This window comes from Bifidobacterium erythrocebi, from assembly GCF_012932675.1.
Lineage (GTDB): Bacteria > Actinomycetota > Actinomycetes > Actinomycetales > Bifidobacteriaceae > Bifidobacterium > Bifidobacterium erythrocebi.
Genome location: NZ_JAAIIF010000006.1, coordinates 230687 through 346029 on the forward strand (window position 1 = coordinate 230687; position 115343 = coordinate 346029).

The 115343-nt window shown below is 62.2% G+C and carries 93 protein-coding genes, 1 other RNA gene, 3 pseudogenes and 1 riboswitch (2 of these 98 running past the window's edge); of the genes and pseudogenes, 69 read left to right on the forward strand and 28 right to left on the reverse strand.

Translation table 11 applies throughout. The features are described from left to right. Together ssrA and G1C98_RS02770 are read left to right on the forward strand one after the other, a co-directional pair. Positions 1-48: a transfer-messenger RNA gene (ssrA, locus tag G1C98_RS02765) on the forward strand (it extends 349 nt beyond the left edge of the window). A gap of 281 nt (positions 49-329) precedes the next feature. Beyond that, positions 330-1472: a DUF4352 domain-containing protein gene (locus G1C98_RS02770; protein WP_169078983.1), complete on the forward strand. Its 1143-nt coding sequence runs from the start codon at positions 330-332 to the stop codon at positions 1470-1472. 306 nt (positions 1473-1778) lie between these two features. Here the strand turns inward: G1C98_RS02770 and G1C98_RS02775 are convergent, their stop codons facing one another. Next, on the reverse strand, positions 1779-3374 hold the full coding sequence (locus G1C98_RS02775) for an aryl-sulfate sulfotransferase (RefSeq protein WP_169079200.1): 1596 nt from the start codon (positions 3372-3374) through the stop codon (positions 1779-1781). Positions 3375-4008: 634 nt separating this feature from the next. On the opposite strand from G1C98_RS02775, the gene efp reads away from it, so the two are divergent. The 6 genes from efp (at position 4009) to gmk (ending at position 11329) form a co-directional block, all read left to right on the forward strand. Continuing rightward, the gene (efp, locus tag G1C98_RS02780) at positions 4009-4566 is read left to right on the forward strand and encodes an elongation factor P (protein ID WP_169078985.1); all 558 of its coding nucleotides are present in this window, start codon (positions 4009-4011) and stop codon (positions 4564-4566) included. Between the two features lie 31 nt (positions 4567-4597). After that, positions 4598-5011, forward strand: coding sequence for a transcription antitermination factor NusB (nusB, locus tag G1C98_RS02785; RefSeq protein ID WP_169078987.1), 414 nt, complete (start codon positions 4598-4600; stop codon positions 5009-5011). Positions 5012-5226: 215 nt separating this feature from the next. Then, positions 5227-6423: a glutamine-hydrolyzing carbamoyl-phosphate synthase small subunit gene (gene carA / locus G1C98_RS02790; protein ID WP_417852289.1), complete on the forward strand. Its 1197-nt coding sequence runs from the start codon at positions 5227-5229 to the stop codon at positions 6421-6423. Between the two features lies 1 nt (position 6424). Next, a complete protein-coding gene (carB, locus tag G1C98_RS02795) occupies positions 6425-9808 on the forward strand; it encodes a carbamoyl-phosphate synthase large subunit (RefSeq protein ID WP_169078989.1) in 3384 nt (1127 codons plus the stop codon). Position 9809: 1 nt separating this feature from the next. Next, positions 9810-10739, forward strand: coding sequence for an orotidine-5'-phosphate decarboxylase (gene pyrF / locus G1C98_RS02800; RefSeq protein WP_169078991.1), 930 nt, complete (start codon positions 9810-9812; stop codon positions 10737-10739). After that, positions 10736-11329 carry a guanylate kinase gene (gene gmk, locus G1C98_RS02805; RefSeq protein WP_169078993.1) on the forward strand — a complete coding sequence of 198 codons (594 nt, stop codon included), beginning with the start codon at positions 10736-10738 and terminating at the stop codon, positions 11327-11329. The genes pyrF and gmk overlap by 4 nt, the downstream gene beginning before the upstream one ends. Before the next feature lie 669 nt (positions 11330-11998). Here gmk and G1C98_RS02810 read toward each other — a convergent pair. The 6 genes and pseudogenes from G1C98_RS02810 to G1C98_RS02835 form a co-directional block, all read right to left on the reverse strand. Beyond that, positions 11999-12385: a thiamine-binding protein gene (locus G1C98_RS02810; RefSeq protein ID WP_169078995.1), complete on the reverse strand. Its 387-nt coding sequence runs from the start codon at positions 12383-12385 to the stop codon at positions 11999-12001. Between the two features lie 162 nt (positions 12386-12547). Continuing rightward, on the reverse strand, positions 12548-13348 hold the full coding sequence (thiD, locus tag G1C98_RS02815; RefSeq protein WP_169078996.1) for a bifunctional hydroxymethylpyrimidine kinase/phosphomethylpyrimidine kinase: 801 nt from the start codon (positions 13346-13348) through the stop codon (positions 12548-12550). Positions 13349-13410: 62 nt separating this feature from the next. Next, positions 13411-15969, reverse strand: a pseudogene (gene thiC / locus G1C98_RS02820) (phosphomethylpyrimidine synthase ThiC); the annotation flags it as partial. A 205-nt stretch (positions 15970-16174) separates the two neighbouring features. Continuing rightward, positions 16175-17074, reverse strand: a complete 900-nt coding sequence (gene thiM / locus G1C98_RS02825) for a hydroxyethylthiazole kinase (RefSeq protein ID WP_169079000.1) — start codon at positions 17072-17074, stop codon at positions 16175-16177. Next, positions 17066-17175: riboswitch (TPP riboswitch) on the reverse strand. It overlaps the preceding gene by 9 nt. Before the next feature lie 38 nt (positions 17176-17213). After that, a complete protein-coding gene (locus G1C98_RS02830) occupies positions 17214-17696 on the reverse strand; it encodes a DUF805 domain-containing protein (RefSeq protein ID WP_169079002.1) in 483 nt (160 codons plus the stop codon). 333 nt (positions 17697-18029) lie between these two features. Continuing rightward, positions 18030-18473, reverse strand: coding sequence for a MerR family transcriptional regulator (locus tag G1C98_RS02835; RefSeq protein WP_169079004.1), 444 nt, complete (start codon positions 18471-18473; stop codon positions 18030-18032). Between the two features lie 245 nt (positions 18474-18718). Here G1C98_RS02835 and G1C98_RS02840 point away from each other — a divergent pair, with 245 nt between their 5' ends. Further along, positions 18719-19579 (forward strand): aldo/keto reductase, encoded by an 861-nt coding sequence (locus G1C98_RS02840; protein WP_205831847.1) that lies wholly within the window; start codon positions 18719-18721, stop codon positions 19577-19579. 57 nt (positions 19580-19636) lie between these two features. Here G1C98_RS02840 and G1C98_RS02845 read toward each other — a convergent pair whose 3' ends face one another. The 3 genes from G1C98_RS02845 to G1C98_RS02855 form a co-directional block, all read right to left on the reverse strand. Then, positions 19637-20785 (reverse strand): hypothetical protein, encoded by a 1149-nt coding sequence (locus G1C98_RS02845; protein ID WP_169079008.1) that lies wholly within the window; start codon positions 20783-20785, stop codon positions 19637-19639. Positions 20786-21091: 306 nt separating this feature from the next. Beyond that, on the reverse strand, positions 21092-22948 hold the full coding sequence (locus tag G1C98_RS09310) for a type IV pilus twitching motility protein PilT (RefSeq protein WP_169079010.1): 1857 nt from the start codon (positions 22946-22948) through the stop codon (positions 21092-21094). 294 nt (positions 22949-23242) lie between these two features. Then, on the reverse strand, positions 23243-24982 hold the full coding sequence (locus G1C98_RS02855; protein ID WP_240944887.1) for a GspE/PulE family protein: 1740 nt from the start codon (positions 24980-24982) through the stop codon (positions 23243-23245). A gap of 307 nt (positions 24983-25289) precedes the next feature. Here G1C98_RS02855 and G1C98_RS02860 point away from each other — a divergent pair, with 307 nt between their 5' ends. The 21 genes from G1C98_RS02860 to G1C98_RS02960 all read left to right on the forward strand — a co-directional run bounded on the left by G1C98_RS02860 (position 25290) and on the right by G1C98_RS02960 (position 51087). Then, a complete protein-coding gene (locus tag G1C98_RS02860) occupies positions 25290-26084 on the forward strand; it encodes a type IV pilus modification PilV family protein (RefSeq protein ID WP_169079014.1) in 795 nt (264 codons plus the stop codon). A gap of 124 nt (positions 26085-26208) precedes the next feature. Further along, on the forward strand, positions 26209-26910 hold the full coding sequence (locus tag G1C98_RS02865) for a PilW family protein (protein ID WP_240944888.1): 702 nt from the start codon (positions 26209-26211) through the stop codon (positions 26908-26910). Between the two features lie 37 nt (positions 26911-26947). Continuing rightward, positions 26948-27406, forward strand: a complete 459-nt coding sequence (locus G1C98_RS02870; RefSeq protein WP_240944889.1) for a prepilin-type N-terminal cleavage/methylation domain-containing protein — start codon at positions 26948-26950, stop codon at positions 27404-27406. A 637-nt stretch (positions 27407-28043) separates the two neighbouring features. After that, positions 28044-28484 (forward strand): type IV pilin protein, encoded by a 441-nt coding sequence (locus tag G1C98_RS09440; RefSeq protein WP_169079016.1) that lies wholly within the window; start codon positions 28044-28046, stop codon positions 28482-28484. 113 nt (positions 28485-28597) lie between these two features. Further along, entirely contained in the window at positions 28598-29878 is a 1281-nt protein-coding gene (locus G1C98_RS02880) for a type II secretion system F family protein (protein WP_169079018.1), read from the forward strand. A gap of 18 nt (positions 29879-29896) precedes the next feature. After that, positions 29897-32344, forward strand: a complete 2448-nt coding sequence (locus G1C98_RS02885) for a hypothetical protein (RefSeq protein WP_169079020.1) — start codon at positions 29897-29899, stop codon at positions 32342-32344. A 4-nt stretch (positions 32345-32348) separates the two neighbouring features. Beyond that, on the forward strand, positions 32349-33185 hold the full coding sequence (locus G1C98_RS02890) for a prepilin peptidase (protein WP_169079022.1): 837 nt from the start codon (positions 32349-32351) through the stop codon (positions 33183-33185). A 23-nt stretch (positions 33186-33208) separates the two neighbouring features. Further along, complete coding sequence (gene pilM / locus G1C98_RS02895; protein WP_169079024.1) at positions 33209-34255, forward strand: type IV pilus assembly protein PilM; 1047 nt, start codon at positions 33209-33211, stop codon at positions 34253-34255. Further along, positions 34252-35265: a hypothetical protein gene (locus tag G1C98_RS02900; RefSeq protein ID WP_169079026.1), complete on the forward strand. Its 1014-nt coding sequence runs from the start codon at positions 34252-34254 to the stop codon at positions 35263-35265. Before pilM ends, G1C98_RS02900 begins: the two co-directional genes overlap by 4 nt. Before the next feature lie 37 nt (positions 35266-35302). Further along, on the forward strand, positions 35303-35914 hold the full coding sequence (gene pilO / locus G1C98_RS02905; protein ID WP_169079028.1) for a type 4a pilus biogenesis protein PilO: 612 nt from the start codon (positions 35303-35305) through the stop codon (positions 35912-35914). A gap of 319 nt (positions 35915-36233) precedes the next feature. Then, positions 36234-37709, forward strand: coding sequence for a glycine--tRNA ligase (locus tag G1C98_RS02910; RefSeq protein WP_169079030.1), 1476 nt, complete (start codon positions 36234-36236; stop codon positions 37707-37709). Between the two features lie 117 nt (positions 37710-37826). Next, complete coding sequence (dusB, locus tag G1C98_RS02915) at positions 37827-39068, forward strand: tRNA dihydrouridine synthase DusB (RefSeq protein ID WP_335341276.1); 1242 nt, start codon at positions 37827-37829, stop codon at positions 39066-39068. A 165-nt stretch (positions 39069-39233) separates the two neighbouring features. After that, the gene (gene ftsZ, locus G1C98_RS02920) at positions 39234-40466 is read left to right on the forward strand and encodes a cell division protein FtsZ (protein WP_169079032.1); all 1233 of its coding nucleotides are present in this window, start codon (positions 39234-39236) and stop codon (positions 40464-40466) included. 36 nt (positions 40467-40502) lie between these two features. Continuing rightward, entirely contained in the window at positions 40503-40982 is a 480-nt protein-coding gene (locus tag G1C98_RS02925; protein ID WP_169079034.1) for a cell division protein SepF, read from the forward strand. Between the two features lie 210 nt (positions 40983-41192). Continuing rightward, on the forward strand, positions 41193-41474 hold the full coding sequence (locus G1C98_RS02930) for a YggT family protein (protein ID WP_169079036.1): 282 nt from the start codon (positions 41193-41195) through the stop codon (positions 41472-41474). 121 nt (positions 41475-41595) lie between these two features. Next, positions 41596-42921, forward strand: coding sequence for a DivIVA domain-containing protein (locus G1C98_RS02935; RefSeq protein ID WP_169079038.1), 1326 nt, complete (start codon positions 41596-41598; stop codon positions 42919-42921). Then, positions 42918-43547: a signal peptidase II gene (locus tag G1C98_RS02940; protein WP_169079040.1), complete on the forward strand. Its 630-nt coding sequence runs from the start codon at positions 42918-42920 to the stop codon at positions 43545-43547. Before G1C98_RS02935 ends, G1C98_RS02940 begins: the two co-directional genes overlap by 4 nt. Further along, positions 43544-44476, forward strand: coding sequence for an RluA family pseudouridine synthase (locus G1C98_RS02945; protein WP_169079042.1), 933 nt, complete (start codon positions 43544-43546; stop codon positions 44474-44476). Before G1C98_RS02940 ends, G1C98_RS02945 begins: the two co-directional genes overlap by 4 nt. 62 nt (positions 44477-44538) lie before the next feature. After that, entirely contained in the window at positions 44539-48093 is a 3555-nt protein-coding gene (gene dnaE / locus G1C98_RS02950; protein WP_169079044.1) for a DNA polymerase III subunit alpha, read from the forward strand. Between the two features lie 519 nt (positions 48094-48612). Next, positions 48613-50364, forward strand: a complete 1752-nt coding sequence (locus G1C98_RS02955) for an ABC transporter permease (RefSeq protein WP_169079046.1) — start codon at positions 48613-48615, stop codon at positions 50362-50364. A gap of 33 nt (positions 50365-50397) precedes the next feature. Then, positions 50398-51087 (forward strand): ABC transporter ATP-binding protein, encoded by a 690-nt coding sequence (locus tag G1C98_RS02960; protein WP_169079048.1) that lies wholly within the window; start codon positions 50398-50400, stop codon positions 51085-51087. Between the two features lie 418 nt (positions 51088-51505). Here G1C98_RS02960 and G1C98_RS02965 read toward each other — a convergent pair whose 3' ends face one another. Both G1C98_RS02965 and G1C98_RS02970 read right to left on the reverse strand, forming a co-directional pair. Beyond that, positions 51506-52402: a carbohydrate kinase family protein gene (locus G1C98_RS02965; RefSeq protein WP_169079050.1), complete on the reverse strand. Its 897-nt coding sequence runs from the start codon at positions 52400-52402 to the stop codon at positions 51506-51508. Between the two features lie 40 nt (positions 52403-52442). Next, complete coding sequence (locus G1C98_RS02970; RefSeq protein WP_169079052.1) at positions 52443-53654, reverse strand: ROK family transcriptional regulator; 1212 nt, start codon at positions 53652-53654, stop codon at positions 52443-52445. Positions 53655-53981: 327 nt separating this feature from the next. Between G1C98_RS02970 and G1C98_RS02975 the strand changes: the two genes are divergently transcribed. The 4 genes from G1C98_RS02975 (at position 53982) to G1C98_RS02990 (ending at position 59827) form a co-directional block, all read left to right on the forward strand. Further along, positions 53982-55601, forward strand: coding sequence for an ABC transporter substrate-binding protein (locus G1C98_RS02975; protein ID WP_169079054.1), 1620 nt, complete (start codon positions 53982-53984; stop codon positions 55599-55601). A 203-nt stretch (positions 55602-55804) separates the two neighbouring features. Beyond that, the gene (locus G1C98_RS02980) at positions 55805-56899 is read left to right on the forward strand and encodes an ABC transporter permease (RefSeq protein ID WP_169079056.1); all 1095 of its coding nucleotides are present in this window, start codon (positions 55805-55807) and stop codon (positions 56897-56899) included. A gap of 1 nt (position 56900) precedes the next feature. After that, positions 56901-58085 (forward strand): ABC transporter permease, encoded by a 1185-nt coding sequence (locus tag G1C98_RS02985; RefSeq protein WP_169079058.1) that lies wholly within the window; start codon positions 56901-56903, stop codon positions 58083-58085. Between the two features lie 5 nt (positions 58086-58090). Then, complete coding sequence (locus tag G1C98_RS02990; RefSeq protein ID WP_169079060.1) at positions 58091-59827, forward strand: dipeptide ABC transporter ATP-binding protein; 1737 nt, start codon at positions 58091-58093, stop codon at positions 59825-59827. A 115-nt stretch (positions 59828-59942) separates the two neighbouring features. Here G1C98_RS02990 and G1C98_RS02995 read toward each other — a convergent pair whose 3' ends face one another. The 3 genes from G1C98_RS02995 to G1C98_RS03005 are packed head-to-tail and all read right to left on the reverse strand — an operon-like array spanning position 59943 to position 62207. Beyond that, positions 59943-60464, reverse strand: a complete 522-nt coding sequence (locus tag G1C98_RS02995) for an NUDIX hydrolase (protein ID WP_169079062.1) — start codon at positions 60462-60464, stop codon at positions 59943-59945. Continuing rightward, on the reverse strand, positions 60461-60604 hold the full coding sequence (locus tag G1C98_RS03000) for a hypothetical protein (protein ID WP_169079064.1): 144 nt from the start codon (positions 60602-60604) through the stop codon (positions 60461-60463). Before G1C98_RS03000 ends, G1C98_RS02995 begins: the two co-directional genes overlap by 4 nt. A 1-nt stretch (position 60605) precedes the next feature. Continuing rightward, positions 60606-62207 carry an aminopeptidase P family protein gene (locus tag G1C98_RS03005; protein ID WP_169079066.1) on the reverse strand — a complete coding sequence of 534 codons (1602 nt, stop codon included), beginning with the start codon at positions 62205-62207 and terminating at the stop codon, positions 60606-60608. Positions 62208-62451: 244 nt separating this feature from the next. Between G1C98_RS03005 and G1C98_RS03010 the strand changes: the two genes are divergently transcribed. Next, complete coding sequence (locus G1C98_RS03010) at positions 62452-63960, forward strand: bifunctional folylpolyglutamate synthase/dihydrofolate synthase (protein WP_169079068.1); 1509 nt, start codon at positions 62452-62454, stop codon at positions 63958-63960. Positions 63961-64098: 138 nt separating this feature from the next. On the opposite strand, the gene G1C98_RS03015 is transcribed toward G1C98_RS03010, so the two are convergent. Genes G1C98_RS03015 through G1C98_RS03030 form a run of 4 tightly spaced genes read right to left on the reverse strand, consistent with a single transcriptional unit; the run spans position 64099 to position 69293 of the window. Then, positions 64099-64824: an aspartate/glutamate racemase family protein gene (locus G1C98_RS03015; protein WP_169079070.1), complete on the reverse strand. Its 726-nt coding sequence runs from the start codon at positions 64822-64824 to the stop codon at positions 64099-64101. Further along, positions 64821-66065 (reverse strand): carboxylate--amine ligase, encoded by a 1245-nt coding sequence (locus tag G1C98_RS03020; RefSeq protein ID WP_169079072.1) that lies wholly within the window; start codon positions 66063-66065, stop codon positions 64821-64823. Before G1C98_RS03020 ends, G1C98_RS03015 begins: the two co-directional genes overlap by 4 nt. A gap of 44 nt (positions 66066-66109) precedes the next feature. Continuing rightward, positions 66110-67687, reverse strand: coding sequence for a UDP-N-acetylmuramoyl-L-alanyl-D-glutamate--2,6-diaminopimelate ligase (locus tag G1C98_RS03025; protein WP_169079074.1), 1578 nt, complete (start codon positions 67685-67687; stop codon positions 66110-66112). Positions 67688-67745: 58 nt separating this feature from the next. After that, positions 67746-69293, reverse strand: a complete 1548-nt coding sequence (locus G1C98_RS03030) for a UDP-N-acetylmuramoyl-L-alanyl-D-glutamate--2,6-diaminopimelate ligase (protein WP_169079076.1) — start codon at positions 69291-69293, stop codon at positions 67746-67748. 73 nt (positions 69294-69366) lie between these two features. Here G1C98_RS03030 and G1C98_RS03035 point away from each other — a divergent pair, with 73 nt between their 5' ends. Next, positions 69367-70044, forward strand: coding sequence for a sigma-70 family RNA polymerase sigma factor (locus G1C98_RS03035; protein WP_169079078.1), 678 nt, complete (start codon positions 69367-69369; stop codon positions 70042-70044). Positions 70045-70058: 14 nt separating this feature from the next. Beyond that, a complete protein-coding gene (locus tag G1C98_RS03040) occupies positions 70059-70367 on the forward strand; it encodes a hypothetical protein (RefSeq protein ID WP_205831868.1) in 309 nt (102 codons plus the stop codon). A 121-nt stretch (positions 70368-70488) separates the two neighbouring features. Here G1C98_RS03040 and G1C98_RS09495 read toward each other — a convergent pair whose 3' ends face one another. Both G1C98_RS09495 and G1C98_RS03045 read right to left on the reverse strand, forming a co-directional pair. Continuing rightward, positions 70489-70563 carry a 50S ribosomal protein bL37 gene (locus tag G1C98_RS09495; protein ID WP_003817083.1) on the reverse strand — a complete coding sequence of 25 codons (75 nt, stop codon included), beginning with the start codon at positions 70561-70563 and terminating at the stop codon, positions 70489-70491. Positions 70564-70710: 147 nt separating this feature from the next. After that, complete coding sequence (locus G1C98_RS03045) at positions 70711-71661, reverse strand: aldose 1-epimerase family protein (protein WP_205831849.1); 951 nt, start codon at positions 71659-71661, stop codon at positions 70711-70713. A 172-nt stretch (positions 71662-71833) separates the two neighbouring features. On the opposite strand from G1C98_RS03045, the gene G1C98_RS03050 reads away from it, so the two are divergent. Beyond that, positions 71834-72892, forward strand: a complete 1059-nt coding sequence (locus G1C98_RS03050; protein ID WP_277347559.1) for a 4-hydroxy-3-methylbut-2-enyl diphosphate reductase — start codon at positions 71834-71836, stop codon at positions 72890-72892. Positions 72893-73285: 393 nt separating this feature from the next. On the opposite strand, the gene ybaK is transcribed toward G1C98_RS03050, so the two are convergent. From ybaK to G1C98_RS03065, 3 genes are all read right to left on the reverse strand, one after another. After that, positions 73286-73792: a Cys-tRNA(Pro) deacylase gene (ybaK, locus tag G1C98_RS03055; protein WP_169079082.1), complete on the reverse strand. Its 507-nt coding sequence runs from the start codon at positions 73790-73792 to the stop codon at positions 73286-73288. Between the two features lie 283 nt (positions 73793-74075). Further along, complete coding sequence (gene gap / locus G1C98_RS03060) at positions 74076-75134, reverse strand: type I glyceraldehyde-3-phosphate dehydrogenase (RefSeq protein ID WP_169079084.1); 1059 nt, start codon at positions 75132-75134, stop codon at positions 74076-74078. A gap of 180 nt (positions 75135-75314) precedes the next feature. Beyond that, the gene (locus G1C98_RS03065) at positions 75315-76070 is read right to left on the reverse strand and encodes a thiamine diphosphokinase (RefSeq protein WP_169079086.1); all 756 of its coding nucleotides are present in this window, start codon (positions 76068-76070) and stop codon (positions 75315-75317) included. Positions 76071-76227: 157 nt separating this feature from the next. Here G1C98_RS03065 and asnB point away from each other — a divergent pair, with 157 nt between their 5' ends. The 8 genes from asnB (at position 76228) to G1C98_RS03105 (ending at position 83583) form a co-directional block, all read left to right on the forward strand. Continuing rightward, on the forward strand, positions 76228-78114 hold the full coding sequence (gene asnB, locus G1C98_RS03070) for an asparagine synthase (glutamine-hydrolyzing) (RefSeq protein ID WP_169079088.1): 1887 nt from the start codon (positions 76228-76230) through the stop codon (positions 78112-78114). After that, the gene (locus tag G1C98_RS03075; RefSeq protein WP_169079090.1) at positions 78111-78437 is read left to right on the forward strand and encodes a hypothetical protein; all 327 of its coding nucleotides are present in this window, start codon (positions 78111-78113) and stop codon (positions 78435-78437) included. The genes asnB and G1C98_RS03075 overlap by 4 nt, the downstream gene beginning before the upstream one ends. A gap of 227 nt (positions 78438-78664) precedes the next feature. Then, positions 78665-79447: a translation initiation factor IF-3 gene (infC, locus tag G1C98_RS03080; RefSeq protein WP_169079092.1), complete on the forward strand. Its 783-nt coding sequence runs from the start codon at positions 78665-78667 to the stop codon at positions 79445-79447. Beyond that, positions 79428-79622, forward strand: coding sequence for a 50S ribosomal protein L35 (rpmI, locus tag G1C98_RS03085; RefSeq protein WP_033523642.1), 195 nt, complete (start codon positions 79428-79430; stop codon positions 79620-79622). The genes infC and rpmI overlap by 20 nt, the downstream gene beginning before the upstream one ends. Before the next feature lie 41 nt (positions 79623-79663). Continuing rightward, positions 79664-80047, forward strand: coding sequence for a 50S ribosomal protein L20 (gene rplT, locus G1C98_RS03090; RefSeq protein WP_169079094.1), 384 nt, complete (start codon positions 79664-79666; stop codon positions 80045-80047). A 157-nt stretch (positions 80048-80204) separates the two neighbouring features. Beyond that, the gene (xerD, locus tag G1C98_RS03095; protein WP_417852290.1) at positions 80205-81155 is read left to right on the forward strand and encodes a site-specific tyrosine recombinase XerD; all 951 of its coding nucleotides are present in this window, start codon (positions 80205-80207) and stop codon (positions 81153-81155) included. A 168-nt stretch (positions 81156-81323) separates the two neighbouring features. Then, positions 81324-82163, forward strand: a complete 840-nt coding sequence (locus G1C98_RS03100; RefSeq protein WP_169079098.1) for a ParA family protein — start codon at positions 81324-81326, stop codon at positions 82161-82163. 178 nt (positions 82164-82341) lie between these two features. After that, positions 82342-83583 (forward strand): MFS transporter, encoded by a 1242-nt coding sequence (locus G1C98_RS03105; RefSeq protein WP_169079100.1) that lies wholly within the window; start codon positions 82342-82344, stop codon positions 83581-83583. 20 nt (positions 83584-83603) lie between these two features. Here G1C98_RS03105 and G1C98_RS03110 read toward each other — a convergent pair whose 3' ends face one another. After that, complete coding sequence (locus G1C98_RS03110) at positions 83604-84116, reverse strand: hypothetical protein (RefSeq protein ID WP_169079102.1); 513 nt, start codon at positions 84114-84116, stop codon at positions 83604-83606. 454 nt (positions 84117-84570) lie between these two features. Between G1C98_RS03110 and G1C98_RS03115 the strand changes: the two genes are divergently transcribed. From G1C98_RS03115 to G1C98_RS03180, 14 genes and pseudogenes are all read left to right on the forward strand, one after another. Continuing rightward, positions 84571-85233 (forward strand): response regulator transcription factor, encoded by a 663-nt coding sequence (locus tag G1C98_RS03115; protein ID WP_169079104.1) that lies wholly within the window; start codon positions 84571-84573, stop codon positions 85231-85233. A gap of 11 nt (positions 85234-85244) precedes the next feature. Beyond that, positions 85245-86387 carry a sensor histidine kinase gene (locus G1C98_RS03120; RefSeq protein ID WP_169079106.1) on the forward strand — a complete coding sequence of 381 codons (1143 nt, stop codon included), beginning with the start codon at positions 85245-85247 and terminating at the stop codon, positions 86385-86387. A gap of 206 nt (positions 86388-86593) precedes the next feature. Continuing rightward, positions 86594-87676: a peptidoglycan-binding domain-containing protein gene (locus G1C98_RS03125; RefSeq protein ID WP_169079108.1), complete on the forward strand. Its 1083-nt coding sequence runs from the start codon at positions 86594-86596 to the stop codon at positions 87674-87676. A gap of 13 nt (positions 87677-87689) precedes the next feature. Next, positions 87690-88336, forward strand: a pseudogene (locus G1C98_RS03130) (ABC transporter ATP-binding protein). After that, positions 88333-89412 carry a hypothetical protein gene (locus G1C98_RS03135; RefSeq protein ID WP_169079110.1) on the forward strand — a complete coding sequence of 360 codons (1080 nt, stop codon included), beginning with the start codon at positions 88333-88335 and terminating at the stop codon, positions 89410-89412. Before G1C98_RS03130 ends, G1C98_RS03135 begins: the two are co-directional and overlap by 4 nt. 117 nt (positions 89413-89529) lie before the next feature. Further along, positions 89530-90309, forward strand: coding sequence for an NUDIX hydrolase (locus G1C98_RS03140; protein WP_169079112.1), 780 nt, complete (start codon positions 89530-89532; stop codon positions 90307-90309). 127 nt (positions 90310-90436) lie between these two features. After that, on the forward strand, positions 90437-91717 hold the full coding sequence (nadA, locus tag G1C98_RS03145; RefSeq protein ID WP_169079114.1) for a quinolinate synthase NadA: 1281 nt from the start codon (positions 90437-90439) through the stop codon (positions 91715-91717). Next, positions 91714-93441, forward strand: a complete 1728-nt coding sequence (nadB, locus tag G1C98_RS03150) for an L-aspartate oxidase (protein ID WP_169079116.1) — start codon at positions 91714-91716, stop codon at positions 93439-93441. Before nadA ends, nadB begins: the two co-directional genes overlap by 4 nt. After that, a complete protein-coding gene (gene nadC, locus G1C98_RS03155; RefSeq protein ID WP_169079118.1) occupies positions 93435-94322 on the forward strand; it encodes a carboxylating nicotinate-nucleotide diphosphorylase in 888 nt (295 codons plus the stop codon). The genes nadB and nadC overlap by 7 nt, the downstream gene beginning before the upstream one ends. Beyond that, complete coding sequence (locus G1C98_RS03160) at positions 94319-95632, forward strand: cysteine desulfurase family protein (protein ID WP_169079120.1); 1314 nt, start codon at positions 94319-94321, stop codon at positions 95630-95632. Before nadC ends, G1C98_RS03160 begins: the two co-directional genes overlap by 4 nt. Positions 95633-95791: 159 nt before the next feature. Next, complete coding sequence (gene typA / locus G1C98_RS03165; protein ID WP_169079122.1) at positions 95792-97714, forward strand: translational GTPase TypA; 1923 nt, start codon at positions 95792-95794, stop codon at positions 97712-97714. Between the two features lie 300 nt (positions 97715-98014). After that, the gene (locus G1C98_RS03170; RefSeq protein ID WP_169079124.1) at positions 98015-98482 is read left to right on the forward strand and encodes an alcohol dehydrogenase; all 468 of its coding nucleotides are present in this window, start codon (positions 98015-98017) and stop codon (positions 98480-98482) included. 130 nt (positions 98483-98612) lie between these two features. Next, on the forward strand, positions 98613-99590 hold the full coding sequence (locus G1C98_RS03175; RefSeq protein ID WP_169079126.1) for a prephenate dehydratase: 978 nt from the start codon (positions 98613-98615) through the stop codon (positions 99588-99590). After that, positions 99584-100588 (forward strand): prephenate dehydrogenase, encoded by a 1005-nt coding sequence (locus G1C98_RS03180; RefSeq protein WP_335341277.1) that lies wholly within the window; start codon positions 99584-99586, stop codon positions 100586-100588. The genes G1C98_RS03175 and G1C98_RS03180 overlap by 7 nt, the downstream gene beginning before the upstream one ends. A 106-nt stretch (positions 100589-100694) precedes the next feature. Here the strand turns inward: G1C98_RS03180 and G1C98_RS03185 are convergent, their stop codons facing one another. The 3 genes and pseudogenes from G1C98_RS03185 to G1C98_RS03195 all read right to left on the reverse strand — a co-directional run. Further along, positions 100695-100955, reverse strand: a complete 261-nt coding sequence (locus tag G1C98_RS03185; RefSeq protein WP_169079130.1) for a DUF6725 family protein — start codon at positions 100953-100955, stop codon at positions 100695-100697. A gap of 13 nt (positions 100956-100968) precedes the next feature. Then, positions 100969-103833 (reverse strand): ABC transporter permease, encoded by a 2865-nt coding sequence (locus G1C98_RS03190; protein WP_169079132.1) that lies wholly within the window; start codon positions 103831-103833, stop codon positions 100969-100971. 248 nt (positions 103834-104081) lie between these two features. After that, positions 104082-104861: pseudogene (locus G1C98_RS03195) on the reverse strand (ABC transporter ATP-binding protein); the annotation flags it as partial. Positions 104862-105000: 139 nt separating this feature from the next. On the opposite strand from G1C98_RS03195, the gene G1C98_RS03200 reads away from it, so the two are divergent. The 9 genes from G1C98_RS03200 to G1C98_RS03240 form a co-directional block, all read left to right on the forward strand. Beyond that, positions 105001-105936: a tyrosine recombinase XerC gene (locus G1C98_RS03200; protein ID WP_169079136.1), complete on the forward strand. Its 936-nt coding sequence runs from the start codon at positions 105001-105003 to the stop codon at positions 105934-105936. Positions 105937-106168: 232 nt separating this feature from the next. Then, positions 106169-107812 carry a peptide ABC transporter substrate-binding protein gene (locus tag G1C98_RS03205; protein ID WP_169079138.1) on the forward strand — a complete coding sequence of 548 codons (1644 nt, stop codon included), beginning with the start codon at positions 106169-106171 and terminating at the stop codon, positions 107810-107812. Between the two features lie 243 nt (positions 107813-108055). After that, on the forward strand, positions 108056-108982 hold the full coding sequence (locus G1C98_RS03210) for an ABC transporter permease (RefSeq protein ID WP_169079140.1): 927 nt from the start codon (positions 108056-108058) through the stop codon (positions 108980-108982). A gap of 24 nt (positions 108983-109006) precedes the next feature. Then, positions 109007-109957: an ABC transporter permease gene (locus G1C98_RS03215; RefSeq protein WP_169079142.1), complete on the forward strand. Its 951-nt coding sequence runs from the start codon at positions 109007-109009 to the stop codon at positions 109955-109957. 16 nt (positions 109958-109973) lie between these two features. Next, positions 109974-111980: a dipeptide ABC transporter ATP-binding protein gene (locus G1C98_RS03220; protein ID WP_169079144.1), complete on the forward strand. Its 2007-nt coding sequence runs from the start codon at positions 109974-109976 to the stop codon at positions 111978-111980. A gap of 137 nt (positions 111981-112117) precedes the next feature. After that, positions 112118-112978, forward strand: a complete 861-nt coding sequence (locus G1C98_RS03225; protein WP_169079146.1) for an exodeoxyribonuclease III — start codon at positions 112118-112120, stop codon at positions 112976-112978. Positions 112979-113131: 153 nt separating this feature from the next. Further along, positions 113132-114001 carry a DUF3710 domain-containing protein gene (locus G1C98_RS03230; RefSeq protein ID WP_169079148.1) on the forward strand — a complete coding sequence of 290 codons (870 nt, stop codon included), beginning with the start codon at positions 113132-113134 and terminating at the stop codon, positions 113999-114001. Between the two features lie 2 nt (positions 114002-114003). Next, on the forward strand, positions 114004-114765 hold the full coding sequence (locus tag G1C98_RS03235) for a DUF3159 domain-containing protein (protein WP_169079150.1): 762 nt from the start codon (positions 114004-114006) through the stop codon (positions 114763-114765). Further along, positions 114765-115343, forward strand: partial view of a class I SAM-dependent RNA methyltransferase gene (locus G1C98_RS03240; protein WP_169079152.1) — the start only. The gene runs 699 nt beyond the window's last position; the window shows 579 of its 1278 coding nt (coding positions 1-579); its start codon is at positions 114765-114767; its stop codon lies off the right edge, out of view. Before G1C98_RS03235 ends, G1C98_RS03240 begins: the two co-directional genes overlap by 1 nt.

Here is a 115343-nt window from a genome sequence, read left to right on the forward strand (position 1 = left end):
TGAGGGTACGGTCATCGGACCGGGGTTCAATTCCCCGCAGCTCCACAAACAGAAAGCCGCCAGAAATGGCGGCTTTTCTTGTATTTGCAGGTTTGGGGAGTCCAGGTGAACGGCTGTCTCATGCGAATCGTGCGGCATGTCCAGCATCTGGGAATGCAATCGATTGCGAACACCGGATATGGTACCTTCAGCAAGGTGTTTCGTCGTTTTGACGTCTAGGTTCCCGTTTGTGGTTCGGGTTTCCAAGGGGTACGCGCATGACAGCGCATTATCGGTCAGTACGCGAAGCATGCTCACAACGTATCAACGGTCACAACGAGGGAGAAGATATGGCCGAAGACAACGCAAATCCGATGCCGCCGATGGAGAACAATCCCAACGGCAATCAGCCGAACGATTACGGCAATGCCGCTGCCGATGGCGGCACCCAGCCCGGCGGGTACGTTTCCGTGGACGGCAACACCCAGCCTATGGGGTATGCGCCGGTGGAAGGCAACGCCCAATTCAACGGGTATGCGCCGGCGGATGGCACCCAGCCCGGCGGATATGCCCCGATGAACGGCTATGCGACCCAGCTTCCCCATGGCGGCGCTTCGGCAAACGGCGGTTATGCGGGCGGTCAGCCGTACGCGCCTACGCAGCCGATGCAACCCGTGCAACCTGTGCAGTCCTCGCAGAATAGCCCGTTCGCCAATCAGCAGCTTCCCGTGAATGGTAGGCCGCCAAAAGACAAGCCGCAGGCCGATACCTCGAAGATCATGCAGTACGCCACCCTTGCCATCAGCATCGTCGCGCTGATACTGGGCATCGCGGCGAACGTGCATGTTGTCAAGCCATACCGTCTTGCCAGCGTATCCGCTCCCACATCCGTGGGCGATAGCGCGAAGAGCAAGAAGGATTCGGATTCCAAGGCAAAGGATTCCGAAACAAAGGACTCCACAGCAAAGTCCGAATCCGAATCGACCGGCGATGATTCGTCGGCCGGAACCTCCGGTAAGGACCTCTTGGGCAAGTACGCGGGCACCGTCGATGGCAAGAAGATGTACGAGCTCAATCTGCCGGGGGCGAGGGGCGGCAATTCCCAGAGCGGCGATTCGAAAAGCAGCGGTTCGAGAGGCAAGGGCTACACCGTGTCCGCCGATTCCAACCTTGACGGCGACTATGAGCTCGGCGACTACAACCTGCACCTGGAGATAACGAACTTCGAAGCGACCGGCACCTCCGCGACGCTCACCACCGAAGTGACCAACAACGGCACCTCCGGTCAGACCGCGAACTTTGTCGCCACGCTGTCGCAGAACGGCAAGGCGGTTGATCTGGAAGGCATCGATACCGCGGGCAAGACCATCGAACCTGGCCATAAGGCGATCATCACCACGAAGTTCAGGCTTAACGACCCGTCCCAGCCGGTTACCATCGAGATTCCACTGGCCGGCGAGAAGATGCGCATCACCTTCACCCCGCAGTCGTGACGACGGACCGGTCCATAACCTCCATATAGCGTGAAAGCCGCCCCTCAAAGGCGGCTTTCGTGTATTTCCGGCGTACCGTTCCCGGTATTCCGCTATCGCATATGTTCGGTGCCGGGCCGTCGCAATTTGCCGGTGTGCGGCGGGATCTCTACTGCTTTGCGACAAAAGAGCGGCTGCTTTGTCGCGTTTTTCCTGCAAGTGCCGCGGCTCATGTCAGGTCGCGACAAATAGGGCGCTGTTTGTCGCAACATGCAAGCTGGCAACGGGATTCATGCGGTTTTGCGACATATCGGGCTGGCTCGCACGCTATGCGAAGTAGAAGCCCTGGAAGTCGTACAGGTACACGCGGTAGATGTACGAGGTGGCGAGCTTCATCGCATACTGCGCCTGCAGGGTGCCGTCCGAATCATAGACGCCGAACAGGCCCTGCATGCCCGAATCCACCAGGTTCAGCCCATCGTCGATTTCCTGCACGGAACTGACATAGGGGGAGTAGGGCACCTCGAAGGAGTTCACCTCGGTGTAGGTGCCGTCGTGCTCATTCACCAGGTACTTGCGCAGCCGGGATCGCGAGTCCGCATCGGTGGCGCTTTGCGAGGTGCTCAGCCCCTTGATCGCCGTCCAGTCGTAATCCGGGCGCGTCATCGCATACCCGAAGCTGTTGTCGAACAGCGTGAGATAGTAGCTGCCGCTTTCCAGCGAATCATCCGTGCTGTACGTTACGGAATGCTGGCCTCCGGTATCTGCGAAATCGCCGTTCTTGGCAAGGAAGGAGGCCTGGTACTGCGTGCCGTCCCACACGCTCGTCTCGCCGATCATGTATTGCAGCTTCGGCGTGCCTTCGATGTCCGCCACCTTGATGATCGTGGACGTCTCGCGTGCCGAAAGAATCGCCGAACCGTCGTCCAGCAGCTGGATGGTGTTGCAGTGGATCCAATCCCAGCGGTTCTTGGCGCTCATGTCGGATTCGTCGATGCCCGAATGCGTGGTCGAGGACTTGTAGTCGGGGAACATCGTGCCCAAATCGAGCAGCAGCGTGGTTTTGCCGGTGGTGGTGTCGAGCTTGACCACCTGATCCTGCACCGCGTGGTCGGAACGCGTCAGATCGGTGGCGAGCAGTACCAGATTGCCGTCGGAATCGAGCGCGTAATCATGGTGGAGAATGAACTGACTGTCAAGGTCGAGGATCTTCTCCAGCTTGCCGAGCCTGTTCATGCCGACCATGGTGTGCGTGGACGCGGAGAACCACATCAGGCCGTTCCTGTCGAACAGCAGACGGTGCGAACGGTAGTATTTCACCGGGATTTCGCCGCGGATCACGCCGTTGACGTCGTAGTAGTACATGAAGACCTGGTCGTCGGAATCGTTGCCGAGGATCGCGTACAATCCGTTGCCTACGCTTTGCGTTGCCGCCGAGGTTGGCTTTCTTTGCTGTTCGAGCTGCGTCTCCTCGTCGCCGAGGAGCTTCGGGCCTTTGCAGGTGATCTGCTTGGTCGCCACGGTGGTTCCGCTGGCGTTGGCGAGTTTCAGTGTGATGGTGTTGGTCTTCTTCGGAATAAGGCCGAGCACGGTGAATTCGTGGGTGGTGGCGTAATCCTTGCCCTGGTTGGCGGTCGCGGTGAAATCCGGGTAGCCTTCGGCGTGCACGGTGTAGGTGACGTTGGTGGCCTCGCTTGTGGTGAAGTACACGTACATCGATGTGGTGTTGGTGCCGTAGGGGTTGACTGCGGTGAACGGATCGTCCAGTGTGGCGGTGGCCTTGTCTCGGTTCGTGATGAGCGTGGCGTCGGCGTCCTGCTGGTATGCGGTGGTGTAGATGTTGGTGATTGTGGCGTTTAGGCGTTCGATCCGATTGCGTTCGATGGCTTCGCTGATCTTGGCGGTGCCGCCAAGGGGGAACATGGCGATGATGATCGCCACTGCCGTGGCTGCGGCGGCGATGGTGATGATGCGTTTGCGCGTGAATGGGGTGCCTGTTGCATTCGCTGTTGCGTTTGCGCGTGAATGCGGTCGCAGTGGTCTCATAATGGTCGCCTTCGCATTGGTCCAAGTGGTAGCAGGTTCGTCAATGGATTGACGGATTGTTCGCTAATAGCGTCATACATCAGTCCACGGATTGTGTGTGGTCTTGCTGTGCGTGTCGATGGTATGTGCTGATTGTTCTCTGAAAAGGGTGCCGCTTTGCTTCCTGTTCCCATCGGTTCCCAAACTGCCGACGCTGATGGTCCTCTCACCATCGATAGTTTGGGCATTCCTCAAGCTGTTGACGGTGGGAGGGGAGTCACCGTCGACAGTTTGGGAGGATGGTGTCTCTTTCCCAAACTGTTGACGCTGGCGGCTCTCTCACCGTCGGTGGTTTGGACGTTCCTCAGTCTGCCGACGATAGGTGGGGAAGAGGGGGGGTAACACGGCGGGCCGAACGAGGTCGGCGAATCGCATAACGAGGCGTAACAAAGGTGTTCTAGGGGTGGTGGCATAATAGCCAAGGCAATTTTTAGGGTTTGCCCTTGAGGATCAACAGTATAGGTGAGTAAACGTGGCACAGACTACCAATGACATCAAGAACGGTTCCGTTCTGAACCTTGACGGCCAGCTGTGGACCGTCCTGAAGTTCCAGCACGTCAAGCCGGGCAAGGGCCCCGCTTTCGTGCGCACCACCATCAAGAACGTGCTGAGCGGCAAGATCGTCGACAAGACCTTCAACGCCGGCATGAAGATGGAGTTCGAGACCGTGGATAACCGTACGCTCCAGTACTCCTACGAGGACGGCGACAACTACGTGTTCATGGACATGACCACCTACGATCAGATCATGGTCCCGAAGAACCTGGTCGACAGCAAGTTCCTGCTTGAAGGCACCGACTGCATCGTGTCCTTCCACGACGGCACCCCGCTGTCCGTCGAACTGCCGGCTTCCGTCATCCTGACCGTCACCCACACCGAGCCGGGCCTGCAGGGCAACCGCTCCAACGCCGGCACCAAGCCCGCCACCGTCGAGACCGGTGCCGAGATCCAGGTTCCGCTGTTCATCAACGAGGGTGAGCGCGTTAAGGTCAACACCACCGACGGCTCCTACCTCGGACGCGAAAACTGAGTTACGACCAAGGTAAAGGACTGACGGCTGTATGGCACGTTCCACTGCCCGTAAGAGGGCTCTGAATACGTTGTATGAAGCGGATGAGAAGGGGCAGGACATCCTGTCCCTTCTGGAGGAGCGCATTGCGGTTCCCGGCGCACAGACGCCGCTGCCGGAATACGCCATCGAAATCGTCCGTGGCGTCGCCGAGCATCGCCATGATATCGACGCGACGCTTGACGAGCACTCCACTGGTTGGAAGATCAGTCGTATGGGTGTCGTCGATCGCAATATTCTTCGCATCGCCGCATGGGAGATCATGTACAACGATGAGGTACCCGACAAGGTAGCCATCGATGAGGCCCTTGGCCTGGCGAAGTCGCTATGCGATGACGAATCGCCCGCTTTCATTCATGGACTGCTGTCCGCTGTATGCACGGCTCGTGAGAAGCCGTTGGATTGATATTTGTTGAACGCCTCCCGTTATTGCACGGGGGGCGTTCTTTTGAGATGTGACAAATCGTGTATCGGGTTTCGTTCCGTGGGCGCACAGGGCATAGAACGATACAAGCGTGAGAGAATCGAAGTAGTCAGGTAATACGCCCGGTCGGCGTGTGAATTCGTGATGAACGTTACTCTTGGCTTGAATAACCCGAATGAGAATAAGGGGGTTGCGCGGTGAGCGACAAACCAATCTGTGACCAGAATGAGGCCATTCTCGTTCTGGAAGATGGCCAGGTATATGTAGGTGAGCCTTACGGGGCCGAAGGTAGGACGACCGGCGAGATCGTGTTCGCCACTGCCATGACCGGCTATCAGGAGACTCTTACCGATCCGAGCTACGACCGTCAGATTGTGGTGCAGACCTTCCCGCATATCGGCGATACCGGTGTGAACAGCGAGGATCCCGAATCCGCCCGTATCTGGGTCGCCGGCTATGTGGTCCGCGATCCCAGCCCGAACGTGAGCAACTGGCGTGCCGAAGGCAGCCTCGACGATGATCTGACGAAGCAGGGCATCGTGGGCATCAGCGGCATCGACACCCGTAAGCTGGTGCGTCACCTGCGTTCCGCCGGTGTGATGCGCGCCGGTGTGTTCTCCGGTGAGGCGCTGCTGGATGCCAAGGGCAAGGTCAAGGAACTGGACGAGTTTCTGGCGGATGTGAAGGCCACCGCGCAGATGCAGGGGCTGAGCCTGTATGAGGAGGTCAGCACCAAGGAGGCGTACACCATCGAGCCGTGCGACGAATTCGAGGGCAAGGAGCCGCTGTACACCGTGGCCGCCGTCGATCTGGGCATCAAGGCCATGACCCCGCACCGCATGGCCGAGCGTGGCTGCCGCGTGCACGTCGTGCCCTCCAGCATCACGTTCGAACAGCTGCAGGAGCTCAACCCCGACGGCGTGTTCTTCTCCAACGGCCCGGGCGACCCGGAGCAGGCAGGCCCCGAAGTCGAGCTGCTGCGCAAGGTGCTTGACGCCGGCTACCCGTTCTTCGGCATCTGCTTCGGCAACCAGCTGCTGGGCCGTGCACTCGGTTTCGGCACCTACAAGCTGAAGTTCGGCCACCGCGGCATCAACCAGCCGGTGAAGGACATGACCACCGGCAAGATCGAGATCACCGCCCACAACCACGGCTTCGCGGTCGACGCCCCGATCGGCGAGACCGTGGACGCCCCGTTCGAGAACGGCAAGTACGGCAAGGTGTTCGTCTCGCATATCGATCTGAACGACAATGTGGTGGAAGGCCTGCAGTGTGTGGATATCCCCGCGTTCTCCGTGCAGTACCACCCGGAGGCCGCCGCCGGCCCGCACGACGCGGCATACCTGTTTGATCGTTTCGTTGAACTGATGAAGAATTCCAAGGAAGGTAAGTGACATGCCGAAGCGCACCGACATCAAATCCGTGATGGTAATCGGTTCCGGCCCGATCGTGATCGGTCAGGCTGCGGAGTTCGATTATTCAGGTACTCAGGCGTGCCGCGTTCTCCGCGAGGAAGGCATTCGCGTCATCCTGGTCAACTCCAACCCGGCCACCATCATGACCGACCCGGAGATGGCCGACGCCACCTACATCGAGCCGATCGCCACGCCGATCCTTGAGCGCATCATCGCCAAGGAACGCCCCGACGCGCTGCTGCCCACCCTGGGCGGCCAGACCGCACTGAACGCCGCCATGGCACTGGGCGAGGCCGGCATCCTCAAGAAGTACAACGTCGAACTGATCGGCGCCTCCCTCGACGCGATCGACCGTGGCGAGGACCGTGAACTGTTCAAGAAGGTCGTCGAGAAGGCAGGCGCGGAGTCCGCACGCTCGCAGATTGCGCATTCCCTGGCCGAAGTCGACAAGATCGCCGAGGAATTCGGCTACCCGCTGGTCGTTCGCCCGAGCTTCACCATGGGTGGCCTGGGTTCCGGCATCGCGCACGACGAGGAGGAGCTGCACCGCATCGCCGGTGCCGGCATCCACTATTCGCCGACCGACGAGGTGCTGATCGAGGAGGGCATCGAAGGCTGGAAGGAATTCGAGCTTGAGCTCATGCGCGACCGCAACGACAACGTCGTGGTCGTCTGCCCGATCGAGAACGTCGATCCGGTCGGCGTGCACACCGGCGACTCCATCACCGTGGCCCCGTGCTTCACCCTGACCGACCGCGAATACCAGAAGCTGCGTGACATCGGCATCGCCATCATCCGCGGCGTGGGCGTCGATACCGGCGGCTGCAACATCCAGTTCGCCATCCACCCGAAGACCGGCCGTATCATCGTCATCGAGATGAACCCGCGCGTGTCCCGTTCCTCCGCACTGGCGTCCAAGGCCACCGGCTTCCCGATCGCCAAGATCGCCACCAAGCTGGCCCTGGGCTACACGCTGGACGAGATTCAGAACGACATCACCCAGTCCACCCCGGCTTCCTTCGAGCCGACCATCGACTACGTGGTCACCAAGGTGCCGCGCTTCGCCTTCGAGAAGTTCCCGGGTGCCGACCCCACTCTGACCACGTCCATGAAGTCCGTGGGCGAGGCCATGGCTTTGGGCGGCAATTTCCAGGAATCCCTGGGCAAGGCCATGCGCTCCATCGACAAGCGCCACATGGGCTTCAACTGGGACGGCGACGCACCGAGCGCCGACGAGGTGAACGACCTGCTCGACGCCATCAAGGTGCCGACCGAGAACCGTTACCTGCAGCTCATGCGCGCCATCTGGGGCGGCGCCACCATCGAGCAGCTGTACGCCGCCACCAAGATTGACCCGTGGTTCCTCAAGCAGTTCACGCTGATCAACGAGACCGCGCTCACCGTGCGTGACGCCGAGGCGCTGACCCCGAAGCTGCTGAAGAAGGCCAAGCTCGCCGGTCTGTCCGATCTGCAGATTGCGCATCTGCGCCACTTGGGCGACGAAGGCGAGAACACCATCCGCGAACTGCGCTGGACCTACGGCCTGCGCCCGGTCTACAAGACCGTCGACACCTGCGCCGCCGAATTCGACGCCGCCACGCCGTACTACTACTCCTGCTACGCCGACGAAACCGAAGTCAAGCCGCGCGAACGCGAAGCCGTCATCATCCTCGGCTCCGGCCCGAACCGCATCGGCCAGGGCATCGAGTTCGACTACACCTGCGTGCACGCGGTGCAGGAGCTCGGCAAGGACTACGACACGATCATGGTCAACTGCAACCCCGAGACCGTGTCCACCGATTACGACATCTCCGACCGTCTGTACTTCGAGCCGCTCACCTTCGAAGACGTGCTCGAGATCTACGAGGCCGAGAAGAAGATGGGCCCGGTCAAGGGCGTAATCGTGCAGCTCGGCGGTCAGACCCCGCTGTCGCTCGCCGCACGTCTGAAGGCCGCCGGCGTGCCGATTCTGGGCACCACCCCGGAAGCCATCGATCTGGCCGAGAATCGTGAGCTCTTCGGCGAAGTACTCAAGAAGGCCAAGATGAACGCGCCGCGCTACGGCACCGCGCTGAGCCTTGAAGAGGCCCAGGAGGCCGCGCATTCCATCGGTTACCCGGTGCTTGTGCGCCCGAGCTACGTGCTCGGCGGCCGCGGCATGGAGATCGTGTACGACAACGCGCAGCTCGAAAAGTACGTGGACCGCGCGCTCGACGAGGCCAAGGCCGATACCGTGGTCTCCGGCCGTCTGCCCAGCCCGCTGCTGATCGACAAGTTCCTGCAGGACGCCATCGAGATCGACGTCGACGCGCTGTTCGACGGCAAGGAACTGTACATCGGCGGCATCATGGAGCACATCGAGGAGGCCGGCGTGCACTCCGGCGACGCCGCCTGCACCCTGCCCCCGAGCACCCTGTCCGCCGACCAGATCCGCCGTCTGCGCGAAGGCACCTACGCCATCGCCAAGGGCTGCAACGTGCAGGGTCTGATCAACGTGCAGTACGCCTTCATGGCCAACACCCTGTACGTGATCGAGGCCAACCCGCGTGCCTCCCGTACCGTGCCGTTCGCGTCCAAGGCCACTGGCGTGCCGCTGGCCAAGGCCGCCGCGCGCATCATGGCCGGCGAGACCATCCAGCAGCAGCGCGACAACGGCCTGCTGCTGCCGAAGGGCGACGGCGGCGACATCCACCCCGGCCAGCAGATCGCGGTCAAGGAATCCGTGCTGCCGTTCAAGCGCTTCCGTACGCCGCTCGGCAAGACCGTCGACGTGCTGCTCGGCCCCGAAATGCGTTCCACCGGCGAGGTCATGGGCTTTGACCGCGACGTTCCGCACGCTTTCGCCAAGAGCCAGCTCGCCGCCTATGAGGGCGGTCTGCCGACCGAAGGCAACGTGTTCGTCTCCGTGAACGATTCCGACAAGCGCCAGCTGCCGCTGATCGCCGTGCGCCTGGAAGAGCTCGGGTTCAAGATCTGGGCGACCGAGGGCACCGCTTCCGTGCTGCGCCGCTATGGCATCGAATCGAAGATCGTGGATAAGATCTCCGGCCGTGTCGACTCCGCCCCGGACGATCCGGTGGTTATCAAGCATGCCGAAGGCTCCGTGGGCAAGAACGTGGTTCAGCTCATCGAAGAGGGCGAGATCGACATGATTCTCAACACCCCGAACTCGCGCGGATCTCGTGCGGACGGCTATTCGATTCGTGCCGCCGCCATCGCCGCGGATCTGCCGCAGTTCACCACCATCACCGAGTTCAACGCCGTGCTGCTCGCCATCGACGCGGTCAAGCGCAACGATTACCAGGTGATGAGCATTCAGGAACACGCACAGCAGTTGTTCGCCCTGGAAAACGAAGGACACTGAGATGAACGACGTCATTGCCAGCAGCCACGAGGATCAGCTTCGTGCGGAACGCTCCAATTTCGGCCTGCGTCTGCACAACTCCATGAGCAAGTACGGTCCGCTGTGCGTTGGCATTGACCCGCATCGCAGACTCCTGACGGACTGGGGCTACAACGTTGACGCGAACGGCGCGGAGATGTTCTCGATGCGCATGCTGCAGGCCGCGAACGGCCGCGCCGCCGCCGTCAAATTCCAGATGCCCATGTTCGAACGGTACGGTTCCAAAGGCTTTGCCGTATTGGAACGGCTGCTCTACGCGGCGCGGCAGATGGGTGTGATCACCATCGTGGATTGCGTGCATGGAGGTCTTTCCACCACCATCTCCGCCATCGCCGACGCGTATTTCAAGCCTGGTGCGCCGATGAAGGCCGATGCGATCACGCTGCTGCCGTATTACGGTGAGCGTTCGCTACGTGGCCTGATCGACGACGCCCTCGACAACGGCGGCGGTGTGTTCATCGCCTCGCTCACCTCGAACGAGGAAGGGCGCAGCGTGCAGAGCGCCATTCGCCAAAGCGGCTCCTACAAGGGGCAGACCGTGGCCTATGGCATCGCCGCCGCCGCGCAGAAGCACAACGCCGAGCATGAGGGCATGGGCTCTGTCGGCCTGATCGTGGGCGCGACGGTGGGGCAGTGGATCGAACAGACCGGCGTCAATCCAGCGCATTTCACCGGTCCGATTCTTTCCCCGGGCTATGGCTGGCAGGGTGCCGAGGCTGAGGATCTGAAAACCCTGTTCAAGGGCACGCATGGCAACGTACTGGTCACCGTGTCCCGTTCCATCGCCACCAAGGGACCGGCCATCGCCGATCTTGCGGCGGCCACCGAATCCATCGCCCTGGATGTGCGCCAGGCCATGATGGAAGCCGAAGACGAAACCATGGAGGTATGAGCAGAGTGACGAACGGACGTCTTATCGTGCTGAGCGGTCCGACTGCGGTCGGCAAGGGCACGGTGGAGCAGAAGCTGCTTGCCGATCACCCCGAGATCTGGGTGTCGGTATCCGCCACCACCCGCGACCCGCGACCCGGCGAACAGGACGGCGTGAACTACTGGTTCATGACCGAGGACGAGTTCGTGGCGGGGGAGCGCGAAGGCAAGTTCCTGGAGACCGCCGTGGTACACGGCATGGCCCATTACGGCACGCCGTTGGAACCGGTGAAGGAGCATCTGAGCAGGAACGTTCCCACGCTGTTGGAGATCGATCTGCAGGGTGCGCGGCGTGTACGCGAACGTGCCGCCGAGCTCGGGCTTGAGGTGGTGAGCGTGTTCATCGCGCCGCCGTCGTTCGAGGAGCTCAAGCGTAGGCTGGTCGGGCGTGGTACCGAAACCGCCGATCAGCAGGCCAAGCGGTTGGAGACCGCGAAGGTGGAGCTTGCGGCCGAGAACGAGTTCGATGTGGTCATCGTCAACGACACCGTGGATAAGGCCGCGGATGATCTGTGGAAGGTGATCGCCGAGGAGTACGGCCTGCAGAAGTAGCGTGCCGTTTCTGGTTGCGCATTGTTGTTCGTTGCAGCGGGCGGAAGTCGATTATGGCTTCCGCCCGCTTTTCGTTTGGCGGCCTGCGGCATGCGTGGCTGTGTGTGGCTGCATATGCAATATGCGGGGTGCGGGCGTGACGATTGCCGGATGACGGCCGTATGTGGCTGTGCTGGCGATGCTGTGTGTGGCGGTGTGCGTGATGTATCCGCATATAGCCATGCTGGTAGGCATTGTGCGTGGCCAAAACCGGATGAGAGACGCGTCTGGCTGCGCTAGGGGCCAATAGTGGGGCGATAGACGGATGATATCTGCAAGCGGCTACGCTGAAGGATGCCGTGTGTGGTGATTCGTGGATGATACCTGTGTACGGCCACGCTGAGAAGCGATGAGCGTAGCCGTAATCGGATGAGTTGCAGGTTTGGCTGCGCTGAGGGCGAGTATGTGCGGCTGTAGCTGAATGCCATCCGTATCCGGCCACGCTGGCTGGTGGGGGGACTGCGGGTGAGGGATGTCCGAATGTTTACATATGGCAATGCGCCGGCAAAACGGATCGATGGTTCCGCTTTGCCGGCGCATTTGCGTATCAGTGCCGTTATCGGCGCGGGCTGGGAACAGCAACCGTACTACGGCGGTCATTCCCAGCCCACGATACGGGTCGGTAACACGTCAGTCCTGCTTGTCGCCCTGCTGCTCGCCGAGGATCTCGTCCACCAGCTCCTGCTTGGCATGGATCTGGCCTTCGAACCCGGGGCGGATGTCAAGACGGATCACCACATCGGTGCGGTAGCCCTGGCCTGCGAGCTTCATCGTCGCGTCACGGATCACCTTGAGCACATCGTCGATATCGCCTTCGATGTTCGTGAACATGGCGTTCGTCTCGTTCGGCAGACCGGACTGACGGATCACATCCACCGCCTGCGACACGTACGTGGATTTCTCCGGGCTTGCGCCGGCCGGGCTGATGGCCACGGCCGCCAGCGTGTTGATGTACGGTTTGCCGGTCTTCGGATCGATGGGGACTTCCTGCTTTTCGGCATTGCGGTCAAGAGCCATTGCATTCCTCGTTTCTCTTGGTGCTGTATGGGTGTTTCTATGTGATACGCCGCAGCGGCGAAACCGCGCGCCGCGGCATGGGGATGTTGTGCGATGCTGCGTAACGCGAAAACGCCCGTGCATCAAGTGGAACGGATTCCACTGTGATACACGGGCATGGCGTCAGCGCCAGCGCCAGGCGTGATCCATCGGGCCGGAGCCGTGGCCCAGGTCAAGCTGCGCGTTCAACGCGCCGGTCAGGTACGCCTTGGCGCTGCGGATGGCTTCGGGCAGCGTTTCGCCAAGCGCCAGATGCGAGGCGATAGCGGAGCTCAGCGTGCAGCCGGTGCCGTGCGTGTTCGGATTGTCCACGCGCTTGCCTTCGAACCAGGTGATGGTGCCGTCGGTCTGCGCCAGCACGTCGTTCGCGTCGTTCGTGTTGTGCCCGCCTTTGACCAGCGAGGCGCAGCCATACTGCCGGGTGAGTGCCAGCGCGGCACGTTCCATGCCTGCCGCGTCGTCGATATCCAGTCCGGTCAGCGCACAGGTTTCCGGAATGTTCGGCGTGATCACCGTGGCGAGGGGGAACAGGCGGCTTGTGAGCGCGTCGATGGCGTCGTCGCTGATGAGCTTTGCGCCCGAGGTGGCCACCATAACCGGGTCGAGTACCACGTTGGTGGCGTGATGGGCGGTGAGGCGATCGGCGATGGCGTTGATGAGATCCACCGAGGAGACCATGCCGATCTTCACCGCGACCGGTGGAATATCGTCGAATACCGCATCGATCTGATCGGCGAGGATCGACGGTTCGGTGTCTTGAATGGAACGCACGCCGGTGGTGTTCTGCGCGGTGAGCGCGGTGATGGCGCTCATGCCGAATACGCCGTTGGCCAGCATGGTCTTCAGATCGGCCTGAATGCCTGCGCCGCCGGAGGAATCCGATCCGGCGATGGCGAGTACCGGTTGCAATGTCGTGTGTTCCATTCATGTCTCCTTGGTGTGTGGTTCTCCGCTTTCAGCCTACTCGCAGTCGCTCAGTCCTGCTGGGCTTCGGCCACGAGCCTTTCCTGCGCGGCCGCGTCGCCGAACTTCTTGCGAATGTTCTGCGAGATGGCCATGGAGCAGAACTTCGGGCCGCACATGGAGCAGAAATGCGCCATCTTCGCGGGCTCAGCGGGCAGCGTCTCGTCATGGTAGGCGATGGCGGTGTCCGGGTCGTAGCTCAGGTTGAACTGGTCGAGCCAGCGGAATTCGAAGCGTGCCTTGCTCATCGCGTTGTCGCGGTCCATGGCGTGCGGGTGGTGCTTGGCGATGTCGGCCGCATGGCAGGCGATCTTGTAGGCGATCACGCCCTGCTTGACGTCGTCCTTGTTCGGCAGACCGAGGTGTTCCTTCGGTGTGACGTAGCACAGCATGGCGGTGCCGTAGCGTGCGATCTCCACGCCGCCGATGGCGGAGGTGATGTGGTCGTAGCCGGGGGCGGTATCGGTGGTGAGCGGGCCGAGCGTGTAGAACGGCGCATCGTTGCAGATAGCCTTTTCCATCTCGATGTTCATGCGCACGGTGTCGAACGGAATATGGCCCGGTCCTTCGATCATGACCTGCACGTCCTTGGCCCAGGCGCGCTTGGTCAGTTCGCCCAAGGTCATGAGTTCGGCCAGCTGCGCCTGGTCGTTCGCGTCCGCGAGCGAACCGGGGCGCAGGCCGTCGCCCAGTGAGAACGCCACATCGTATTTGGCGAAGATGTCGCACAGTTCGTCGAAGTGCGTGTACAGGAAGCTTTCCTGATGATGCTGCAGGCACCATTCGGCCATGATCGAGCCGCCGCGCGAGACGATGCCGGTCATGCGGTTGGCGGTCAGCGGCACGTAACGCATCAGCACGCCGGCATGGATCGTCATGTAGTCCACGCCCTGCTCGCACTGTTCGATCACGGTGTCGCGGAACAGCTCCCAGCTCAGCTTGGACGCGTCGTCCTCGACCTTCTCCAGCGCCTGGTACATCGGCACGGTGCCGATCGGGACGGGGGAGTTGCGCAGGATCCACTCGCGCGTGGTGTGGATGTCGTTGCCGGTGGACAGATCCATCACGGTGTCGGCGCCCCATTTGGTCGCCCACGTCAGCTTCTCCACCTCTTCGTCGATGGACGAGGTGACGGCGGAATTGCCCATGTTCGCGTTGAGCTTGGTGAGGAACTTCGAACCGATGATCATCGGCTCGGCCTCGGGGTGGTTGATGTTGCACGGCATCACCGCGCGACCGGCGGCCAGTTCGGAACGCACGAGCTCCACGCTGCAATGCTCGCGTTCGGCCACGTAGCGCATTTCCGGGGTGATGATGTTGTGGCGCGCATACCACATCTGCGTCACCGGGTGGTCCTTGGCGCGCATCGGCTTGTGCTGGCGTCCGCGCCATTCCTTGGAGGCCTTGCCGCGCTTGATGGCGCGCTTGCCGTCGTCCTCAAGGTTGCGGCGGCGTCCCTCGTATTCCTCCACGTCGCCGCGGTCGCGGATCCAGTCGAGGCGAAGCGGTGCCAGGCCTTCCTTCGGATCGCACTTGGGGCCTTCCGTGTTGTAGTCCTTGAACGGCGGGTTCGGTCCGACGCCGGGGGTGTCGGACAGCTTGATCTCGGTGTACGGCACTTCCAGATCGTAGGTGCCGAACTGGTTCTCGAAATGGACGGGCGTGGTCTTGCGAATATGCGCCTTGTCGCGCTGCTTGGAGCCACGGGCGGCGATGTCCACGCGCTGCTGCTTGGCCAGCTTGGAGGCGGCCTTGGCTTCCTTGGCGTTGGTGAACTTCTTCTCGGCGGGCTGTTCCGGCTGCTTGCTCGTGTCGCTCGGTGCTGCAGCCGGGCGCGGTGCGTAGCCGTGCTTCTTGTCGCCGCGCACGGCCTTCCAACGCGTCACCATCTCGCGGGTGGCGGCCTCCGGATCGTCGGCACCGGCGATGGCGGACACCACGAACCAGCCGGCGGCGTCCGTGGAGGCCAGCATTTCCATATCGTCGGCATGCACGCCGCCGCCGACCACGACCGGGAAGTCGCTCGCCGCGCAGATGGTGTTGATCTGCTCCTCGTCGAGCGTGCGACCGGAGCCGTCATTGCCGCCCACGGAAGCCTCGGGCTTGGTGGTGGAGACGTGCAGCGGGCCGGCACCGATGTAGTCGATGCAGCCTGCGGGCAGTTCGTTGATGAGCTTGACCAGGCTTTCCGTCTCGGCGGACAGGCCCACGATGGCGTCCTCGCCAAGCAGCTCACGGGCCTCGCGCGGTTCCATATCGGTCTGGCCGATATGCACGCCGTCCACCTTGATGCCCTTGTTGCGGGCCTGCCACACCACGTCCACACGGTCGTCGATCACGAACGGCACGGTGTCGGACTTGCCGTTGTCCTCGATGATCTGCGCGATGTCGCGTGCGGTCTCGGTGAGTTCCTTGGCATCCATCTTCTTGGCACGCAGCTGGATGAAGGTCGCGCCGCCGCGCAGCGCGTCGTCCACCACGTCGGTGATCGGGCGGCCCTTGCAATCCTCGGGGCCTACCACGAAGTAGGCGCTCAGGTCGAAACAGTCGCGCATGGATGCGTATGGGTAATTGTTGGTCATTATTGTCCCCTTTGTCGGTATGGGAAAGGTAATACGGCCGTGATGCAAGGACCCGAGGGCGCGGACGAACCGGTGTTCGGGCATGCGTTGGGCTGGCATACACGGCGCAATGGCATGGATGGATGAATGAGATGAACGAACGGTATGCGTGAAGCCGGCGCGTACGGTCATGAAAGCGGAGAACCGCCGCGCGCGCCGAAGGCAATCAGCCGATGAGGATGCGCGATTCCGCGACCTGATCGGCGGTGATGTTCCACAACGCGTCGAGGAACGCGACCTGGAAGGATCCGGGGCCGTTGGATTCGCGTTCGGCGATCTCGCTGGCGCGATTGTACAGCAGCGACGCCGCCAGGGAGGCGGTCAGCGGTTCCGCCACGGCAAGGTAGGTGGCGGTCACGCCGCCGAGCGAGCAGCCGGCGCCGGTGATCTTCGTCATCATCGCGCTGCCTCCGGGCAGGCGGTACACGGTCTCGCCATCGGTCACCAGATCGGCTTCGCCGGACACGGCGACCGCGCCCTTGCCGTTCGGCGCATGCTGCGCAAGATACCGGGCCAGACGCTTGGCGGCCTGCACGGAGGACTCCACCTCGTCCACGGCCTCCACGCCGGCGGGACGGGTGGTTTCGGCATCGGCTCTCGCCGGTGCGCCGAGCTCCCACATGGCGTCCAGTGCGATGATCTCGCTGGCGTTGCCGCGAATCACCGTCGGGGGAGCGGCCTTGAAGGACTGCAGAATGGCGGTACGGGTCTTGCCGATGCCGGCGGCCACCGGGTCAAGCACCCACGGCTTGCCCAGGTACTGCAGTTTCCGGGCGATGTCCGCCAACGCGTCCTTGTAGAACGGCAGCAGCGTGCCCACGTTGATGTATGTCGAACCGGCGATCTTCGCGGTGTCCACGATATCGTCCGGCAGAAAGCTCATGGCTGCGGTGCCGCCTGCGGCAAGCTGTGCGTTCGCCACTAGATTGATGGTGACGAAATTCGTGAACGACTGCGCCAGCGGAGTGGTTTCGCGCACGCTGTTTACGGCCTGCGCGATGCGTTCACGGATCGAATCGGTTGCGGAAACGGCTGCTGTGCCGCCAGTGTATGAGCTGCCACTCATTGCGCTGCTCCCTACGTTGGTCCTAACCAACAGGTTCAAAGGGTCAGGCGTTCGCCTATCTCAGCTTTCCGCGTGTGCGGGAAGCCCCCCTGCATGTACAAGATACGGTTTTCAACGTATACAAGGGTGTTGACACAGGCTAGTGGCGTGTGGCTGGGCTCTTGCTCGGCAATGCCATGAACACGATGTAGGCGATTTTGGAGCCGGATGTCAGCAACAGTGCGATGGCGGCCATGCCAAGGCTGGCGCTCGTGTCGTCAATCGTATGTATTGCGCCATGGCTGATTGTCAATCCCACGGAATCTCCCAAAAGCGTGCCAGCGAACGACATGATCAGCAACACGGCAAACGTCTTGCCGCCGTGACCGGAATCATGCAATCGGCGAATGGAAAGCGCGATGAATGGAATAATCGTCGCCATCTTCCACATGAGCGGGAATTTGCCGAAAATCGCACTGGGGAAGCCGCTTCCGCCGATGCTCCTGTACAGCGCTGCGATGGCGAAGCTCGCCGCGATTATGATGAGAAGATCGCACAGCATCCACCACCAGAATTCACTGCGTGATGCGCGTCCTCTGAAATCAAGAGCCTTCTTCCAGAATCTCAGGAACGCTTCACGCATACTGCAACCGTATGCAGGCTGATTGATGGACGGGACGAAGTGGGGGCGACTATGCCCACCGTCCGTCTGCCATGCGTACGTGGATGAGTCGCTTTCCGACGTGTGGTGTACGCCGAATTGCGGCCGTGCGTGTTGTACGCTGCTCGAATCATTGAAGTCATAATGGTCCTGAGGAGTGTATTGGTAATCGCTCTGATCGGAAGATCGGTATTGGTTCGGGGTCGACATGGCATGCCTTTCGATTTCCGGGGCTTCGACTCTGAATATATGAAAACGTTAGCAGGACATAATGCGGCCCCAGTGGAGTAATCCCACAGGTTGGGATATCCTGCTTCAGACCTCCTGCGTCGTGTTGATGACGTTGCTGCAGTATGCCGTCCTGCCGGCGGTCACATCTTCATAGAAGCGCTGCTTTTCGTCGATGTAGGCGATGGCTTTACGCAGTTCCTCCAGTTGCGTTTCGAGGTGCTCGCGTTTTTCGGCGAGGATTTCCTGTCGTTCCGGTATCGATGACTCACCTTCGAGACAGAGCTGCGTGTAATGTTGCATTTCTTTGATTCCGAGACCGCATCGCTTGAGACATGTCAGACCGTTGATCCAAGCGATGCATCGCTCATCGAAGACGCGTCGGTTGTTCTGATCCCGTTTGAGTCCCGGCACAAGCCCGGAATTGCAATAGAACTTCAATGCTTCGTAGTTCATGCCGGTCAGCTCGCAGGCCTGTTTCATCGTATAGGTTTTCATGTTCGCGCGGGGTGGTATTGCCGTGATTGCCATATAGAGTCTCCTTGCGGATATTGTGCGGTAGAGCGTTCGTCGGGTGTTGTCGGGATGAGGCCGGGTTGTGCCCGCACATTGTTCTTTTTCTGATCCCCATCATGCCACGCTTCCGGTTGTACTTACCGGTAGATAGTACCGGCGTGTTGCGGTTTGACCGGTAGCAGCTACCGGATTTTATCGTTAAGGCCATGAACGGCATACATGCCGGCATACGAAATCAACGAATCCACGGAAGGAAAACAATGGAGTATGTGAAGCTTGCCAATGGCGTCGAAATCCCGAAGATCGGTTATGGCGTCTTCCAGATCAGCAAGGACGACGCACCACGTTGCGTGTGCGAGGCCATTGAGACCGGGTACCGTCATATCGACACCGCGCAGTCGTACTTCAACGAGGCCGAAGTCGGCCAGGGCATCAAGGATTCCAGCATCGACCGCAAGGAGCTGTTCCTCACTACCAAGATCTGGATCAGCAACTACGGCTATGAGAACACGCTGAAGTCCGTCGATGTGTCCTTGAAGAAGCTCGGCACCGACTATCTCGACCTGGTACTGCTGCATCAGCCGTTCTCCGATACCTACGGCGCATGGCACGCGCTTGAAAAGCTCTACAAGGACGGCGTGATCCGTGCCATCGGTGTAAGCAACTTCTACCCGGATCGTCTGGCCGACATGGTCGCCTTCAACGAGATCGCCCCCATGGTCAACCAGGTCGAGACCAATCCGTTCAACCAGCAGATCGAAGCTCGCAAAAACATGATCAGGCGTGGCGTGGCGCAGGAAGCATGGGCGCCGTTCGGGGAAGGCATGCAGAACATGTTCTCCAACCCCACCCTGGCCAAGATCGGCGAGACGCATGGCAAGTCCGTCGCGCAGGTGATCCTGCGCTGGCTCACCCAGCGCGACATCATCGCCCTTCCCAAGTCCACGCACAAGGAACGCATGGAGGAAAATCTGAACATCTTCGATTTCCGGCTTTCCGATGACGAGATGGCAACCATCGCGGGACTCGACACCAGGACCAGCATGTTCTTCCGCCACGACACCCCCGAAGCGGTCGACCGCTTCGTAGGCTATGTCAAGGATCGCGCCGGCCGCGAGTGACCCGTATCGGTCGGTGGCATCACCGCCGGCGAGGCGATGGCGCGGCAGATGCCGATCTCACGCGCAGGTGCCGCTGTGAATGGCCTGCGCGATCCGGTCGCTCTGCGCATCCATCGCATACGCCGCCAAACCCTGCTGGCTGTCCGCGATGCGCTCGCGGCTGGCACCATAGAACAGCACGGCATACGAATTGGTCACGGCTTCCGTCCGGTTCGCGGCGTTCGCCGGCTCGGTGGTACCACATACGATCATGATCGAACGATGCGCCAGCTCATGCTTCGTATAGTCGACAAGCAGCGGGCTGCTCTCCACCGCCGGCCATTGCGGATGCGTGACCAGCATATTCACCTCGTTGCGGCTGGACCGCTCGCCGCCGCAGAAAAACCCGATCACCAGATCGCTGCCACTGCCGCCGTCATTGTCGACGCCGGGGCACCCGTACACGTCGGTCTGCTTCACCTGCACACCCAACGTGGACGCCACCGATTGCGCCATGCCCATCCATCCTGCGGTGTCCAATGCGGCAGCGTCCGCGGGCACGGCGATCTGCGCCGCATTCGCCTCGGCCGTATGCAATCCGGCAATGGAATCCGTTACCTGCTGGCGCACCTGCTGCTCCAGGGCATAGAGGTTTTTCAGGTCATCCAGATGCTCGCTCAGCGTCTGGTACGAGCGTTGCCTGCCATAGCGGTCGACGAGATCGTTGATATTGGCCGGGTCATCGACCTGCACCAGCCAATGCCCACCGTCCGTACGGAAATCATTGGCGAACGTGGTCTCCATGCTGTTGACGAGCGTGGCGGTCTGCGTCTGTACGGCGCTCGCGGCGTTTTCCAGTCGATCGACGGTATCGGTCAGGGTGCTTCGCGGCGTGAGACTGAACCGGGCTAACGGCGAATCCGAGGCGAGTCGTGTGACGTTCGGATCCTTGGCCACTGCGTCATACGCGTCGATGGCCTTGCGTGTGGCGGCGATATCGTTGCGGAAATCATTGGCGTGCACGGTGCCTTGCGCGAAATCCGCGCTCGCCTTGGCCGTGGTGCGTGTCGACTGCGTGGCTTCGACCACGGTGCGGATGGATTCGAGTTCGCTGCCGGAGATCTGCCGATTCCCGGCGATGCCGAACCCGCCGCCGACGATGAGCAGCACGACCAGTATGCGTGCCGCGATGCGTGAACTGCGCCGGTTGGCATCGTAGAACATCATCGTGTGCCGTCCCTCTTTCCATGCCTGCTTGAAGCCGCTCTTCCCTCACTACGGCCGCGCTTGCCCAGTCTATCCCAAGCCGTTCTTTGCAGCTGTTGTAGTGATTTTCCCGCCAGTCATGCGAATCCATGCCGTTTCGCGACATAACGATCATTCTTTTGTCGCGTTTTTCCGGCGGGCGGTCCGGCCTCCGGATGCTTTTCAAAAAACATGGGCAAAAACATGGGCGGTGCGGAACGGCCAAACCATTCCGCACCGCCCATGCCACGCCCAAAAGGGGGAGGCGCATCCGAATCGGCGCAACTTTTAGAACACGGAGCGTGCGCCGGCCATCTTCTCGAATTCGTCAAGCACCTGCACCTTGGCGAGGGCGTCCTCGTACTTCACGGTGCCCTTGTTCACCAGGCGTGCCAAATCCTGGTCGAGTGTGTGCATGCCTTCCTTCTCGCCGGATTGCAGCACCGTGCGAATCTGGTGGGCCTTGCCGCCGCGGATCAGCGCCGCCACGGCCGGGGTGTTGAGCATCACTTCGGTGGCCGGCACTCGGCCATGCCCGCTGGCGCGTGGGAGCAGTGTCTGCACCACCACGGCGCGCAGCGTGGACGCCACCTGCACGCGGATCTGCTGCTGCTGGTTCTCCGGGTACACGTCGATCAGTCGGTCCACGGTGGAGCCTGCGTCCTGCGTATGCAGGGTGGCGAACACCAGGTGGCCGGTCTCCACGGCGGTCAGTGCGGTGGAGATGGTTTCCAGGTCTCGAAGCTCGCCCACCTCGATGATGTCCGGGTCCTCGCGCAGCGCACGTTTCAGCGCCTCGGCGAAGCTCTTCGTGTCGGTGCCCACCTCGCGCTGGCTCATCACGCAGCGCTTGTGCTTGTGCACGAACTCGATAGGATCCTCGATGGTGATGATGTGATCCGCGCGTTCCGCGTTCGCCTTATCGACGATGGCGGCCAGCGTGGTCGACTTGCCGGAGCCGGTCGGGCCGCATACGAGCACCAGACCTCGCGGCAGCATGGCCAGATCGGCGATGCGCGGGTCGAGATCGAGCTGCTGGGCGGTTTTGATTTCGGTCGGGATGGTTCGCAGAGCGGCGCAGATGCCGAGCCGGTCGCGGTACACGTTCACGCGGAATCGCAGCAGGTCGCCGATGGAGAATGAGATGTCGAGTTCCAGGTCGTCTTTGAAGCGTTCGAGTTCCAGATCGTTGGTCATGGTCTGCACCGCCGCGAAGGTGTGGTCCTTGTCCCACACGCTCAGCCCCTTGGCAGGTTGCAGCTTGCCGTCCACGCGCAGCATCGGCGGGTCGTTGACCACCAGGTGCAGATCGGAGGCGTTCAGTTCGACGAGCTGGCGGATGGCGGCCACGAATTCGTCGTCCGCGTCAGGATGCTCGGCGCGGAGCGTCTCTTCCACGAGCTTCGCTTTTTCCAAGCGCTGCGGGGGAATGGCGTCCTTGTCGGTGCCGGTGGTTTCCGGCACCACGAAGTCGGTGACTGGCAGCGGCGAGGGGATGCTGCTCAACGGGATCTGCGGCGCGGTTCCGGTGCCGCGCGTGAATTCGGGGTCGAGCTCGGGCATGCGGGTCGTGAGCGGTTCCATGGATTCCGTCTCGCCGCCATGCGTCTCGCCGGGCATGGCGTAGTAGTCGTCGCTGGGCGGCATGGAGGGCTTGTGCGCTGTGGGGAACGGGGCGGGTCGCTGCGCGGGCTTGGTGGATTCGGGCTTGGAGAACCATGACTTGGCTGGTTTGTTGTTATTCTGGCCGGCTGCTGCTTGGCTGGCCTGTTGCGTGGCCGTCGTGTCGGCTGCTTGAGTGGCTGCCTGAGCGGGTGCCTGTACGGCGGGCGTAGGCTGGGGCTGTTCACTGACAGCACCGCCGTCGCCGTTTTCCTCAGCCGCGTCATCGTCTTGCCCGGCAGGCTTTGCCGGAACGATCGATTCGACGGTCATCTGCACGGCCGGCTTGCCGTTCAGCGATTCGAAAATGCCCATCATGTCGGACGAGTCGGCCTGCAGCGCGTCCTCGGAGGAGCCGTGCCGGCCGCGCTTGCGCGTTTCGTTCAGCGAAGGGGCTGTGCTGGGAATGGTCACGCCCTTCAATCCAGCCAGATAAGAGCCGTTGTCCGAATCCCATTCGGCCTGCTCTGCCGCATCAGTCATGTGTTTGTCCTTAGTCTCGATTGCTTTCTTCATTGAAAAACTTGGGGTTTCGATGCCGGTCGATGGTCGCTTATCGGCCGGCATCCGGGGCGTTGCGTGTGTGACTTGGAATGTGCGGGCGGATGTACCGAGCGGTAGGGGAGTGCAGGTATGCGGGTTATGGGCGATGCCATGCCGCCGGTCACAACCACGAAACCGACGGCACGGCCCACGATGCCCTTTGCCCGGGGGTGAACCTCCGCAAGACAAACCTGCCTGCAAACCGCAAAACCGCAACCGCCCAAACGCCAACCGTCAGACGGTGACGCGCAGCACCTCTTCCACGGAGGTGATGCCTTCCAGCACCTTCTGCCAGCCGTCCTCGCGCAGACTCGTCATGCCCGCCGCCTCGGCCGCCGCCTGAATGTCCAGCGACGTGGCCCCCTTGGCGATCATGTCCTCCATCTTGGCGTCCACGCCCATCACCTGCTGGATGGCCACACGCCCACGGTATCCGGTGTTGGAGCATTCGCGGCATCCAACGGGCCGGTACACGGTGGGCAGCGGGTCGCCCGGCTTGTATGGCACGCCCATCATCTTCAGCTCGACCGGCGTGGCCTGATCCGCCTTGCAGCATTTCCTGCACAGGCGTCGGGCCAGTCGTTGCGCCATCACGGCCGCCAACGACGAGCTCACCAGGAACGGCTCCACACCCATTTCCGTCAGACGGGTCACGGCGCTCGGAGCGTCGTTGGTGTGCAGCGTGGACAGCACCAAATGGCCGGTCAGCGAGGCCTCGATGGCGATGTTCGCGGTTTCGGCGTCACGGATCTCGCCGATGAGCACCACATCCGGGTCGGCACGCAGGATGGAGCGCAGCGCGGCAGCGAAGGTCATGCCGGCCTTGTTGTTCACCTGCACCTGGTTGATGCCCTTCATGCGGAATTCCACAGGGTCCTCGACCGTGATGATGTTGATCTCCGGCTTGGCCACGTCGCCCAGGGTGGCGTACAGGGTGGTCGACTTGCCGGAACCGGTCGGGCCGGTGACCAGCACCATGCCGTACGGGCGCGAATACGCCTTGGAGTACACCTCGAAGTTGCGCTTGCTGAAGTTCAGGTCCTCCACCTTCAGATTGCCCGCCGGGGTGCTCAGGATTCGCATGACGATCTTCTCGCCCCATACGGTCGGCAACGCCGCCACACGCAGGTCGATCTTCTCGCCGTTGTGCTTCACGGTGATGCGGCCGTCCTGCGGCTTGCGGCGCTCGCCGATGTCCATGTCGGACATCACCTTGATACGGCTGATCACGCCGGCGGTCATGGCGCGTGGCGCTCGCTGGAACACGTGCAGCACGCCGTCGATGCGGTAGCGGACGAGCAGGCCGTCCTCCTGCGGTTCGATGTGGATATCGGAGCAGTGGTCGTCGATGGCCTGGTTGATGAGCAGGGTGACGAATCGCGCGACGGGGGATGATGCCTCGGCGTCGTCCGCTTCGAGGTCCACTTCCTTCTTGGCGGTGACGGCCACTTCGTGTGAGATCTCGTCGAGCTCGGCGTTGGCGCGCAGGTAGCGGTTGATGGATTCCTGCACCTGGGAGGGCATGGCCACCATGGCGATGACGGGCATGCCGGTGATGGCGGAGATGTCGTCCACGGCGGCGAAGTTCTTCGGGTCGGCCATGGCCACGGTGAGTCGCCCGTTGATGATGGACAGCGGCAGCAGGTTGTTGCGCCGGCACAGTTCGTCGGGGACGAGCTTCATCACGCTCTCGTCGATCTGGTATTCGTTAAGGTCCACGAACGGGAAGCTCAGGCTTTGCGCGAGGGCCAGCGCCTGGGCGCGTTCGGTCTCCTCATCCGTCTCCGTAGCGCCTTCCTCGGGCATGTCCGGCTCGGGCAGCGTCATGTTCTCGGCCGCGTGCCGTGGCGCGGCCCCGCTTGGTGCGGGTGCGAACACCTGCGGGATGTCGCCGGTGTCGATATGCGTCGCGGTCTCGCCGTCGTCCTTGTTCTTCCTTCTGAAATTGAACAGAGCTCCTGCGGCGTCACTCATGCTCATTGGCTCCTCCTCCCCGCCCCGCACGCCACTGTGGGGCTTGTTTGTCTGCGGTTTCGGAGCTTCCGTGCTTGCCGGAACCGCAGACTGTAACGTATGCATAAAATATGCAGACTTTTGTGGCCATTGTATGTGAAGAATCTCGAAAAACCTAATACGGCACGGTTTATGAGACGCCCATTATTGTGAAAACGTTGGCACGATATCGTGGTATAGTCGAGCAAAGATTGATAATGCGTGGTTGTGTTGTCAGGTCTTGATCGCGTGCCCATCGTTGGGTGCGCGTCAGTTTGGAAGGCTGAATATGGGGCTCAGAAGAGGCATCGGCTCCCCACATGAAGGCGGGGCCGAAGGCATGGTGCCGGGTAGGCGTATGCCGAAGCGAGGGGAGCGTGGCTTCACGTTGGTGGAGACCATCGTGGCCGTGATGGTGCTGAGTATGGTCGGTCTGGCCGCGGCGCAGTTCGCGGTGACGGCGATCCGCACCTCGTACGCGCAGCAGATGCGTTCCACGGCGGTTTCGCTCGGTGACGACGGTATGGAACGTGTGCGGGCGCAGATCGCGTCGGTGAGTTCCGATTCCTATTTCGACGAGCTGACCAAGGGCATGGGCGAGTCCGATGTGGACGATGCCTACACGGCGTTGGAGAAGGCCGGGGCGTTCACCGTCAACGGCACCGTCGCCACCCAGACCAAGGATCTGGGCTGGGCGGCCTCGGCCGACGGCTCCGGCAAGTTCATCCACCCGGCGCGCGTGACCACCGGCAAGGATTTCAAGCAGTCCAAGTTCAACGTGTACACGGTGGTGGAGAAGGCATACCGTCTGTCGGGGACCATGCAGGTCAAGACGGCCAGCGAATGGGGTCTTCCCGATCACGGCCTGGATTATGTGAACGGCGGCGACGCGTCGAGCGACGTGTGGACGCCTACCAAGTCGGTCACCAAGGCGTTCAAGTCCGGATCCACCAACACCTACGTTCCGGTGATCCGCGTGATCGTCGGCGTCACGTGGCCGGACAATCAGGCGAAGAGCAAGACCTGCATCTACACCACGTCCACGGTGCTCGATGTGAACACCGATTGGAAGCTCATCGTCTGACGATGGCGCGGAATCGGGCATGCGGTCCTGTGAGCGCAGGCCAGTCGGCAAAGTGGCCGGTCAGGCGATACGTCGAGGCAGAGGCAAGTAGATCAGGCAAGTCGGTAAGGAATCGGGGAAGAACATGAGTGATAAGTCCATGGATGGCGTACGCCGCGTGCTGCGCGGGCTCGGGATTGAGCGAAACGGCGGCAGGCGCGCCCTGTTCGCCGCCGAGCGCGGCCAGCGCGGCGTGAGCATGGTGGAGATGATGGTGGCGATGTTCATCTTCATGGTCGTCTCCGGCATCTTCCTCACGTCCATCATCCAGTTCCTGCACACCACCACCACGGACGCGATCCGCACCAGGTCCGCCTCCGAGATCGCCACGGCCACGCAGCGCATCGACCGGTATGCGCGGTACGCCTCCGCCATGGAGTACGATGATGCGGTGCAGAAGGTCACCATGATCATGCCGGGGGACACCGCCGGCAAGCAGCGGTGCGTGGTGCTGCAATACGACGAGGCCACATGGTCGAACGGTACGGTGAACACGTACGGCAAGCTGGTGCTCAAGACCAAGGATGCCGGCGCGAGCTCGTGGAGTTCGAATGTGGTGCTCGGCTCGATGATGAACCATTCGTCGTCCAGCGGCGTCACTTCGGACGACGCCCTGTTCGGCACGAAGGTGTTCGGACTCGACGGCACGAAGAAGGTGCTCACGTTCTCACCGGTAACGGGTTCGTATTCCGGCGGCAAGGCGATCACCTCGAATGTGTCCACCACGTTCACCGCCCGCAATGTGAAGTCCACCAATCCGACGCCGGACTTCTCCGTGTGCAGGTGACTGATCGATGCCTGCGTTGGCTGAAGGGAGGGAGCCGATGAGTAGCATGCGACCGAGTGGCGTGCGATGGAACGATGCACGGCATGCGCTTCGCCGGCGTGCCGAAGGCGAACGTGGGTTCACCTTGGTGGAGCTGGTGGTCGTGGTGGTGATCATGGCGGTCCTGGCCGCGGTGGCGGTGCCGGTCTATCTGAACCAGCGCCGGGCCGCATGGGATTCGGCCGCGCGCAGCGACGTGCACAACGCCTCCACGGTGCTGGAGGGTGTGATGGCGAATCATGCCGATCCGTTGAGCAGGCTTGCCAACTCATGTGCCGACGTGACCGGTTCGGCGTGCGCTGTCGACGGCGATGCGGTGAATGTGACCGACGGTGTGAATCTGAAGGTGGAGCTGAACGATCGCTCGTACACGATCACCGGCAGGAACACCAGTGATGCGAAGTGCAGGACCTATGTCTACGATTCCGCCACGGGGCGGCTTACGGTGAAACAGTAAGGGCCGCTTGGGTTTTCGGCCCCGTGCCTGCCGCTGGTTGGTGGCGGCACGGGGCCTTTTGTATGTGTGTGGGAGGCAGTGGAGAAGATGCATGACACGCGGGGTTCACGATTTGGACACATTCACTAGGGGAAATTTTCGGGGGCACCTTATGTGGGTATACGGCAGGGGCGTGCGCCAGGGTTTCCGTATTTTCATAAACATAAACACCGTTAATGCTTGATAACGATGTCACGAACCGTGCAATGGCGGGGATTTAGGCAGGGGCTCGACGTGAAGTGCAAACAGGCAATGACCATGATGAATTAGTTGATGAAACCAAGTAAAACCACAGCACTTCCAACGTTTGCATGAATTAACGGAGGAAATCAACAAATATAGTGAAAATATTGCATTTTCCGGTTTGACAACGGTTGCACGACTGCTTACTATAAGAGCCATCAGTTCACAAGACTGAGGCGTTGCCCACAAGGGCAGGGCAAGGTGCTAAGAAGCCCACCGAAGGGCATCTTGGCAAACAGGAGATTGACGCAGATTCCAATAGGGTATTCCGTGGGGGAAGCGCTGGTTGGATATGTCTGTTGTGTGGGACATGAATCTGCATCAGTCTCCGCTGGATTGGAGGGAAGAATCCAATATGAAGAGTGTGCAGAATGCACTGAAGCGTCGCGCCAACGGTGAAAAGGGCTTCACCCTCGTCGAGCTGCTTGTCGTGGTCATCATCATCGGCATCCTTGCCGCCGTGGCCATCCCGATCTACCTGAACCAGCGCAAGGCCGCCTGGAACTCCGCCGCCCAGAGCGACGTGAAGAACGCCAGTGTGGTTATGGAAACCGTCATGACCAACCACAATGGTTCTCTGAATGGTGTTGATATTTCCGACTGCGCTAATGTTACCGGCAATGACTGCACTATCGATGACAATAAGATTTCCGTCAGTGACAAGGTCAATCTGAAGATTGCACAGGATCCTGACAATGCCAATGGCTATGTCATCACTGGCAAGAATACCAGCGATGATAATTGCAAGACGTATGTGTATAAGTCCGCAACCGGCAAGATTGCTGAGCAAGAGTAATCGCGTATCGCTGATTACCAATTAAGTTGAGGTGTCGGAGGCGAGTGATGCCTCCGACACCTTTTCATATTCACAGCATATTTTGTACGCCATTCGGTAACTGAGGGGAATTCATGGCCAAGGCACAGGCGCAGGCGCCAATGCAGCAGAACACCACGCAGAAGTGGAAGTACAAGGGTGTCTCTCCCGACGGCACCAAGCAGATGAAAGGCACCATCGAGGCCAACTCGCGCGATCAGGCCGTGGCGCGCATCACCCAGATGGGTGCCATCCCCACCGAACTGGTGAACCTCTCCGAAGGCACCGGCCTCAACAAGAACATCGAACTCAAGGGCTTCGCCAAACTGCCCTCCAAAAAGGACTTCGCCGTCACTTCGCGCCAGCTCGCCACCATGGTCGCGGCCGGCGTCTCGCTCATCCGCGCGCTGAACATCGTCATCGAGCAGACCCGCAACGAGAAGCTGCGCAACGCGCTGGCGGAATGCGCCGCCAAGATCGAGGCCGGCTCATCCTTCTCCGAGGCCATGGAAGAGAACGAGGACGACATCTTCCCGCCCGTCATGGTGTATATGGTCCGCGCCGGCGAAACCGGCGGCTTCCTCGACAAATCGCTCATCACCGTGGCCGACAGCTTCGAGGCCGACGTGCGCCTGCAAGGCCAGATCAAATCCGCACTGGCCTACCCGGTAGTGGTGCTCTGCATCGCCCTGGCGCTGGTCGCCGTCATGCTGCTCACCATCGTCCCCATGTTCGACAATATGTACAAGTCCATGAACGCCACACTGCCGGTCATCACGCAGATCATGGTGGCCATGGGCAAGGTAGCCCCCGTGGCCATCCCGCTGGTCGTCGTGGGGCTCATCGCGTTCTTCATGTTCTGGCGGCGCAACCGCAACAAGGACTTCATCCGCTCCTGGTGGGAGCCGTTCCTGCTCAAGGCGCCCGTGTTCGGCAAGCTCAACACCAACGTGGCCCTGGCGCGCTTCTGCAACAACTTCTCGTCCATGCTCGCCTCCGGCGTGCCGATCCTCAACGCCCTGGACATCGTGGGCTCCACCTCCGGCAACTACGTGCTCGACACCGCATCCAAGCGCGTCTCCAACCTGGTGGAACGCGGCTATCGCCTTTCCGACAGCATGGCGAGCGAAAGCGTGTTCCCCATGATGCTCACCCAGATGGTCTCCATCGGCGAGGATTCCGGCGCCATCGATCAGATGCTCGCCAGCGCCGGCAAAGCCTACGACGAGGAGGCGCAGTCCATGGCCAAGCAGCTCACCTCGCTGCTCGAACCGCTCATGATCCTGGTGCTCGGCGTGGTGGTCGGCTTTATGGTGCTAGGCCTGTACATGCCGATGTTCTCCATGTTCGACGCCATGAACGCCACCGGCGCCTGACGGCTGAGGGAAGGAACCATGAAGAATTCACAGCTTTGGGCAACACTGAACAAACGCTACCGCGCACGCCTTCGCGCCTGCGTGGGGGAGCAGGGTGCCGCCATGCTTATGGCCATCATGTTCGTGATGGTGGTGCTTGCCACCTCATCGCTGGTGTTAAGCGTGCTGTTCGCGCAGGCCTTGCCTTACAAGAACAACAGGGCCAACGCCCAGGCCGGCTACGCCGCCGAATCCGGGCTCGAAGCCGCATTGAGCTTCCTGCGTGAGGCCGAAGCCGGCGGCAGCGCCTCCGCCCTGCTGCCCACAACCATTGCCGACAAGGGCGCCGCCGCCAAGGACGAGCAGTTCACCAAAACCGCGGGCGGCAGCGTGCTGCTCAACAACGTCGCCGTGAACGCGGGCACCGCCAACGCCAGCTCCATCGCCTACGCGCCGGCGAACATGTCGTACAAGGTGGAGATCGCCTACTTCGACGGCGACCCCGACGCCAGCGGCACCAGCCAGATCACCACCGCCAGCGGGCTGAGCGGCGTGAAATACGCCGTGGCCAAATCCTACGGCTACATCAACCGTTACCCGAACGGCCGCTCCGGCACCGAAGCCAGCCCCATGCGCGTCATGCGAGCCGTCTACAAGTTCGAACAGCAGACCGTCACGCCGCCCACCCCGCCTACGCCGCCCGTTCCGTCCGGCGGTGGCGGCCGCATCGGCATGGGCTTCTACGCGGCGGCCCCGTACAACGGGCGTATGGACAACCAGCCGACATGGAAGAACATCACCAAGCCCGACTTCGACACCGATGACAATCCGACTGGCGAGGTCAAATATGCCAACGGTTCGGGCACCTCGGGCGGCTCCGACGCCATCTCCTCGTCCAGTGTGATGAACCCGGTGAACCAGACCTGCATGCTGGCCACCACCGAGGTGATCACCAAGGCGGAGACGCTCGATAAGATGGTCGACCCCTCCGGCATGCCGCAGGCCGGTTCCATGCTGATCGTCATCCCGCAGGCGCACAAGACCAGCAGCAGCGACAGCACCGTGCGCTATACCGAACAATGCAAGGCCAACGGCAAATACTCCAAGCTCAACACGTGGGTGTACTGGACCGACAACACCATCCGCCCCGCATCCGACATGTCGCTGTGCGTCACCGGTGCCAATACCGACAACGCCAATATCGGCGGCGGCATCGCAGCCCCGGCCACCCTGCAGAAGTGCGGCACATCCTACGGCGTGAACGTCGCCGGTCAGACCGACTACTACACCAACACCGGTGATGACGGGCCGCAGCAGAAGGAGAAGCGCGATCCCAACAGCACGCTTAACCAGTACCAGAAGTGGGCGTTCTACAACGGCTTCATCAATGCCGGGTACTTCAACGAGCTGTCCTCGGTGCAAAGCGAGGCCGCGAAATACGATAAGGAGCTGCCCGAATCGAAGGGCTTCTCCGTAGGCGGTGTGCAGAAACAGAAGAAGACCCGCTTCCAGGTACTGGAGGTGTCGACCAGCGTGAATCCCGGTCAGGATCTGAGATACCTGAGCGGCGGTCACTGGGCGTCCAACATCGACGACTTCGCCAACCTGCAGGTGCGTTTCCTCGGCGCTTCGAAGTGGAACCAAGCCGCCGACGTGACCGCATGGTTCGACGTGGCCGGCGATATGGAGAACGCCACCGCATCCTTCGGCCAGGCCGGCGAGGCCGGTGCCGCCACCCAGCAGATGGTGAACGAGACCTCCGGATTCTGCCTGTCCACCTCCGCCGACGGCAACGACACCTACACCGACACCTGCCATGTGAAGTCCGGCGACTTCAACCCGTACTGCTACAAGAAGACGCTGACCGGCAACCCCGCGAACCAGGATTCCGACCTGTTCGCCACGGACTACTGCACCGTCACCGACCATAACGAGGCCGCGCCGGACGATCACGCCGAATACGAGGAGGACACCTCCGCCACCGGCTCCGGCCACCCGACCAAGATCTGGAAGAGCGTGAACGGTGCGAAGAAGTACTTCGCACTCGACGGCGACAAGCTCAGACTCGTCGACAGCGAGGGTGCCGGAACGACCTTCACCCGGTACAACAGCAAGGCCGCCAACAAGAACGACCAGGGCACCTTCCAAGCCGAGGTCACTAGCTCCGACGGCAGCAAGTCGATAATGTGCCTCACCGAGATCTACCCCGGCGACAAGATCGGCGGCACGCCGGCATACGCACGCACCGACGGCAAGCCGGACATCAGAATGGCCGCCTGCGGATCGTCCACCGATTACCTGGACCGTTCCATCAAATCGCAGGTGTGGAACGCATCCGTGCAATGGGACGGCGGCGGCTCGGGCGGCGGTGCCAGCACCGGCGGCTCGTCCGGCAGCAGCGGTTCCGGCAGCACCACGCACGAAGTCTCCCAGTACAAGGGCTACGTGACCTCCAAGGAGGTCGGCACCTCCTACACGGGCTGGTGATCGCATGAACACGCAACCGCATCTACTGCTCGACACGACCACCGCCGTGGTGGTGCTGGTCGCCGCGCTGGTGATCGGCGCCATCATCGGATCCTTCCTCAACGTGGTGATCTGGCGCGTGCCGAACCACATCAGCATCGTGAACCCGAAGCGTAGTTTCTGCCCCAACTGCAAGGCGCAGATCGCGTGGTACGACAACATCCCCGTCATCTCCTGGCTGGTGCTCGGCGCGAAATGCCGCCACTGCAAGGAGCCCATCGCCGTGCGCTACCCGCTGGTCGAAAGCCTGACCGGCGTGGCCTTCGTGGCGGTGATGGCAGGGGGAGTGTTCGGCCTGTACGAGCCGTGGGCGCTGCCGGCGCTGTTCTTCTTCGCCGCGGTCTCGATCGTGGTGGCGTTCATCGACCTTGACCATCACCTCATCCTGAACGTCATCATCTACCCGAGTCTGGGCATCGGTGCCGTGCTGCTGGCATTGGCCTCGCTGCTCACCGGGGACTGGATGCGCATGGTGCATGCGGTCATCGGCGCGGTGGTGCTTGGTGCGTTCTACCTGCTGCTCGCCCTCGTGTGGGCCGGCGGCATGGGCGGCGGTGACATCAAACTCGCCGTGCTCATCGGCCTTATGCTCGGTTGGCTCGGCTGGCCGCAGCTCATCGTCGGCGCTTTCGCCGCGTTCTTCGTCGGCGGCATCGTCAGCATCGTGCTGCTCGCCCTGCACAAGGTCAAGCTGCGCGGCGGCATCCCGTTCGGCCCGTCCATGGTGGTCGGTGCCTGGATCGGCGTCTTCGCCGGAGCGCTTATCGCCAACTGGTATCTGCAGATTTCGGGCCTCGCCTAGAGCCCACAACAAGAGGAGAGTCCATGAGAGCTATCTCAATCCTGGCGTTGTCCAACGACGCCATACGCGCGGCGGTCATTGCCGACCCCTACTCGGCGCACCCCACCATCAAGCACTTCCAGGTGTTCGCCCTGCCCAACGGCACGGTGGTGGACGGCGAAGTCGTCGACGAAACCGCCGTCAAGGGCCTGCTGGAAACGCTCGTCAAGCGCTTCAAGTACCCGCGCGAAGACACCGCGCTGCTGTATTCCAGCCGTCGCATGGTCTTCCGTGAGGCCGACTTCCCATACATGGCGCTTGACGACCTGCGCGCCACCCTGCCGTTCCAGGCGAAAAGCCTGATTCCGCTGCCGGTGGACGAATCCGTGCTGGACTTCGTGCCGCTGTCGTTGGAGGAAGGCGACCAGGGGCAGATGCTTCACGGTCTGATCGTCGCCACGCTGCGCGCCGGCCTGGAGAAGACCGCCCGCATCATCGAGGACTCGGGATTCGTCGTCACCTCCATCGACGCGGCGCCGTTCGCGCTGTCCCGCCTGTTCGGAGACCCGAACCAGGAGAAGATCGAAGCCGTGGTGAACGTGGGCAGCAACAGCACCGACGTGATCGTGCTCGACCACGGCAAGCCCGCATACCTGCGCGTCGTGCCCTCCGGCACCGACGATCTGACCGACGCCGTGGCCAACGCGCTCAACATCTCCTTCGAGGACGCCGAGCAGATCAAGCAGCGCATCGGCCTGCAGAACGTGGTCGGCGACGAACGCCTCGAAAAGGCCGAAGAGGTCATTCGAGAGACAGCCGCCCAGCTGATCGTCGGCATCCGCAACACCCTGAACTACTACACCAGCGACCATGACGGCTCCAATATCGAAGGCATCATCCTCACCGGCATCGGATCGCAGCTCGAAGGCTTCCCGTCCGTGCTCGCCAGCTCCACCGGCAAGGTGGTGCGCATCGGCGACCCGTTCGAGAAATTCAAGCTGACCAAGGAAGTCAGGAAGCAAGACATCATGATGCACGCGACCGACGTGGCCGCGATGCTCGGACTCGTAATCGGAAAGAGGGCACGATGAGCAGGGACAGGGGAGAGAAAACCCGGCGCACCAGCAGTTCCAAGAACAAGACGAAGGCGCAGAAGCCGGCCAAGAACCAGCGCGGCAAGCGCGGGGGCGAGGAAGGCAAGGAGGAGAAGACCTCGATTCTGTCAATGGACTTCTCCGACATCGGCCAGGCGCTGAAGCGCGGCAGCGGCAAGCGCAGCGGCAAGGCGGAGACCCCGGACCAATGGGTCATGCGCGCCAACCTGATGCCGAAGTCGATCATCGCGCTGAACCGTGATCGAGCCATCAAATACCTGCTCGCCTACGTGCTGGGCGCCGTGCTGATCGCCGCGATCGTTGTCACCGGCGTGATGATGGCGCAGGTCGGCCTTGCCAACCACCGTACCGACAAGGCGCAGGAGCATTCCATCGCATTGCAGAAGGAACGCGCCAAGTACAAGGACGTGGAGGACACGCTGAACCTGCTGTCCGACGGCCAGGTGGCGCGAGTCTCCATGCTGTACGACGAAGTCGACTGGTACAAGGTGGCGGACGGGCTCAACGGCGCGCTGCCGGCAAACGGCAAATACACCAACCTCAAGCTCAGCGAATACCAGTTGGGCGGCGACAACAGCAACCAGAGCTCCTCGTCCAGCAGCGACAACGCCTCCTCCGTGTGGGCGTCCAAGGGCGTGATTTCCGTCGACTTCACCGTGCAGTCGCCCGACTTCGTATCCGCCGAGGCGTTCATCTCGAACTTCTCGCACATCAACGGCTACATGACCGGCGACGTGAGCTCCATCACCAACGGGTCCGACAGCAACCAGGGCTACACCTACACCGGCACCGTGTCCATCGATCTGACGGACAACACCACCTCGCGAAGCGACAACTCCGCAGGCGCCGACGACTCCCACCGCGCACTGCTCAAGAAGCTGCGCGAAAACCTCACCCAGACCGCAAGCGGCGCCGCAACCGGCAACGCGAGCGCGTCGAGCGGCACCTCGTCCAATTCGTCCAGTTCATCGGGTTCGTCCAACTGACGCCGGCCCAATCGATTCAACGGAAGCGTGAACAACCATGAATCTCAACAAGCATAGAATCGCATGGATCGGCCTTGCCGTCGGCATTGTGCTGGTCATACTCATCACCTGGATGGCCGGCGTCTCGCCCTGTCTCGACAAGATCCACAGCGCGGACGAGCAGACCGCGCAGATCGAGGCGCAGAACGAGAAGACGCAGAAGAAGATAGACCAGCTCATGATCGCCAGCGAGACCATGACCATCCAGCGCGCCCGCTTGAAGCAGCTACAAAGCCAGCTGCCGGCGAACTTCGACCAGTCGGCGTTCATCACCGCGCTCGACCGTTCGGCCGCCGGTACCGGCGTGAGCATCAAGTCCGTCACCTTCGACGACGCCGTCGAGGCCACGCTGCCGGCGCAGGCGCAGAAGGGCATCGTGGCCGGCCATCTGGTCGAGGTCCCGCTGACCATCACCGCATCCGGCAGCTACGACGCCATGCGCGCGTTCGTCGACTCCGTGCAGAAGATCGAGCGTATCTCCGTGCCGAACACTGTGACCTACAGCATCGACAAGGACGGCGACGATACCAAGAACAGCGTCGTGCTCGAATGCAACATCTGGTCGATGATGCTCGGCGGATCCTCGGAGGAGAACAAGGCGAACGGCTGATCCGCTCCGTGCGGTGATGCCGATTCACCGATCCAATCCAATCATTCATTCCATTCACCTGTGTATCCCAAGCACCCGGGCCGTCGATGCCGAGTCTCTTTCGGCTTGGCGGCTCGGGTGCTTTCATGCGGCCTGGCATCGATCGCCGGGCCGTGAAACGCGGCATGGTCACTTCCTCATGCGGGCAGGACGCATGGCGATTCCATGATGACCACACGGCCTTGTGCATTCGTTGTCACCCGGCCGTGCGGAAGTCAGCGCATAACGGTAGGCTTGCCGCTTGTAAAGACCCCAAACCGTTCAAACCAGAAGGTGCATTGTGGCTCAGTCCAAACTCGATGAAGTAGTATCCCTTGCCAAGCGTCGCGGTTTCGTGTTCCCTGCCGGCGAAATTTACGGCGGAACCCGCTCCGCATGGGATTATGGCCCTCTCGGCGTCGCGCTGAAGGACAATATCAAGCGCGAATGGTGGCGCTCCATGGTCGTCACCCGCGGCGACGTGGTGGGCGTGGACACCTCCATCATCCTGCCGACCCCCGTGTGGGTCGCATCCGGCCACGTGGCCGTCTTCAACGATCCGCTGGTGGAATGCCTCAACTGCCACAAGCGTCAGCGTTCCGACAAGCTTGAGGAATCCTACGCCGAGAAGCACGGCGACAAGCTGCCGGAGAACGGCATGGCCGACATCGCCTGCCCCGACTGCGGTACCCGCGGCAAGTGGACCGAACCGCGCGACTTCAACATGATGCTGCGCACCCACCTCGGCCCGGTCGAGGATGAGAACTCCCTGCACTACCTGCGCCCCGAAACCGCGCAGGGCATCTTCGTGGACTTCAAGAACGTCATGACCTCGTCCCGCAAGAAGCCTCCGTTCGGCATCGCCAACATGGGCAAGTCCTTCCGTAACGAGATCACCCCGGGCAACTTCATTTTCCGTACCCGCGAGTTCGAGCAGATGGAGATGGAGTTCTTCGTCAAGCCGGGCGAGGACGAGGCCTGGCACCAGTACTGGATCGACGCCCGTACCCAGTGGTACCTCGACCTGGGCGTCAAGCCGGAGAACCTGCGCCACTACGAGCACCCGAAGGAGAAGCTGGCCCACTATTCGAAGCGCACCGTCGACATCGAATACAAGTTCGGCTTCCAGGGCTCCGACTGGGGCGAGCTCGAAGGCGTGGCCAACCGCACCGACTTCGACCTGTCCGCCCACGCCAAGCACTCCGGCGAGGATCTGAGCTACTTCAACCAGGCCACCGGCGAGAAGTACGTGCCGTACGTCATCGAGCCGGCCGCCGGCCTGACCCGCTCCCTCATGTGCTTCCTGGTCGATGCCTACGACGTCGACGAGGCCCCGAACACCAAGGGCGGCGTCGACAAGCGCACCGTGCTGCACCTCGACCCGCGCCTGGCTCCGGTCAAGGCCGCCGTGCTGCCGCTGAGCAAGAAGCCCGATCTGCAGAACGTGGCGCAGAAGCTCGCCGCCGACCTGCGTCAGAACGAGTGGATGATCGACTACGACGAGGCCGGCGCCATCGGCCGCCGCTACCGTCGTGAGGACGAGATCGGCACCCCGCTGTGCGTCACCGTCGACTTCGACACCCTGGACGATCAGGCCGTCACCATCCGCGAACGCGACACCATGAAGCAGGAGCGTGTCAGCCTGGACAAGGTGGCCGACTACATCGCCGAGCGTATCGGCGAGAAGCGCGTCAGCGTGCCGCAGATGCCGGTCGAGATGGGCGGCGAGGCATGGCCGGATTCCGTCCACATCGCCGAAGCAGGTGGCCTGTACTGATCCTGCCGGGTCCGCTCCGGCGGGCCCGTTCCGGGCATACCGAACCAAATCCAACCGAACCGGGGCCTTATCGGGACCATATGGAACCGATAGGGCCCTATTGGAGTTGTAACGAACGTGGCATCCAACGAGGAAACTTTCGACGTGCATGAGGGCTGCACGGTAGGGGAGAACCCCTGCTCGCCGCAGCATACGGAACATGCCGCTTCACACCCGATCGCGCCGGTGAAGCTCGGCGACATCGACGTGCCGACGCCCGTGGTGCTCTCGCCCATGGCGGGAGTGACGAACTGGCCGTTCCGCGTCCTGTGCGAGCAGTACGGGCCGAGCGGCCTGTACGTGGCGGAGATGATCACCGCCCGCGCCCTGGTCGCGCGCAACCCCAAGGCGCTGCGCCTGTGCCGCTTCGATCCGAGCGAACGGGTGCGTTCGCTGCAGCTGTACGGCGTGAACCCGGCCATCGTGGAGCAGGCGGCGAAGATCGTGGTCGATGAGAACATGGCCGATCATGTCGATCTGAACTTCGGATGCCCGGTGCCCAAGGTCACCCGTCGTGGCGGCGGGTCCGCGCTGCCGTGGAAGACCGATCTGCTGCAGGAGATCATCAGCCGTGTGGTGAAGGTATGCTCTGCGGCGAATATTCCCGTAACGGCGAAATTCCGCGTCGGCATCGACCATGAGCATGAGACGTTCCTTCAGGCCGGGCATATCGCCCAGGAGGAGGGGTGCGCCGCCGTGACGCTGCACGCCCGCACCACCGCCGAATACTATGGCGGGCATTCCGACTGGACCCGCATCGCCGAATTGAAGCAGGAGCTTGACATCCCCGTGTTCGGCAACGGCGATATCTGGGGTGCGGACGATGCCTTGGCCATGATCGAGCAGACCGGTTGCGACGGTGTGGCCATCGGCCGTGGATGCCAGGGGCGTCCGTGGCTGTTCGCCGACATCAAGAACGCGTTCGCCGGCTCCACGCAGCGGATCAACCCCACGCTGGGCGAGGTGTGCACCGTGATCGAGCGCCATGCCGAACTGCTGACGTGCTTCTACGACGGCGACGAGCGTATGGCCGTGCACGACCTGCGCAAGCACGTCGCCTGGTACCTGAAGGGCTTCCCGGTGGGCGGCTCCACGCGCAAGGCGTTCATGGAATGCGAATCGCTGGATGACGTGCGCCGCGAAATCGGCGAGCTCGACCCGGATATGACGTTTCCGCAGCGTGTGGTCGACAAGCCCCGAGGCCGTGTTCGCTTCGCCAAGAAAGTGCATCTGCCGTACGGGTGGCTGGAGTCGAGAACCACCACGCATGAGGAGCGCGAGGCGCTGTTCGGCGACGACCCGATGGATGCCAGCTACTAGGCCCGTTTGCCGGGGAATGAGGCGGGAGTCACGCGGTTCAGGCGACGCGGAGACCATAAACCTGAAAATCACCTGATAATGTATGCATACACTTGAAAAAAACGCCCGAAACGGGTGTGCCCTGCGCTAGAGTTATGCGTAAACGTGTAAGGACAGGAGCCAAACGTGAGCGAGAACGCCCAGACTGAATTGAACGACAAGACCAACATCAAGGTTGTCGGTGTCGGTGGTGCAGGTGGCAACGCCGTGAACCGCATGATCGCGGAAGGTCTGCAAAACGTTGAATTTGTGGCTATCAACACCGATGCCAAGGATCTGCTTCGCTCGGACGCCGACGTCAAGATCTCCCTGTCCGACCAGACCAGCCGTGGCCTGGGCGCAGGCGCCGACCCTGAGAAGGGCGCCAAGGCCGCTCAGGACCACCAGTCCGATATCGAAGAGGCGCTGAAGGGCGCCGATATGGTGTTCGTCACCTGCGGCGAGGGCGGTGGCACCGGCACCGGCGCCAGCCCGATCGTCGCCCGTGCGGCCCACCAGCAGGGTGCCCTCACCATCGCCGTGGTCACCCGCCCGTTCTCCTTCGAAGGCCCGCAGCGTGCGGCCTCCGCCAAGTTCGGCATCGAGAACCTGCGCCAGGAAGTCGACGCGCTCATCGTCATTCCTAATGACCGTCTGCTTGAGCTTTCCGACCGCTCCATCACCATCATGGACGCGTTCAAGACCGCCGACGGCGCTCTGCTGTCCGGCGTGCAGGGCATCACCGACCTCATCACGTCCAACTCCTACATCCACGTCGATTTCTCCGATGTCACCGCCATTCTGCGTGGTGCCGGCACCGCACTGTTCGGCATCGGCTCCGCACGGGGCGAGGATCGCGCCACCCAGGCCGCCGAGCTGGCCATCAGCTCGCCGCTGCTGGAGGAGAGCATCGAAGGCGCCCACGGTGCGCTGATCAACGTGGCCGGCCCGACCGACATCGGCCTGCAGGAAGCGTCTGCGGCCGTGGAACTGGTGCGCAAGGCCATCCACCCCGAAGCGCAGATCATCTGGGGTCTTGCCCTCGACGACGCCTACGGCGACGAGGTGCGCATCACCGTCATCGCGGCCGGCTTCGACTCCAACAAGCCCACCGCCGAGGAACGTGCGGCCCAGGCCGCAGCAGCTCCGGCCACCCCCGAGCCCAAGGCCGAACCCGTCCAGGCTGCCCAGCCGGCTCAGGCCACGCCCGCCGCACCCGCCACGGAACCCGCCCAAGCTGCCCCGCAGCAGGCGGCGCCTCAGCAGCAGTCCCCGTTCACGTTCGCCCCGGCTCCGGGCGAAGCCACGCAGCAGCCGCAGAATCCTTCGTATTCCGCCGACCTGGGCGACGATTTGGATATTCCGGATTTCCTTCGCTGACGAAGGCCTGAACATTTATAAGGAAAGGAACCTTGTATGGCAGGGTTTATGAAGAACGCGATGTCCTACCTCGGCATGTCCGATGTGGCGGACGATGACGATTTCGCAGTGGACGAGGAACCCGCCCCCGCATCCGAGGGAACGTTCGATTCCGATCATTCCGTCACCCCGATGCCCGCAGCGGCACCGGCGAACCAGCAGACCACCTCGTCCCGTACCACTCCTTTCCCGGGCAAGATGAGCCGCATCACCACCATCCATCCGAAGACCTATGAGGATGCGCAGATGGTGGGGCGTGCCATTCGCGACGGCATCCCCGTGGTGCTCAACCTGACCGGTGTGGCCGAGCCCATCGCATACCGCATCGTCGACTTCTCCGCCGGCGTGGTGTTCGGCGTGCACGGTTCCATGGAGCGTGTGACCCCGCGTGTGTTCCTGCTGAGCCCGGCTCAGGTGAACATCAAGGTGGAGGAGGCCGATTCCGCGGACTCCGCACGCAGCCTGTTCGCCAGCTGAACCGGTTTCGATCGATGCGATCGCGCGTGATTGGGCTTGATTGGATTCGATCGAACATCAACTGCTGACTTCGCCGGCATGGGCCGGCATCAATCGGGCACCCGGAACCATTGGTTGTTCCGGGTGCCCGAATCATATATGTGGGCGGTCGTGCTTGCGGCCGTAATACGTTCCGGGCGTAATGCCCCCATTCCTTGGTACGGTGTGTGTATGCTGATTTATCTTTTGGTGCGCCTGTTCAACTTCGCGATCGACGCATATCTTGCGGTGCTGTTCATCCGCATGCTGCTGGACTGGGCGTCGATCCTGTTCCCGCGCTGGTACCCTCGCGGATTCATCGCCGACCTGGTCAATGCCGTGTATACGGCGACCGAACCGCCGCTGAGATGGTTGAGGCGCTATATTCCGCCGATTCGCATGGGAGCCATCGGTTTGGACGTGAGCTTCATGGTGCTGTATTTCCTGCTCGTCGTATTGCGGGTGCTGATCTAGCAAGCCTCGGATGGCTTGAATAATCGCCGTTTTGCCCACACGAGACCGTGTTACGTGGTAAGGTCGAGAATGTTATCAACGTAACCGAGGCATACACGGCCTTGAATCGAGGTGTAATTTTATGGTTCTGTTGACGCCGAAGGACATCAGGGAACATCGTTTCCAGCTCGTGCGCTTCAAGGAAGGGTATAACGCTGACGAGGTCGACGAGTTCCTTGATCAGGTCACTGAGACCATTGAGGCTCTTGGCAAGCAGGCTGCCGCCGGCGGTCAGTCCACCCAGGCTCTCGGCCCGGAAGTCTCGTCGCTGAATACCAAGATCTCCGATCTTACTGCACAGGTGCAGCAGCTGCAGAACGAGAATACCGAACTGAAGAACGCCGCCATCGCAGCGTCTTCCAACAACGAGAACGACGTTCTGACCTCCAAGCTGAACGAGGCCTCCGCCAAGCTCACCGAAACCGAGGAAGCGAACCGTACGCTCGCCTCCAGCAACGAGCAGCTCAAGGGTCAGGTCGATCAGCTCAACGCGCAGATCGACCAGCTCACTGCCCAGGCGGCGCAGGCTTCCGGCAATCAGGACGCCGTGGCTCAGCAGATCGCCGCCGTCCAGCAGGAACGCGATCAGTTCCGTGCCCAGGGCGAGCAGCTGCGCAGCCAGCTTGAGCAGTTCCAGGCCAACAACCAGCAGCTTCAGGCACAGGGCCAGCAGCTCCAGGCCCAGGCCGAAGACCTCGCCAAGAAGCTTCAGGAATCCCAGAAGCGCGAGGAGCAGCTGCGCGAACAGCTCTCCAAGGTCGAGCCGAGCACCGAGACCGGCTCCCTGCAGAAGATCGCAGGCGCTGCCGCAAGTGGCAACAACGAGGCCGAGCGCGCCACCGCGATGCTGTCCCTGGCCATGCAGCTGCACGATCAGTACGTGGACAAGGGCAAGGCCAAGGCCCAGGAGATGGCTGAGGAAAGCCAGCGCGAATACGATGCGTTGATCGCCAAGGCCAACGAGTACTCCAACCATTCGCACGGCGAGGCCGACGAATACAGCAAGCGCACCCATGCCGAGGCCGACGCCTACAATGCGAAGACCCGCAACGATGCCGACGCTTACTCGCAGACCACCCGCGCCGAGGCCGATGCCTACTCCGAGAAGACCCGTCAGGATGCCGACACCTATCTGAGCGGCAAGCACAACGAGGCCGACGAGTACGAGGCCGAAGTCCAGAAGCGCGCTTCCGAGTACGATCAGCAGACCCGTACCGCCGCCGATGAATACGCCCAGCAGGTGCGTGACAACCTCACCCACCAGTCCAAGGTCATCGAAGGCAACATTCAGGGCCTCAAGCAGTTCGAGACCGAGTATCGTGCTCGCCTGACCGACTTCCTGAACAACCTGCAGCAGCAGGTGTCCGACAGCAACAACTACGACCAGATTGAGCAGCCTGGCCAGTGAGTGGCAAGACTCCGACGAGACGGCCGCGCGTGTGTGCGGCCGTCTTTGTGTGCGTGGCGGCGGTAGCGCTTCTGCTTGACCAGATCACCAAGCTGTGGGCGTTGTCCGCATTGTCCGGCGGCCGTTCGATGCAGGTCATCGACGGCCTGCTGTCGTTTACCTTGGTGCGCAATCCGGGCGCGTCCCTCGGGCTGGGATCGAATTTCACATGGGTGATCTCGCTGCTGGCCATGGTGGCCTGCGTGGTCATAGTGGTGCTTGGCCTGCGTACCACATCCAAGGCGTGGGCGACTGCGCTCGGCTGTGCCTTTGCGGGTGCCCTGGGCAATCTTGTTGACCGTGTGAGCTACGCGGACGGGTTCCTGAACGGCAAGGTCGTGGATTTCATCGATTATGGATGGTCTGTCGGCAATGTGGCCGACGTTTTCCTCACCGTTGCCGGTGTGGCCATCGTGGTGATGATTCTGCTGAACGTGCCGTTCGCAGGGCAGGCCCAGGCGGGCACGGCCGACGAATCGGTTGTTGCCGCTTCGTCGACTGCAACCGCGGCGACTGAATCGTCCGGGATCGAATCGCCCGAATCGTCCGAAACCGAATCATCCGAACAAGAAGGCAATGCTCAATGAGTCGTGTGGTTCCAGCTCCTGATGCCCTCGTCGGCGCTCGTTTCGACGTGGCTGTCTCCAAGATGCTTGGCGTTTCTCGTTCCAAGGCGGCAACGCTGATCGACACCGGTCAGGTGCGTGTGCTGGATCGTGAGATCACCAAGTCCACAACGCTTCAGGCGGGAGAGACCGTGGAGATCGATCTTGCCGAGGAACGCAAGGAGCCGGAACCCATTGCCAACGATATGGCCATCGCGTACGAGGACGATGACGTGGTCGTGGTCGACAAGCCCGTCGGTGTGGCCGCGCATGCGTCCGTAGGGTGGACGGGGCCGACCGTGCTCGGCAGTCTGCTCGACCGCGGCGTGCATATCACCTCCTATGGCGCCGCCGGCAGGCAGGGCATCGTGTCCCGGCTTGATGTGGGTACGTCCGGGCTCATGCTGGTATGCAAGTCCGATCTTGCCTATGTGGAGATGCGTCGGCAGTTCGCCGAGCATGAGGTGGTCAAGACCTATCATGCGCTCGTGCAGGGCAATCTTAAGGAAGACAAGGCGACCATCGAAGCACCGATCGGGCGTGCGAAGGTCTCCGATTTCCGGTTTTGCGTGACGCCGGCCGGCAAGCCTGCGGTCACGCATTGGGATGTGATGGAGCGTTTCGGCAGCGAAGCCACCTTGGTCAAGGTGAACCTGGAGACGGGGCGCACGCATCAGATCCGCGTGCATTTCTCCTCCATCGGGCATCCGCTGGTGGGCGACCACATGTATGGCGCGAATCCGGTGCTCGCCGAGGAACTGCATATCGAACGCCAATGGCTGCACGCCATGCAGCTTGAATTCCGCCACCCGCGCACGCATGTGTGGACCACAGTGACCAGCACGTATCCGGCCGATCTTGAGCATGCGCTGGAAGCCATGCGGGCCCGCCACGCCGATACCGCCGATTGACGATCCGGCCCGCCGGCTGGGTGCCCGTGTCGGAAATCCGCGTGTGAGGTACATTAGAGGGTATGTCTGATTCGGGAAACTTCGTACATCTGCACAATCACACGCATTATTCGCTCCTGGACGGTGCGTCGAAAATCCCCGAACTGGCGAAATACGCGGCCGAACTCGGCATGCCGGCCGTGGGCATCACCGATCACGGCAACATGCACGGCGCGTACGAGATGTACACCAACTGCGTCAAGGTCGGCGTCAAGCCGATCATCGGCATCGAGGCGTATGTGACGCCGGAGACCGCGCGTCAGGACAAGAGCCGCGTGCATTGGGGCACGGAGGCACAGCGCCGCGATGACGTCTCGGGCGGCGGTCTGATCACGCATCTTACGTTGTGGGCGGAGAACGACGAGGGGCTGGTGAACCTCATCAAGGCCAGTTCGGTGGCCAACCTTGAAGGCCGTGTGCAGCGCTACCCGCGTATGGATAAGGAAGTGCTCTCCACCTATTCCAAGGGCGTGATCTGCGGTTCCGGCTGCCCGTCCGGCATCATCCAGACCAGGCTTGCGCTGGGGCAGTTCGACGAGGCGTTGCGTGCGGCCGGCGAGATGCAGGACATCTTCGGCAAGGACAATTTCTTCATCGAGATCATGGATCACGGGCTGAACATCGAGAACCGCAATATTCCCGGTCTGCTTGAGATCGCCAAGAAGCTCAATGCGCCGCTGCTGGCCACGAACGATTCCCACTACGTGCACGCCGAGGACGCCGAGGCACAGGATGCCATGCTGTGCATCAATTCCGGCAGCCACCTGGACGATCCGAACCGTTTCAAATTCGACGGTACGGGCTATTACCTGAAGCCCGCCGAGGAGATGCGCGAGATCTTCAAGGACTTCCCGGGTGCCTGCGACAACACGCTTGAGATCGCCGAACGATGCAACGTGATGTTCGACGACCACGAGGACGGCGCGTTCATGCCGCAGTTCGACTGCCCCGAAGGCTGGGACGAGGCGTCGCTCTTCCTGAAGAAGGTCGAGGAGGGATTGGAGCGCCGGTACGACAACAATGTGCCGGAGGAGGTCTCCAAGCAGGCCGACTACGAATGCGGTGTGATCTGCCAGATGCAGTTCTGCGGCTACTTCCTGGTGGTGGCCGACTACATCCAGTGGGCGAAGGACCACGGCATCATGGTGGGGCCGGGTCGTGGTTCCGCGGCAGGTTCGATGGTGGCATACGCCATGGGCATCACCGAGCTCGACCCGTTGAAGCATGGCCTGATCTTCGAACGATTCCTGAACCCGGAGCGTGTGTCGCTGCCTGATATCGATGTGGATTTCGACCCCGAGGGTCGTTTGCGAGTCATCGACTACTGCGGCGAGAAGTACGGCCGCGACAAGGTGGCGCAGTGCGTGATCTACGGTGTGATCAAGACCAAGCAGGCGCTGAAGGATTCCGCCCGCATCATGGGCTATGACTTCGCCATGGGCGACAAGGTCACCAAGGCGCTGCCGCCAAGCAAGAACGGCAAGGACGCGAGCCTGAAGGAGATCTTCGACCCCACGTCGAAGCATTATGCCGAGGCGCGCGAGTTCCGCGAGCTGTACGAGTCCGACCCGGACGCGCACAAGATCATCGACAAGGCGAAGACCATCGAGGGCTTGATCCGTCAGACCGGTGTGCACGCCTGCGCGACCATCATGGGTAGTGAGCCAATCACCGACACCTCGCCGCTGCTGCAGCGCGTGGATAACACCGTCACGACCACGTTCGAATACCATACGTGCGAAACGCTGGGCCTGGTCAAGATGGATTTCCTTGGGCTTTCCAACTTGACGGTCATCCAGGACACGCTGAAGAACATCGTGGCCAACGGCAAGGATCCGGTGGATTACACCAAGATTCCGTTGGACGACAAGGAAACCTACCAGCTGCTTGCGCGTGGTGACACCTTGGGCGTGTTCCAGCTCGATTCCGACGGCATGCGTGCGCTGCTCAAGTCGCTGAAGCCCGATAACTTCAACGATATCTCCGCACTGATCGCGCTGTACCGACCGGGCCCGATGGATATGGATTCGCATAACAACTATGCGAAGCGTAAGAACGGCTTGCAGAAGATCGAGCCGATTCACCCGGAGCTTGAGGAGCCGCTCAAGCAGGTGCTCGACGAAACGTACGGCCTGATCGTGTACCAGGAGCAGGTGCAGTCCGCGGCGCGTATTCTCGCAGGGTATTCGCTGGGCAAGGCAGATGTGCTGCGTCGAGCCATGGGTAAGAAGAAGCCCGAGGTGCTGGCCAAGGAGAAGATCCCGTTCTTCCAGGGCATGAAGGAGCACGGGTATTCCGAGGAGGCCGCGCAGGCCGTGTGGGACGTGCTGGTGCCGTTCTCCGGCTACGCGTTCAACAAGGCGCATTCCGCCGCGTATGGATTGATCTCGTATTGGACCGCGTATCTGAAGACGCATTACCCGGTCGAGTTCATGGCCGCGTTGCTGCAGGGCACGAAGGACAACAAGGACAAGACCGCGCTATATCTGGGCGAGGCGAGGCGCATGGGCATCCAGGTGCTGTCGCCAGATGTGAACGAATCCGTGTACGCCTACTCCGCTGTGGGTGACGTGGTGCGTTTCGGCCTTGGCGCGATCCGTAATGTGGGCGATAAGGCCGTGGCCGATATCATCGCCGAGCGTGAGAGCAAGCGCGGCAAGTTCGTGAACTTCATGGATTTCGTGCGCCGAGTGCCGCTGAGCGCATTGAACAAGCGTTTGGTGGAGTCACTGATCAAGGCCGGTGCGTTCGATTCCATCGACCCGAATCGTCGCGCGCTGTATCAGATCCACGAAACCGCCATCGAATCCGTGGTGGGCCTGAAGCGCAAGGAGGCCGAAGGCCAGTTCGATCTGTTCAGCGACATGGACGATGCCGAGGAGCAGGATGTGATGGGCGATGCCTCGGTCACGGTGCCCGATGTGGAGGAGTGGGACAAGAAGACCAAGCTGAACTTCGAACGCGAGATGCTGGGCCTGTACGTGTCCGACCATCCGCTGTCCGGCATGACGGCCGTGCTTGCTGGGTTGCGTGAGATGTCGATCGCGCATCTGATCGATCGTGCCAAGACCATGGGGGAGGGGCAGCAGGTGACCATTGCCGGCCTGGTCACCAATGTGGACCGCCGTGTGTCCAAGCGCGGCAACGCGTGGGCGATCGTGACGGTGGAGGATCTGGAAAGCTCGATCCAGTGCATGTTCTTCGGCAAGGTGTACGAGGCCGCAGCCGCCGATCTTACCGTCGACCAGGTGGTGCAGATCCGTGGCATGGTGGAGTTGAGGGACGAGACGGTGAGTCTGCGTGCCACAGAGATGCAGGTGCCCACGCTGGAGGCCGCGGACGAACGCCCGGTGATCATCACGCTGCCGCAGGCCGCACTGGATAGGCGGCACATGATGCAGTTGGGGCATGTGCTGACCAACCATCCGGGGTATTGCGAGGTGAAACTCGCCGTCATTGATGCCAAGGGCAATGCCGAGGTGATGACGTTCGGCGACCGGTTCCGCGTGAAGCGCGATACGAGCCTGTTCGCTGAGATCAAGATCCTATTCGGCCCCAGCTGCCTCCCCGCCGCCTAACAGTCGAAGCGGAAAGCATAGGAGCAGGGGCTTCCGCATGATGTGTGAGACCGTAAGCTTGGCCGAACGGCCTTGAGTGTGTCGAACACGTCATGCGGAAGTCCCGTCATACCGTCTGTGCCGCGAAGACCGCGCAGCGGTGCCTTGAGTGTGTCGAACACGTCGCGGAAAAGGGTTCCCGATTATCTGCCAGTGGCTAGGGGAGTAGGGATGTCCGTATGACATGTGAGACCGTAGGCTTGGCTGCTGAACCGTAAAACGAAAAATCAGCCTTCCATGGAGCAATAAGGGCTTCCGCATGATGTGTGAGACCGTAAGCTTGGCCGAACGGCCTTGAGTGTGTCGAACACATCATGTGGAAGCCCTGTCATACTGCTTGTTTCCGCTCCCAGCGAACATTCACGAAGCTCGGAGGGGAAGGCCAGTGTGTTGCTAGGCAACGGCAATTCCGCGGGAGCATGCTGGGCATGACGCGGCGGACATGGGGTCTGCCGCATGACCATGCCAGGGGAAACCAGTATGTTCGTGTTGAAGAATGCCTGGAGATCGGTTGTACGCAATGCCGGGCGCAACATACTTATCGTCGTCATCGTCGCGGTGATCGCGGCCGCGGCCACTGTGGGGCTCGCCATCCGTAATGCGGCGCAGACCGCACGTGAGACGGGGTTGAGTTCGACCACCGTCACTGCGACCATCGATATGGACCGCGACAAGATGATGAGCGCGGCCCAGTCGTCGCAGTCCTCGTCGAGCGACGGCAAACCGGACAAGGACGCCATGCGCAAGGCGCTCGACCAAGGGTCGCTGACGCTTGCCGATTACAAGAAGTATGCCAAGGCCTCCAGCGTTCCGGTGACGACGTATTACACGGAAACCACGTCGGTGAACGGTACCGATAGTTTCCAGCCGGTGGAGACGTCCACCTCCAATAGCGAGAAGAACTCATCCTCGTCGAGCTCGTCGTCGAGTTCGACATCGGATTCCGGTTCCTCCGAGTCGCGCGGTGGCGAGGGCGGCCCGGATGGTCAGTCCGGGCAGAATGCCCAGGGCGGCCCTGGTGGCATGACTTCCGGTGATTTTTCGTTGATCGGCTTTTCTTCGGATGCCGCGGTATCCAATGCGGCCAATGGCAGCTTTACCATGGCCAGCGGCAAGGTGTTCGGCTATGGGGCCGATTCCGATGGCCAGGTCATTATTCCGCAGGCGCTCGCCAAGTTCAATGGGTTGAAGGTCGGTAGCACCATTACCGTCGAGGATCTGAGCGGCAGCGATACCACGTACAAGCTCACGGTTGTCGGCATCTATAAGAACAGCACCTCTACGGATACGGGGTCGCATGGTCCGATGGGCGGTACGTCTTCCGATCCCGACAATGCCATCTACACGTCCGTGAGCACGTTGAAGAAGCTCGGATTGTCCACGGAATCGTCGGCCGGGTCCGAGTCGTCGGATTCCAGCACGCAGACATCTGCTTCGCGCACGCAGCTGAGTTTCACCTATGTGCTGGGCAGCAAGAGCGATTATGAGACGTTTGCCGCTGATGTGAAGAAGGCGGGGCTTGATACGAATCATAAGGTTTCGTCCGCCGACGTGGAGAATTATGAGTCCAGTCTTGTGCCGCTTGATAATCTCGCCAAGTTCGCGCTGACGCTGTTGGTTATCGTGCTTGCGGTCGGGGCTGTGGTGCTTATTGTGATCAATCTGTTCAATATTCGTGAGCGCAAGTATGAGATCGGTGTGCTTACGGCGATCGGTATCACCAAGGTGAAGGTGGTGGCGCAGTTCGTGGTCGAGCTGCTGATCGTGACGATGGCGGGCATTGCGATTGGTGTGGCTGGTGGTGCGGCGGCGTCGGTGCCGGTGTCGAATCAGTTGTTGGCGCAGCAGGTGTCGAGTCAGGAGGCGCAGGCTTCCAGCCAGCAGGCGCAGTTCGGGCGTAGTGCTGATATGCCGGGGGTTCCGGGCCAGGGTGGTGATTCGGCCGGTGCGTCTGGTTCCGCGAATGATGCGGATCAGAACAGCCAGTCCGATAGCCAGTCGGGCAAGTCCGCTCAGGCTGATCAGAAGAATTCCGGCCAGTCCTCTCAGCGTGGCCCGCGCGGCTTTGGCAAGGCCGTCGACTATGTGAGCACGATCAATGCCACGGTCAATTTCAGGATCGTGGGCGAACTGGTGCTGATTGGCATCGCGTTGACGTTGGTTTCCGCATTGGCCGGTGTGGTGGCGATTGTCCGCTATGAGCCGTTGCAGATTCTTGCGGACCGTTCCTGAACGGGTTTTCCGAATAGATTGAAAGGACTTGATATGACCAGTGACCATGTTTCCGATGCGATTCTCGCGCTTGACCATGTCACCTATGCGTATACGAAGGGCGGCAAGAAGGTGGTCGATGGCTTGAGCCATGAGTTCCATGCGGGTAGTCTGACTGCGATCACGGGGCCGTCCGGTGCGGGCAAGACCACGGTGCTTTCGCTGCTGTCCGGCCTGACGCTGCCGACGGAGGGGCACGTGGTCTACGATGGCAGGGATTTGGCAACGCTGAACCGTTACCATTTCCGCAGCCATGATATCGGTGTGATTTTCCAGAGCTTCAATCTGCTGCCGGCGCTTACGGTGGAGGAGAACATCGTGCTGTCCATGGAGGCGTCCGGTATGCGGTTCGACCGCCCGAAGCATGAGATCGTGCTTGAGCTGCTTCACAAGGTGAGGCTGCCTGAGGAGTACGCCAAGGAACGTATTCTGCACTTGTCGGGTGGCGAGCAGCAGCGCGTCGCCATTGCGAGGGCGTTGAGCTATGAACCGAGGATCGTGCTGGCCGATGAGCCGACCGGCAATCTCGACATGGCCACGCAGGACGACATCATGGCGATTTTCCGGGTCCTCGCCCACGATGAGGGCAAGTGCGTGATCATTGTGACGCACAGCCCTGCCGTGGCGGAGCAGTCCGATGAGGTGTTCCAGCTAAAGCCGCTGCGCAGGCACGCCCGCAAGTAGCTTGCAGGCAGCTCAACGAATGGGGAAGCAGAGATGCCCATGTGATATGTGAGACCGTAGGCCTGGCTACTGAGCCGTGAAGCGGAGACAGTCTCTATAGAGCAATAGGGGGCTTGCATGATATGTGAGACCGTAGGCTTGGCCGAACGGCCTTGAGTGTGTCGAACATATCATGCAAGCCCCCGTCATATCGTCTGTGCCGCGAAGGCCGCGCAGCGGTGCCTTGAGTGTGTCGAACACGTCATGCGGAAGCCCCGTCATACCGGATATGTCTTGAGTGTGTCGAACCTGTCATGCAAGCCCCCGTCATGCCGCCTGTGCCATGCCAAGCCCAAGATATACGGAAACGCCCGCTGCAAGCATGCAACGGGCGTTTCCGCGGAAGATGATGATGAAAAAGAAAGGAGGGGGGAAGGGATCACTTGCCGGCGGCGGCGAGGTAATCCGGAATCTGCTCCGGGTACTCCGGCCATGCGCCGTTCTGGGTGCACACGAAGGCGGAGGTGTTCACGGCCTTGCGGTGTGCCTCGACCAGGGAGTCGCCCTGCAGGATGCGGGCCGCGAAGGTGCCGGAGAAGGAATCGCCTGCACCGACGGTATCGACCACTTCCACGCGGGCGGTGTCGACGGTGGAGGTTTCGCCCTTCTTGGAGATGATGGTGGAGTAGGCGGCGCCGGCGGTCAGGATCACGTAGTCGAGGTCGTACTTCTCCATGAACCAGTGGCATGCGTCTTCGCCGGAGGTGCCGCGGATGTCGAACATGTCGCGCAGGAGGAGCAGTTCTTCGTCGTTGATCTTGAACACGGTGGCGTAGCCGAGCAGTTCCTCGATGAGTTCCTTGGAGTAGTGGTCGCCACGCAGGTTGATGTCGAAGAACTTCATGGCACCCGGCTTGGTGTGCTTGAGCAGTTCGGTGATGGTGGCGTGGGATTCGGGGGAGCGCAGGGCCAGGGTGCCGTAGCAGACGGCGTCGGCCTGCTGCACGATGTCGATGAGCTGACGGGTGTAGAGGATGTGGTCCCAGGCGACGCCCTTGACGATGGTGTACTCCGGGATGCCGTTGCGCAGTTCGACTTCGACGGTGGAGGTGGGCCATGCGTTGCGCTGGATGACGGCATGGATGCCTGCCTTGGCGGTTTCGGCCAGCAGTTCGTCGCCGAGTTCGTCTTCGCCGACGGCGCTGATGGAGTAGCCTTCGGCGCCGTTCTTCATGGCGTGGTAGGCGAAGTTGACGGGTGCGCCGCCTGCGCGCTTGCCGGTGGGGAGCATGTCCCAGAGCAGTTCGCCGAGGGAGAGCACGATTGGCTTGGTCATGATGGGGTTCCTTTCGGTTGTGGGGTTTGGTTGCGTGTTGTTATTTCAGGTTGAAGAATTCTGAGGGGTGGTCGAGGAAGTAGCTGATGGCTACTGCCGCGGCTCCGAGCACTGCGGCGTCCGTCGGCATGGATGTGAGACGTATGGTGGTGGACTCGTAGATCTCGGGTATGGCTCGTTGCTTGACGGTTGTTTTGATTTGGTCGAGCAGTGGTTGGCCGGCTTCGGAGACGATGTCTCCGATGACGATGGTCTGCGGGTTGAAGGCGTTGAAGATGATGAGGCATCCGTAGCCGACGTAGGTGCCGATGGTGCGGATCATGGCGAGGGCGGCTTTGTTGCCGTTGCGGGCGAGGGCGAAGAGTGCTCTGCATGCTTCGGTGTGGCTCATGGAGGCGGCGTCTTTGACGATGGTGCCGTCGTCGATGAGCATTTGGTGGATGGCCGGGGTGGAGCAGTAGCGTTCGAGACAGCCGATGTTGCCGCAGTCGCAGGGTTTGCCGTTGACGTCGATGGAGACGTGGCCGATTTCGGTGGCGGTGCCGAGGGCGCCGTTGATGATGCGGCCGTCTTCGATGACACCCAGGCCTACGCCTTCGCCGACGAGGTAGTAGGCGAGGCTGGTGTTGCTGGTTTTGCTGTCTTGGTCGAAGAGGGAGTTGGCGAGTACGCCGGCGCGGGCGTCTTGTTCGATGAATACGGGGACGGTGAAGCTGTCGGCGAATTCGTCGATGAAGTTGATGTTGCGCCAGCCTTGCATGGAGGATACGACGGCGGTGTGGCCGTTTTTGCGCAGGTAGGGGCCGGGGACGGCCATGCCGATGGCTTTGATGGTGGGGTCTTCGTGCAGGAGCTGTTCGATGGTGTCGTGCACGGTGGCGATGGTTGTGCCGATGGTGTTGTTGGAGACGTAGGGGAGTGTGGTGAGGCTGGACTGGTTGCCGGCGAGGTCGAAGACGCCGATTTGGACCAGCGAGCGTGCGAATTTGACTCCGATGACGTGGAAACGTGTGGTGTCGAGTGTCAGGCCGATGGAGCGTCGGTTTTTGGCGCCGCCGAAGTCGCCGGTTTCTTCGATGATGTGCGCTTCGATGAGCTGTGCGGTGATTTTGGTGATGGCTGCGGGGGTGAGTCCGAGTGCTTTGGCGATTTGGGCGCGTGAGCTGATGCCGTTGTGGTAGAGGTGCTGCATGATGCGTGACCGGTTGGTTTCGGCGACTCCCGCCTGTGTGGTGGTGATGGCGTTGTTCATGTGACACCTCCTTGCGTCGTGTTGTGGCTCATCGTTGAATCTGAACGTGATTAAGATATTAACGCAGTTAATACAAAAGGGCAAAACGACATCCGCATGGCGTGTCGCAAGTGGTCGGGAAGGGCGGCGGGCCCCTGTTCGTTTCATTATGCGGACAGATGGTTCGAGCGGTGCAGATGCGTCAAACCGTTGCGGTGGTGGGGATTAGGTGCTCCATACCATCGTGGTGTTTCCCGGAAGTGAAATGGAGGGGAAACATAACGTCACTACGTTGACCAACATCTCATGCCATAACGAGGCGTGAGGAGATAGAGAGAGGTATTCCTCATGAATGCTAAGAAGATTATGGCTGCCGCCGTATCCGTGGCCGCCATCGCATCGCTTGCCGCATGCGGCGGTGTAAAGGACGATGCCACGGCAGGCAATGCCATCACCATCGGCACCACCGACAAGATCACCAGCCTTGATCCGGCAGGCTCCTACGACAACGGCTCCTACGCCGCGCAGATTCAGGTATTCCCGTTCCTGTACGCACAGGACTACAACACTTCCGAGCTGAGCGCCGATATCGCTGCCGACGACGGCACCTGGAACTCCGACGGCACCCAGTTCACCGTCAAGCTGAAGTCCGGCCTGAAATTCGCCAACGGCCACGACCTGACCTCCTCCGATGTGAAGTTCTCCTTCGACCGCGTCAAGAAGATCAACGACGAGAACGGTCCGTCATCGCTGCTCGCCAACATCACCGACGTCAAGGCCAAGGACGACACCACCGTGGTGTTCACCGATTCCGTGCCGTACGACGTCACCCTCAAGCAGGTGCTGTCCTCCCCGGCCGGCCCGATCGTCGATGAGGAGTCCTTCTCCGACAGCAAGCTGACCGACGCCGACACCATCGTCAAGGACAACGCCTTCGCCGGTCCGTACAAGCTGACCTCCTTCAAGCTCAACGAGGCCCTGGCCTATGCCAAGAACGACTTCTACAAGGGTCTGACCCCGGCCAAGAACGATGCCGTGCAGGTCAAGTACTATGCCGACGCGTCCAACCTGAAGATGGCCGTGCAGCAGGGGCAGATCGACGTGGCCTACCGCTCCCTGACCCCGACCGACATCTCCGACCTGTCCAAGGATAAGAAGGTCAAGGTCGTCACCGGCCCGGGCGGCGAAGAGCGCTTCCTCACCTTCAACTTCAGGATCCAGCCCTACGGCGAGAAGACCAGCGAGCCGAACGCAGCCAAGGCCAAGGCCGTGCGCCAGGCCGTCGCCAACCTCATCGACCGCGACGAGCTGGCCTCCAAGGTCTACAAGAACACCTACACCCCGATGTACTCCTTCATCCCGGACGGCCTGACCTCCCACTCCGACACCCTGAAGAGCGCCTATGGCGACGGCAACGGCAAGCCCAGCACCGACAAGGCCAAGAAGGTGCTCTCCGACGCCGGCGTGAAGACCCCGGTCGACCTCAAGCTGCAGTACAACCCGGATCACTACGGCTCCAGCTCCGCCGACGAGTACGCCGCCATCAAGTCCCAGCTGGAATCCAGCGGCCTGTTCAAGGTCGATCTGCAGTCCACCGAATGGACCCAGTTCAACAAGGACCGTGTGGTCACCGAGGATTCCGACGGCTCCTACCCGGTCTACCAGCTCGGCTGGTTCCCGGACTACTCCGACCCGGACAACTATCTGTCCCCGTTCTTCCGTGACGGCAACTTCGTCAACAACGGCTACTCCAACAAGGAGATCAACGATCTGATCGTCAAGCAGGCCGGCGAGAAGGACGAGTCCGTCCGCGAGAACCTCCTGAAGGAGATTCAGGAGAAGGAAACCGACGACCTGTCCACCATCCCGCTGCTGCAGGGTGCGCAGACCGCCGTGACCGGCACCAGCGTGAAGGGCGTTGTGCTCGACGCATCCTTCCGCTTCCGCTACGCCTCCATCACCAAGTGATCGAACGGCTTCGCCCGGCCAAGCCGGGCGAAGCCATATTCCAAGCGGATGCCGTGGCGTCCCCGCAGGGTTCTGCGCCACAGCCCGCTGCCAGCGAAGCGAATGCTGGGAGACGAACAGCCTCTGCCCGTCTCCCAGCATTGTCGTAATCGCATCAACACATCGCACAATCCAATATTGGCCCTACATAAAGGAGCTTGAGCGTGTCAGCTACAGCAGCTCCGGCAACCGCCGACCAGGCAGGCAAGCCGAAAGAAGCCAAAAAGAACCGATTGTCAGGCGGATTCTTCCGTTTCGTCCTGACCAGGTTCCTGCTTATCATCCCAACCGTTTTCATTCTCGTCACCGTGGTGTTCTTCGTGATGCGCGCCACCGGCGACCCCATCTCCGCCGCGCTCGGCGGCCGACTCACCCCGCAGGAGCTGCAGGCGCGCATTCACGCGGCCGGCTACGACAAGCCGCTTATCGTGCAATACTTCGAGTATCTGGGCAATCTGCTGCACGGCGATCTCGGCACCACCATGACCGACAACCAGCCGGTCGTCTCCATTCTGGCGCGCTATGGCTCCGCCACCTTCGAACTGGCGTTCCTGGCGCTTATCGTGGCGCTTGTCGTCGGCATCGGGCTGGGTCGAGTCGCCGCCCGCAGGCGCGACCATGCCGCCGACGCCGGCATCCGTACCTTCGCCATCCTGTGCTACGCCACCCCGGTGTTCTTCCTTGGCCTGATCTTGAAGCTCATCTTCGCCATCTGGCTTAATGTGCTGCCCGCCTCCGGTCGTTCCTCGCTGGCCACCGAGATGCAGTTCTCCCGACTGGTTTCTCCCACGGGCTTCTACATCATCGATGCGCTGCAGCTCGGCGACATGAACGTGCTCGCCGACGTGCTGCGCCACGCGGTACTGCCGGCCCTGGCCCTGGGCCTGCTGACCGCAGGCGTGTTCATCCGCTTGGTACGCACCAACGTGATTTCCACCTTCAACTCCGGGTATGTGGAGGCCGCGCGTTCCCGCGGCGTGTCCGAACGCCGTCTGCTCGGCAAGCACGCATGGCGTCCGGCGCTCATCCCGATCATCACCGTGATGGGCATGCAGATCGCCATGATGCTCGCGGGCGCGGTGCTCACGGAGACCACCTTCGAATGGAAGGGTCTGGGCTTCATGCTGTCCCAGTACCTGAAGGCGCGTGACTTCGTGGCCGTGCAGGGCATCGTGATCCTCATTGCCATCATCGTGGCCGTCGTCAACTTCATCGTCGACGTGATCGCCGCGCTTATCGACCCGAGAGTGAGGTACTGACATGGCCAAGGCAAACGCTTCCAGAACCGCCATTTCCAATGACGAACGTCTCGGGAATCTCCGGCTGCGCAGAAAGTCGGCCTGGGCGAAGCTGCCGATCGTCAAGCAGCTGCGTGTCGCGGTCGGCTGGCAGAAGGGCATGCTCGTCACCGGTCTGGTGCTGTGCGCGTTCTTCCTGATCGTCGCGCTGTTCGCGCCGGCCATCGCGCCGTACGGCCATGCGCAGATCAAGGACGCCAGCGGCTCGTTCCCCGCGCAGGCGGCACCTTCCGCCAAGCACATCTGGGGCACCACGGCAGGCGGCTTCGACGTGTTCAGCCGCGTGGTGTGGGGCACCCGTACGGCCATCATCGCCATCATCGTGGCGGTGCTGCTGTCCATCTTCGCCGGCGTGCTGCTCGGCCTGGTGTCCGGCTATTTCGGTGGTTGGGTGGATCGCGTGCTGGTGATGATCGCCGACGCCATCTACTCCTTCCCGTCGCTGTTGCTCGCCATCCTCATGGCCATCATGATCTCCCACGGCCAGTCCGGCCTGTGGAGCGGCATCCTCGCCTCGGGCATCTCCATCACCGTGGTCTACATCCCGCAGTACTTCCGTACGATCCGCGCCGAAGTGATCCGCATCAAGGAATCCGCATACATCGAATCCGCCCGCGTGGTTGGTGCCTCCACCTGGCGCATCATGACCAAGCACCTGTTCAAGAACTCCACGCGAACACTGCCGGTCATCCTGACGCTGAACTCCTCCGAGGCCATCCTGACCCTTGCAGGCCTGGGTTTCCTGGGATTCGGCATCGAGCCGACCGCGGCCGCCGAATGGGGCTATGACCTCAACCGTTCCGTGTCCGACGTGACCGCCGGCATCTGGTGGACCGCCGTGTTCCCCGGCCTGGCCATCGTGCTCGTCGTGCTCGGCATCACGCTGGTCGGCGAATCGCTCAACGATCTTGCCGATCCGCGTCTGCGCGCACGCAAGTCCGCGGGCGAGGTCGTCGGTTCGATCGAAGACACGTCCGTCGACGAGAAGGAAGGCACCTCCGCACGCAACGAGGTCATCGCCGAACTGGACGCGGCCGGCAACCCGATCGCGGCAAAGCCGGTGGCGACCGTCACCGACTATGACGAGGCGTTCCGTGCTTCGGAATGGACCGGCGAAGGCGATACCGGCAACAGGGGAGAGGAGTGAACGCCATGACACAACAGGCGCAACACACGCAGCACAATGCCCAGCAGGGCGATCTCGCCAATATCAAGGACCTGTCGGTCTCCTTCATGACGGATGCCGGCTCGATCAAGGCAGTCGAGGATGTGAACTTCACCATTCCGCGCAAGACCGTGGTCGGCGTGGTCGGCGAATCCGGTTCCGGCAAATCCGTGACCGCGCGTTCCATCATCAAGCTGCTGCCCGAAACCGCCACCACCTCCGGCGCGATATACCTGTCGAACCGTGAGGATACCGGCACGCTCGACGTGCTGTCGCTGTCCGGAGAGCAGCTGCGCACGATGCGCGGTAGCCAGGCGGCCATGGTATTCCAGGAGCCGAACTCGGTGCTCAATCCGGTGTATACCATCGGCTGGCAGATCGAGGAAGGCCTGCGCGCCCACGGTATGAAGGACAAGAAGGAGCTTCGCGCTAAGGCCATCGACATTCTGAAGAAGGTCGGCATCCCGGATGCCGAAACCCGTGTGGACTATTATCCGCATCAGTTCTCCGGCGGTCAGAAGCAGCGCATCGTCATCGCCATGGCGCTGGTGCTGAACCCCGGTCTGATCCTGGCCGATGAGCCGACCACCGCGCTGGACGTGACGGTCCAGGCCGAAATCCTCGACCTGCTGCGTCTGGCACGCGACGAATTCGGCGCATCGGTGCTCATCATCACCCACAACATGGGCGTGGTCGCCGACATCGCCGACGAGGTCGTGGTGATGTACCGCGGCCACGTGGTCGAGCAAGGGCCCGTGGAACAGATCTTCTACAAGCCGCAGCACGAGTACACGCAGCGTCTGTTGGCCGCCGTGCCGCGCATCGGGCAGCATCTCGTGGTGCGGGACCGCAAAGGCGATCCGATCGAACGCAAAACCGACTGGCATGACGAACCGCTCGCCGTCAAGGCGCGGAATCTGAGCATCACCTACCCCGGCCACCTTATGCAGCCCGACTTCAAGGCTGTGGACGGCATCGACTTCGAGATCCACCGTTCCGAAGTGCTCGGCCTGGTGGGCGAATCCGGTTCCGGCAAGTCGACCACGGGCCGTGCCATCGCCGGCCTGCAGAAGGTCACCGGCGGTTCGCTCAACGTGCTCGGCGTGGAGATGAACGGCGTGAAGGAGCGCGATTTCAAGGCCAAACGCGCCGACATCGGATTCGTGTTCCAGGACCCGGGATCCTCGTTCGACCCGCTGATGACCATCGCCGAGAACGTGGCGGAACCTCTGCTGGTGCACCACAAGTTCGGTTCCGTGGCCGAGGCGAAGAACTATGTGGGCGATCTGCTGGAAATGGTGCAGCTGCCGCGCGTGTACATGGATCGTTACCCGCACGAGCTGTCCGGCGGTCAGCGTCAGCGCGCCTCCCTGGCGCGTGGATTGGCGTTGAAGCCGAGCCTGCTCATCGCCGACGAGCCGACATCCGCATTGGACGTGTCCGTGCAGGCCAAGGTGCTTGAGCTGTTCAAGAAGCTGCAGGCCGAGATCGGTTTCGCGTGTCTGTTCATTACGCATGATCTGGCCGTGGTGGATATGCTTGCCGATCGCATCATGGTGATGCACAAGGGCAAGATCGTGGAGCATGACGATGCGGACGACATCATCGAACGCCCGCAGAACCCCTACACGCAGAAGCTCCTGGCGTCGCTGCCGCTGCCCGATCCGGTCAAGCAGCGTGAGCATCGCGCCCGTCTGCGCGAACTGCTCGCAGCCCAGCAGTGAGTGGGAAGCCTTCCTAAACAAGCAAAAACGCGTGGTACGCAGGAATCAATCCTGCGTACCACGCGTTTTTTCGTGCGTGCCTCGCACCGTCGAGGGGTGCACTACATGGCGGAATCTAACGGATCGTTCCGCGGAAGGCGAACTGTGCGTGCGCGTCTCCTGCGGCCTTATGCGCAAGGTATTCGCGCACGTAGCCCATGCGTTCCACCGTGCTGGCGGCCAGGGGATCGGGCAGCGCGTCGGGGGAGAACCAGCCCACGCTCAGGCTTTCGTCATCGCCCACGAACGGTTCCGTGTTGCCATTCGGGTCTGGGCGGCAGACGAACAGGTGATCCATGTACATGGTGTTGTCGCCGTTCGCATAGGTGGTGATCTTGCGCGACGACTTAACCGACACCAGATCGGTGACGATCACGTCGACGCCGGTCTCCTCCTTGACCTCACGGGCCACGGTGTCCGCCGGCTCCTCGCCGGGCTCGTTGATGCCGTACACCATGGCCCATTCGCCGGTATCGGAGCGGCGTCCCAGCAGCACGCGGCCCTGGTCGTCCTCCACATAGCCGGAAACGCCCATGAGCCACAGGAGATCGTGGTCGATCTTCTTACGTAAATCAAGGATGAACTGCGGCGTGGTCATGATGCGATCCTCTCCAGTCCACGATCCTTCGCAGCGAAGCTGCTCACTTCGCCTACGTACAGCCCACAAGGCTGTACGCGTGACGGCTCAGCGTGGTCGATCTTCTTACGTAGGTCGAGGATGAACTGCGGCGTGGTCATGTCAGGCCTTGCGTCCCTTGGCGGCCATATCGGCCATCCATTCCTCCACATCGTCGATCTGCTTCGGAATGCCGGCGGACAGCCATTCCGGACCATTCTCGGTCATGAGCACGTCGTCCTCGATGCGGATGCCGATGCCACGGTACTCCGGCGGGATGAGCAGATCGTCCGCACGGAAGTACAGGCCGGGCTCGATGGTGAAGATCATGCCCGGACGGATCTCGGCACCCTGATACGACTCGAAACGAGCCTGCGCGCAATCATGCACGTCCAGACCCAGATGATGGGCCACGCCGCAGGCGAGCCAACGACGATGCTGCTGGCCTTCGGGGGAGAGGGACTCCTCCACGCTCACCGGCAGCAGACCCCACTCGTGCAGACGCTCGGCGATCACGCGCATGCAGGCGTGATGGATGTCGCTGTACGTGGCACCCACCTTCGCCGCCTCGAAACCGGCCTGTTGCGAATCGAGCACGGCCTGGTACAGACGCTTCTGCAGGTCGGTGAACTTGCCGTTCGTCGGGAACGTACGGGTGATGTCGGCGGTGTACAGGGAATCGACCTCGACGCCGGCATCCACCAGCAGCAGGTCGCCGTTCCGCACCACGCCGGTATTGCGCATCCAATGCAGGATCGGGGCGTGCGGGCCGGAGGCGACGATCGAATCGTATCCGACCGTATTGCCCAGCTCGCGGGACACGGAATTGAACGCGCCCTCCAGAATGCGTTCGCTGCGTGGCTTGTCAAGCGCCTGGGGCAGCGTGGACAGCAGGCGGTCGAAGCCGGCCTTGGTGGCGCTGATGGTCTTGCGCATCTCGCCCACCTCATAGGAGTCCTTGCACATGCGTGCCTCGGAAGTGAACTCGCGCAGCTTGTCGTCGTCGGCGGCATTGCGGTCGGGATCGGCGAAACCGTTGGCCTTGCGCACCTCGTTCACCAGCTCGGTGATCTGCGGATCGGTCTCGCTCACGACGCGCACGCGCACGGCGCCCGCCTCCGTGCCGACATCCTTGCTCAGCGCATCGGCCAGCTGCGCGATATCGTGCGTCTCGATGCCGGTCATCGCCTGCATCTCGACCAGGCCGGCACGCGGGCCCACCCAGTATTCGCCGTAATGCGCGTTCATGAAGAAGTCGGCGGTGGAATTGTCGGCACGCGGAGCCACGAACAGTTCCGGCACATGCGTCTGGCCGGCCTTCGCCTCGGGCGAATCCGGGTCGACGGGATTGAGCACCAGCACGGCGCCCGCCTCATAGTCGGTTCCCAGACCCGTGTAATACGCGAACGTGCTGTCCGGGCGGAACATGTAATCGCAGTCGTTGTTGCGCACCTTCGGCTGGCCGGCCGGAATCACCAGACGCTCGCCGGCGAAGGCCTTGCCGAGCGTCGCGCGGCGGGCCGGGGTGAACTTGGAGGATTCCAGCGGCTCGATATCCGGGTTCTCATCGGCCCAGCCGGACTTCATGAACTCGCGGAACGCGTCGGAATTCGGGCGCAGCGAACGGTTGTTCACACGATCGCTCATGGCCTGATCGTCGCCCGGCGCGGCGGCACGCTCCTGCGCCTCGTATTCCTTGTCCTTCTCGGTGATCACTTCACCCATACTCGCTCCTTGGTCATCCTTGGAATTGTGATGTTGTGTGGTTGCACCACGCGGTTTGGTATCCAACGGCCCGCGCGGCACGCTACCGTCCCATCGTAGTCCACCGGCCGCGGGCATACGCGGTGTTTTTCGGGCGAGCCGGACGAGCCGCGGGCACCGGTCTGCGTTCGGCCCGGAACGAAACGACCACCGCCTCGTGAAGTGCAATAGAATATGAGAGGTTTGTACGTATTGAGAGGAAGTTATGTCTTTCGAGCATCCGAACAGAAACAGCGAATCCATCCACGACGTGGAACGCGAGATCATGAGCCGCCCGCCGGAGCACAACACCACCAACCTCGACCTTGACCGCATGAATCTCATGCTCGACGTGCTGGGTCACCCGGAGCAGTCCTTCCGTGTGATTCACGTCACCGGCACCAACGGCAAGGGTTCCACGGCCCGCATGGCCGAGGCCATCTGCCGCGCATACGGCCTGCGCACCGGCCTGTACACGTCGCCGCACCTGGAGAAGGTGAACGAGCGCATCGCCATCGACGGCCAGGAACTGAGCGATGACGACTTCATCGACGCATGGGACCAGATCAAGGACTATGTGGCGCTGGTGGACGCCAAGATGGAGGAGCAGGGCAAGCCGCGCATGAGCTTCTTCGAAGTGCTCACCGCCATGGCGATCTGGAAGTTCGCGGACGCCCCGGTCGATGTCGCGGTGGTGGAGGTCGGCATGGGCGGCGCATGGGACGCCACGAACGTGCTGGACGCCGACGCGGCGATCATCGGACCGATTGACATGGATCATATGAAGTGGCTGGGAGACACTGTCGAGCAGATCGCCGAGGAGAAGGTCGGCATCATCAAGCCCGGTTGCACCGCGGTGATCGGACGGCAGCCGCATGAGGACGATGTCATGCCGATCATTGAGGAGGCCGCGGAACGCAACCACGCCACGTTGGTGCGCGACGGCTACGAGATGGAGGTCACCGAACGCGTGCCCGCCGTCGGCGGTCAGGTCGCCACGCTGAGTACGCCGCTGGGCACCTACACCGAAGTGCCCATCGCCAAATTCGGCGAGCATCAGGCGCATAACGCGCTCGCCGCGCTCGCCGCCTGTGAGGCGGTGATTCCCACGTCCGGCGCGCTGGACGGCGACCTGGTGGCCGAGGCGCTGAGCGGCGTGAAGATTCCGGGGCGCATCGAGCAGATCCGCACCTCGCCGACCATCATCCTCGATGGCGGGCATAACATCAATGCCGCGGAATCCCTGCGCGCGGCCCTTGAGGAGAACTACAACTTCGAGCAGCTGGTCGGCGTGGTGGCCATGATGGCCGACAAGCAGGTCGAACAGTATCTCGGCATCCTCGAACCGGTGCTCAGCCAGATCGTGGTGACCGAGAACTCGTGGCGCGATCGCGTGATGCCGGCCGACGAGCTGGAGAAGATCGCCATCGACGTGTTCGGTGCCGACCGCGTGATCAAGGAGCCGAACCTGCCGGACGCCATCCAGACCGCCGTCAACCTGGTGGACGCCGACGACGAGCTGGGCGTGGGCTACGGCCATGGCGTGCTCATCTGCGGCAGCTTCGTCACCGCCGGCGACGCGCGCGCCATGCTGAAGGAACATGCAAGCCCCGTCATGAAGAAGGCCATGAGCATCCATCAGGCCACAGTGGAGCCGGACGATCGTGCCGATACTGACGCTGATGCCGATGCCGCTGATGAGGGCGTGGGATCCGAGGAGACCGCCGAAGAGTGATAGACAATAGCGACAGACAGTAGGCAGTCGGTCCATAGATGTGAATAAACGAGGGCCGGGTGTGAACAGTGGTATTTCACCGTTCACACCCGGCCCTCGTTCCATGCGGAGTAGTCGCAGCGCATGCGATTCAGACGATCAGCCGCGCAGCGCCTTGGCCCGTTCCACGGTCACGTCCACCAGCACGGCCTGCGCGTCGATGACAGGCAGCTGGGGGAGCGGGAACGCCTCGTTGAGCACGCTGAGCTCGGTGCATCCGAGGATCAGCGCGTCGCAGGCGCACGGTCCGGCCGGATCGAGCATGTCACGCAGCACAGATTCGTACCGGTTGAGATTCAGCTCGCCGGTGCCCTTCACATCGTCATAGATCAGCGAGGTGATGCGATCCTGCAGGGCGTCGTCCGGTTCCACGAACGTGTATCCCGCCTCCTCCACGGCACGCTTGTACACGCCGGAGGCACGCGAACCCACCGTGCCCAGGAAACCGACGCGTGTGGCGCGCCCGGCCGGGTACAGCTGCTCAAGACGCTTGACGGCCTCGCGCGGCATATGCAGGATCGGCACATCGGTGAGCGCCTGGAAACGGTCATAGAAATAATGCGCGGTGTTGCAGGTCAGCACGATGAAGCTCGCGCCCATCGCGGTGGCCTTCTCGATGTCGTCCGCGATCACGGGGAACGGGTCGTCCTCCGATTCGCCGACGATGAACGCGGTGCGGTCGGGAACGGACGCGTCGTTGAACACCACGTAATCCAGGTATTCCTGGTCGTTGTGCGCGTGCGTGGCGGCGTTGACCAGACGGATATAGCTTTCCGTGGCCAGCGAGCCCATGCCGCCGAGAACGGCGAAGAACGGTCGTTTCACTTCAGTTCGCCCTTCTTGGTGAAATACTTGGCGTAGCTCTTCTTGTAGATGGAGAACATGTGTCGGATCATGGCCCAACGCAGCGGGTTCATGTCCTTGGAATACTCGAGCGTGGTGCCCCAGTCGCCGGAGGCGAGCATCCTGCGGCCGGCCTCCTTGTCCGGGCCCTCGGCCACGTAATCCAGGAAGATAGACTTCGGGATCTCCAGCCACAGCTTGGAACCGCGGCCGAACAGCGTGTTCCCGTCGAACGGGGTGTCCTCGACCAGATCGTCGACGAAGTACTTGGCCAGATTGAACCCGTTCAACGTCACGAAGTAGCTGGAACGGCCCTGGCGCAGATTGATCTCGAACAGCTTGTACTCGCCGTCGCGCTCATCGTACTTCATGTCGAAGTTCGCGACGCCCTCGTAGCCGATGTCCTCAAGGAACGCCTTGATACGGCGGAACACGTCCTCGTTGTAGTCGGGCAGGATGGCCGCGTAATTGCCGGCGGCCACGGGGGAGGGGTCCTCAAGCAGCGGGTGGCCGAGGAACATCATGCGCACGCGGTGATGCTGGTCCACATACGCATTGAGCACGCGCATACGCGAATCGTCGCCGGGGATGAAGTCCTGGATCACCATCTCCGAGGTGTAGCCGGCCGCATAGGCGCGCTTGATGATCGTCTCCAGCTGCGCGGGATCGTCGAAGATATAGGCCTTGCGGCGGCCTTCGAAGTCGATGTTCAGCCATTCCACGGAGTTGGCGGGCTTCATGGCCACCGGGTAGCTGAACGGCAGATTGCGGTATTCGCCGGCCTTGACCTCATCGGCGGTGACGGTCTTCGTCTTCGGATGCGGCAGGTCGTACTGTTCGCAGATCTGGTAGAACGTGGACTTGTACGCCAAGCGGCGCGACAGGTTGATATCCAGCGTGTTGTAGACGAAGTACTTGCGCAGATCGTCGCCGCACTGGCTGAGCAGGTTCGCGTACACGTCGCCGCAGGGGATGAGCAGCAGCACACGGTCGGGATCCTCGGCCTTCATACGCTTGCCCAGATCGAGCATGAAATCGCGGAAGGTCACGAAATTGTTGAAATCGTCGACGATATGCACGTTGACGATCTTGCTGAACTTCGTCGGGCTCAGCTGGAAATACGCGTAGGCGTCGGAGACGATGCCGTACTCCTCGTGGAACGCCCTGGCCATGCCGTAGACGTTGATGTCGCTGCCAAGCAGAATCGGTTGGAATCTTGTCATGAATGTCACCTTACCCATGTTCGTGCCCATGTTCTTCGCTGTGCTCATGCCGTGCGGCCGGCCGGATCGATGCCCAGCACCCGGCGCACCACGGCACCGTCGCCCTCATACGGCACGGGCTTGCCGTTGATGATGTTACGCGTCTCATCGCCCTTGCCGATGACCAACACGATATTGAGACGATCATCATGCTCGCGGGCGTCGGCGATGGCCTTGGCGATGGCGTCCTCGCGCGGGATGACGATCTGCGTGCTCGCCTTGGGATCGGTCACATACGACTGCATCTGCCGCGCGATATCGGCCGGATCCTCGAAATTGGGGTCGTCGAGCGTGAAGACGAACGATTCCACGCGCCCCAGCGCGCCCTTGACAATACCTTCGCGCCGGTCGATCGCCTTGCCGCCCGTCGTGCCGGACACCAGCGTGATGCGCGGGTCGCGCTCGCCGTAGACGCGTTCGACCTCATCGACCAGCGATTTGACGGAAATGTAGTTGTGCGCGAAATCGACGTAGACCAGCAGATCGTCCCCGCCCCTGAACCGTTCCATACGGCCGGGCACCTGCACGCGCAGCATGGCGCGCATGGCCGGGCTGCCTGCCGGAACGCCGGCCCTGCATGCGATGGCGATGGCGGCGGCCGCGTTGACGATATTGAACTCGCCGGTCATTTCCAGCGCCATGGGCTCCAGCGTGACGCTGCGCTCGCCGTCGGCGATGGTGGCGATGAACCCTTCCTTGTTGTTCGGGTCGAGGCGCGTGACGACCTGTGCCTCGCCGTCCATGCCGAATTCGGTGACCTCGACGCCGGCTGCCGCGGCATCCTCGATCAGCAGGTCATGATGGTCGCACGCGGCACCGAGCACGAGCGTGCGGCAGTTGGCGATGATCTGGCGCTTGCAGTGGAAGTAGTCCTCGAACGTGGGGTGCTCGATGGGGCTGATGTGATCGGGGGAGATGTTGAGGAATGCTGCCACGTCGAAGGTGAGGCCGTACACGCGGCTGACCTTGTAGGCCTGGGAGCTGACCTCCATGACCAGGTGGGTCATGCCGTTATCCACGGCCTGGCGCATCATGCGGAACGCGTCGAGCGATTCGGGGGTGGTGAGCTTGGACGGCAGCATGGTGTGCCCGTCGAGGCACAGGCTGACCGAGGAGAACAGCGCACACTTGCCATGCGAATACTCGTTGAGAATGGCGTGGGCGAGGAACGCGGTGGTGGTCTTGCCTTTGGTGCCGGTGATGCCCACCATGGTCAGCTTGTTCTGCGGCATCCCATAGAACGCGGCGGACAGCAGGCTCATGGCCTTGTGCACGTCGCTGACGATGATGCCGATGGCCCGCGTACGGTCGGAATGATCCTCCTCGGCCACGTAGGCGTACAGGCCCTTGGCATCGATGCCGTCGAGGAATTCCGTCTTGAACCGTCCCTTGATGAACAGCAGCGAACCCTGCCCGACCTTGCGGGTGTCGTAGGTGATGGCGGGGATGGGTGTGTTCGCTCCGGGCAGATTCGCCGCGTCAAGGGTCCAATGGTCGGGCGTGATGATCTCGCGGAGCAGGTGATGCCGCTTGAGCAGCTCGACCGCGCTGGACAAGGTGAACGATACGTTCGTGAATGCCATGGGGGAATCGCTTCGACTTTCGTTCGGGAACAGAATCCCCACCATCGTACCCCAGTGGTTATTGCAACAGTCGCTCCACTACACAATCATCACCTTCGTAGGGCACATGCTTGTTGAGGTCCTTGATCCAACGCTCATGACCCTTGCCGATCACCAGCACCACATCGGTGCGCTCCGTATCGGCCTGCGCCTCATCCAGCGCCGAGGTGATGGCCTGCGTGCGGTCGATGATCGTGCTCACGGCGACATCCGTATTGGTCACATGCCCGGCCATATCGCGGCAGATATCCTCGTACGGCTCGGTATCGGTGTCCTCCGCGGTGAACACGAACCGGCTGATGCGGTCCTGCGCGGCCTTGACGATGCCTTCGCGCCGGTCGATCGCCTTGTTGCCCGCGGAACCGGCGACCAGCGTGATGCGCGGATTGCGCTCGCCGTAGCGGACGGCCACATAATCGAGCAGCTTGACCACGGAATCGTAGTTGTGCGCGTAATCGACGATGGCGACGGTGTTGGTGCGGCCGTTGCGGTACTGCATCATGCGGCCCGGCACCTTCGTGTGCGTCAGGGCGTGCATAGCCTCGGCGTCGGCGGGAACACCGGCCGCATGGGCGATGGCGACGGCCGCCAGGGCGTTCTTGTAGTTGAAGTCGCCGTCGAGATCGAGGCTGAATTCGCCAAGGTCGGTGCCGTTGACCTGCAGACGGTATGCGCGGTGCGTCTCGTCCGCCGGCCATGCGCAGGTCGCGGGGCGCTCGCCCTGCACGGGGGAATCGAACACGCTGAACTCGCTGACCGGCACTTGGTGCGCCGCCGCGTCCTCGCGCAGCAGTCCGATGTGCCTGCACTCCGAGCCGAGCACGAGCGTGCGGCAGTTGGCGATGATCTGGCGCTTGCAATACAGATAGTCCTCAAGCGTGGGGTGCTCGATGGGGCTGATGTGATCGGGGGAGATGTTGAGGAATGCTGCCACGTCGAAGGTGAGGCCGTACACGCGGCTGACCTTGTAGGCCTGGGAGCTGACCTCCATGACCAGGTGGGTCATGCCGTTATCCACGGCCTCGCGCATCATGCGGAACGCGTCGAGCGATTCGGGGGTGGTCAGATCGGATTCGGTGTAGGTGTGTCCGTCAAGGCAGTTGTCCACCGAGGAGAACAACGCGCAGCGTCCGTTGCCGTATGCGTTGAGGATGGCCTGGGTGAAGTACGCGGTGGTGGTCTTGCCCTTGGTGCCGGTGATGCCCACCACGGTCAGCTCGCGTTCGGGGTGATCGTAGAAGGCCGCGGCGAGCAGGCTCAGGGCCTTGCGCGCGTCGTTGACGATCAGGCCCGGTTTGCCGGTATGGGAGGACAGGTCGGTCTCCGCCACATAGGCGGCGAGCCCGCGTTCCTCGGTACCGTCGAGGAATTCCGGCTTGAAACGTCCCTTGCACACCAGCAGCGTACCGGGAACGATGGTGCGCGTGTCGTAGGTGATCGCGGCGAAAGGGGAGTCGGCGTTATCGAGATGTGCGGCGTCGCGATACCAGTCGTCGCCGTGGATGATTTCCCTCAGCAAATTATGCTCTGAGAGAAGAGCTGCGGCGGAATTGAGCGACAGAGTCATGCGGGGTCCTTTCCCAAGTCTTTTTCCGCCCTTTATTGTGACGGCGAAACCTGACAAAAAACTGGGGATTACAATGGAATCCGTGACGAATAATGACGGCGAAACTCTGACGCAGAAGCGTGAACGCTTCGAGCGGCTCGCCATGCCCGCAGTCAACGCGCTGTACCGTCAGGCGATGAAACTGACCAATAACCCCGACGACGCGCAGGATCTGGTGCAAGACACGTTTGAGAAAGGCTTCAAGGCCTTCGACTCCTTTACCCCCGGCACGAACTTCGAAGCATGGATGACCACCATCGAACGCAACGCCTTCTTCAACCAGTACGCCAAGGCCAAGCGTCGCCCGCAACGCGCCAACGACTCGTCCGGCGAATACGACGACTGGGACATCTACTCCGCATCCGAGCACACCTCAGACGGGCTCAAATCCGCGGAGGAGGAGTATCTGGACGCCTTCGCCCCGGAGGAGATCATGGCGGCGCTCGCGAAACTGTCCCCCGAACGCAGGCAGGTGTTCATCGACGCAGCGATCGACGGCAAATCATACAGCCAGGTGGCCAAGGAACAGGGGGTGAAAATCGGTACGGTGATGAGCCGACTGAACCGTGCGCGCACCCAGCTCAAGCACGAGCTGGCGTCCTACGCCGAGGCTCGTGGCTATCTTGCTGGCAAGAGGCCGGCCGCAGTCGGTTCACTATCCGCAAAGACCAGTGACAAACCCAGCACAGGCAACGATAATACGAAGAAATAGGAGAGAGAACTATCATGTGTTGTTGTTGTGATTCACCTCAGCAGAGCGATGGCCGCGACAGCCAAGGCGGCAGACGCGCTCCCGTCATCGAACGGCATATCTCCATCACCCGCGCTGGTGCGGATGGTGTGGTGAGCCATACGGAAGTGCATATCACCACCGGCAGTGCGGAGTACTTCGACCCCATGGCCTGCTGCGGCGCGCACGAACGCGCGATGATCGCCGCGTTGCGCAGCTACCTTCGGCCCGAAACCGCGCCCGCCTGCCTGATGGCCCGATTGAAGGCCACGCTCGACCATTGCTGCGAGGAGGAGAGCGAGTGACGGCGGTTTCGCCGCGATCGAGGGATGCGACACGTGGCGGCTGCGTGATCTGAACGGCGAATGAAACGAAACCCTCCCGAACCGGAAGATTCGGGAGGGTTTCTACGTCTATTCGACAGGATCAGGCGTTCGGGCGCTTGCCGTGGTTGGCGGCCTTCTTACGACGATCCTTGCGCTTACGTCCACGCATGCCCATGATTGGACTCCTTTTCAGTAATAAAAATAAGCCTTAGGCATTATGCCATGACCGGAAGACCTTGGCAAATGCCCGTTTCATTATCCAGCCGGGTTGCGACCGAAAGCAATCGGAATCGGTCGCAACCCGGCCGGATGATTCCGACGCTCAGGCCAGTCGTGCGCCGAGGAAGATCTCGGTGGTGCTGGTCTCGCCGGGCTTGATGGTGATGAGCTCGTTGCCGGTGTTGAAGGCGTTCGCATAGGCGGTCTGCGGTTCCACGGCGGTGCCGGCCGGGTGCTTTTCGGCGGGGAAGCCGGTGCCGGTGCACACCTGGAAGGATGTGATCGTCTCGTCGCCGCCAACGGTGATGGTCAGGCCGTCCGGGCGGGTGAAGGTGGCGGTGGTCTTGCCGTCCGCATCATGCTCCACATCGGTCCAGGCGTCGTCGAACGGCTGGTTGGTCAGCAGGGTCGGCTTGCGCAGATCGTACTTGGTGCCGTCCACCGGCTCGGTGCCGGTCGGGATGAGGTTCTCGTTGACGGTGACATGCGTCTTGGCCGGCACCTGCAGGGTGCACTGCGCGTTATGGCCGTCAATCTCGTCGCCGTAGCCGTTGAAGCCGTTGTCCAGCCACGGGTGGAGCGCCACGGCCCACGGGGCGTCGATGTCGCCGTTGTTGGTTGCGCTGATGGTGACCGTCATGCCATTCTCGGTGAGCTCGTGCGTCGCCGTCACAGTGACGTCGAAGGGGTAGCCCAGCAGGTACGGCACACGCCAGGACTGGGTGACGGAGGTCTCGGTGAGCGCTTCGAGCTTCCAGAACGAGCGATAGCCGTAGCCGTGGATGGCGTTGTTGCGCTCATGCTCGTCGATGGGCAGCTCGTAGGTGACGCCTTCGAAGGTGTAGGTGCCGGCCTCGATGCGGTTCGGGAACGGGATCAGCATCTGCCCCTGGCAGCAGGTGACGGGATCATCGGGGCCGAGCGGGACGATGACATTGCGCCCACGGTAGGTGAGTTCGCGCAGCGTTCCGCCGAGTTCGGTGACGACGGCCTTCCAGTCGCCGCAGGCGATCGAGTACTGCTGACCGGTACGAGGGGAAAGGTTCTTTGCCATTATTCACACTCCCATAGTGTCTGATAGATGGCGGCAGTTACCGCTAACACCAAGTGTAACGCGGCTTCGGCGGACGGCCGTTTTTCTAGTAAAAAATCGTGTAAAAAAATATGGTTTAGTAAAAACCCGATGGGGTGCTCTATCCGCCGTTCGGCTATGCTTGGTGGGGTTGTTGTGCGGCAGAAAGGCAAGGGCAAACAATATGGGTAAACGCATCATTCTGGCCGACCCGCGTGGATTTTGCGCCGGCGTGGACAGGGCGATACTGACGGTGCAGACCATTCTCAAGTCCGTTCCGCAGCGTGGCGGGCAGGACGGCCTGCCGCCGGTGTACGTGCGCAGGCAGATCGTGCACAACCGGCATGTGGTCGAGGAACTGGCCTCGCAGGGCGCGGTGTTCGTCGAAGAGCTCGATGAGATTCCCGACGCCGCGGCAAGCGCGAATATTCCGGTCGTGTTCTCCGCGCACGGCGTGTCCCCACTGGTCAAGGCCGAGGCGAAACGGCGGGGATTGAACGTGATCGACGCCACCTGCCCGTTGGTGGGCAAGGTACATCGCGAGGTGCTGCGATTCGTGCGCGAAGGGTACGAAATCGTCTACATCGGGCATCTCGGGCATGACGAGGCCGTAGGCGTGGTGGGGGAGAGCCCCGAGCACGTCCACCTGATCGAGCATGAAGGCGATGTCGCACAGCTTGATTTCCAGCCGGGAACCAAACTGGTGCTGCTGACCCAGACCACGCTGAGCGTAGACGAGACGGCCGGAACCATCGCCGCGTTGCAGCAGCGATTCCCCTGGATCGAGATGCCGCCGAGCTCGGATATCTGCTATGCCACGTCGAACCGGCAGTCGGCGGTCAAGCTGGTCGCCGAACGCTCCGACTGCGTGGTGATCGTGGGATCCGCCAATTCGTCGAATTCCGTACGCCTGATGGAAGTGGGGCAGGAAGGGCTCGACGCCCGATTCGCGGCCCCCGGCGCTCCGGTGAAGACCGGCGCATGCGGTCAGGCGCATCGTGTGGATGATGCCGGCGAGCTTGACCCGGCATGGTTCGACGGCGTGGAGGCCGTGGGCATCTCGTCGGGTGCCTCCGTGCCGGAGATGTATGTGGAGGGCGTGGTCGCGGCCCTGCGCGCCATGGGCTACACCGGTATGGAATCCGTGGAGACCACCAAGGAGAACATGCACTTCGTGCTGCCCGCCGAACTGCGCCGTCAGGTCGCGCAGTAGCCATCTCGTGGTGCCGTTGCCGCCCATCATCCGGTTTAGGCTACGCCGACGATCCGGTTACGTGGCAATTTTCGGATAATGGTCGGCCCCGGCTGTGCGCAGGGATAGTAGGCGTGACCGGTTCCGATTATCATCCCGGTTTGGCTGCGCCGGCGGGCTGTGAGCGTTGCTGGCTACGGGTGTCGTCCCATTTTGGCTACGTTATCGGGTCGTGAGCGTGGCGATATTCGGGTGATGGCTGGGCATGGCCATGCTGATGGTTTGTAAATGGGGCGAATTACGGGTGCCATCCTGATCCGGGAACGCAGACGGCCCGCAGGTGTGGCTGGATCGGAATGATATCCGGTTCCGGCTGCGCCTGCGGGCCGTTGCCAGCAAAGAAACGTCGGTCGATTACCAGGTGCCGATCGGGGCTGCGATGCCGTCCAGCACCTTCAGCAGGTCATGCGGATCCAGTCCCACGGAGAATCCGCGCTTGCCGCCCGACAGCAGGATCTCATCGAACTGCAGTGCGCTTTCGTCCAGTACGGTCTTGTGCTTCGTGCGCTGGCCCAAGGGGGAGATGCCGCCGACCACGTATCCCGACTCCCGCATCGCGACCTTGGGATCGGCCATCGCCGCCTTCTTCGCACCGACCGCGGCGGCCAGCGCCTTCAGATCCATATGCCCGCTTACCGGCACCACGCCCACCACGCGTTCCGAACCGGTGTCGGCCATCAGCGTCTTGAACACCTGATGCTCGTCGAAACCGAGCTTTTTCGCGGCCTCGATGCCATAGCCGTCGTCCATATGATCGTTCGAATGTTCGTATTCGTAGGTCTTGAACGCCACGCCGGCCTTCTCCAACTGCACGGTCGCCGGAGTGGAGCCTGCGCCCTTCTCATGCTTTTTCTTGCTCATGGCGACCATCATAGGGCCTGAAGAGACGTTTTCGGGACAATCGGTCATCTGGGGATTGTGCGATGCAGGCCGCATGTCCGATTCGGGGGAATCGGACACCGTTGCGGCAACGGGGAAGGAAGGGAAGAAGTGCCGGCATGGGCGGAAAGCGCTGGCTGCCGGAGTTGTGCAGCATATGTCAGGAATGCGGAAAATCCACGGGTACGCAAAAGGCCCCCGTCGCAGGGCGAGGGCCTTTCGCAATGAGTTCGTTATGAACCGGTGCGGATCACTCCGCTTGGATTCACTCGGAGATCTCGGCGAAGTACAGCAGGGTACGGATCATGTTGGAGGTGAAGCCGTACTCGTTGTCGTAGAAGGAGACGGTGCGAGCCATGGTCACGCCGTCAACGGTGTTGACGTCGGTCTGGGTCGGATCGAACACGCCACCGTGGGTGTCGCCGAGGATGTCGGAGGACACGATGCCCTCGTCGTTGTAGCCGTAGTAATCGCAATCAGCGAAGGCAGCCTTGAAGGCCTCGTTGATCTCGTTGGCGGTGGTCTCCTTGTTCAGGACGGTGGTCAGCTCGGTGACGGAGCCATCCGGAACCTGGATACGCTGGGCGTGGCCCTGCAGCTTGCCGTTCACGGACGGAACGACCTTGCCGATGGCCTTGGCAGCGCCGGTGGAGTGAGCGATGGTGTTGATGGCGGCAGCGCGCAGGTTGCGGCCGGTCTTGGTGCCACGCGGGCCGTCCAGCAGCATCTGGGTGCCGGTGTAGGCGTGGATGGTGGTCATGAAGCCAGCCTTGATGCCGAACTTCTCGTCCAGCAGCTTGACCATGGCGGCCATGGAGTTGGTGGTGCAGGAACCGGCGGAGACGATCACGTCGGAAGCCTTCAGGATGTCGTGGTTCACGCCGAACACGACGGTCGGGGTGACATCGTCCTTGGCCGGGGCGGAGATCAGGACCTTCTTGGCACCGGCGTTGATGTGAGCCTGGGACTTCTCGGCGGAGGTGTAGAAGCCGGTGCACTCGAGCACGTACTCGACACCGTCGTTCTTGACCCACGGGATGTTGTTGGCGTCCTTCTCGGCGTAGACCTTGTATTCCTTGCCGTCGACGATGATGGAATCCTCGGTGGCCTTCACGTCGACCGGGGTGCCGTCGTCATGACGGAAGGTGCCGTGGGTGCTGTCGTACTTCAGCAGGTAGGCGAGAGTTGCCGGGGTGGTCAGATCGTTGATGGCGGCAACTTCGATGTCGCCAGCCTGGCCACCGCGAGCCTGCAGCTCGAAGATGCGGCGGAAAGCGAGACGACCGATACGACCGAAGCCGTTGATACCAATCTTAACTGTCATGTAATTCTCCCTTTGGGAAGGCCGGGCATGGTGTTACGCATGCCAAGCCATGGTTTTACCAACGGTTCCACTGTAATGCCCTACCTGTACTTCAGGCAATGCAAACGAAGTCATTTTACCTGTATTCGGACACCCTCCATATGGAGCGCGAACGCTTCACAATATGGCATGCCGGCATCGTTACAAAGTGCGGGGCTCGGTGTGCAATGCCCGCGACACCTCGGTGTCGAGTTCGCCCAGATCGCCGGTGAATCCATGTTCCCAGGCCACTGCCGGCAGCGGTGCCTCGGCGGGGAAGGTGACGATGAGCGTGCCGTGCCCGACCGCGATTGTGGCGGGCCGGCCGCCAAGGAACTCGTTGCTGACGCCATTGACACGGATATTGCTCATGGTGGCGTCGGCCAGTTCGTATTTGAGGCCGGACTCGCTCACCCCGGTGGCGATGTCGGAATGGGAGAAGACCGATACCATGCGGCCGGGCTTCACGTCGTTTGCGGGGAAGTCAAGTTCGCCGTCGCAGATGGCGGTGATGATGGTGCCGTCGCCATGCAGGAATCCGATGCCGCCATGCCGGGCGAGCAGTGCCATGAGCTGGATGTTCGAGATCGTATGGTCCACCCTTCCGCCAAGCGCACCATATATATGGAATGTCCTGGAACCGTGGGCCCAGCCGATCTTCAACGCGGAGAGCATGTCCGGATCGTCCTTTTCCGGCGGCAGCGCGATGGTGCGCTCGCCCGATGCGGGCATGCCGCCCTGCAAGGAATCGAAGTCGCCCACGATCACATCGGCGGCAAGTCCCAGCTCGCGTGTGTGGTCCAGGCCTCCGTCCGCGGCCACGATGAAGGCGTCATGGGGAATCCTGGGCGTCTCGTCGTAGTATTCGCCGGCGCCGAAGATCACGCATGGCCTCGTCTTGCTTGTCTTGTCAGTCATGCCCCCATAGTCTAATCCGGGGTGTCGCGGGAACCGGTGTCCCACACGGGCGCATGGGGAAGATCACATCCCGCTGCCGGAGATTCGCCACATGTTCGATACAAACATCTTGCTAGTGTGGTGCGTGGTTCACAAGAGGAAGGGATAAGCAGACCTTATGTGTGGAATCGCGGGATTCGTCAACGACATGCCGATCGATACCAAATGCCCGGTGCTCAAGCGCATGACCGACATCATCGCACATCGCGGCCCGGACAGCGAAGGACATTACATCGACGAGCATGCGGCTTTGGGACATCGCCGTCTGAGCATCATCGACCTGGGCGGCGGCCAGCAGCCAATCTACAACGAGGATGGCTCGCTCGTCATCACCTTCAACGGTGAGATCTACAACTATCAGCCGCTTCGCGAACAGCTTATCGAGGCCGGCCACACCTTCACCACCAAAAGCGACACCGAGGTGCTGCTGCACGGCTATGAGGAGTGGGGCGTGGAACTGCTGCAGAAGATTCGAGGCATGTTCACCTTCGTGATCTGGGACAGGACCAAGCGCGAACTGTTCGGCGCCCGCGACCATTTCGGCATCAAGCCCTTCTACTATGCCAAGATGAACGGCACGTTCATGTACGCCTCGGAGATCAAGAGCCTGCTGCAGCACCCTGACTTCGTCAAGGAGCTCAACGAGAAGGCGCTCAAGCCGTACATGACCTTCCAATACCCGGCCATCGGCGAGACCTTCTTCAAGGGCGTATTCAAGCTGCCGGAAGGCCATTACTTCACCTACCGCGACGGCAAGATGAGCATTCACGAATACTACGACGAGCATTTCCGCGAATCCTCCACCAAGCTCGATCCGCTGGTGGACACCATCGACCGCACGGTATGCGATTCGGTCAAGGCCCACCAGATCGCCGACGTGGAGGTCGGCTCGTTCCTGTCCAGCGGCGTGGATTCGAGCTATGTGGCCGCGGTCGCACGCCCCGAGCACACGTATTCCATCGGCTTCGGCAAGGGGACGTACAACGAATCCCAGCAGGCCGGAGAACTTGCCAAACTCATCGACCTGAACAACACCGCCGAGGCGTTGACCGACGAGGAGGCGTTCGCTGCATTCCCGCGCATCCAGTGGCATTTGGATGAGCCGGATTCCAACCCGAGCTGCGTGCCGCTGTATTTCCTGTCGGCATTGGCTGCGAAGGACGTCAAAGTCGTGCTCAGCGGCGAAGGCGCCGACGAACTGTTCGCCGGATACATCGATTACGGCGTGCACACCAAGTTCAAGCCGATCAAGGTGCTCACCCGCTGGCTGTCCCACCTGCCGGCCGGACCCCGCCATGCCATCGCCCGCTGGTGCAAGGGCAAGACCTTCCACGGCGCATGGCACCTGTACGCGAATCTCGCCCCGGCGGAGGAGAGCTTCATCGGCCAGGCGCGCGTGTTCGAGGAATCCGAATCCGACAAGCTGCTCAAGCCCGAATACCGCAAGGCGCCGAGCGTGCAGAGCATCGTCGACAAGACCTACGCCCGCGTCGAGGGCAAGGGTCTGAGCGAGCTGAAGAAGAAGCAGTACCTCGACATGCACCAGTGGATGCCGGGAGACATTCTGCTCAAGGCCGACAAGATGACCATGGCGCACTCCCTGGAGCTGCGCGTGCCGTTGCTTGACAAGGAGCTGATGGCCGTGGCCGAGCAGGTGCCGACCAAGTACCTGATCACCGACGAGAACACGAAGTACGCGTTCCGCAAGGCGGCGGGAAAGCACCTGCCGAAGGAATGGTACGACCGTGAGAAGCTCGGATTCCCCGTGCCGATCAAGAAGTGGCTGCGCGAGGAGAAGTTCTACAAGTACGTGCGCTCCGTGTTCGAACGTGACTACGTGAGCAAGTTCTTCGATCAGAAGGCCCTGCTGAAGATGATCGACGACAACTACGCCGGCAAGACCGACGACCGCCGTAAGATCTGGACCGTCTACTCCTTCCTGACGTGGTATGACGTGTACTTCGTGCACGACGGCTCCAAGCCGGACATCATCGCGATCGCATGAGCACGATGACGAGGACGCGGGGATCGAAGCGCCTTGCCGTGGCGGCGATGGCCGTGGCGCTCTGCCTGCCGTTGGGCGGTTGCAGCATCGAGATCAAGGGCGGCCGGCACGACAGTGCGAACACCGGCAACGCGATGGATCTGCGCGACGGCAAATGGCATACCGGCAGCAACGGCTACGGCGGCAGCGACAGCTCCAGCTACCGGTACGTGACCGTGAACACGCCTGACGGCGAGAAGCACTGCATCGTGTTCCGAGACAGCGGCGGTGCCGGCGGAATGAACTGCTGGGACAAGCCGGATTCGAGCGACAGCGGCAAATAACGGCGGCAATCGCGGAAGAGCGTATGACGGACGTTCGTGTGCATGACACGCGGGCGCCCGTTTGTCAAGCCCGGTGGTACACTGAACCCTTGGCTTGAGAAATCAAGAAAGCGGGGCAACCCCACCTGGGAACCTTTCAGGGTTTCGGGTTCAAGGCATGTTCCTCCCGTACATGCGTACGAGATGGGGAACGAAGAGTGCCAGTATGTTCCATATATGGAGCGTGAATGGCATGCCGTGAAACCGAATGCTGGATATTCCAAGTGAGCCTCGTGAAGGAAATACAGAGGATTGGAGTCATCATCAGCGACGAACCACGCATTAATGACGAGATTCGCGTCTCGCAGGTGCGCCTGATCGGCCCTAAGGGCGAGCAGGTGGGCGTTATCGCGACCTCGGTCGCACTGAACCTTGCGAAGGAAGCGAACCTCGATCTCGTCGAGGTGGCGCCCAATGCAAAGCCTCCGGTTGCCAAGCTCATCGATTACGGCAAGTACAAGTACAACGAGAAGATCAAGGCTCGTGAGGCACGCCGCAATCAGAACACCGCAGAAGTCAAGGAAATCCGCTTCCGTCTGAAGATCGACGACCATGACTTCGATGTGAAGAAGGGGCATGTCACCCGCTTCCTCAACGGCGGCGACAAGGTCAAGGTCACCATCATGCTGCGTGGCCGCGAACAGTCCCGTCCGATCGGCGGCGTCGAGCTGCTGCAGCGTCTCGCCGCAGAGGTGGAGGAATACGGCACCATCGAGTCCCAGCCGAAGCAGGAAGGCCGCAACATCATCATGGTGCTTGCGCCTAAGGGCAAGAAGGTGCACACCCAGTCCGAGCAGCGCCGTCGCGGTGCGGAGTCCCGCGCCGAACGACAGGCTCGCCAGGCGGCACGTCTCGCCGCAAAGCAGGAGGCTCAGGCCCAGGCGGCAGCCGAAGCGCAGGCCTCGATTTCTAAGACTTCCAGCAAGAAGCACACCAACAAGGAGGGCAGCAATGCCGAAGATGAAAAGTAATTCCGCCGCTTCCAAGCGCGTCCGCCGTACCGGCACGGGCAAGCTGATGCAGGCCGGCAGCGCCATGCGCCACAACCTTGAGCACAAGTCCGCTCGCAAGCGTCGTGCACTGAAGGCCGATCAGGTTCTCGCGGGCCCGCAGACCAAGAAGCTCAACCGCATGCTGAGCAAGTGAAATAACCCTTTAAGAATTTTTAAGAAAGCGAAGGAATACATATGGCACGTGTGAAGCGCGCAGTAAATGCTCACAAGAAGCGTCGCGTCGTTCTCGAAAGGGCTTCCGGTTACCGCGGCCAGCGTTCCCGCCTGTACCGCAAGGCCAAGGAACAGCTGCTCCACTCCTTTAACTACAACTTCCGCGACCGTAAGGCTCGCAAGGGCGATTTCCGCAAGCTGTGGATCCAGCGCATCAACGCCGCTGTCCGCGCTGAGGGCATCACCTACAACCGCTTCATCCAGGGCCTGCGTCTCGCCGGCATCGAACTGGATCGTCGCGCTCTCGCCGAGCTCGCCGTGAGCGATCCGGAGACCTTCAAGGCCATCGTCGCCGAAGCCAAGAAGGCTCTGCCGGCCGACGTGAACGCTCCGGTCAACGCCTGAGTCGTTCCAACCGCATAGGTTTTATGAAACCCCGCCGTTTTCGGCGGGGTTTTCTTGTTGTCCGGGCGTATGCGTGGCTCGCACTGGCATGCATCATGGCGGGTCGATCCGGCGGTGCGGTCCGCGATGGGCAACAAGCCGGCATACAATGGTCGGCATGAGTCAGACCGATGCCCTCGCACGCTTGGAAACACAGTTCATCGCCCACATCGACGTGGAACGCGGCCTGTCGAAGGCGACGGTGAAGGCGTACACATCCGATCTTGACCGGTACTGCGCTTGGCTGCGGGAACAGGGCATCATGGAGCCCAACGGCATAGCCCGCAACCACGTCGAGGAATACATCGCGCATCTGGACGCCAACGGCGCAAGCGCACGATCCAAGGCGCGCAATCTCGCATCCATACACGAGTTCCACCGCTTCGCGCTCGCCCAGCACGCCGTGACCGACGACGTATCGGCCGCGGTCAAGGCGCCGAAGGGCGCAAGCACGTTGCCCGACGTGCTCACCGTGGACGAGGTGGCGAGACTGCTGGACTGCATGCTCGTCCCCGCGCCCGACTGCGCGATGGACGTGCCCAATGCAGTGCTGCTGCGGGACAAGGCGTTGCTTGAGTTCATGTACGCCACCGGGTGCCGCGTGTCGGAGGCGGTTGGCACCGATCTGAGCGACATCGACATGGACGAGCGTGTGGCGAGGCTTATGGGCAAAGGCTCGAAGCAACGGCTGGTGCCGGTGGGGGAGTATGCCTGCGCGGCCCTGAAACGCTATCTGGACGAAGGCCGTTGCGTGCTGGAGGGGTGCGCGAAGAGCAAGGCACCCGAGCGCAGGGCGGTGTTCCTCAACAAGCGCGGGCAGCGCATGTCTCGCCAATCCGTATGGGAGGTGGTGAACCAGGCGGGCAAGCGCGCCCATATCGACAAGCCGCTGCACCCGCACACGCTGCGGCACTCCTTCGCCACGCACCTCATCCAGGGCGGTGCCGACGTGCGCACCGTGCAGGAGCTGCTGGGTCATGCGAGCGTCACCACCACGCAGATCTACACGCATGTGAGTCCGGAGAATCTGATCGAAACGTATCTCACCGCGCATCCGCGTGCCCGCTGACATGCGCGGTGCGTCCGGCCATGAGGCGCAGCGTCCGTATGGCAACGATGTTCATCACGGCATGCGAACCGCCGATGAATCGGGTGTAATGCCGCATGCCGGGCGATGTTCTTCCACGAGGTGCCCGATTTCCCCGCCGACGGGCTGAGGTTTGGTACAGTGGGGAGTATGCCTACGGATTTGCTTGGACGCGATTATGAAACTTTTCCCGCTCCCGAGCCGCTGGAACACCACGGCCCGGCACGGGTCATTGCCATGTGCAATCAGAAGGGCGGCGTCGGCAAAACCACCAGTTCCATCAATATCGCCGGCGCGTTGAGCCAGTACGGGCGCCGATGCCTGATCGTCGATTTCGACCCGCAGGGGGCCGCGACCGTCGGTCTCGGCATCAATGCGAACACCGTGGAGAACACCATCTACACCGCTCTGTTCGACCCAGATGTCGACCCGCACGATGTCGTGCAGCATACGAAGTTCGAGAACCTTGACGTCATCCCCGCCAACATCGACCTGTCCGCCGCTGAGGTGCAGCTGGTCACCGAGGTCGGTCGCGAACAGATCCTCGCCAGCGTGCTGCGCCCGCTGAAGGACGAATACGATGTCATCATCATCGACTGCCAGCCGTCGCTGGGTCTGCTCACGGTGAACGCGCTGACCGCCGCCGATGGCGTCATCATCCCCGTGGCCGCCGAGTTCTTCGCCCTGCGTGGCGTGGCACTGCTCATGCAGTCCATCAAGAAGGTGCAGAGCCGCATCAACCCGAGCCTTGAGGTGTACGGCGTGCTGGTGACCATGTTCACCAAGACGCTGCACTGCGAGGAGGTTATGCAGCGCATCTACGAGGCGTTCCAGGACAAGGTCTTCCACACGGTGATCTCCCGTTCCATCAAGTTGCCGGATTCCACCGTGGCCGCTGCACCGATCACGTTCTATTCGCCGGGGCACAAGACCAGCAAGGAATACCGCGAGGTGGCACGCGAACTGGTGGCGGAGGGTATCGTCGCCTGAACGAATGGTTCCGTTATCGTGAAATCGAAGGCCGGCTGTCGGAGTGTCCGATGGCCGGTCTTTCGGTATGCGCCGCATTATGCTGTACACCGAAAGTAGAACGATTGACAGGCTGGCCGGCAACGGGCCGGCATTATGGATTCACAAGAGAGAACGCATACGGATGACGCAGTCGGATATGGCACGGGAACATACGGAACACACTCCTCAAGGCGACGGCGGGTTCTTCAACCTGCCGGTGGTCACGCTGATCGCATTGAGCTTCGCGCTGGGCATGAGCGAATTCATCATGGTCGGCATTCTGCCTGACATCGCCACGGGACTGAAGGTCTCGGAAGTGACCGTGGGCAATCTGGTCTCGCTGTTCGCGCTCGTGTACGCGCCGGTCACGCCGCTTGGTTCGGCGCTGTCCGCACGCTTCCCGCGATTCGCCACGCATCTGACGCTCGTCGGCGTGTTCCTCGCCGGCAACGTGCTGTGCGCGATCGCCCCGAACTACCCGGTATTGCTGATCGCCCGCATCATGATCGCGCTCGTCTCCGGCACGCTCGTGGCCATCGCCATGACCTACGCGCCGGACGTCACCACCGAGCGGTATCGCACCAAATTCATCGCATGGGTGTTCTCCGGTTTCTCCATCGCCTCCGTGGTGGGTGTGCCGGTCGGCACATGGGTGGCCAACGCCTTCGGCTGGCGCTGGGCGTTCGTTCTGGTGTGCGTGCTCACGGTCGCGCTGATGGTGCTGATGATCGCGGTGCTGCCGCGCAACAGCCATATCGTCAAGATCGGCTTCCTACCGCAGTTCAGGCTGTTCCTTGACCGCCGCATCCAGCTTGGCGTGGCCTGCGTGATGTTCGGTGCCGCCGCAAGCTACGTGTTCTACACCTATCTCACGCCGATCATGCGCGACGAGGTGCATGTGCCGGAACAATTCCTGAGCTTCGGTCTGGTGATCTTCGGCGCGGCGTGCCTGTGGAGCAACCTGTATGGAGGCAAGCTGGCAGACCGTGGCAGGGGAGTGGAGCCGTTGACGCACATCCGCCCGATCTACTGCGTGCATACCGTGCTGCTCGCCTCGCTGATTGTGGCGCACTGGGTGCCGGCATACGGGGCGGTGCTGCTGGTGGTGCTTGGCATGGCGATGTACTTGCAGAACTCCGCATCGCAGGTGCTGTACATGGATGTCGCCGCGCAGTCCCACCCCGGTTCGCTCAATCTGGCCGCGTCGCTCAACTCCATGTCGTTCAATATCGGCATCGCGCTCGGTTCGGCGGTCGGCGGCCTGGTCAACGACCATCTCGGCCTGATGTGGCTCGGCCCGGTCGGTGCCATCTTCACGTTGCTTGCCGTCGGCATGACGACGCTCCTGCGCCCGTTCGTGGCACAGGAGCGTGGGTTCTACGCGAAGTTGGGGAAGTAGCGGCGTCTATTCTGAGGCGTCTATTCGAACGGATGCCAGACGGGTGCGTTGCTCGGTGCGGCATTGATGCCGGAGATGACCAGGCAGTTCAGCGCCTTGGCATTGTTGGTAAGGCCGCCCTTGGCGGAGGCAAGATCCTTGTCCAGTTGCTCGGCGGTGTAGCTTTTCGGCTTGACGTTCTCCCGGCGCAGGCAGTCCACGGCCACGGCGGATGTGTCCGTGGACAGGCCGGGGTTGCCGATCTGGAGCTTGTACACGGTGTTGATATCGGTGACGTGCAGCGTGCCACATGCGCTGAGATCCTCGTTGAGCCTCTTGCTGCTCTTCTGCTGCTCGCTGGTGGTGCCGTCAGGGGTGTCGTATGTGGGAAGCGCATATACGCCGCTCGAATATTTGTACAGTTCCGGCGCGGAATAGCCCTTGTCGACGATACACTGCTTGTAATCCGACCAGGCGCGTTCGTAATCCGACTGGGAGACCTTGCCACCGTTCTGCACTGCGCGTTCCAGCGCCGCCTTCTGCTGGGCGGACATGGAAGCCGAATCGCTATCGAGCAGCTCTGCACATAATCCTTCAGCGTCGGGGCGATCTTCGCGCCGCCCGTCGAACTGCCGCCGGACGAGCTGGAAGAACCGGAAGAACCGGCCGAATCGGATTGAGGGTGGGAGGAACCACCAGAGGAACCGCACCCGGCACAGCCCGCGGCAACCATGCCGACGCATGCCACGCAGGCAAGAACGCGATACAGATGATGTGTGTTCATATGAGACACCCCCGAAAATGTAATCCACAGATTTGGTCTGTTCATCATTGAATGAGCCAGTACTGTCCGGTGTAGCACATCGAAAGGTGGAATGACCGAGATGTCGGCGTATATCATGCGTTTTCGCAGCAATATACACATATGTGTAGCTAATGCCGACGCCGGTGCGTAAGGTGGCATGCATAACGGGAAGATACTTCATGAATGATTGTTCAGGGGAAGGCATGATGGCGGTGCAACGTACTGTGCCGAAGCGGATTGCACTGGTCGATAATGATGATTTGGCGCTGAGAGTATTAGATTCGCTCATTGCGAAGCAGCTGCCGGGATTGTATGTCGCATGGCAATCCACGTCGGGGCTCGAAGCGGTGCAGCGTTGCTCGAATCAAAGCGAACATTACGATCTGCTGATGCTCGACATGTCGTTGGAGGACATGCGGGGCACGTCGGTGTGCCACAGGATTCGAAGTAAGAACAGGCAATTGCCCATACTGGGGATGACCAGTTTTTCGCTGACCCGGTACAGAAACGCCATGATTGCAGCCGGTGGGCAAGGGCTGATCGGCAAAAACGATATCGGCAAACTGGCCAATGCCATGATGCAGTTGCTCAGCGGCAAAGTGATGGACGGATTCGAAACCCCGCAGGGAGCGTATTACCGTATCAGCAACAGTGCGTCGAGCGCTCCGGCATTGACCCCTACCGAAGAGACGGTCATCGAATTGGCTGCAAGGGTCGGATTGCCGGACAACCAGATCGCGCAGCGGCTGCATATCGCTCCGGCGACAGTGCGCAAGCATATGCAGAACATCACCAGAAAACTCGGGTGCAGAACCTCTCGGCAGGCGGTGTCGACGTGGTTGCGGCATGACGAATGCGACGAGTGACGGAGAGATCCATGAAAAATCTGAAACGGTGTATTCGTCATCCGTTCCGTCTGCTGTTTCTGTTGATTCCAGTCATCAATCTGCTCACTTATCTGTCCATGGGGGATTTTTCCCATTGGCAGGCTCTTCTAGCGGCTTTAGTGCAGATTGCGTTGCTTATATTCGCGTATTGGCGTCCCAGGATCGCGCTCCCTATTTTTCTTATCGCCACTGTTGCCGTTGATGCGTTATCCGTTGATTTCCGGGTATATTCCCTATATGGTGTTATTTTCGCTGCAGGATTGCTTGCCTTCGAAACAAGCAACGTTGTTGCCGTTGCGCTCGTTATTGCGTTGACCGCAGTGCAATGTCTTGACACGTTGATTCCCGGGTATGACCTTCAGCTACGCAATGTGCCTTCATTCGCTTTCATCTACATGCTGTCGGTACTGGCCGGGCGTGGATTGCGCTGGCGTGAACGTCGCTTCGAAAAGGAACGGCAGGCGGCGGCCGTACAGGCGCAGGCCGAGCGCATGCAGCGCAATGTGGAGATAGCCGACCGCATACACGATGCCGTCACCGGTGATCTGGCTCTGGCGGCTGCGATGACGCAGCAGGAAATGAGCCAGCCCGACTGCGCCAACCGTGAACTGTTGACACAGGTGAACGACCGTATTCAATCGGCGTTGGCGAACGTGCATAAGGTCATCGACCAGCTTGATTCGACCGATGACAGGAATAACGCCGTCACCGTCGCCCAGCAGCAGCTGATGGACGGTGTGCGGCATGCCATCCATGACGGCGACGAACGCATGGCCTCGGCAGGATTCCAAGGCAGCGGAACAATCAGCGTGATCGGGCATCCGAACGATATGCCGGAGCATACCCTTCGGGTCGTGCAGGGGCTGTTGCGCGAGATATATGCGAATCTCGCCAAGCATGCGGTGCCGGAATCGCCGTATGAATTGTTCGTGCTGCTGCGCGAAACGAGCATCGAGATCACCCAGGTCAATCGCGCCAGGAACGGCGACGAAGCGCCGGTGTTTGCGGAAGGAGGGCATGGACTTGCGTTCTATCGGGAATCGATCAGGAAGCTGGGCGGCACTCTGACGGCGGAGATGCTGGATGGGGATTGGAACATGTACGCCCGCATTCCCCTAACGCAGAGCCGTTAGACAGATACGCGAATCGTCATTGAACGTGTGCTGAGCAGCGAATGCAGATGGCTGCGGTTCGGTGTGAGAAGTGCCGGGTGCATCTACACAAATAAGGTAGGTGCGGATTGTGCTTCGCAAAGCGGAGCACGATACTGGAAACGGAATCATAACGGACATGCGGCCTGTGCAATGAAGCGGCCGCATGAACGCCCGAAGGGGGCATTATGAGCAAACGGAGGAGCGTTCCGGCAGCAGGAGGGAAGACCCGCAGGATGGCTCTGACCTGGACGTTGCTGGCCGTCGCGGTATCCGCATGCATTGCGGTAGGCGCTTGCGCGCTATGGTTGCCCGATCGCTCGCCACAGCTCCTGTCGGGTGCGAAGGAGGTCACGACGGCGCCGGCGAGTTTGCAGGAGTACAACGGTTCGCAGCAGGTGACGCTTGTGCCCACGATTTCCGCCGAACAGGATCTGATCGGCAACGCCTCCGGAACGGTCACCGACGACTGGTCCGCAGGCGGCCTGTCGTCAGGCAGGGGCGCCTACCGCGTCAACGACCGGTCGGTAGTGGCGTTGAATACGGCGATTCCCCTCTATCGTGATCTGAAAACCGGGGATACAGGTGACGACGTGCTCGCCTTGAACAATGAACTGAACAGACTTGGCTACAACAGCGTACCCGGCTCGAACATCTACTGGTGGGCCACTTCCGACGGCTGGCGGCAGCTCATGGCGGACAACGGAAACGCATCGGACGGCTCGCTGCAGGTGACGGATACGATATGGATTCCACAACCCACGGTAAACGTGGACGCATGGACGGCGACCAAGGGAAGCAACGTCGGGGGCGGAACGCCGGTAGGCAAGATCCCCGGTATGCTGACGAAGCTCAGCATCAAGAACGGCATGGCATCATCCGAGAATCGCGCCATCAGCACGCTTGGCGTGACAGGAACATTGCCGGCAAACACGATTGACATGACGGACGCCACGTTCCTGCAACAGGTGGCCGCATCGGACGCCTACCGCTCTCTTTCCCAAGACGAGAGAAGCAATGGCATCGATGCCTCCGTGGCGTTGACCGCGCCGATGCAAACGCTGCGCGTGCCCGCAGGCGCGATATTCGGGCTTAACGGGTCCGCAGGGTGCATCGTGCCGGAAACAGGCCAGCGCAAAGGCAGGGCGGTGCCGGTGACGATTGTGGGCAGCGAGCTTGGCGTAAGTCTGGTCACAGCAAGCGGCACGGATATTTCCGCAATCTCCACGGTGCGCATAGGCAGCGGGCTCAACGCGCTGCGATGCCGGTGAGGGCCGGTGACGTATGCGCGTGGAACTAAAGGGGCTGGCCCATCGTTTTCCGGGAACGGATGTGCTGTTCGAGAACCTTGACTATACGATCGAACCCGGCGTCACGGTGGCCGTGTGCGGGCCTTCCGGCTGCGGCAAGTCCACGCTGCTGTTGATTCTTGCCGGGTGGGAGAAGCCTTACCGGGGCACAGTGGTGCGTGACGGCGTGAAACGCATAGGCTGGGTGTTCCAGAACCCGTATGGAGTAGCGGAACGCACCGCGTTGGACCATGTGGCGTTCCCGCTATTGGCCAAGGGGATGCGCCGTCGCGAAGCCGAGCCGGAAGCGTTGCGAGCCATGGACCTGTTCGATCTTTCCTATGCCGCCGACCGTCGTTTTTCCGATTTGTCGGGAGGCGAGGCGCAACGGCTGATGCTGGCCCGTGCGGTGTGTTCCCGCCCCGACATGCTGCTTGTCGACGAGCCGACCGCGCAGCTGGGGATACCAGAACCGCACATTCCGTAAGCCATGTGCTGGGCAATCTGGCCGGTCAGGGGATGATCGTGCTGGTGGCCACCCATGATCCCGATACGCGTGACGCATGCGATCGGGTGCTCGACTTGGCCGACTATGCGCCGGGCGGCGTGAACTCCGGCGAGATGGAAGGCGGTGACGCATGAGACTGGGGTCGGTGCTTTCCGAGGCGATGCGCAATATCGGCAGCGGGGTGAGCCGCGCGTTCGCCATGTTCCTGGTGGTGCTGGTCGCCGGCACATTGCTGGGAGGCTATGAGGCGATGAGCGTGGTCGGATTGGAATCCGAGGCGGGCGAGCGCATCCGGTCCGATGCCGATGTGAAATCCATCGTGGGCGGCGATGTCGATGGCGGGTCGTGCGACCGGCTTGCGGATACGTTCGGCGGCGGCGCGACGGCTGGCGCGATGCGCGCCGGTTCCCGTATTGTCATGCGGGCCACGCCGGGCAAGGATGTGTCGACGTATGAGGTGACCGCAGGCATGCTGCGCCTGGTCGTGGCCGGTACGGGTGCGAAGGCCGATGCGTCGGGCGTGTGGGTGTCATCCGATGTGGCCAGGGATTTCGGCCTTGCCCGTGGCGGCATGTTGCGTACCACCACCGGTTCGGTGAAGGTCGCCGGCGTGTTCGACTGGCCCAATGACGGGCGTGACACTCGGTTCGCCTATGCGGTGCTGGTGCCGGTTGCCGCAGGGTCGGGCGTATTCACCGAATGCTGGGTCAAGCAGTGGCCGCAGAGCGAACAGGTGGATGGGCTGCTGTATTCCACGTTGCGGGTTTCCGGCAAGGGCGGCGGCAATGCCGGCGTGACGCAGGTGAACAAGGGATTCGACACGCATTATGATGCGCAGGCCTCGTATATGAGCCGGCCGACCAGGTGGTTGCCGTGGATTGCCCTTGCCTCAGGCATGTTCGTGGGTGTGGCGGCCGTGAGGCGCCGGCGTTTGGAATATGCGGGGGCTTTGCACTCCGGTCAGGGCAAGGGCGCGTTGCTGCTGGGCATTGCGATCGAGACGGGCGTGTGGTCCGGGCTTGCGGCATTGTGCTCGTGCGCGTTGCTGACGGCGTATTGCGCGCGTATGGTCTCATCCGATTCCGCGGCGGTGCTGATGGGTGCGGTGCGCTCGCCGTTGGCGATGGCCGTAGGCGTTGTGGTGGCTGGGGTCGCGGCCGGTGCGACCATCAGGCAAAGCCAGCTGTTCCGGTTCTTCAAGAAGCGGTAGGGGAGAGGCCGGAGCGTCGTTGATTCCGGGAAAAACACCATTTATGGTCACTGTGACTATAAATGGTGGTACGCTGTGTTCGCGACGGGGAACAACCCCGCAAGCGAAAGGACGGCCATGGGTATCGGCAATGTTTCAGAGCGCCGGCTGGCACAGCCGCAGATAGGCGTCTCCGTGGTGATTCTGGCCTTGGGGCCGCACGGCGACAGCGAAGCCAGTGGGCATAGCCGCCTGTGGCTGCCGTTGGTGCGCCGTGTCAAACAGCCTTTCATGGGCGCATGGGCGCTGCCCGGCGGCGATCTGCGCGTAGGGCATTCCCTGGAGGAATCGGCGTTCAAAGCATTGGAATCCACCACCGAACTGCATCCCAAGTACTTGGAGCAGTTGTACACGTTCGGCGATCCGGCGCGTTCCAGCGGTGGGCTTCCCATGGTCTCCATCGTGTACTGGGCGCTTGTGGGCGAAGCCGAGACCAAGGATTTCGCCGAAGTGGACAACGTCAGATGGTTCCCCGCGGACGAGCTTCCCGATCTTGCCTTCGACCATCGCCGCATCATCGAGTACGCGCTGTGGCGTTCGCGCAGCAAACTCGAATACCCGGACATCGCCACCAAGCTCGTGGGTGAGGAATTCACCCTGAGCCAGCTGCACGACGTATACGAGGCCGTGACCGGACAGCCGCTCGACCTGGCGAACTTCCGCAGGAAGATGCTCGCCTCGGGGCATCTGGAAGACACCGGGCGCAAACGCCACGTGGGGCGCAGCCGTCCCGCGACCGTATACCGCTACCGGCACGACGGCACGGCGAACGAGGATTTCCCGCTTCCTGCCGTCGTGAATCCGCCACGGTCGGCGGGGCGGTCGGACGACGCGCTCTCGGCGCTCATGCCGTCATAACAGAGGCATGCGGCGAACCTCCGCACAAACACAACCCGCACACCACAGCACAGACTTCGGCATGCCGCACGCATCCCCGCGCCCATGCCGTCAGCATCGTGAACACACCATATGAAAGGAACGCAGCATGACTGCAACACTCTCCTCACCGTCCGTCGACGAGATCATCGCCAAGCTCGGCGCGCAAAGCACCTGCGACGCAGGACTCACCCAGGACCCGTGGCATTTCGACACCACCAAGCCGAGCTACGGGCCGGGCGCATCCATGTTCGACCCGCTGCCGAGCAACGCCCCCAGGCAGCAGGTGCTCCCGGAGGAATACCGCAACGCCTCCGACGAGGAACTGCAGGAACGCATCAAGGCGGCCAAGTCCCGGCTGGGAGACAAGCTGCTGATTCTGGGCCACTTCTACCAGCGTGACGAGATCATCTGCCACGCCGACTTCGTGGGCGACTCCTTCCAGCTCGCCAAGAACGCCACCGAACGCCCCGACGCCGATCACATCGTCTTCTGCGGCGTGCACTTCATGGCCGAAACAGCCGACATCCTCTCCACTCCCGAACAGAGCGTGACCCTGCCGAACCTGTCCGCAGGCTGCTCCATGGCCGACATGGCCAACATCGACCAGGTGGAGGAATGCTGGCAGCAGCTCGGCGAGATCTGCGGCACCAAGCCCGATGCGGACGGCCGCCAGCAGATCGTGCCCGTCACCTACATGAACTCGTCCGCCGCCCTGAAGGCGTTCTGCGGGCGCAACGGCGGCATCGTCTGCACCTCATCCAACGCGCACGCCGTACTCGAATGGGCCTTCGCCCGCGGCAAGCGCGTCCTGTTCTTCCCCGACCAGCACCTGGGCCGCAACACCGCACGCGCCATGGGCATCCCGCTGGAGGAGATGCCGCTGTGGGATCCGTTCAAGCCGGCCGGCGGTGCCTCCGACCCGTCCGTATACGCGAGCGCCAAGATGATCCTGTGGAAGGGCTTCTGCTCCGTGCACCAGCGCTTCACCGTCGAACAGATCGAACGCGCACGCAAGGCGTACCCGGGCGTGAAGGTCATCGTGCACCCCGAATGCTCCATGGACGTGGTCGATGCCGCCGACGGTACCGGCTCCACCGCCTACATCGTCAAGGAGATCGCCAACGCGCCGGCCGGCTCCGCCATCGCCGTGGGCACCGAGATCAACCTGGTGAACCGTCTCGCCGCGCAATACCCCGACAAGACCGTGTTCTGCCTCGACCCGGTGGTCTGCCCGTGCTCCACCATGTACCGTATCCACCCGGCGTACCTCGCTTGGGCTTTGGAGAACATCGAACAGGGCAATATCGTCAACCGCATCACCGTGGACGAAGACACCGCGCGCGACGCGAAGATCGCCCTGCAGCGCATGCTGGAGGTGCACCCGTGATCGTCGTGATCGGAGCCGGCATCGCCGGATTGTCCGCGGCGCTCGCAGCCGCGGGGGACAAGCGCGTGGGGGCGGAGGGACTCACCTCCTACGGCCGTGCGCAGGTCGCCGGGCTGAGCGGCGAGCAGACGGACGACGTGCTGCTCGTCTGCAAGGACGAACTTGTGGAATCCAATACGTACCATGCCCAGGGCGGTGTGGCATGCGCCATCTTCAGCGACGACAACCCGCAACTGCATGCCGCCGACACCATGGCGGCCGGTCATGGGCTGTGCGATCGTACCGCGGTCGACGTGCTCACCGACGAGGGGGCGCGCCGTGTGCGCGAGCTCATCGCCGCTGGCTGGCATGTGGACCGTGGTGATGACGGGTCGGTGCTGCGCGGGCTTGAGGCCGCGCACTGCCGTTCCCGCGTGGTGCACGCCGGGGGAGACGCCACCGGCAAGGTGCTTGAGGTGGACGTGAGCGCCATGGTGCGCGACAATCCGCGTATCCAGGTGCTCGAACATGCGTTCCTGGACGATCTGGTCGTGCGTGACGGGCGTATCGCCGGCGTACGGCTGGTGGTGCGGACCGCTGACGGTAATGCCGAAACGCGCGTGGTCGACGCGACGCGCGTGATCCTCGCCACGGGAGGCGCGGGAAGACTCTACCCGTACACCACCAATCCGGCCGTGGCCACCGGCGACGGACTTGCCGCGGCATTGCGTGCCGGGGCGCAGGTCGCCGACCTGGAGTTCTACCAGTTCCATCCCACCGCCATGGCAGTCGGCGAGCATTTCCTCGTCTCCGAGGCCGTGCGCGGCGAAGGCGCGGTTCTGCTCGACGAGCATGGGCACCGCTTCATGACCGACGTGGATCCCAAGGCCGAACTCGCGCCGCGCGACGTGGTGGCGAGGGCCAACTTCCGCACCATGCAGGCGCAGGACGGCAGGCCGGTCATGCTCGACGTCTCGCCCATGGCCAAGGAGAACCCCGATCTGGCGGGCTTCCTGCGTCGTCGCTTCCCGACCATCGACGCCTATACGCGCTCGCTTGGATTCGACTGGAGCAAGGAGCCGATTCCGGTGGCACCGGCTGCGCACTACTGGATGGGCGGCATCCGCACGGATCTGTTCGGACGCACCAGCATTCCGGGGCTGTATGCCGCCGGCGAATGCGCGCGCACCGGCGTGCAGGGCGCGAATAGGCTCGCCTCCAACTCGCTGCTCGAAGGACTGGTCTACGGCAGGCGCGCCGGACTCGCCGCCGTACGCGACGAGGACGGTACCACGTGGCAGCCGCAACCCTTCGCCAACAGTGAGATCGACGGCCTGCCGGTCGCCCAGGACCCCATGGAACTCGCTATGCCGGAGGCATCGGACGTGAACGGTGCCGCGAACCTCTGGGATCGCGAGCGCATCGAACGTGAGATGTGGGAGCATGTGGGCGTGATTCGCGACCATGACGGGCTGCATGCGGCGGTCCGCGACTTGTCCGGCGCGCTCGCCGTCGTGAACGACAGTATGCCGGATGGCGTCGGGTCGAAGACAGGTTCGACGACCTATGCGGATCGCATCACCGTGTTGGAGAACCGCAACCTGCTCACCGTCGGATACGTCGAGGCCGTGGCCGCGCTGAACCGTTGCGAATCGCGCGGCGCGCACACGCGCGGCGACTACGCCACGGCCAATCCGACCATCGCCCATTCCATCGCCTACCGTATGAAAGGAACGCCATGCTGACCCGTCAGGTCATCCGCAAGGCCGTGGAGGCCGCCCTGGAAGAGGACGCGCCCAACGGCGACATCACCTGCGAGGCGACGATCCCCGCGCAGGCGCAGGGCGAGGCGCGGCTCACCGCCAGGGAACACGGCGTGATGAGCGGCATCAGCGTGTTCGCCGCCGCATTCGGCGCGCAGAACCCCGCCATCGAGGTCATGCCGCATATCGCGGACGGGGAACGCTTCGAGCCCGGCCAGGCGCTCGCCGCCGTGCGCGGGCCGGTGCGCGACCTGCTCACCGCGGAACGCGTCGCGTTGAACTTCACCCAGCGCATGAGCGGCATCGCCACCATGACCGCCGCGTTCGTAGACGCCGTGGCACAGGCGGAAGCGCTGCCCGGGTACCGTGCGCCCCGCGCCTACGCCCGCACCCGCATCGTCGACACGCGCAAGACCACGCCAGGGTTGCGACCGTTCGAGAAATATGCGGTCGTCTGCGGCGGCGGGCACAACCATCGCTACGGTCTTTCCGACGCGGTGATGGTCAAGGACAACCACGTGGCGGCGCTCGCCGAACAGGGCATCGACTTGGCCGGCGCGATCAGGCATATCCGCGAACAGGTGGGACACACCACGCATATCGAGGTGGAGGTGGACGGGCTCGACCAGATCCCCATGGCGTTGGACGGCGGCGCGGACACCATCATGCTCGACAACTTCACGCTGGACGATACGCGTGCCGGCGTGGACATGATCGATGGCCGCGCCATCGTGGAGGCCAGCGGCACCATGACGTTGGAACGGGTCCCCGCGGTCGCGGCCACCGGCGTGGACGTGATCTCCGTGGGCGCGCTGACGCATAGCGTGCGCAGCATCGACCTGGGATTGGACTGGGTTCGATGAGCGCGGGGGAGACGCAGGGAGAGCTCTACCTGGACGCGGCCTCCACCGAACCGGTGCGTGGCAGCGTCATCGAAGCGATGATGCCGTTTCTGACCGAAGCGTATGCGAATCCGCTGAGCGTGCACCAACCAGGCAAGACCGCGGCCCGTGCGCTCGACGCGGCCCGTGCCTCGCTGGCGGCTGATCTGGGAGCGAAGCCCGACGACGTGATCTTCACCTCGGGCGGCACCGAATCCGACAATCTTGCCGTCAAAGGCATCGCCATGGCCCGCATGAAGGCGTTGCGGGATACCTACGGCAACGATGTGCGCCCCCGCATCATCATCTCCGCGATCGAGCATCCGGCCGTGGCGCAGTCGGCGCAATGGCTGGAACAGTGGTTCGGCGTGGAAGTCGTGCGGATCCCGGTGGATGCGCAGGCGCACGTCGATATGGAGGCGCTGGAACGCGAGCTTACGCAGGGCGATCTGGAGCACGCCTCGGATGGCGGCGACGACCGCGACGCCGATCATGCTGCCCCTGATACCGGGCATGGGTCGACCATCAACCTGAGCAACCGCACGCTGCTGGTCTCGATCATGCTCGCCAACAACGAGGTCGGCACCATCGAACCCGCCGACGAGATCGCACGCCTCGCGCACCGGCACGGCGTGCCCGTCCACATCGACGCGGTGCAGGCGGCCGGGCAGATCCCGATCCGCATGCGCGCGTGGGATGTGGACGCGCTGAGCATATCCGGCCATAAATTCGGCACGCCCAAAGGACTCGGCGCACTGCTGCTGCGCGGGCGCGTGCCGGTCGAACCGCTGCTTTCCGGCGGCGGGCAGGAACGCGGCCTGCGATCGGGCACGCAGAACGTGGCCGGAGCGGTGGCGCTCGCCATCGCCCTGCACGAGTCGAACGAACGCATGGCCGGGCAATACCGCGAGCTGGTCGCCTCACGCGACAGGCTGATCGACGCCGTATTGCGCGTCGAGCCGAAGGCCCAGCTGACCGGCGATCCGGAACGCAGACTGCCGGGGCACGCGTCGTTCGTGTTCCCCGGGCTCGCCGGCGAGGCGCTGCTGGTGGACCTGGACGCGCGCGGCATCGCCTGCTCGTCGGGATCGGCCTGCGCCCTCGGCCGCCACGAGGTGCCGGGAACGCTGCTGGCCATGGGATTCACGCAGCCGATCGCGAAATCGGCGCTGCGCATGACCTTCCGCATGCCCCTGCAACCCGACCAGATCAACCGGGTCGCGGCGGCCATCGAGGAATCCTGCCGGTCGCTCACCCACGCGCAGCCGGCCAGGGGCAACGACATGGCATAGCAGACCGGCGGTCGCCCATGCCGGGCGGCCGCCCGGGGCGTCTGTCGCATTACCCGGCTAGTATTGGCTCGGTTTATGTGTAAGTGCAGATAGATAACCAATCACGTACCGAACATTACGCATTACGCAACAGAACAGCAATTACTAAGAGAGGTTTCGATGGCGGTTCGCGGCGATATTCGAAATGTAGCTATTGTGGCACACGTCGATCACGGCAAGACCACGCTGGTCAATGCCATGCTTCAGCAGTCCCATGTGTTCAACGAGCGTGAGGAAGTGCCGGATCGTGTGATGGATTCCAACGATCTGGAACGCGAAAAGGGCATCACCATCCTCGCCAAGAACACCGCGGTGGAATACACCGGCCCCATGGCCGCCAAGTACGGCTGCCCGGACGGCATCACCCTCAACATCATCGACACCCCCGGCCACGCCGATTTCGGCGGCGAGGTCGAGCGCGGCATCTCCATGGTCGACGGCGTGGTGCTGCTGGTCGACGCCTCCGAAGGCCCGCTGCCGCAGACCCGCTTCGTGCTGCGCAAGGCACTGGAAGCCAAGCTGCCGGTCATCCTGTGCGTCAACAAGGTCGATCGTCCCGACGCCCGTATCTCCGAAGTCGTCGGCGAGACCTCCGACCTGCTGCTCGGCCTGGCCGACGACGTGCAGCATGAAGGCATCGAGCTCGATCTCGACCAGCTGCTCGAAATGCCGGTCATCTACTGCGCCGCCAAGGCCGGCTACGCCTCCACCAATCAGCCCGAGGACGGGGGCCTGCCGGACAACGACAACCTCGAACCGCTGTTCGAGGCCATCATCTCCACCATCCCGGCTCCGGAATACGAAGAGGGCGCGCCGCTGCAGGCCCACGTCGCCAACATCGACTCCTCCGACTTCCTCGGCCGACTCGGCCTGGTCCGCATCTACAACGGCACCCTTGAGAAGGGCAAGACCTACGGCCTGAGCCGTGTGGACGGCTCCATCGAGAACTTCCGTGTCTCCGAGCTGCTGCGTACGCAGGGCCTGGAGCGCATCCCGGTCGAATCCGCGGGCCCCGGCGACATCGTCGCCGTCGCCGGCGTGAACGACATCATGATCGGCGAGACCATCGTCGACCCGAACAACCCGAAGCCGCTGCCGCTCATCCACGTCGACGACCCGGCCATCTCCATGACCTTCGGCATCAACGACTCCCCGCTGGCCGGCACCGAGGGCAAGGACCACAAGCTCACCGCCCGCATGATCAAGGATCGTCTGGACCGCGAGCTCATCGGCAACGTGTCCATCAAGGTGCTGCCGACCGACCGTCCGGACGCCTGGGAGGTCCAGGGCCGTGGCGAACTCGCCCTGGCCGTGCTCGCCGAGCAGATGCGACGCGAAGGCTACGAGCTGACCGTCGGCCGTCCGCAGGTGGTCACCAAGACCATCGACGGCGTGATCAACGAGCCTATGGAGAACACCACCATCGACGTGCCGGAAGAGTACATGGGTGCCGTCACCCAGCTCATGGCCGACCGCAAGGGCCGTATGGACAACATGACCAACCACGGCTCCGGCTGGGTCCGTCTGCAGTTCACCGTGCCGTCCCGTGGCCTGATCGGCTTCCGCACCGCGCTGCTGTCCGCCACCCGCGGCACCGGCATCTCCTCCTCCATCTCCGCCGGCTACGCCCCGTGGGCAGGCGCCATCTCCATTCGTCAGAACGGCTCCATGGTGTCCGACCGCCAGGGCGTCGCCACCCCGTACGCCATGCAGCGCCTGCAGGCACGCGGCAACTTCTTCGTCGAGCCGCAGTCCCCGGTGTACGAAGGCCAGGTCGTGGGCGTGAACAACAAGCCCGACGAGCTGGACGTGAACATCACGCTGGCCAAGCACATGACCAACATGCGTTCCGCCACCGCCGATGTGCTCGAAACCCTCACCCCGCCGATCAAGATGAGCCTTGAGGAGTCCCTGGACTTCGCCAACGAGGACGAGTGCGTGGAAGTGACCCCGGAGTCCATCCGCGTGCGCAAGATCATCCTCAACCGCGAGGATTGGTACAAGTGGCGCGCCAAGCAGCGTCGTCAGAACGCTCAGAAGTGAGCGTTCTGACGACCTTCGCAGTCGTCGGAACGACTGCTCACTTCACCTACAGGAAGCCCACTGGGCTTCCTGCTTAACGGTTCAGCAGAACGCTCAGAAGTGAGCGTCCTGACGACCTTCGCGGGTCGCCTTGGCGACCGCTCACTTCACCTACAGGAAGCCCACTGGGCTTCCTGCTTAACGGTTCAGCAGAACGCTCAGAAGTGAGCGAACGCCCGCACAACGGCGTCAACGTGAGCCTCCTTCCCCTGCGGAAGGGGGCTTTTCCGTTCCCAGAAAGGCACGGTAGAGTCAGGAATCATGAGTCGTAAGAGCAACGAATCCCTGATGCCATGGTCGCATCGTCAAAGCCCGTTCGTGCAGATGCTCATCACGCTGCTGGCCGGCGCGGCGAGCGCGTTCTTCGGTACGCTCGCGCATCGCATGGGGGCCTCCATGAACATCCCATACGGCCTGGTGATCGCATTCCTCATTCTTGGCATCTCCACATGGTGCGCACGCGCACGCATGGGAGCCACCGGCATCGGCGTGCATCTGATCGCATCCTCCGTCACCGCGTGGGGCGTCGCCATCTGCGGCGTGAACGGCAGCGCACTCACCCCGGTCGGATTCTCCGGCGCCGTCCCGTTCTTCAGCCAGAATGTGGGCTACATGTGGCTGTACGGCTTGGTGCTCATGCAGGTCGTCATGCTGTTCCTGCCGCGCCACTGGTTCGAGATCCCCGCACGCAGGGAGCGCACCGCCGCAAGTCGCGCATCGCGGGCCTGACGGCGGGAACGACGACATGCCGACGAACCGGAACGGCACGAGCACGGGCCGTTCCGGTTCCCGCATCAACGTGCTCATATAAACGGAACGACGGCAACGCCCGGCGCAATCGCGCGGTACGGTGGTGCATATGACGCATACGAAGCTGACCTATCTTGGGCCGGAAGGCACCTTCACCCATCAGGCCGCCATCGATGCCGGGCGCTGTCTGAACGAGCAATACGGCATCGACGTGCCGGAGCTCGTGGCGGCACCGGACGTGCCGACCATTATGCAATCCGTGCAATCCGGCGAATCCTGGGGCGTGATCGCCTGGGAGAACAACGTCGAAGGGTATGTGATGCCCAACCTCGACGCCCTGATCGACGCCCACGACGCCGCCGGTCTCGCCCGCGTCGGCATCGACGTCTCATTCAACGCCTTCGTTACACGCGGCACCTCGCATACCATCGCCGGTGCGAACGTCAGCGCCCACCCGCATGGCCTGGCGCAATGCAAACGATTCATAGCGCAACACCACCTGCACCCCGTTCCCGCGGCATCGAACGCGGCCGCATGCCGCGACCTCGAACCGGGAGGCGTGGCGCTCGGCCCGCGCATCTGCGGCGACCTGTACGGTCTCGACCTGGTGCAGCAGCGCGTGGAGGACTTCGACGGCGCGCACACCGACTTCCTCGTCATCGCCCCGCGAGCGGATGTGATGGAACATGTCGCGCACGCGCGCGAACGCGAATTCGAAACCATCATCACATTCATTCCGCTGGCCACGGGTCCCGGCGTCGTGGCCGACCTGCTGGACGTGGTGCGCGACTGCGGACTCAATATGACCAGTCTCATCTCACGTCCGATCAAAGGGCACGACGGCACATACAGCTTCATCGTCACCCTCGATGCGGCACCGTGGGAGCCGCGATTCCGCAGCATGCTGGTGGAGGTTGCGGAGCATGGCGACTGGACGAAGACCATCGCCGTCTACCCGCGGAGGGAACGGCCGAACCCGCCCGTCGATTCATGGATGCTGCCGGAAGGCGGCGTCAGACTCGATTCCACGAATATGGAATCGGATTGGCAAGCGGAACGCAACGCAAGAAGGGAACTGCTGTGGTAGGGAAAGTCGGCATCATAGGACTCGGCCTGATCGGCGGGTCGCTGGCCCGCAGGCTCAACGGCAACGGCGTGGAAGTGATCGCATGGAACCACCGCCCGCACCCGTATGCCGCGGCGCAGGCCGAAGGCATCCGCTGCGTGGGCACGTTGGCCGAACTCGCTGCAGCCGAACCGCAGGTGCTGGTGCTGTGCAACCCGCTGAAGGCCATGCCGGGCATTCTCGACGAGCTCAAACCGTTACTGGACGCGCATCCCGGCATCACGCTCACCGATGTCGGCAGCGTCAAGGGCATGGTCCGCAGCCAGGTCGAACAGGCCGGACTGGGGGAGTGCTACGTGGGTGCGCACCCCATGGCGGGCAACGAGCTGTCCGGTTGGAGCGCCGCCGACCCGCATCTCTACGACGATGCGCTGTGGGCGATTACCGTCACGCAGCACACGGACTATCGGCGTTTCCTCACCATTGCGGAACTCATCGTCAAGGATTGCGGCAACCGCGTGATCGTCATCGACAGCGACACGCACGACCGTGCCGCCGCCCTGATCAGCCACATGCCGCATGTGGTGGCCACATCGCTCATCAACGAGCTGGTCTGCAATCCGGACCGCAACATCGCCGCGGCGCTCGCCGCCGGATCGTGGCGTGACATGACGCGTGTGGCGCTCACCGACCCCAATCGCACCCGTGCCATGGTGGAGGAGGACAACGTCAACGTGGAGGGCCTGCTGCGCAGCATGGCGGCGCGTCTGACGGCCATGGCCGACGCGTTGCACGATGGCGATGTGGATACGATAGGCGGCTTCTTCGCCGAAGGCCAGCCGTTCCGTGAGTACAAGCATGCGAGGGAATTCGCCGAAGGCGAGCTTGCGATTCCCGAAGCAGGCTGGCAGCAGGCGCTGCTGGAATCCGCAAGGCGCGGCGAGGCCATCATTGGCTTCATCGACGAGCATAGGGTACGCGTCCGTGTCCACGCGATGCCGACGGGCGGCACGGACTGAACCTGTTCCGCATGTCGATGTCTGAGGGCACAAGGCGGCAGAATAAAAAATCGGGCTGGTTCCCTGGGGAATGCCAGGGAACCAGCCCGATTCGTATTGATCGGGGTTACTTCTTCTCCCGTACCATGTGCGGGCGTTCGGGAACCGGTTTCAGGCGGGCGATGGTGTCCGCGTCGATCCTGACGCGCTGCGCCGGGCGCGAACCATTGGCGGCGGCATCGCGCATCAGATCGAGCGTGTAGCCGTTCCATGATTCCACGTGCCCCACGTAGTCGCGGAACTTGGTCCGTCCGTCAGTCGGGTCCACGCCCTCGATCACGCGCACCACGATGCGCGCACCGGTAGGGATCTCACGAGGTAAAGCCATAGGGGGAGCCTCCTTACTCCGAAGCGACGGCGTCCAGCACCGGTGCCTTCAACGCACGACGCGAGGGAGGCAGCGAGGCAAGCACGCCTATACCTATCGACAGTAGCAGGAACACGCCGAGTTGTCCCCAAGGAATCGCCAGCTGCTCCATGCCGCTCGCCTTATATGTCTGCTGGATCACCACGCCGGCCGCGGTGCCCACCACCAGGCCGATGACCGTGCCGAGCACCGATATCAGCGCCGCCTCGATGGCCAGCATGCCGCGGATCTTCGCCTTGGACGTACCGATGGCGCGTAGCAGGCCGATCTCGCGCGTACGTTCCGAAACGCTCAACGCCAGCGTGTTCACGATGCCGAAGATCGCGATGATGATGGACAGAGCCAGCAGCGCGTACAGCACGATCAGCATCTGATCGACCAGCGAACTCACTGTGGACTTGTATTCGTCATGATCCTGCACGGTCAGCACATAGTACGGCTTCGTCTGCTTGAGGATCTTCTTGCGCAGGCCGGCCACATCGGAGCCCTTCCGCGCGGTGACGAACACCATGATGGTGAACAGGGCCTCCTTGTTGGTCAGCTGCTCCGCCTGCTCGTCGTTCATGAACACGGCCGTGCGGTACACCGAGTTGGAGATGATCGCGCCGATGCGCTTGACGGCCTTGGTCGGCTCGTCCTTGGTCTTGACCAGTGTGGCCGGGTCGACATTCTGCGCGTCGGCCACCGCCTGTTGGGCCTCATCGGCCTTGGCCTTGGCGCCGGCCTGGTCGCCGGCGGCAAGCAGGGTCTGCGCTTCGGTCTGCAACGATTGCACCTTGGCCTGCACCTGCGCCTGATAATCGGCCTGGGCCTTCGCCGTGGCCTCCTGATCAACCACCACGCGTTTGCAGGTGACGGTGACCTTGTCACCGATCTTCCAACCCCGATCCTCGGCGAGCTTTTCGCCTACGACCAGTTCGCCGCGGCGCAACGCCTTGTCGGCATCGCCCTGCGTGGCCACGGGATCCATCACGTCGGAGAACACGGTGGGCTGTTCGGCGAACGCCAAAGCCGTTTCGCCATCGAACTTGGCGTTCATCATCATGCGGCTCACCGACACGGATTTCACATCCTTGATGCCTTTGATGTCGTTGACGGCCTTATCGGGGATCTGCCCGTTGGTCGACGAGACGATGTAATCGGTTTTCAGGCCGCTGTCGATGATGCCCGCCACGGACGCGTTCACGGAGGAGGCGACCACGCCGAGGCAGCTGACGATGGCCACGCCCACGAACAGCGCGGCGGCGGTATTGGAGGTACGGCGCTTCTGACGCGACAGGTTGCGCATCGCCAGACGTCCGGCGACGGGGAAGAGCAGCGACGGCAGCCAGCCGAGCACCACGCTGGCCGTCTGCACCAGCGCCGGGCCGACCATGATCACGCCGATGACCACGCATGCCGCGCCGATGCCGAGCGTCCAGCCGGTGCCCATCACCTTGGCCAGGCTGTTCAGTGCGGCGATGGAGGTCGGATCAGCGCCGTCCGCCGCGCCGATGCGCCAGCACAGGATCCAGGAAAGCACACCGATCACGGTGATGACGCTGCCGGCGATGGCACGCGGCGCGACGGAGGGCTCCGGGTTCACGGTCTCGTTCATCGCCTGGATCGGCGGCGCGAGCGCGGCCCTGCGAGCCGGCAGCGCGGCGCCGATCACCGCGACCACGATGCCGACCACAAGGCCCACAAGCATATCGTTGGGGGTCGGGGTGACCGATCCGGTCAACGGCGTTCCCAGCTGCGCCAGCAGAGCCGCGATGCCCTTGACCATGCCCCATCCCAGGGCGATTCCGGCGGCCGAACCGACCAGACCGAGCATCAGCGCCTGGATGATCACAGTGAGGAACACCTGCCCGCTGGACGCGCCGATGGAGCGCAGCAGCGCATAGCCGCGCATGGATTCGCGCACGATCATCGAGAAGGTGTTGGCGATGATGAACGAGCCCACGAACAGGGCGATCACCGCGAAGATGAGAATCAGCGGCTGGATGAATCCCAGCATCTCCTTGCTGCTCTTGGAGCTTTCGTCGCGCATCTGATCGCCGGTGATGGCATGCGCCTTGGACGAGTGGGGGAGCGCCTTGTTGATGCGGTCCGCAAGCTCGCGCTGCTGCGTGGCGTTCAGCGGCTTGTTGCCGTTGGCCGAGCCGTAGACGCCGATGCTCTGCGTCTGCCCGCTCTGGCCGCTGTTCTGCTCATACAGGTCATTGAGCACGCTGCCCGGCACCGCAATGAGCAGCGCCCCGGCCTGCGAGGAGTCGGTGGAGAACGAGCCCACGATCTTCACGTCCTCCGGGCCGGAGGGGTATACGAGCTTCGTGGTGTCGCCGATCTTCAGCCCGGATTGTTCGAGTGCGAAAGTATGCAGGGCGATCTCGTGCCGGTTCTGCGGCCAGTCGCCATGCTCCAGATGCGCCGAGCGCCAGGTCCTGCCGTCGAGCGCGAGGGTGGTGCCGGACATGCCGCTGGACACGGCGTTGCCGTCCTTGCCCACCAGCGTGAGCACGCCGCTGACGGAGGTGACGGCATTGGCGCTTTTGACGCCGTCCACCGCACGGATGTCGTTCGTCAGCGACGTGTCGATCATGTTGTATGTGGTGGTGGAGATGCCGGAATCCGAATCCGACGAGACATCCTCGTCGTCATCATGCTGTTCCTCGCTGCCGCGCACGTACACGTCGTGATCGGCATTGGTGGCCATCATCTCGTCGACCTGGTTGTTCAGCATCTCGCGGAAGCAGAACGAGCCGACCACGAACGAGACGCCCAGGGCGATGGCGACGATGGAAAGAAGGAATCGGGAGAAATGGGCGCGCGCGTCGCGCAGGCCTACGCGGATCATGCGGCGGCCCCGTTCCCCGCGGTGTGCGCGTCGAAGGGCTCCGCTTCGGGAATGGACAGCTTGGGGGAGACCAGGGACGGCATATCGATGCCGGAGGTCACCTCAGGGGATGGCTCGTCTTTATGGGTCGAGCCAGCCTCTTCCTCGGCGGGTGCGGGTGCGTTGGCCGCCGAGGGTGCCACGGCCGTTGCTGGTTCTGCTGGCTCCGCGTTCCTGATCGCGTCGGCATCGTCGAATCCGCTGCCGGCATCCTCGGCGTCGTCGTCCGAGGCGAACACCCGCAGGATCTCCTGATACGTCGGGTGCCGCAGATCCTGGGTGATCCTGCCGTCGGCAAGCACCAGCACGCGGTCGGCATACGAGGCGGCACGAGGGTCATGCGTCACCATCACGATGGTCTGGCCGTACTCGTGCACGGAATTCTTCAGGAAGCCCAGCACCTCGCGGCTGGTACGCGAATCGAGATTGCCGGTCGGCTCGTCCGCGAAGATCACGCTCGGCCGGGCCATGATCGCGCGGGCGCAGGCCACACGCTGCTGTTGGCCGCCGGAAAGCTGGCTCGGACGGTGGGAGAGTCTTTGCTGCAGCCCGACCACACTCACCACCTTGTCGAACCATGCGCGGTCGATGGGCTTCTTCGCGATCTGCAACGGCAGCAGGATGTTCTCCTCGGCCGACAACGTCGGCACCAGATTGAACGACTGGAAGATGAACCCGATCTGCTCGCGGCGGAACCGGGTGAGTTGACGCTGGTTCATCGAGGAGACCTCAAGCCCCTCGACCATGACCGTGCCCGAAGTCGGCTGGTCGAGACCGGCCATGCAATGCATGAGCGTGGACTTGCCGGAACCGGACGGTCCCATGATCGCGGTCATTTCGCCACGGGCGAAATCCACACTGAGATGGTCGAGCGCCTTCACCCGCGCGTCGCCGTCGCCATAGGTCTTGACCAGATCGATTGCGCTCGCCACCACGGCGTCGTCGTCCGATATGTGCTGTTCGATGTGTTGTCTGCCGTGCTTGGCCATGGTTCCTCGCTTGCTTTTTCCTTCAGATGGCGACAAATGCCCTTATCAAAGACTGTCATGTCAAGTCTATACGCCGGGAAGCATCGGGAACGGACACGTCCGTGGACCCAATTCAAGGTTCCAGGGTAGGGTGGCGGGCATGGCCGGTTGCATATTCGACAAGTACCTGCAGGAGTTCGAGACCTATCTCGGCGCGAATCGCGGGCTGAGCGCGAACACGTTGAAGTCCTACCACGCCGACGTGGCCGACTGCCTGGCATACCTGGAAGGGCAGGGCATCGCCGACCTTGAGGAGATTACCATCGACGATTTGCGCGCATGGATGGCCGGTCGCTCGCCGTCCCACGCGCGCAGCAGCATGGCGCGCGGCGTCGTCGCGGTGCGCTGCTTCTTCTCCTGGGCATACGATCACGGCATTATCCATGCGGACCCGGCGGCCGCGCTGAAGACCCCGAAGATCCCCGAACACCTTCCCACGGTGCTGTCCGAGGAGCAGGCCGGGCGGCTGATGAACCGTGAGGATCGGGACGCCGCCGCCGAACCCGACGATCCGAAGGCGCTGCGGGACGCGGCGATACTCGAATTGCTGTACGCCACCGGCATCCGCGTGGCCGAGCTGGTGGGACTCGATATAGGTGATGTCGATTTCTCCAATCGCACCGTCAGGGTGACGGGCAAGGGCGACAAGCAGCGTGTGGTGCCGTTCGGCCTTCCGGCAGCGCGCGCGATGGAGGCGTGGCTGGAACGGGGTCGCACGCAGCTGCTGCGCTCTCGCTCCGGCGGCGCGTCTGTCGGTGCCGGTAACGCGATGTTTCTCGGCATGCGCGGCGGCAGATTGGATCAGCGCATGGCACGGCGTGTGGTGCATGACGCCGCGCGCGAGGCCGGTGTGCCGGACATCGGTCCGCATGCCCTGCGCCATTCGGCGGCCACGCATCTGCTGGACGGGGGAGCGGACCTGCGCGAGGTGCAGGAGATGCTGGGGCATTCCTCGCTCAAGACCACCCAGCGGTACACGCATGTCTCCATCGAACAGCTCACGGCACGGTACCGTCAGGCGTTCCCGCGCGCCTGAGCACGGGGAGTCGCCGCCGGCCTTCGTCGTGGTTCGCCGCCGCGATCGCATGCCATCGAAAGTATGTGGACTTCGAAAGGGAATGATGGGCGTGCGTGCGACTGTCTGTGACGTGGGACACAATGGGAGCACATGTCAAAGGGGCTCGATGCCGGTTGTTCGCATAATGCCGGATCCGCCCCTTTGGTATTCACGGGTGCCTCCAAAGCGCCCCATCAACTAGGAGAAACATATGAAGAACAAGGCATTGACCGTTGCAGCCGTCGTATGCGCTGCCGCGATGATGCTGAGCGGCTGCGGTTCCAGCAGCTCCAGCTCTGACAGCAATATCATCACTGCGTACAATTCCGAACCTCAGAAGAACCTGATCCCCAGCAACATCAACGAGACCGGCGGCGGCAAGCCGGCCGACCTGCTGTTCGCCCGTCTGGTGTCCTTCGACGCCAAGGGCAACCCGAGCAACGAGATCGCCGATTCCATCACTCCGAACGGCGACGCAACCCAGTACACCATCAAGATCAAGGACTGGAAGTTCGCCAACGGCCAGACCGTGAAGGCGGAGAACTTCACCAAGGCATGGAGCTATGCCGCCAACGCCAAGAACGCCATGATCTGCTCCTCCTTCTTCAACACCATCGCCGGCTATGACGATCTGCAGAAGACCAGCGGACTCAAGGGCACCGAGCAGCTTTCCGGCCTGAAGGTCGTCGACGACAAGACCTTCACCGTCACGCTGAGCCAGCCCGACTCCGTGTTCCCGCTGAAGGTGGGCTACACCGCGTTCGCCCCGCTGCCGGACTCCTTCTTCAAGGATGCCGCCTCCGCCAAGGCCTTCGGCCAGAATCCGAAGGACGGCTGCACCGGTCCGTACGTGTTCGACCACTGGGATCACAACAAGGAGATCGCCATGCTGAAGAACGCGGATTACAACGGTAGCCGCAAGGCTCAGAACGATGGTGTGACCTTCAAGGTCTACACCTCCGACACCGCCGCCTACGCCGACGTTCAAGCCGGCAACCTCGATGTGATGGAAGCCGTCCCGGCCGCCCAGACCAAGACCTTCGAGAAGGATGCCAAGGTCCAGGCCTACAACAAGGCCGGCTCCGTCATCCAGACCTTCACCATCCCCGCCAGCCTCGAGCACTTCCAGACCAACACCGAGGAAGGCCAGCTGCGTCGCCAGGCCGTCTCCATGGCCATCGACCGTTCCGCCATCACCGACAAGGTGCTTTCCGGCACCGGTACTCCGACCCTTGACTTCACCTCCCCGATGACCCCGGGCTACTCCAAGAGCCTGAAGGGCAACGAGGTGCTCAAGTACAACAAGGCCAAGGCCAAGGAACTGTGGGCCAAGGCCGATGCGATCTCCAAGTTCAGCGGCAAGCTGACCTTCTCCTACAACGCCGATGGCGGCCATGAGTCGATCTACAAGGCCATCGTCAACTCCATCAACAACACGCTGGGCTCCGAAGTCGCCGCCACCAACCCGATGCCGACTTTCAACGAGTTCCGTGACGCGGTCACCAACCGCAAGATAGCCGGCGCCTTCCGTACCGGCTGGCAGCCCGACTACCCGTCCGCTGAGAACTACCTGTTCCAGATCTTCGATTCGAAGGCCGCGGACGGCAACGGCTCCAACGACGGTGATTACAAGAACGCCGAGTTCGACGCCCTGCTGGCGAAGGCCTACGCCACCACCGACACCGACGAAGCCAACAAGCTGTACCAGCAGTCCGAGGAGATCCTCCTCAAGGAGCTGCCGGCCTTCCCGGTCTACAACGCGAACGCCTACGGTGTTGCGTCCAAGAACGTGAAGAGCGGTTTCGCCATGAACTGGCAGAACCTGCCGACCTACGAGAAGATGACCAAGAAGTGATCGTTCTTCTCTGATCGGGATGAAGGAGCGAAGGCCTGAAAACCTTCGCTCCTTTTTCTTTATTCGTCGACCGTCTTTTCTGATCATTTTCTGATCGTTTGTTGACCGCTTTCTGGACGTCTCGGGGCCAAGTCAGTGCATGGGGTAGACTGTCACAGTATTTAATGACCATGCATGAGATAGCCGCCTTAAGGTCGAACGATGCCGGGCGGCGTGCGAATGGTCGTGGAACAAGGAGTTTCTATGGGCAAGTATCTTCTGCGCCGCGTGCTGCAGGTGATCCCCGTGGTTCTCGGCACGACGTTACTGGTATATGCCCTCGTCTTTGCCCTGCCCGGCGATCCCGTAAAGGCGATGTTCGGCGACAAACCCGTCAATCCGGCTGTTGCGGCTCAGATCCGAGCCGAATACAACCTGGACAAGCCGTTCATCGTCCAGTATTTCATCTTCCTGAAGAACGCACTGACGCTTGACTTCGGCAAGACCTTCTCCGGGCAGCTCGTCATCGACGAGATCGGCCGCGCGTTCCCCATCACCATCAGGCTTGCGCTGATGGCGTTCGTGTTCGAAGCGGTGTTCGGCATCATCTTCGGCGTCATCTCCGGCCTGAAGAAGGGCAAGTGGTACGACACCGTCATTCTGATCGTCTCCCTGCTGCTCATTTCCGTGCCGACCTTCGTCACCGGCTTTCTCGGCCAGTACCTGTTCGGCATCAAGTGGAGCATCCTCCCGGTCACCGCCGGCAACGACCCGACCTTCATCGACCTGCTATTGCCGGCGATGGTGCTCGGATCGGTGTCGATGGCGTACATCATCCGACTCACCCGTTCCGAGATCTCCTCGAACATCGCCGAGGATTACGTGCGCACCGCACGTGCCAAGGGCATGAGCAACAGGCAGGTCATGCTGCGCCACGTGCTGCGCAACTCCCTGATCCCCGTGGTGACGTACCTCGGCCAGGATATTGCGGCCCTCATGGGTGGCGCGATGATCTCCGAGACCATCTTCAACATCCACGGTGTCGGCTGGCTGACCTACCAGAGCATCCTCAAAGGCGAAGGTAACCTGGTGGTGTCCATCGTGACGCTGCTCATGCTGATCTTCGTGGTCTGCAATCTTATCGTCGATCTGCTGTACGCGGCGCTCGATCCGCGTATCCGCTACGCCTGATCAGGAAAGGAGATCCAAGGAAATATGACTGATATGACCACCCTTCCCGGTCAGGAGCGTTACGTCGCACCGCTCGACGAAACCCCGTTGCAGGATGTCGACAAGCTTGACGAGACCGCACCCGCCAGCAGCATGTGGGCCGATGCTTGGCGCACGCTGCGCAGGAACCCGATGTTCATCATCTCGGGCCTGCTCATCATCTTCATCGTGATCGTGGCGCTGTTCCCCGCCCTGTTCACCAAGCAGAACCCGAACTACTGCACGTTGGAGAACTCGCTGGGGCCAGCGGCCGCCGGCCATCCCATGGGCTTCGACTTCCAAGGCTGCGACGTGTACACGCGCGTGGTCTATGGCACCCGCACCTCGCTGAGCGTCGGCCTGTGCGCCACCATCCTCGTGGTGCTCCTGGGCACGATCATCGGCGCCATCGCCGGCTTCTTCGGCGGCTGGATCGACTCCGTGCTGAGCCGTTTGACCGACATCTTCCTGGCACTGCCGATTCTGCTTGGCGCGATCGTCGTGCTGCAGATGTTCAAGACCAACAGCTCGATCTGGAAGATCGTGCTCGTCATGGCGCTGTTCGGCTGGACCTCCACCGCACGCATCGCTCGTGGTGCCGTGATGGAAGCGAAGAACCTTGAGTTCAACACCGCATCCACCGCTTTGGGCTCATCGCCGATGCGCAATCTGTTCCGCCACATTCTGCCGAATTCGCTGGCTCCGATCATCGTGATCGGCACCACCTCGCTGGCCACCTACATCGTGCTCGAAGCCACGCTGAGCTTCCTTGGCGTCGGCCTGCCGAGCACCACCGTCAGCTGGGGCAGTGACATCTCCCAGGCGCAGACCAGCCTGATGACGAACCCGATGGTGCTGTTCTACCCGTCCGCGGCATTGGCCATCACCGTGCTGTCGTTCATCATGATGGGCGATGCGGTGAAGGATGCCCTTGACCCGAAGAGCCGTACGCTCTGAGCAAGGAGGAGAAACAATGGAAAACAACGAATCCAAGCTCGTCGCCATGCAGAAGGAGCAGGGTCCTCTGCTTGAGGTGAAGGATCTTGCCATCGACTTCACCACCGACAGGAACCGTGCCGTCCATGCGGTGCGCGATGTCTCCTTCTCCGTCTACCCGGGGCAGTGGGTCGCCATCGTAGGCGAATCCGGTTCCGGCAAATCCACTTCGGCCATGAGCGTGCTCGGACTGCTGCCCGGCACCGGCCATGTGGTCGGCGGCTCCATCAAGCTCGACGGGCAGGAGCTTGTCGGTCTGAAGCAGAAGGATTTCGATAAGCTGCGCGGCTCCAAGATGGGTCTTGTGCCGCAGGACCCGATGAGCAACCTCAACCCGGTGTGGCGCATTGGCACCCAGGTGAAGGAGGCACTGGTCGCCAACAACATGGACATCTCCCACGAGAGGCGTTCCAAGTTGGCCAAGGCCCTTGCCGGCGACGAGGTCGATGTCAAGAGCAACGACGACGAGACCTTCATCTCGTCCGCCGAACTGCCGGCGCTGCTCGATGCCGCCAAGGCCGCGATCGCCGAGGCGGGCATCACCGGCGAGGCCGCGGAACGCTCCCTCGCGTATTTCAAGGAGGAGTGGGTCCCCGGTTCCGAGACGCGTTGGCGTGTGGCCGACGATCTGATCAAGGCCGGTGTGAAGAACGACACCGCATGGGATATCGTCAAGAAACATGTCACCGGGTCGACCATGGACGACCGTATCGCCGGTCTGCTGTCCGAAGCCGGTCTGCCCGATGCCGCGACTCGTGCCCGCCAGTACCCGCACGAGTTCTCCGGCGGCATGCGCCAGCGTGCGCTGATCGCCATCGGTCTGGCCTGCCGACCGGAGCTGCTTATCGCCGACGAACCGACCTCCGCACTCGACGTGACCGTGCAGAAGAAGATCCTCGACCACCTGCACATGCTCACCGATTCGCTCGGCACCGCGGTGCTGTTCATCACCCACGATCTGGGATTGGCCGCCGAGCGCGCCCAGCATATCGTGGTCATGTACAAGGGCCAGGTCGTCGAATCCGGTCCGTCGCTGGAAGTACTGCAGCATCCGCAGCACCCGTACACCAAGCGTCTGGTCGCAGCCGCCCCCTCGCTGGCATCCCAGCGCATCATCTCCGCCAAGGAGCACGGCGAGAACGCCGACGCACTGCTTGAGCATCACGTGGTGGGCGAGCAGAAGCTCGAAACGAGCGAGACGATCATCACCGTCGACCATCTGACCAAGGAATTCAAGCTTCCGCGCAAGAAGGAGATGTTCAAGGCCGTCGACGATGTGTCCTTCTCCGTCAAACGCGGCAGTACGCTGGCCATCGTGGGCGAATCCGGTTCCGGCAAATCCACCGTGGCCAATATGGTGCTCAAACTGCTCGAACCGACGTCCGGCACGGTCACCTATGAAGGCAAGGACATCTCCGGGTTCAAGGGCAAGGAGCTGCTTGACTTCCGTCGCCACGTGCAGCCGGTGTTCCAGAACCCCTACGGTTCGCTCGACCCTATGTATTCGATCTATCGTTCCATCGAGGAACCGCTGCGCATCCACGGCATCGGCGACAAGAAGAGCCGTGTCAAGCGCGTGCGCGAACTGCTCGACATGGTGGAACTGCCGGAATCCGTGATGGGGCGTTACCCGAACGAGCTGTCCGGTGGCCAGCGTCAGCGCATCGCCATCGCACGTGCCATGGCGCTCGACCCCGACGTGATCGTCTGCGACGAGGCTGTGTCCGCTTTGGACGTGCTGGTGCAGGACCAGGTGCTGCGCCTGCTCAACGACCTGCAGGCCGAAAAGGGGCTGAGCTACCTGTTCATCACCCACGATTTGGCCGTGGTCCGTCAGATCGCCGACGAAGTGGTTGTGATGCAGAAGGGCAAGCTGGTCGAGCATGCCACCACCGATGAGGTATTCGACCACCCGAAGCAGCAGTACACGCGTGATCTGCTCGACGCCATCCCTGGCGGCAAGCTCCAGCTTGGTCTGGACTGATCGCAATGGCCGCATAGCCGGCACATGACCGCCCGAGTGGGCGTCGACACGGCGGGCCGTTTCCCATAGTGGGAAACGGCCCGCCGTTTTGCTTGACGGTGCATGGCTTTTCTCATATCACGGCTAGGCTGGGCGGTATGAGCATCACCATCACCACCTCGAACGTCAACGGCATCCGCGCGGCCAAGCGCAAGGGCATAGAGACCTGGGCCGCACAGCATACGCCGAACGTGTGGTGCATGCAGGAAGTGCGTGCGCCGCAAACCGAAATCGATCCCATCTTCGACGAATTCGCCTTCGAATACGCCACCGCCGGAGCCATAGACGCGCAGGACGGGCTGGACCGCACCAACGAGGTGTGCCGGATCAAGGGGCGTGCCGGGGTCGCGCTGCTCACCGACCTGAAGGTCGATGACCGGCGCTACGGGCTGCCGGGGCTTGCCGAGGACGTGGATTCCGGGCGATGGATCGAAAACGACATCACCACCCCGGCCGGCAACCCCCTCACCGTCGTCTGCGTGTACGTGCATGCGGGCAATACCGACGATCCGGTCAAGATGGAACAGAAATACCGGTTCCTCGACACCATGCTGAAGCGTATGGGCGAGCTTCGCGACGAGGCGGCGAACGGCGGCCGGCAGGCCGTGCTGTGCGGGGACTTCAACATCGCGCACACCCCGGCGGACATCAAGAACGCCAAGGCCAACGAGAAGCACGCCGGATTCCTTCCCGAGGAACGCGCCTACGTGGACCGCTGGCTGGACGAATACGGTTTCATGGACGTGACCCGTCGTCTTGCCGGCGAGATCCAAGGGCCGTACACCTGGTGGAGCCAGCGTGGGCGCGCCTTCGACAACAACGTCGGCTGGAGGATCGACTACCAGTTCGCCACGCCGGCCCTGGCGCAGAGCGCGATTGACTTCACCATCGACAAGGCACCCAGCTACGACACCCGCTGGTCCGACCACGCGCCGCTGACCATCACCTACGACTACTGACCCGGGCTGTCTGTCCGTTGCCTATCGCTCGTCCGGCATGGGCCATCCGCCTGCCGGACAGGCAAGGAGGCAGGGAACGGAACCCGCCGTTCCGTTCGCAGCGGCAAGTGCTAGTCTTGTCACGGTCATACAAGCATCGAAATGAGGAGCCCCATGGGACTATTCGGATTCGGCAAGAAGAAGAACAAGGCCGATAAGGCCGCAACCAAGGCGGAAGACGAGGACGTCAAGGCCGCCAAGGCGGCGAACGCCGCAGCCAAGGCCGACAGCGAACTCGCCCAGCGCACCGCAGCGGCCGCGTTGCCGGAAGCCGCCAGCGACTACGAAGGCCGCGGCGAGGAACGCGGTCCGTGGGACGTGAACGACGAGAACGTCCCCGACTACGACGAATACCTCGATCTGGGCGCCTACTACCTGCCGTTCCTGCAGCACATCGAACTGCGCATCAAGGCATCCCGCGCCACCCGCGCCGTGCTCGGATCGACCACCACCTACTACAACTCCAGCCTCGAGGTCGAGGCCTACGCCGCGCCGAAGACCATGGGCCTGTGGGAGGACTGGCGTGAGGACTTCCTCGCCGCCAACCCGAAGGCCAAGGCCGTGGAAGGCGTGTTCGGCACGGAGATCATCCTGCCGGTCGAGGTCTCCGGCGGCAAGACGGTACCCACCCGCATCGTCGGCGTCGACGGCCCGCGCTGGATGCTGCGCGGCATCTTCTCCGGCACCGCCGCAAGCGACCCGGACTCCGAGGAGACCCGCAAGCTCAACGAATTCTTCTCCAACATCGTGGTCGAACGCGGCGATGAGCCGCTCGCACCGCGCGACCCGATCCCCATGCACCAGCCGGTCACGCCGGGCGAGCGCAAGGCCGCAGCCGCCGCCAGCAACGAGACGGACGGCACCGAAGGCAAGGAACATCTGAAGGACATCCCGAACCGTCCCGACGGCCCGCTGTCCCAGGACCAGCAGACGGAAGTCAAGACCACGCTCTCGCGCGGCCCGATGTTCTCCGAAGTCCGCTAAGCATGGCAGAACGCAAACCTTCCGGCAACGGCACGGGATTCAAGGCACTCGCCGCAGCCGGCGAAGGCGACGACTTCTCCGTCATCGAGGCGATCGGCGGCGTAAGGGGCGTGGTGGAATCCATGCTCCCCGGCGTCGTATTCGTGGTGCTGTTCGTCATCACGCAGAACCTCGACCTCACCATCGGCGTCTCGGCGGTCCTGGCGCTCGCCCAGGTGGCGATCCGTCTCCTGCAGCGCCAGTCCGTGACGGGCGCGCTCAGCGGTCTGGTGGCCGTGGGCATCTGCCTGATCTGGGCGTGGAAATCCCACGAGGCCCGCGACTACTACATGTTCGGTTTCCTCACGAACGCGGCCTACGCCGCCGTACTCGCCATATCGCTGATCGCCAGGGTCCCCGCGCTGGGAGCGATCATCGAATTCATCCGCCAGCTGCCGACCGAGCATTTCCGCGCATGGTTCGAGGACTGGACGGGAGACAAGGCGCTGAAGAAGGCGTACACCATCATCACCTGGCTGTGGATGGCGCTGTTCCTGCTGCGTCTGGCCGTGCAGGTTCCGTTGTACCTGACCAACCACGTGGCGGCCCTGGGCGTGACGCGGCTGCTGATGGGCATCCCGTTCTGGGCGCTCGCCATCTGGGTGAGCTATCTCATCATCGCCACCCCGTTGCATCGGCATAAGGCGGCCAAGGCGCACGCCGAACAGGCGGCGCATGGCGACTCGACCATCGACACAGCACAGACAGCAAAGGATGAACGATAATGCAGGCTGAGGTTCGCATAGAACGATACGCAGACCAGGGCCGTTGCGTGGCCCATATCGACGGGCGCGTGGTGTTCGTGCGCTTCGCGTTGCCGGGCGAGCTGGTACGCATCGAGCTTGACGAGCCGCACGACCGCGACGAACGGTTCTGGACCGGCGAGGTCGTCGAGGTGCTGGAGGCGAGCGACAACCGTGTGGAGCCCGCATGGCCGCTTGCCGGACCGCTGGCCATGGGCGGCGGCGTGGGCGGTGCCGATCTGGTGCATGTCTCGCTGCCGGGGCAGCTCACCTGGAAGGCCGTGACGGTCAGCGAGCAGATGAAGCGTCTCGGGCATGTGGATGTGGCCGTGCCCATCAGCCGTGCGGATGGCGACGAGGGGCTTGGCGGCCTGCATTGGCGCACCCGCATCGAGATGATCGCGGACGAGAACGGCAAACCGTCCATGCGGCGTCGCGGAACGCATGTGCGTGTGCCGCTGACCACCATGCCGTTGGCCACGAATACGCTGCTTGATGTCGCGGCAGCCAACAAGGTCTGGGACGGCGGTTTCGAACCGGGTGCGCAGATCCGCCTTTCC

Excerpts from the sequence above, each read along its gene's own strand:
- G1C98_RS03115 (WP_169079104.1), top strand. The coding sequence starts at position 84,571 with ATGATGGCGGTGCAACGTACTGTGCCGAAGCGGATTGCACTGGTCGAT.
- ybaK (WP_169079082.1), bottom strand. The coding sequence starts at position 73,792 with ATGAGCAAGAAAAAGCATGAGAAGGGCGCAGGCTCCACTCCGGCGACC.
- dnaE (WP_169079044.1), top strand. The coding sequence starts at position 44,539 with ATGTCTGATTCGGGAAACTTCGTACATCTGCACAATCACACGCATTAT.
- G1C98_RS03235 (WP_169079150.1), top strand. The coding sequence starts at position 114,004 with ATGGCAGAACGCAAACCTTCCGGCAACGGCACGGGATTCAAGGCACTC.
- carB (WP_169078989.1), top strand. The coding sequence starts at position 6,425 with ATGCCGAAGCGCACCGACATCAAATCCGTGATGGTAATCGGTTCCGGC.
- G1C98_RS02855 (WP_240944887.1), bottom strand. The coding sequence starts at position 24,982 with ATGAGTGACGCCGCAGGAGCTCTGTTCAATTTCAGAAGGAAGAACAAG.
- G1C98_RS03140 (WP_169079112.1), top strand. The coding sequence starts at position 89,530 with ATGGGTATCGGCAATGTTTCAGAGCGCCGGCTGGCACAGCCGCAGATA.
- G1C98_RS02965 (WP_169079050.1), bottom strand. The coding sequence starts at position 52,402 with ATGACCAAGCCAATCGTGCTCTCCCTCGGCGAACTGCTCTGGGACATG.
- rpmI (WP_033523642.1), top strand. The coding sequence starts at position 79,428 with ATGCCGAAGATGAAAAGTAATTCCGCCGCTTCCAAGCGCGTCCGCCGT.
- G1C98_RS02900 (WP_169079026.1), top strand. The coding sequence starts at position 34,252 with ATGAGCAGGGACAGGGGAGAGAAAACCCGGCGCACCAGCAGTTCCAAG.
- G1C98_RS03175 (WP_169079126.1), top strand. The coding sequence starts at position 98,613 with ATGACGCATACGAAGCTGACCTATCTTGGGCCGGAAGGCACCTTCACC.
- G1C98_RS02845 (WP_169079008.1), bottom strand. The coding sequence starts at position 20,785 with ATGATGTTCTACGATGCCAACCGGCGCAGTTCACGCATCGCGGCACGC.
- G1C98_RS02930 (WP_169079036.1), top strand. The coding sequence starts at position 41,193 with ATGCTGATTTATCTTTTGGTGCGCCTGTTCAACTTCGCGATCGACGCA.
- G1C98_RS03110 (WP_169079102.1), bottom strand. The coding sequence starts at position 84,116 with ATGTCCGCCCAGCAGAAGGCGGCGCTGGAACGCGCAGTGCAGAACGGT.
- G1C98_RS02925 (WP_169079034.1), top strand. The coding sequence starts at position 40,503 with ATGGCAGGGTTTATGAAGAACGCGATGTCCTACCTCGGCATGTCCGAT.
- G1C98_RS02985 (WP_169079058.1), top strand. The coding sequence starts at position 56,901 with ATGGCCAAGGCAAACGCTTCCAGAACCGCCATTTCCAATGACGAACGT.
- G1C98_RS09440 (WP_169079016.1), top strand. The coding sequence starts at position 28,044 with ATGAAGAGTGTGCAGAATGCACTGAAGCGTCGCGCCAACGGTGAAAAG.
- G1C98_RS03120 (WP_169079106.1), top strand. The coding sequence starts at position 85,245 with ATGAAAAATCTGAAACGGTGTATTCGTCATCCGTTCCGTCTGCTGTTT.
- G1C98_RS02990 (WP_169079060.1), top strand. The coding sequence starts at position 58,091 with ATGACACAACAGGCGCAACACACGCAGCACAATGCCCAGCAGGGCGAT.
- G1C98_RS02770 (WP_169078983.1), top strand. The coding sequence starts at position 330 with ATGGCCGAAGACAACGCAAATCCGATGCCGCCGATGGAGAACAATCCC.
- G1C98_RS03025 (WP_169079074.1), bottom strand. The coding sequence starts at position 67,687 with ATGGCATTCACGAACGTATCGTTCACCTTGTCCAGCGCGGTCGAGCTG.
- G1C98_RS03040 (WP_205831868.1), top strand. The coding sequence starts at position 70,059 with ATGTGTTGTTGTTGTGATTCACCTCAGCAGAGCGATGGCCGCGACAGC.
- G1C98_RS02995 (WP_169079062.1), bottom strand. The coding sequence starts at position 60,464 with ATGACCACGCCGCAGTTCATCCTTGATTTACGTAAGAAGATCGACCAC.
- G1C98_RS02975 (WP_169079054.1), top strand. The coding sequence starts at position 53,982 with ATGAATGCTAAGAAGATTATGGCTGCCGCCGTATCCGTGGCCGCCATC.
- G1C98_RS03045 (WP_205831849.1), bottom strand. The coding sequence starts at position 71,661 with ATGGCAAAGAACCTTTCCCCTCGTACCGGTCAGCAGTACTCGATCGCC.
- G1C98_RS02840 (WP_205831847.1), top strand. The coding sequence starts at position 18,719 with ATGGAGTATGTGAAGCTTGCCAATGGCGTCGAAATCCCGAAGATCGGT.
- G1C98_RS03105 (WP_169079100.1), top strand. The coding sequence starts at position 82,342 with ATGGCACGGGAACATACGGAACACACTCCTCAAGGCGACGGCGGGTTC.
- G1C98_RS02970 (WP_169079052.1), bottom strand. The coding sequence starts at position 53,654 with ATGAACAACGCCATCACCACCACACAGGCGGGAGTCGCCGAAACCAAC.
- G1C98_RS02810 (WP_169078995.1), bottom strand. The coding sequence starts at position 12,385 with ATGGCTCTTGACCGCAATGCCGAAAAGCAGGAAGTCCCCATCGATCCG.
- G1C98_RS09310 (WP_169079010.1), bottom strand. The coding sequence starts at position 22,948 with ATGACTGATGCGGCAGAGCAGGCCGAATGGGATTCGGACAACGGCTCT.
- G1C98_RS03205 (WP_169079138.1), top strand. The coding sequence starts at position 106,169 with ATGAAGAACAAGGCATTGACCGTTGCAGCCGTCGTATGCGCTGCCGCG.
- G1C98_RS02945 (WP_169079042.1), top strand. The coding sequence starts at position 43,544 with ATGAGTCGTGTGGTTCCAGCTCCTGATGCCCTCGTCGGCGCTCGTTTC.
- G1C98_RS02865 (WP_240944888.1), top strand. The coding sequence starts at position 26,209 with ATGAGTGATAAGTCCATGGATGGCGTACGCCGCGTGCTGCGCGGGCTC.
- G1C98_RS03010 (WP_169079068.1), top strand. The coding sequence starts at position 62,452 with ATGTCTTTCGAGCATCCGAACAGAAACAGCGAATCCATCCACGACGTG.
- G1C98_RS03215 (WP_169079142.1), top strand. The coding sequence starts at position 109,007 with ATGACTGATATGACCACCCTTCCCGGTCAGGAGCGTTACGTCGCACCG.
- infC (WP_169079092.1), top strand. The coding sequence starts at position 78,665 with ATGGCATGCCGTGAAACCGAATGCTGGATATTCCAAGTGAGCCTCGTG.
- gmk (WP_169078993.1), top strand. The coding sequence starts at position 10,736 with ATGAGCAGAGTGACGAACGGACGTCTTATCGTGCTGAGCGGTCCGACT.
- pilM (WP_169079024.1), top strand. The coding sequence starts at position 33,209 with ATGAGAGCTATCTCAATCCTGGCGTTGTCCAACGACGCCATACGCGCG.
- thiD (WP_169078996.1), bottom strand. The coding sequence starts at position 13,348 with ATGGAACACACGACATTGCAACCGGTACTCGCCATCGCCGGATCGGAT.
- G1C98_RS03125 (WP_169079108.1), top strand. The coding sequence starts at position 86,594 with ATGAGCAAACGGAGGAGCGTTCCGGCAGCAGGAGGGAAGACCCGCAGG.
- G1C98_RS02830 (WP_169079002.1), bottom strand. The coding sequence starts at position 17,696 with ATGCGTGAAGCGTTCCTGAGATTCTGGAAGAAGGCTCTTGATTTCAGA.
- G1C98_RS02880 (WP_169079018.1), top strand. The coding sequence starts at position 28,598 with ATGGCCAAGGCACAGGCGCAGGCGCCAATGCAGCAGAACACCACGCAG.
- G1C98_RS03035 (WP_169079078.1), top strand. The coding sequence starts at position 69,367 with ATGGAATCCGTGACGAATAATGACGGCGAAACTCTGACGCAGAAGCGT.
- G1C98_RS02885 (WP_169079020.1), top strand. The coding sequence starts at position 29,897 with ATGAAGAATTCACAGCTTTGGGCAACACTGAACAAACGCTACCGCGCA.
- pyrF (WP_169078991.1), top strand. The coding sequence starts at position 9,810 with ATGAACGACGTCATTGCCAGCAGCCACGAGGATCAGCTTCGTGCGGAA.
- nusB (WP_169078987.1), top strand. The coding sequence starts at position 4,598 with ATGGCACGTTCCACTGCCCGTAAGAGGGCTCTGAATACGTTGTATGAA.
- G1C98_RS03225 (WP_169079146.1), top strand. The coding sequence starts at position 112,118 with ATGAGCATCACCATCACCACCTCGAACGTCAACGGCATCCGCGCGGCC.
- G1C98_RS02890 (WP_169079022.1), top strand. The coding sequence starts at position 32,349 with ATGAACACGCAACCGCATCTACTGCTCGACACGACCACCGCCGTGGTG.
- G1C98_RS03000 (WP_169079064.1), bottom strand. The coding sequence starts at position 60,604 with ATGACCACGCCGCAGTTCATCCTCGACCTACGTAAGAAGATCGACCAC.
- G1C98_RS03185 (WP_169079130.1), bottom strand. The coding sequence starts at position 100,955 with ATGGCTTTACCTCGTGAGATCCCTACCGGTGCGCGCATCGTGGTGCGC.
- G1C98_RS02870 (WP_240944889.1), top strand. The coding sequence starts at position 26,948 with ATGAGTAGCATGCGACCGAGTGGCGTGCGATGGAACGATGCACGGCAT.
- G1C98_RS02935 (WP_169079038.1), top strand. The coding sequence starts at position 41,596 with ATGGTTCTGTTGACGCCGAAGGACATCAGGGAACATCGTTTCCAGCTC.
- rplT (WP_169079094.1), top strand. The coding sequence starts at position 79,664 with ATGGCACGTGTGAAGCGCGCAGTAAATGCTCACAAGAAGCGTCGCGTC.
- G1C98_RS03200 (WP_169079136.1), top strand. The coding sequence starts at position 105,001 with ATGGCCGGTTGCATATTCGACAAGTACCTGCAGGAGTTCGAGACCTAT.
- G1C98_RS03230 (WP_169079148.1), top strand. The coding sequence starts at position 113,132 with ATGGGACTATTCGGATTCGGCAAGAAGAAGAACAAGGCCGATAAGGCC.
- asnB (WP_169079088.1), top strand. The coding sequence starts at position 76,228 with ATGTGTGGAATCGCGGGATTCGTCAACGACATGCCGATCGATACCAAA.
- G1C98_RS02955 (WP_169079046.1), top strand. The coding sequence starts at position 48,613 with ATGTTCGTGTTGAAGAATGCCTGGAGATCGGTTGTACGCAATGCCGGG.
- G1C98_RS02835 (WP_169079004.1), bottom strand. The coding sequence starts at position 18,473 with ATGGCAATCACGGCAATACCACCCCGCGCGAACATGAAAACCTATACG.
- G1C98_RS03075 (WP_169079090.1), top strand. The coding sequence starts at position 78,111 with ATGAGCACGATGACGAGGACGCGGGGATCGAAGCGCCTTGCCGTGGCG.
- G1C98_RS03065 (WP_169079086.1), bottom strand. The coding sequence starts at position 76,070 with ATGACTGACAAGACAAGCAAGACGAGGCCATGCGTGATCTTCGGCGCC.
- G1C98_RS02960 (WP_169079048.1), top strand. The coding sequence starts at position 50,398 with ATGACCAGTGACCATGTTTCCGATGCGATTCTCGCGCTTGACCATGTC.
- G1C98_RS03005 (WP_169079066.1), bottom strand. The coding sequence starts at position 62,207 with ATGGGTGAAGTGATCACCGAGAAGGACAAGGAATACGAGGCGCAGGAG.
- pilO (WP_169079028.1), top strand. The coding sequence starts at position 35,303 with ATGAATCTCAACAAGCATAGAATCGCATGGATCGGCCTTGCCGTCGGC.
- G1C98_RS03030 (WP_169079076.1), bottom strand. The coding sequence starts at position 69,293 with ATGACTCTGTCGCTCAATTCCGCCGCAGCTCTTCTCTCAGAGCATAAT.
- thiM (WP_169079000.1), bottom strand. The coding sequence starts at position 17,074 with ATGAGTGGCAGCTCATACACTGGCGGCACAGCAGCCGTTTCCGCAACC.
- G1C98_RS03020 (WP_169079072.1), bottom strand. The coding sequence starts at position 66,065 with ATGACAAGATTCCAACCGATTCTGCTTGGCAGCGACATCAACGTCTAC.
- G1C98_RS03100 (WP_169079098.1), top strand. The coding sequence starts at position 81,324 with ATGCCTACGGATTTGCTTGGACGCGATTATGAAACTTTTCCCGCTCCC.
- G1C98_RS03170 (WP_169079124.1), top strand. The coding sequence starts at position 98,015 with ATGAGTCGTAAGAGCAACGAATCCCTGATGCCATGGTCGCATCGTCAA.
- typA (WP_169079122.1), top strand. The coding sequence starts at position 95,792 with ATGGCGGTTCGCGGCGATATTCGAAATGTAGCTATTGTGGCACACGTC.
- gap (WP_169079084.1), bottom strand. The coding sequence starts at position 75,134 with ATGACAGTTAAGATTGGTATCAACGGCTTCGGTCGTATCGGTCGTCTC.
- G1C98_RS03210 (WP_169079140.1), top strand. The coding sequence starts at position 108,056 with ATGGGCAAGTATCTTCTGCGCCGCGTGCTGCAGGTGATCCCCGTGGTT.
- nadC (WP_169079118.1), top strand. The coding sequence starts at position 93,435 with ATGCTGACCCGTCAGGTCATCCGCAAGGCCGTGGAGGCCGCCCTGGAA.
- xerD (WP_417852290.1), top strand. The coding sequence starts at position 80,205 with ATGAGTCAGACCGATGCCCTCGCACGCTTGGAAACACAGTTCATCGCC.
- nadA (WP_169079114.1), top strand. The coding sequence starts at position 90,437 with ATGACTGCAACACTCTCCTCACCGTCCGTCGACGAGATCATCGCCAAG.
- G1C98_RS02860 (WP_169079014.1), top strand. The coding sequence starts at position 25,290 with ATGGGGCTCAGAAGAGGCATCGGCTCCCCACATGAAGGCGGGGCCGAA.
- G1C98_RS03160 (WP_169079120.1), top strand. The coding sequence starts at position 94,319 with ATGAGCGCGGGGGAGACGCAGGGAGAGCTCTACCTGGACGCGGCCTCC.
- G1C98_RS03220 (WP_169079144.1), top strand. The coding sequence starts at position 109,974 with ATGGAAAACAACGAATCCAAGCTCGTCGCCATGCAGAAGGAGCAGGGT.
- G1C98_RS03190 (WP_169079132.1), bottom strand. The coding sequence starts at position 103,833 with ATGATCCGCGTAGGCCTGCGCGACGCGCGCGCCCATTTCTCCCGATTC.
- G1C98_RS02775 (WP_169079200.1), bottom strand. The coding sequence starts at position 3,374 with ATGTTCCCCCTTGGCGGCACCGCCAAGATCAGCGAAGCCATCGAACGC.
- G1C98_RS03135 (WP_169079110.1), top strand. The coding sequence starts at position 88,333 with ATGAGACTGGGGTCGGTGCTTTCCGAGGCGATGCGCAATATCGGCAGC.